Raw genomic sequence first — 111,306 nt, 5'->3', positions numbered from 1 at the left:
ATCCTCCACGCAGGACACCCAGGTCACCAACAATGCTCCGGCGGGCACCGAAATCCGCAGGTTTGATGATGATGCGGCCACGATCCAGGCGCTGCTCTCGGGCCAGGTGCAGGCCGTCGGCGCGAACAGCTTCTACCCGCAGCGCCTGAACGCCGCAAAGCCGGAGCTCGGGTTCGAGCCCAAGCTTCACTTCACCGCTCTGTATAACGGGGCCTGCACCCGCCTCGGGGACAAGGAGTGGAACGAAACGGCCAACAAGTTCATCGACCAGATCAAGTCGAACGGCAAGCTGGCCAGCTTCTACGCCAAATGGATGAAGGCGCCCGTGCCGATCTTCCCGGACTCGGTCCCCGGCGTTCCCTTCACAGTTCAGTAGCCATTGCGAGCGGCCGACGCGCGATCCGCGTTGGCCGCCGTCCGATATCGGAGCCGAATCCATGCAGGACGATATCCTGATCGAAATGAAGGGCGTGCAGAAATGGTACGGCGGGTACCAGGCTCTCCGTGACGTCAATCTCATCGTGCGCAAGGGCGAGAAGATCGTGCTCTGCGGCCCGTCCGGCTCAGGCAAATCGACGCTGATCCGCTGTATCAACCGTCTCGAGGCGATCGAGCAGGGCAGCATCGTGGTGAACGGTCATCGGCTTGACGACAGCATCAAGGCCATTGATGTCGTACGTCAGGACGTCGGCATGGTCTTTCAGAGCTTCAACCTCTTTCCGCATATGACTGTCCTGCAGAACTGCATGCTCGCGCCCATCCGCGCGCGCCGCATCGGCAAGACCGAGGCGGAAGCGACCGCGCGAAAATATCTCGAGCGCGTTCGCATCGGCGACCAGGCCGAGAAATATCCGGCTCAGCTTTCGGGCGGACAGCAACAGCGTGTGGCGATCGCGCGCGCGCTCTGCATGCAGCCCAAGGTCATGCTGTTTGATGAACCGACCTCGGCGCTCGACCCTGAGATGGTCAAGGAGGTGCTCGATACGATGATCGGCCTCGCCAATGACGGCATGACCATGATTTGCGTCACCCACGAGATGGGCTTTGCCCGCCAGGTCGCCGACCGGGTCATCTTCATGGCTGAAGGCCAGATCATCGAAGAAGGCGAGCCCGAGGCGTTCTTCCGCAATCCACGGCATGCCCGCACCAGGCAGTTCCTTGGCGAAATCCTCGCCCATCACTGAACGGAGTCCTCTTATGAGTCGTCTAGTTTACGTCCTCAACGGCCCAAATCTCAATTTGCTCGGCAAGCGCCAGCCCCACATCTATGGTCACGAGACGCTTGCGGATGTGGAGCGGGACTGTCGGGCGCTGGGCAAGGAGCTCGGCCTGGAGATTCGCTTCCATCAATCCAACCGGGAATACGAGTTGATCGACTGGATCCACGAGGCGCGCGAGACGGCTGCCGGGATCGTGATGAATCCCGCAGCTTTCACCCATACGTCGGTCGCCATCCTGGATGCTTTGAACACGTTCGAGGGCACTGTGATCGAGGTGCATATTTCCAACGTGCACAAGCGCGAGGAATTCCGTCACCACTCGTTTATCTCCAAACGGGCCGATGGGGTCATCGCAGGCTTCGGCACTCAAGGGTACCTGCTCGGCTTGCGGCGTGTGGCCAAGCTGCTTGATGAGACGAAGGGATAGCATCGCATGAGCGCACCCGTCCGCCTCTCGGTCATGGGAGCGGGCCTCATCGGCAAGCGACACATCGAGCACGTTCTCGCGCGGCCGGAGGCGACGCTGTCGTCAATCGTCGATCCGATGCCGGCGGCCCGAGAGCTGGCGGCATCGCTGAAGGTGGACTGGTTTCCGTCGTTTCAGGACATGCTCTCCGGAAATCGGCCGGAGGGGGTGGTTGTCGCCACCCCCAACCAGATGCACGTGGCCAACGGCATGGATTGTATCGCAGCTCGCATCCCGGCGCTGATCGAGAAGCCGCTGGCGGATGAGATCGTCGCTGCGCAGGGGCTGGTCGAAGCCTCGGAGCGGGCGAGCGTGCCGCTGCTCACCGGCCATCACCGCCGGCATAATCCGATGATCCAGCGCGCCAAGGCGGAGATCGACAGCGGCCGGCTCGGCCAGATCGTGTCGGTGCATGGCATGTTCTGGCTGATCAAGCCGGACGACTATTTCGACGTGGCCTGGCGCCGCGAGAAAGGGGCGGGGCCTGTTTTCCTGAATCTCATCCACGATGTCGACCTGTTGCGGTACCTGTGCGGGGATATCGTCGCGGTGCAAGCCGCGCAATCCAATCGGCTGCGCGGAAACGCGGTCGAGGAGACCGCGGTGATCATCCTGCACTTCGCCTCCGGCGCGCTTGGAACGGTCAATGTCTCGGATACCATCCAGTCGCCCTGGAGCTGGGAATTCACCGCCGGTGAGAACCCGGCCTACACCCATACGCAGGAGGCGTGCTACCAGATCGGCGGCACGAGGGCATCGCTGGCCATTCCGCAACTCGACCTATGGCATCACCCAAGCAAGGCGAGCTGGTGGGCGCCGATCGAGCGCGAGCGGTTGAGCTACGAGAAGGAAGACCCGCTTGGCCTGCAGATCGCCAATTTCTGCGGGGTTATCCGCGGTACGGCCGAGCCTGTGGTGAGCGGGCGCGAAGGGTTGAAAACCCTCGGGGTGATCGACGCGGTCAAGCGCGCGGCGGAAAGCGGAGCTCTCGTGTCGGTTTGATACCGAAACGCATGGCGTCCGCCCCGAGATATCCGCGTCTGGAAATGTCGGCCTTCCGAAATTCGCAAGCCGATCGGTGCAGAGGTCCCGGGGGGATTTGCCGGCCCGTGGTTGAGCTTCACCTCGCGCCAGAGCCCTTCAGCGCATTCCAAGCCGCCTGATTGGCCTGATCGAACGCCTTGCGAGACTCGGCGAGCGCTGCGCCCAGCACCGTCCACGACTCGCTGCCAGCCTGCTTCAGCTTCTGCAGACGTGCCTCCGCCTCTGACGCATCGGATTTCATCTGCTTGAGGGCCGCATCGAAATCCCCGGTATGGGTTGCGGCGACCTTGCCAGCCGCCTCACGGAACTTGTCGGCGGCCTCGCGCCAAGCCTTCGTCTGCGCGGCGGCGATGTCCTTGAACGTAGCCTGCTGCTGCTCGAGCTGCTTGCCGGCGCTCTCGAAGTAAACCTTCATCTGCGCCTCGAAGCCGTTCCACTGCTTTTCGAGCTCTGTCTTGTTGCGTGCCCAGGCTGCCTCGCCGGCTTCGGCTTGTGCCTTGAGCTGCACCTGAAATTCGTCGCGGCGCTTCTTCAGGTCGGCGATGATCTGCTCGGCCTTGACCTTGGATTCCGCCTTGGCCTCGCCCGCCTTGACCTCGAACGAGGCGAGGGCGGCGTCCATTTCGTCGATGCGCTCCTTGGCCCAATTCAGGTAAAAATGCATGCTGCTTTGTTCTGACATGATCGTCTCCGTGACTGTTCGAGCCGGATGATGTCCGGGCCCGGCTTTGCTCGTGTTGACCTGGGTCAATTGCCTCGCCGTTTGATGCGCGGTCGCTCAGGCCGCGAGAAAGGGAAGCAACGTTACCTCTTCGTCCCTGGCTGTTGGCCGAGTGGGAGATGGTCCGGAGGCAATCGCTGCGTAGAAGTCGCTCGGGGCCATCGGCTCGGCATCGCGTGGCAGCACATCCTCACTGAAAAGCGCCTCGCAGACGCGCAGGGCGTTCGCATGACGGTCATCTTCCGCGAAGTTGAGCTGGAGACAGTGCCTGGTCTCGTTCCGGTTGGCTTGCTTGACAGGACACATGCCCAGAATGTCCATCTCATATGCTTCTTCATAACGTGCGCGCAGGATCTGTGCGTCGCCCCGGACGCGACGCGCAACTGGCGTCAAAAGACCAGGGCCCTCTCACCGGCTCGGATCGAGCCGCGCGCCGGTTGCCGCAGATAATCATGCACCACCGTTCCGAGGCCGAGCGTGAGGTCGGCGCGAATGTGAACGGAGGAGATGATCTCGAGTACCGGCAGTTCGGCCACGGGCGCCAGCGCGTGTGGCGTCAACGCGAGGGCCGCAGGCCCGGTCCAGGCGCCCTTCAGCACGACATCCTCGAGCCGGTATTGAACGAGCTCGCAGATCCGCGGGCTGCCGTCGACGTGCGGGATGATCTTGAGCAGGAAGTTCGGTTCGCTGAGCGCTGCCTTGACTTTCGTCAGATCGGCCTCGCGGTGCTTGTAGCCCATCGTCCCCGTCGCGACGCGCAGCGGGCCGTAATCCAGCGTGCCGATCAGGGTATCGATCTCGGTTCTCAACGTCGGCTGCGCGAGCTTTTTCGGGAAGCCCCATAGCTCGCGCCCACCGGCAATGGGTCCTTCGTCGTTGAGGAACATGCAGTGCGTGTAGCCGCCCTTGCGTCCGCGGAAGCAGACGGGAATGACTTGCCCGCTTTCCGTATAGTCGCCGAAGCCATTGGAATCGGGCATGCGGATGAACTCGTATTTGACGAGAGCCTCTCGCTCGTCGACCTCCAGCGGCTCCGGCACCACGGCTCGCAGCTTGGCTGGATCGGTGCGATAGGTGATGATCAGGTATTCGCGATCGACGAACCGGTACGGCCCGGGCGGATAGGCCGGATTGGTCAGCGGCATGGCGAAGGCGCGTTGCTTCACATCAGTCTCGCGCATCAGTGTTCTCTCCAGGCGATGGGTTGGGGTTATTCGCGGCCGTCATGTTCGAGATCGAAGGTGAAGACCCCGTCGGGGCTCGTAGGCCGGGCGAGCACCTCGGGATGGCGCAGCGTGCGTAGCGCATCGTGATAGCCGGCGCGCCAATGGTCTTGCATCGACAGCCGCGAGAACTCGTAGTCCTTGGAATGGCCTTCGTGATTGCGCGCGCGATAGATCAGATGAACGATGTTGTAGACGTTGCGGCAGACCGCGGTGCTGAGCAGCTTCACGTCCTCATGCTGGGTGAGATCCTCCGGCAGCCGGCCGAGCAGATCCGTCAGCGCGCGCCGCAGGCGCTGCACCCGCTTGAACTGGTCGGTGCTGGCGCGCGTGCGGCTCGAATACTGGATTTCCTTGTGGCGCGTGACGACTTCGGCCATGTTGCGCGGAAGTTGACCGCGCGCGCTCCAGAGGTCGACCTGGAACGCGAGCATGTCCTGCGGCGCATCAGTTTCGATCACCCATTGCAGCGGCGTGTTGGAGACGAGGCCGCCGTCCCAGTAGTGCTCGCCCTCGATTTCGACGGCCGGAAAGCCGGGCGGCAGCGCGCCGCTGGCCATGATGTGCTCCGGCTGGATGGTATGTGTCGTGTTGTCGAAATAGACGAAATTCCCGGTTCGGACGTTGACGGCGCCGGCACTGAAGCGGGTCAGCCCGGCGTTGAGACGATCGAAGTCGACCAGGCGCTCCAGCGTGGTCCTGAGCGCGCGCGTGTCATAGATGCTGGTCGCATCGCTGGCTCCGCCGGGCTGCAGCCAGGGCAGGATGGGACGGGCGGAGAAAAAGCCCATTGCGCCACACGTGGCCGCAAGACCGGCGCTCATCTGGTTGATGAGGTTGCGCGTGCTGTCGGTCTTTGCCCAATCGCTGAGAGCGGACCACTCCCACGGCGCCGTCGAAGTGACCTGGGTCCAGAAATCGCGCAAACGGTCGACGCGGGACTCCGGCGGATTGCCGGCGATGATGGCGGCATTGATCGCGCCGATCGAAATGCCGGCGACCCAATCGGGATGAATGCTGGCTTCGGCCAAGGCTTCATAGACGCCGGCTTGATAGGCACCGAGCGCACCCCCGCCCTGCAACAGCAGGGCGATGCAATCGAATGGCAATTGCCGCTGTGCGGATGAAAGCTGTGACCGGGATTGGAAGTTCATTGAGTTTGCTCTTTGAGGATTGATGGGAAGGCTCGTGTCAACGATCGCCCGAAGTCTGGCCTCTGATCTTGGGCGGCTCGAGCATCACTTCCTTCAAGTGGTCCCCGGATGCGACGACGACCACGAAGTTGAGCCTGCCGTCTTGTCGCATCAATCCGCCGGCAAGAGCGTTGCCTCCTGCAGCCTTCTCGGCGAGCTGCACGGCATCAGACAATTCCTGCTTTATCCATTTCAGGGCGACGAATTTGGCGAGATCTTCCCGATCGAGCTCCTTGAGTGAAAATGTCGTCTCCTTGCCCGTGACGTCTCCGGTCTTTGCATCGATGGCATTTTCCCAGACGCGCTCATTTCTGAGCGTGCGGATGCGATAGACGGGCGGGCCTGCGATCTCGAAGCTGATGTCGGCCGTCTTCGATCCGCTGTGCAGGCGCTCCGCTATCGCCATCGCCTGGCTGAGCGGGACGCGGGTGGTGCGGAACTCCGAAAGCACGCGGCGGATGGCTGCCTCTTCGGCATCGCTCTGCTCGCTCACGGCCTGCTTGGTTGCATCAGCGGAATTCCGCACGTCAGCGGCCGCTCCGGTCGCGGCGAGCGCCGCGGACCACACGATCGCTGCAAACAAATGGTTCTTGGACATCGGATCAATCTCGATTGGGTTGGTCAGTCGCCTGCAACAGGGGCGTGGGCGACGACGATCTCCTTGTCGGAGGGCGCGGGCAGGGGCTGATTGGTATCGATCGTGACCAGCTCCGGTCCCTTCACGTCGGAGTGGATGCGGATTTCAGGCCGTGCGGGATTCGGCTCGGAAAAGCGACCCGGCAGTTGCGCCGGCAGCGCCCAGTCCGCCAACCACAACAAGCAGACCAGAGCTCCGCCCACCGACAGGAAATAGCCGCGCAGAGGAAGCGCGCTATCGATCGGCTGCCTTGCGCGCATGAACATGGCAGATCGTCGGCTCATGACAGCTCGCTCCCGGCGGTGGAATCACACAGTCTCATCGTTAGATGCCCCACGGACGCGGATGCCGGCGCGCGAGTTCGGCGTCGAGATAGCCGCGCTCGTCGAGCCAGTCCGCCGGACAAAAGGCGCCTGCCTTCGGATCGATCATGAAACCGTCGCGCTGGAGTGCCGTCCGCGTTCCGGTAAGACCGATCCACACCACCTCCCGGCTGATCGGATTCACTTCCATCACGTCAAAGACCTCGATGAAGTTCAACATGTCGCGCCACCGGTCGTGATCTCACGTCGCTGCGCAGGGCGTTCGAAGTCCTCAGCCGCGGCGTTTCTGCGCGCGAGCTCGGACTCGATCTCGTCGAACACGAATTCGACCGGCGCGAGCCAGACATTGACCCAATAGATGATGCAGTCGCGGGCAATCAGCAGGGCAGGCGTCATGCGACCGTCCTCCGCTGCAGCTGGCCAGGGGCGGGATCGCGCGTGGCGAGCGAATGAGCCGACGCGATCATCGCGATGGTAATGCCGAGCAGCAGGCTCAGCGCCACGAGGCACATGGCGACGACGATGTTCAGCGATGCGGCGGCAAGTCCGGGCAGCGGATTTTCGCGCATCAATGCGAACAGCACGGTTGACATTCTCTGTCTCCTTAATAAAATACACCGTATAGTTCATATAAATCACGCGCGGCGAATGCTGTCAAGACGAGGACCTCACAAGCGCGTGTGCAGGATCAAGGCGGTAAGGCTCCGCCCAACCAGAAGCCTCGAGCAAAGAAAGGATCTGACATGACGAGATTGACGCAAATATTGTTCGCAGCGGTCGTGATTGCGCTTGGCAGCGCATCAGCATCAGCTCAGGAGAACCAGGGCACCGCGGAGCAGAGGGCGGCTTGTGCGCCGGACGCCTTTCGTCTGTGCAGCGCCTACATTCCGGACCCGTCGGGTGTCGAAGCCTGTCTGCGGCAGAGGAAATCGAACCTGAGCGAAGCGTGCAAGGCGGTGTTCGACCAAGCCAGCACCGGTTCGGCCAGGGGCAGATAAGGATTGATGCCGCAACCGGTGCGGCGGGGTTCCTGCCCTGAATTGCATCGGCATCGCGGCAGGAGACAGGAGCGATCTCATGAGCACGGTGTACATACCGGCCCTGGCTGCCTTCGGCGGCTCTGCGTTCGGCGCGCTCTCGACCATCGTCAGCGGATGGTTCAGCGGACGCCGAAAACGTCGCGAGCTTCATCATGCCCGCTCGTTTTCGAAGCGCGAACAATTGTACCATTGCTTCATCGAGGAGGCGTCACGGCTCTACGCCGAGGCCCTGGTCAATGATCAGGCCGAAATCCCGCGACTGGTTAGCCTCTATACGCTGGTCGGGCGCATGCGGATCTTATCGAGCAGCGAGGTCGTTCAGGCCGCCGAGAGAGCCGGGCACTTGATCATCGAGACGTATCTCTCGCCAAATCGCACATTCGTCGATCTCCCGAAATTCATCGAGGAGATGGATCCCTTGCGCGATTTCGGCGAGGCCTGCCGCCGCGAGCTGATGACCATTCCGGCGCAGTGAGAGACATCATGCGCAGCCGGATTGAAGGTCGAACGAGTAGCGCCCGCTGTAAGATCGTGCAGGCCGCCATCCATCTCTATGGCGAGATAGGACACAAAAAGACCACCGTTGCTGATATCGCGCAGCATCTGTCGATGTCCTCGGCCAACGTCTACCGCTTCTTTCCCTCGAAGCGGTCGATTGAAGAGGCTGTGGTCGCAGAGCTGCTCGACGAGACCGTGAGTGCTGCAGCTGAGGCGGCCCGCACCCAGGGGCCGGCGCTGCAGCGCCTGGCGGCGATCCTGAAAGCGATTGCCGACTGCAATGAGGGTCGATCAGCGATGCACCGACGCGCGCAGGATCTGGTGGCGTTGGCTGTTCGTCAGAACTGGACGGTCGTCCTCGCCTATCACGACAAGATCCGGGGGCTGCTGCGACCAATCATCGGCACTGGGCAAGCACGCGGCGAACTGCAGGGCGGCAGCCCGACGGCGCTGACCTGCTGCCTGCTGGAAGCCATGGACGTCCATCTCAACCCATCGCGGGTCGGCGCTGCGACGCTGCGACCAAGCTTCGAAGAAATGTTGAGATTTTGTACGAGCGCTTTGCGTCGTGCGCCATCGTTGCAGCCGGCCAAGGTGATACCTCATGGGCAGCTCAGGGCCGGCTGAAGCAGCGTCGCTCGCGCCGAAGATAAGACTGGCCGCAATTCTAGTGTGACCAGTCCGTCTCGCAGGCCGCCAGGAAAAATCCGACGCGCTCGCGCACGAAGCCGGGAAGCTCCCTCTTCAGGTCCTTCGGTGTCTCGCCGACGAGCGACCGGAACAGCATTGGCAGCACGATCAGGTCGAGAAAGATCTGCGCCGTGGCGCGGCTTCGCTTGGCACTGAAAGGACCCTTGGGGGCGCGCGCAAGCTTCTGCGTGGCGTCGTCCAGCAGTTGGGACACCGCGGCCTGAGAGCGATCGCGTGCGGTGTCATGAACGTTGCGGCTCAGTTCGGGAAATCGCTGCGATTCGGCGATCGTGGCGCGGACCAAGTCCACCGATTCTTCCACGAACCGTTCCACGATTTCGGTCCCGAGGTTCATCAATTTGTCCTCGATGGTGCGGCCTTCCGGCGAGAATCCCTTGAAATCGGTCAATCCCTCGACCGTGCGGGCCACCACCGCCGCGAACAGCGCTTCCTTGCCGGGGAAGTGGGCGTAGATCGTCGGCTTGCTCGCGGGCGCGAGTTCGGAAATGTCGTCGATGCTGGCGCTGCGATAGCCCTTTTCCAGAAACAGCTGCTGGGCGGCATCGAGGATGCGCGCCTGCGCGTCGCCGGCCGAATCCCTGGGCGGTCTGCCTCGCTTCGTCTTCTTCATTTTTGGTCCTCCGAAATCACGAGTCTGTGCATGTCGCTTTCCCGCTTGACATGGTCTGCAAAGAAAGGCAAGAAAAAGAAAATATACGGTATAGTTTATTATTAGCCTGGCTCTGCTCGGCAGGCCTGGCGAGCGCCCCGAATGATCCGGGCCGCAAAGGTGGACGTTTGGCCGGATCGTTCGATCCAAATGAGGAGAATGTTGTGACTCTGTTGAACCGAGGGCCGTCCGGCTTGCAGGAAGGCACGCTGCTGCGGGAGCTGCACCACAGGGTCAGCAATGGCGTTGCCTTCGCCATCGACCTGGTCTCCGCCGCGGCCATCCGGGTCGAGGGAGCGGAAGCCAAATGCGCGCTGGGCGACGTGGTCGAGCTGCTGCAGGGCTATTCCGATGTGCATGGTGCGCTGGCCATGCCCGCGGGCGATACGCTGATCCACGCCGCGACCTCCATTCGCAAGCTGGGTTGTGGCATGCGGCGCGCGGTGCTGGACCGGATGAACATTCAGCTGGCATTCGCGACGCAGTCCCTCGCGCTGCAGCCGGAGCGCTGCTGGCATCTGGGGCTGATGGTCCACGAGCTCGTGATGCACGCGGCACGGCACGCCTGCTTCGAGGCGAGACCGGGGCAGATCAGGGTCAAGTTGACGCGGACCGGCGCGCTGGTGAACTGCGTGATCCTGGACAACGGCTCGCGTCCGGCGCGCGATGCCTCAGACCGCGAATTGCGGATCGCGCGGGATATCGCCAGAGCGCTCGGCGGCCGGATCGAGCAGGGTTTTGGCACCGAATTCACCTCGATCGTCCTCTCGTTCCCGCTGACCGAGCGCGAACGGGACGCAAACTGGACCATCGCGACGCGCCAGATGAGGGCGCCGCGCCGCACGCGAGCCACCGCTTCGACTGACACAGCGCTCGCTTCCCGCCGATCCCAGGATGCGCTCGCCGGGCTCTTGACGCTGTCCCATCCGACGGTCGCGCCATGACCAGCCGATCCTCCCATCCGATCATGGCGCCGCGTGCGGTGAAGGTTTTCGCCGCAGCGGGCGCGCTCGTCAGTATCGCACTGAGCGGCTGCAATGATCACGCGGCGCAGACGGCCACGCGGGCCACGCTGGTCCGGACCACGATCGTGCAGCCGCGCGACCGGCAAGGTGCCATCACGTTGACGGGAGAGGTCCAGGCCCGCTTCCGTGCCGATCTTTCCTTCCGCGTCAGCGGACGTGTGGTTGCTCGCACCGTGGACGTTGGTGCTCACGTCAACAAGGGCGACGTCCTCGCCCGGCTCGATCCGGCCGAGCAGGCGGCCGACGTGGATGCTGCGACCGCGGCAGTGGCCTCCGCCGAAGCTCAGCTGCGCGTGGCAAAGGCAACGTTCGAGCGCCAGAGCGCGCTGATCGCGAGCGGCTTCACCACCCGCACCGTCTACGATCAGGCCCAGGAGGGCCTGCGAACGGCGGTCGGCGCGCTGGAGGCAGCCCGGGCGCAGCTCGGCACCTCGCAGGACGCGCTTGGCTATACCGTGCTGCGCGCCGAAGCCGACGGCGTCGTGACCGCGCGAAATCTCGAGGTCGGCCAGGTCGTGCCGGCCGCGCAACCCGTGTTCTCGCTCGCGCAGGACGGGGCGCGGGATGCCGTCTTCGAGGTCTATGAGTCCGCCTTCCTCGGCCAGACCGACAGCCGCCGCGTCACGCTGGCGCTCGTCTCCGATCCCGATGTGACGGCAGCGGGCGAGGTGAGAGAGATTTCACCTGTGATCGATGCGAAGAGCTCCACGATCCGCGTCAAGGTGTCCATCGACAATCCGCCGGCCGCGATGACATTGGGCAGCGCCGTCGCCGGAACGGTCAAGGCGAAGCCTCAGAGCGAGATCGCCTTGCCCTGGAGCGCACTGATGGCCGCGGGCAGCAAGCCTGCCGTCTGGACCGTCGACCCCAGGACGCAGACGGCGTCGCTGAAGCCGGTCACGGTCGGCGCATACGAGGCCGGACAGGTGCTGATCAAGGCTGGCCTCGAGCCCGGTGAGCGCGTCGTCGTCGACGGCGGCAAGCTCTTGAGCGTTGGCCAGTCGGTTACTGAAGCGGGAGGACGGTCATGAAGCGACCGATCATGATGATTGCCGGCACGCTCGCGGCGGCCTCGCTGCTCGCCGGGTGTCAGCAGGAGACGAACGCGCCGGAGCCCGTGCGCCCCGTGCTCTCGATGCTGGCCAAGCCGAACAGCGGCGACAGCACAATTGCCGTCGGCGTCGTCGAGCCGCGCTACAAGACCAACCTCGGCTTTCGCGTGCTCGGACGGCTGACCTCGCGCCCGGTCTATGTTGGCGACATCGTCGGCGAAGGACAAATCATCGGCACGATCGATCCCACCGCGCTCGATCTCGCCGTTCGCGCCGCCAAAGCCCAGCTTGCGAAGGCTGAGGCGCAGCTTGCGACGGCCAGGGCCACGGAGGAGCGGCAACGGACGCTGATCACCAGCGAGGCGACCACGAAACAGACACTCGACAATGCCGAGCAGGCGCGCGCCGGAGCCGAAGCGAGCGTCGCACAGGAGCAGGCGAGCCTTACGAAGGCGATCGAGCAACTCGGCTACGCCCAGATCAAGGCCGATTTCGGCGGCGTCGTCACCGCCGTTGGTGCGGAAGTGGGCCAGGTGGTCTCGCCCGGTCAAACCGTGGTGACGGTCGCGCGGCCGGACATTCGCGAGGCGGTCGTCGATATCGGGGAAGACTTTCCCGTGCCGCTCGAGGTCGGGCTCGCCTTCACCGTCAGCCTGCAGCTCCTTCCCGCCGTCGAGGTCGAGGGCAGGATCCGTGAAATCGCGCCGCAGGCGGACGCGCTGACGCGGCTGCGCCGCGTTCGGATTGCGCTCGACAATCCGCCCGAAAGCTTCCGCCTTGGCGCGACGGTCACGGCCAGGCTCGGCAAGGACCAGGGCAAGGTCTTGCGCCTGCCCGCATCAGCGGTGCTCAGCAAGGACGGTGCCGATTTCGTCTGGGTGGTCGACCAAACCACCAGCACCGTCTCGTTGCAGAAGATCGACGGCGTCGCCGAACCGGCAGGCATCCGCGTCACCGGCGGACTTGCCGCAGGCGCTCGAATCGTCACCGCCGGAATTCACAGCCTCAAGCCGGGACAGCACGTCCGCATCCAACAGGATCAAGAGCCATGAAGTCGTTCAACCTCTCCGACTGGGCGCTCGGCCATCGCTCGCTCGTCTGGTATTTCATGATCGCCTTCATGGCGGCCGGCCTGTTTGCCTATCTCCAGCTTGGACGGCAGGAGGACCCCGACTTCACCATCAAGACCATGGTGATCCAGGCACAGTGGCCGGGCGCCTCGCCCGAGGAGATGACCCGTCAGGTCACAGACCGGATCGAGAAGAAGCTGGAGGAGCTGGAATCGCTCGACTACACCAAGAGCGTGACGGTCGCGGGCCAGACCACCGTGTTCGTCTACTTGCGCGATTCGACCAAGGCCGCCGACGTCAAGCCGACCTGGGTGCGCGTCCGCAACATGATCGCCGACATCAGGGGCGATTTTCCCCAAGGCGTGATCGGGCCCGGCTTCAACGACCGTTTCGGCGACGTGTTCGGCAACGTCTATGCCTTCACCAGCGACGGCTTGAGCCAGCGACAGCTGCGCGACCAGGTCGAGGATAATATCAGGGCCAAGGTGCTGACCGTGCCGGATGTCGGCAAGGTCGACATTCTCGGTGCGCAGGACGAGGTGATCTATCTGGAATTCTCCACCCGCAAGACCGCGGCGCTCGGCCTCGACGTCCACGCCATCATGAATTCGCTGCAAGGCCAGAACGCGGTGGCGCCCTCCGGCGTGTTCCAGGAGGGGCCGGAGCGAATCAGCGTCCGCGTCAACGGCCAGTTCACCTCTGAGGCGAGCCTGAAGGCGGTTAATCTGCGCATCAACGACCGCTTCTTCCCGTTGACCGATGTCGCGACCATTACGCGCGGCTATGCCGATCCACCGTCAACGCTGTTCAGATACAATGGTCAGCCCGCCATTGCACTTGCGATCGGCATGAAGTCCGGTGCCAACCTGCTCCAGTTCGGCGAGGCGCTGAAGAAAGAGATGGCCGGGATCATCGCCGACCTGCCGATCGGCGTCGGTGTCCATCTCGTTGCCGATCAGCCCGTCGTGGTCGAACATGCGGTCTCTGGCTTCACCGAAGCGCTGTTCGAGGCCGTGATCATCGTGCTCGGCATCAGCTTCCTGAGCCTGGGCTTGCGGGCGGGACTCGTGGTCGCCATCGCCATTCCGCTCGTGCTCGCGATCACCTTCGTGGTGATGGCCTATTGCGGCATCTCGCTGCAGCGCATTTCGCTGGGCGCCCTGATCATCGCGCTTGGCCTGTTGGTCGACGATGCCATGATCGCGGTCGAGATGATGGTGGCGCGGCTCGAGATCGGCGATCCCCTCGAAAAGGCGGCCACCCACGTCTATACGTCGACCGCGTTTCCGATGCTGACGGGAACGCTTGTTACCGTGGCCGGCTTCATCCCGATCGGGCTCAACAGCAGCAATGCCGGCGAGTTCACCTTCACCCTGTTCGTGGTGATCGCGGTATCTCTGATCGTCTCCTGGATCGTGGCGGTCTTGTTCACGCCGCTGCTCGGCGTCACCATCCTGCCGGCCAGGATGAAGGGACATCACGAGCAAAAAGGTCGCGTCGCGCAGATGTTTGCGCGTCTCCTGCTGTTCTGCATGCATCACCGCTGGAGCACCATTGCGGTGACGGCCGGCGCCTTCCTGCTCGCTGTGTTCGGCTTGCAGTTCGTGCAGCAGCAGTTCTTCCCCTCGTCCGACCGAGCCGAGCTCGTCATCGATTGGAACCTGCCGCAGAATGCCTCGATCACCGACACCAACGCCCAGATGACCCGCTTCGAGCGCGAGCAGTTGCAGGGCAACGATGCGGTCGAGCATTGGTCCACCTATGTCGGCACCGGCGCGCCGCGCTTCGTGCTGTCGTTCGATGTTCAGACCGCCAACACCTGGTTCGGCCAGCAGGTGATCGTGACCAAAGGCGGCATCGCCGCACGCGACCGTCTCAAGTCGCAGTTCGAGGACTATTTGCGGAAGACCTTCCCTGGCACCGACACCTACGTCAAGCTGCTCGAGGTCGGCCCGCCTGTCGGCCGTCCGGTGCAATACCGCCTGAGCGGGCCCGATATCGCCGAGGTCCGCGACCTCGCGCAAAAGCTTGCCGGCGTCGTCAGCAGCAGTCCTGACCTCGGCAACGTGGTGTTCGACTGGATGGAACCCGCGCGGGTCGTCAAGGTCGATGTGCTCCAGGACAAGGCGCGCCAGCTCGGCGTCACCTCGGAGGATATCGCCACCACCCTGAACTCGGTGCTCCAGGGCACGCCGGTCACGCAGGTGCGTGACAGCATCTATCTCGTCAATGTCACGGGCCGCGCGACCGCAGCGGAACGCGCCTCGATCGATACACTGCGCGACCTTCAGATGCCCGGGCTCGGCGGCCAATCGGTGCCGCTCGGCGCCGTCGCCAATCTGCGCTACGAGCTCGAGCAGCCCACGATCTGGCGGCGCGCACGGATTCCAACGATTACTCTCAAGGCCGCCGTCGTCAGCGATGTGCAGCCGAAGACGGTCGTCGACCAGCTCGCGCCGAGGGTGGCGGAATTTGCCAAGCAGCTGCCCGCGGGTTACGCGATCAAGATCGGAGGCTCGGTGGAAGAGAGCGCCAAGAGCCAGGGGCCGATCATCGCGGTCGTACCGCTGATGCTGTTCGTCATGGCGACCGTGCTGATGGTGCAGTTGCAGAGCTTTTCGCGCCTGTTCCTGGTGTTCGCCGTTGCGCCGCTCGCGCTGATCGGCGTCGTCATGGCCATGCTGCCGAGCGGCGCGCCGCTTGGTTTCGTCGCCATCCTCGGCGTGCTCGCCCTGATCGGCATCCTGGTCCGCAATTCCGTGATCCTGATCGTGCAGATCGAGGATCTGAAGAAGGAGGGCAGGCCGGCCTGGGAGGCCGTGGTGGAAGCAACCGAGCACCGCATGCGACCGATCCTGCTCACGGCTGCCGCCGCAAGTCTCGCGCTCATTCCGATCGCGCGCGAGATTTTCTGGGGTCCGATGGCCTACGCCATGATGGGCGGCATCATCGTCGGCACGCTGCTGACGCTGCTGTTCCTGCCGGCGCTGTATGTCGCGTGGTTCAGGATTCATCCTGACCAGGCGGATGAATCACCTTCACATGCCGACGAAGCCGTTGCGCACGAAGCACCGGCCGAACAGAGGCCCACGCACGACGCACCAGAGCCTGTGCTCGAGCCCCAAATCTAAAATGGAGATGATGATGCCCTCGAAGACCCTTTCAGCGGTTGCCATCGCTGTGACGATCGCGGCGGGTTCGCTCGCCCCCTCTGTTGCATTTGCGCAATTTCCGCCGCCGCCGATGGCGCCCGCGGGCCCTCCACCCATGGCTGCAGCAGCGCCTCCAGCCTTCGCAGGTCCCGGTCCCGCCGCACTTGGCGGTCCTCGCCTCGGTCCGGCAGCGGGGCCGCGCGCCGATCTCGCCGCGCGAGGTGTCAGCGGCGGGCCGACCGTCGTGAACGCCGCGCGGACCACCGCGGTCAACATCGGCGGTGCCGGCTATCGCTATGGCGGTGTGCACGGATATGGATATGGAGCGCGCGCTGCGAGCTATGCCGGCGCATACGCGACCGGCGCCTATGCCGGGTACGCCTATGGCGGCGCGCGCTCGGGCGGCTACTCGAGTAGCGACTGCTACTACGTTTATAGACGCCATAGCAGGTATCTCGTCTGCGACTAGCCGTGAGCACGTTGCATCTAACGAGCGCAGTCCGGCTGAACGCGACATGGACATCGTAAGCGCCCTGGCGGTACTGGTGCGGGTCACCGAGACCGGCTCATTCTCGGCTGCGGCGCGCGAGCGCGACGTCAGCAAGGCGGCCGTGGCGCGGCAGATCTCCTCTCTCGAGGAGCATTTCGGCGTTCGTCTGCTGCACAGGACGACCCGCAAGCTCAGCCTGACCGACGACGGACAGATGCTGCTCGATCTCGCGCGCCCGGTGCTCGAAGGCATCGAGACCATCGAAGCTGCGCTTGGACGACAGAGCGCATCGCCCGTAGGCCTGGTTCGCCTCGGGATCATGGTCGCGGCCAGCCATTTTCTCGCACCGCGACTGCCGGCGCTGCTGGCGAGCAATCCCGGCCTCAAGGTCGAACTTGTTGTAAACGACCGGTTCGGCGACATGATCGAAGACCGCCTGGACCTGGCCATGCGGGTCGGGGACATCGTCGATGCGTCCCTCGTCGGACGGCGGATCGGGATAGCGGCCCGTGTCGTGGTCGCGGCCCCCAGCTACATCGCAGCGCACGGCGAGCCGCGCAATCCGGTCGAACTCGCAAGCCATGCCTGCATCATCCACGACATCGGCCCGGGATCGGACATCTGGGCCTTTGCAGGGCCGGACACCGCGCGGGAGGTTCGTGTGTCGGGCGGCATGCTCGCCAATGATGGCGCCGCGGTCCATCTTGCGGCTCGTGTCGGATATGGCATTGCCTTTCTTCCGCTCGTGCAGGTGGTCGATGACCTCCGCAGAGGCGATCTGGTCCGTCTCTTGAGCGACTATCCTTCGCCGGGACTGCCCTTCAGCCTGGTGTACCCGTCACGCCGACATCTGGCGCCCCGCACCCGTCTGGTGATGGATTTCGTCATCGAGCAGGTTCGGCAGATCCGCACCGAACAATCGGCCTTGTCCGAAGAAGCGATCGTGTAGCTCGAAGAGGTCGCCTGCAGCGGCGGGTCGTTCCAACATTCACGACTTTATTCACGCCATGTGCCCGACTGGTCGATTGGATTGGCTCAATCCGCGAGACAGTCTTTCGCGCTGTGTCTGCTTTTTCCGAACGCTGGCGCCGGGTAACCGTCCGTCGGTTTCATCACCGACCCGAACGCACGGAGAGTAGACATGACCAAGACGATCGCCTTGAGCACCATCGCAGCGGCGGCGCTCGCCGCTGCGACGTTCTGAGGCATGGCAGAGCCAGCAAGCGCGAAGAACTATGAGTTTTGCCGCGTGGATTACACCTTGGGATCGCCGCGGAATTGCGGCTTCGATACCATGGAGCAGTGCCTTGCCATGATTTCCGGTCGCGGCGGAAGCTGCACGCGCGATCCCTTCTATCAGGCCGAGTCCTTTGCCTACGCTCCGAAAAACAGCGGCCGTCGACACCACTAAGGCGTTCCCGATCTTGCCGAGCGTTCTGGCGCAAATTCGCGCCAGAACCTTGCTCTACTAGGCTGGCGCACCGCTGGACAATGTTCCTGACTTCGTTAAGTGTCAGGTCTTTGGACTATCAAGAGCAAAAAAATGTTGGACCTCTTGAAGAGAGGCACCGAAGAAAGCTTCGGTCTGATCGAGCGTGAGCTGCGGTGCGGACTGTGGAGCTGGAATCTGCGTACCGATGAGATGCACTGGTCTCGCGGGTATCATGATCTTCTGGGCATCGAGCCGGGAAAGGTAGTGCCATCCTTTGCGGCGATCCTCCAGGTTACCCATCCGGACGATCGAGGCGCGCAGGCCGAGGTGGAGCGGGTCATCCAAGAGGCCTCAACCATCAGACGGAAATTCCGCGTCATTCGCCGCGGCGGCAACATCGCCTGGATCTATTGTCAGATCATCGTCTTTGTTGACCCGGAGGGGGCGGCGGAGAAGGCCATCGGTGTCTGCACCGATATCACGACCCGCGAGGATCAGCTCAACCGGCTGCGGATTGCTGACGAGCGGTACCGTGCCCTGATCAAGGCTGCGGGAGCCGTGGTGTGGATCGCCAAATCGGACGGTCGAATCCACGAAGTCGTCAATTGTGATCATGGCAGCCAGATCGTTGCGTCCGAATCTGGCTGGCTCCAGCTCGTCCATCCCGATGATCAGGAGAAGATGCTCAGAGTTTGTGCGGCCGCGAGCCGAGAGAAGCGTGGCTATGACGTCGTGCACCGCTTTCTCCAGGCCGACGGTACTTTCAAATGGAAGCGTTCCACCGGCCAGCCGCTGCTGGATGATGCAGGCAATATCAAGGAGTGGCTGGGGATCAGTGTTGATCTCGACCGCAATACGGCGCGCGCAGGTGCCCACCGCATCACGGGGGCGCAAATCAGGGCCGCGCGCGGGATCGTGCGGTGGTCGGTCAAGGATTTGGCGCACGCTGCGGGGATCTCGCGTGCGACCATTCGGCGATTGGAAGAAGCGGACGGCGCTCCGCCACACAACGATCCGGCGCTTGCCGGCATCGAAGCCGCGTTTGCGAGCGCCGGTGTCGAATTTTTGTTTCCGGAGGCCGGAAAACCGGGTGTGCGTCCTCGCTAATTTGGCGCGTCACCGGGGCTGATTCCGCAAGATTTGTCGCTGCATTTGCCTATCGATGACCATCACGGCAAATTTGGCTCTAAACTGCCGAAGTGAGGTGCGCGGACACAGGCAATGGGCGCGCAATTCGCTTCGCAGCCGCCAATTTTGCCTAACAGAAGGTTAGCAGGGTCGGCATTATTGTTCTGCACGTGGAGCTCCGGCGAGACGTGCAAGCATGATGACGCAAATCATTCGATATCTCGGAATCGACACGCGCACTCAGCTTCTGGCCGAGCGGCTGTGGGGCTTGCTCGACGAATCGAGTGACCTCGTCATCGCGGACTTCTACCGGCGCACGCGGCGGTCGCACGTCGGCTTCCTGCTGGATGAGCGCAGCATCAAGCGCCTCATGGTCAAGCAAAAGGAGCACTGGCATTCGCTGTTCAACAGCGGATTCGATCAGGCCTATCTGCGCGGGGCGACCAAGGTCGGAATCATGCACCGCGAACTGGGCCTCGATCCCAGGTGGTACGTCGCCGGTTACGCCCTGATGAAGTCCCGGTTCACCGAACAATTGCTGTTCGACGCCTCGATCCCACCGCCGCTCAAGGTGGCGCTCGTCGTCACACTCGAAAAATACGTGGCCGTCGACATGGCGCTCACCCTTTCAAGCTATTCCGACTGGCTCGTCGACTGAGCCGGTTCGGTGCCGGATTCCCGTAGTTCTTTTCACGGTCACTTTTGAAAGGACCAGACCATGACGGACCTGCCCGCCTGCGCCACCTCCGATCAGCACGCCCAGGCGAGACTGCGCTTCATGGGAATTGCGCCCCGCACGGGGGAGCTGTTGCGGGAATTCTGGGCCATCGCCGAGCCGGCCGTTCCACGCATTCTCGACGGTTTCTACCGGCACGTAACGAGTGAGCCTCAGCTTGCCGCGTTGATCGGCAACGATATTCCCAGACTGAAATCAGCCCAGGGCATGCATTGGGCGCGGCTGTTCAACGGGCGGTTCGATGCCGAGTACCTGAAGGGTGTCCGTGCCATCGGCATGGTCCACAACAAGATCGGCCTGGAGCCACGTTGGTACATTGGTGGATATAATTTTGTCCTGAACCAGCTCGTGGCGCTCGCCACGCGGCGCTATCGCTGGAGGCAAAGGCGCCTCTGCGAGATCCTGAGCGCGGTGAATTGCGCCGTGATGCTCGACATGGAAATCGCCATCTCCGTCTACCAGGAGGCAATGCTTGCCGAGCGGGAAAGGCGGCAGGAGAAGGTCCACGCTGCGATCCGCAGCTTTGATTCCCGGATGAAAAGGGTGTTGGACACCGTCGATGGTTCGGCGGACAGTCTCCAGAGCGCAGCCAATGCCCTGGCGGCAAGCTCCTCGCAATCGACCCAGCAGTCCGGCGCGGTGGCGGCAGCTTCGGAAGAAGCGTCGACGAATGTGCAGGCGGTTGCCGCATCCACCGAGCAACTGACCTCGTCAATTCAGGAGATCGGCCGTCAGGTGTCCGACTCGACCAAGATCGTCCGGATTGCGGTCGAGCAATCAGCGCGATCCGGCGACACGGTCCAGAGCCTTGCGAAGGCGGCGCAGCGGATCGGCGACGTGGTTGAGCTGATCAGCACAATCGCGGGACAGACTAACTTGCTTGCTCTCAATGCCACAATCGAAGCCGCGCGAGCCGGGGAGGCCGGGCGCGGCTTCGCTGTCGTTGCTTCCGAGGTCAAAGCCTTGGCGGAGCAGACGGCGAAGGCTACTGGCGAAATCGGAGAGCAGATTCTCTCGATTCAGGGCGCAACCAAGGGGGCGGTGGCGGCGATCCAGGATATCGGCCGCACCATCGGCTCCGTCAGCGAGATTGCGACCGTCGTAGCGGCGGCCGTGGAAGAGCAGGGCGTTGCGACCGCCGAGATTGCGCGAAATATCCAGCAGGCAGCCCAGGGCACGCAGCAGGTATCCACCAATATCACCGGGGTGAGCCAAGCCGCCACTGAAACTCGGCAGACAGCGGCAAGACTCCTGGGCGCGTCCGAAGAACTCTCGGTGCAGGCTGCGGCCCTCCGGTCGGAGGTGGAAACGTTCTTTGCCGAAATTCGAGCAGCCTAGCGCAATATTCAAAAGTCTGGCGGCACAATGACTCAACCAACGATCGATTTCGGGGTCGGCGGACGCGCGCCGAAGCGCGAGGTGAACTGGGAGCAGCTGCTCCACACCGCCATCGAAAGCAGCTCTCATGGGCTTTGTGTCTTCGATTGGCGATCCAGGCTGGTGATAGCCAATGAACAGCACCGCAGCCTCTATTCGCTGACGTCCTCGCAGGCCTCGCCGGGTCGCCCCGCTGAGGATGTTCTCATAAGCCGCCATGCCCGGGTGGTCGGGGCGAAGGCAAATGACCAATTGGCCGGCTATCTGGCGGCCATAGGTCGGCGCGAAGCGTTCCGCACCACCTATGAATTGCAGGACGGGTCGTTCGTCGAGCTCGATATGCATCCGATGTCGGACGGTGGCTTCGTCGAACGGCACCGCGATGTGACCGAGCTTCGCCTCGCAATGGTCCGGGCCGAAGAAGCGAGGCAGGAGCTGATCGAGAGGCAGTACGCAATCGACCAGGCCGTCATTGTCGCGATCACGGACGTTCGCGGCACGATCACCTACGCCAACGATCGGTTTTGCGAGATCAGCGGGTACAATCGGGAGGAGCTGGTTGGAAGCAACCACCGTCTCCTGAAATCGGGGGTTCATTCATCGCAGGTTTTTCGCCAGATGTACCGTTGCCTCGCCCGAGGAGGCGTCTGGCGGGGCGAGCTGTGCAACAGGGCCAAAAGTGGCGAGCTGTACTGGGTCGACACCGTGATCACGCCCCAGCTTGGCCCTGACGGGAAGCCGGTTGCCTACATGGCGATCCGGGTCGATATTACTGCCCGAAAGAAGGCCGAAGCGCAGCTCAGTCATGCGGCCCGCCATGACGCGTTGACCGGTCTTCTGAACCGTGCTGCTCTTCTGGACGATCTTTCGGAACGGCTATCCCGAGTACAGGCAAGACGGCAGCAGCTGATCATTTACCTGCTTGATCTCGATGGCTTCAAGCATGTGAATGACACGCTCGGTCATGCCGCCGGCGATGCATTGCTCAAGCAGCTAAGCGGACGTCTTGTCTCGGTTGTTCCAGAAACTGCCCTGATCGCACGCCTGGGCGGTGACGAATTCGCGATCGTGCAGTCCAGCTCCACCGACGATCGTAAAGAGACCGAAGCGCTCGCGATCGATCTGCTGCAGGCGATCGCTATACCGTTCTCGATAGAGTCGCAGGAGGCCTCGGTCGGCGTCAGCATCGGCATCTCGATTGCACCGTTGCATGGTGTTACGGTTCCAGAGCTGCTCTACAAGGCCGACTTGGCTCTGTATCGAGTCAAATCGGACGGGCGCAGCGGATTTCATGTCTTTGAAGATGAAATGCGCAGCCGCGCGCAAGACCGCAATCGGCTCGTCAATGAGCTCCGGGCTTCGGTTGCGCGCGGCGAGTTCGAGCTCCACTATCAACCTATCTGCGAGGCCGAATCCCTGCGGCCGCGCAGCGCGGAAGCGCTGGTGCGATGGCGCCATCCCACTCGGGGCCTGCTTTATCCAGATGAGTTCATCGGAGTTGCCGAAGATAGCGGGCTGATGGAGGCATTGGGACGGTGGACCCTGGAAAGGGCGTGCGCAGACGCCGCATCGTGGCCCGCGGAGCTCAGGGTTGCGGTCAATTTGTCTCCGGCTCAATTCCGGGGAGGGCCGCTGTTCGACTCCATCATCGGCGTGCTGATGAAAACCGGCCTTCCGCCGCATCGGCTCGAGCTCGAAGTGACGGAATCGATGCTGCTGCAGGACAGAGAGGAGAATCTCCTGTTGTTTCGCCGGTTGAAGGACCTTGGAATAACCTTTGCCCTGGATGACTTCGGCGTCGGCTATGCCTCGCTGGGTTCGGTCGTCTCATTCCCGTTCGACAAGCTCAAGATCGACCGCTCGTTCACGAGCGAGCTGCCGGGCAAGCCGGCGAGCAGGGCGGTCGTCGCATCCATCATGACATTGGCCCGCGGCCTCGATGTGGAGGTCACGGCGGAAGGTGTTGAAACAATGGAGCAGCTTGCGTATTTGCGGGGTCAAGGAGTTGATTCGGTGCAGGGCTATCTGCTGGGCAAGCCTGCGCCATTCGGCCCGCTGGAGAGGGCGAGTGCGGTTGTCGGATGCAAGCCGGGCTTGTGAACCGGCGCATGGTTGACGGTCAGCTGCTTGATCCTGACATCATGCCCCTGTTTTGCCCGACGGATCAAGCGATTTTCGTAAAAGACGAAATATCGAAGCGGCGTCAATGCGTCGGCTACCGTGCATGGGGTTGTTTTTCGAGTTTGAGACAGAAACGGATAGTCACGGCACTACCAGCTTCTTGCGGATCGCATACCGGACCAGTTCGGCCGTTGACGACATTCCGAGCTTGCGCATCGCCGAGGCGCGATGGGTTTCGACCGTCTTTACGCTCAGCTTCAGAACGACGCTGATGGATCTGTTGGTATGCCCTTCCGCGATCAATTGGACGATGCTTTGCTCGCGCGACGTCAGCAGCATGCCCGACTTGCCCTGCTTGTTGAGCTGGTAGTCGTGCAGGAGCTTCTCGACAAGGGCGCTGGTAAAGTAGGGTCTTCCGTCGAGCAGCGCCTCGATCGCGAAAATGAGGTGCTTCTTGGCATCCGACTTGAACAAAAAGCCGCGGACGCCGGCCAGAACCGCTTCCGTCAGCAGCTCCTCGTCCTCATGCATCGTCAAGATCAACACTTCCGTACGCTGATGGAGCGCCCTGAGACGGCGACTGACTTCCAGTCCGTTGATGAGCGGCATCGAGTAGTCGACGATCACGATGTCCGGCCTCGCGTCCAAGGCCAACGCGATGGCCTGCTCGCCATTGCTCGCTTCGCCCGCAACAATCCAGTTCGGCTGCATTTCAACGATTGCGCGCAGCCCGGAGCGCACGACTTCATGATCATCCGCAATCAAGATGCGTTTCACGGGCGTCGTTCTCGTTGTTCCGGCCACAGTCGAGCAGATGACCGGCGGCGGCAAGGTCGAACGATCCTATCGATCGCACGTCGCAGGATTATCCTGCAAAACCCTGAGATGCTTCTGCGAAGTTACTCAGCTGGCGCCCTCGCTCGCGACATCGCCGGGGCCGATGCGCCCTCACGCCTCGACGAGCGAGGCGCGTACGGCGTATCGGACCAGGCCGGCAGTTGAATTCACGTCCAGCTTGCGCATGGCCGCCGCCCGATGCGCCTCCGTCGTCTTGACACTGAGGTTCAGGATCGCGCTGATGCTCTTGTTGCTGTAACCTTCCGCAACCAGCTTGACGACGAGCTGCTCGCGCGGAGTGAGCCCGTGGTACTGGTCGGCATTGCCGCACGATGTCCGGTTCGCTCCACTCGGGCAACTTACGCTGCAAAACCGCCTGTGCACCAGAAGCGATTCGACGGCTGCCAGAAGTAATCTGTTTGCATCCGATTTGACCAGGAACGCGCGTGCACCGGCCTCGAACGCCTGCTCCGCAAGCAGGCCGGAATTGTGCACCGTGAAGATCAAGACTTCCGTCGGCAACGGATATTCCCTGATCCGCCGCGCAACCTCCACGCCGGTCATTCGCGGCATCGAAAAATCCACGATCGCGACATGCGGCTGACTTTCGATTGCCGCGCTCAACACCTTGCCGCCGTCGCTCACTTCGGCGACCACTTCCCAATCCGTTCGCTGCTCGAGCACTGCTCGCAAGCCTGATCGCACGGCTTCATGATCATCAGCGATAAGGAAACGCTTCATGTCCGAGTACTCCGGGTCCTTCACACGGCGGCCCGGCTTGAATGGCTCTATTCTCGCCTGCCGTCGGTGTTCAGTGTTCTTCTTTCGTCATAGTGTTCTTGTGGCCCTCGTACGACAGTGCTGGCCTTTCGCGAGTTGCGCCTGTTCGTCGCCAGCCCGTGCGGAAGCACCGCGCGAACTATTGTGCCGGAGCGGCGCGCTGTCGTATCGGAGTAGATCTCGAGCGAACCTCCGATCTGGTGAAGTCTGGCTCTCATTGCGGGAATTCCGACGCCGATCGATATCGGCTTCGCGCCCGGCCTGGCGTGATCGCGTTGAAATCCGCGCCCGTTGTCGCTGATCGTCAGCCGAAGTTCGCTCTCGGCTACGTCAAGGACGATACCCACTTCCGTCGCCTTCGCGTGACGGAACACGTTCGTGAGGCCCTCCTGTACGACCCGCAGGATCGAGCGCTGCGTTTCGTAAGGCAGCAGATCGACCTCCGGGGCGATTCTGGTCGTGACCCGCAGCGACGTGCGCGCCGCGAAACCATCAGCGTAATGCTCGATCGTGGCCTTCAGTCTCTCCAGTGTCAGATTCTGCGGATGCAGCAAATAGGCAAAGGCGCGAATTTCCCGGAGCGCTTCGTCGATCGACGCGTCAATTTCCTGGCAAAGCCGCTCGGTCGCGACCGGATCGCAAAGGCTCCGCCGGATCCGCATCAGGCCCAGGCTCGCGGCGATCAGATGCTGGCATGTCGAATCGTGCAGATCGGAAGCAATCCGCTGCTGGATATCCTCCTGGATGGACGCCAAATTGAAAATCGGATGATCCAGCTCGCTGGGGGAAGAGGGATGTGGCTTCACGGCACGCACTCACTTCTCCGGTGACGCTCGGCACTGGATCTCAATGTCGAGCGTCTCCTACCTGCCCGATTGGGGCGAAGCGAACGTATGCACGCGCCCGTAGGGCACCGTCGTTATACACCGTTAGGTTGATGATCACAAATGAGTAGCATCGCCACAGCATCGAGTTCTCGAATCTGTGAAATCCGGCGGGTTCCAGTATGCAGTTTGTGCCGCAGTTCCGACAGTGAGATTCAAATGCGGTGCAATAGATGAGCAAGCGCTGCAACGGTCTTTCCAGCTCGCCTGAAGCGGGGCCCGGCTGCGACACGCCGGCCATGGCGGATCCGCGCGATCCGCCTAGTAGTCCACCGCGTCCCTGGCGATCGGACAGGTCATGCAGTGTCCGCCTCCGCGGCCCCGCCCCAGTTCGGCGCCGACGATGGTGATCACCTCGATCCCCTCCTTGCGCAACAGCGTGTTGGTATAGGTGTTGCGGTCATAGGCGTATACGACGCCCGGTGAGGCGCAAACCAGGTTAGCGCCGCTGTCCCACTGCGTCCGCTCGCGCATATAGGCGTTGCCGCCCGTCTCGACCACGCGCAGCTTCTTCAGGCCGAGCGACTCGGCCACGACGTCGACGAACGGCTTTTCGTCCTTCCGCAGTTCGGTTCCGGTGGCATTGTCGGCCGGCCGATAGGAGTACGCCGTGATGTTGTTGACGATGTCGGGATAAAGCAGCACGCAATCGCGGTCGGCGAAGGTGAACACGGTGTCGAGATGCATTGCAGCGCGTAACTTCGGCATGGCGGCCACGATGACGCGCTCGGCCGCCTTCTGCTTGAACAGAGCCGCAGCGAGCTGGCTGATCGCCTGACGCGAGGTGCGCTCGCTCAAGCCGATCAGCACATTGCCCTTGCCGATCGGCATCACGTCGCCGCCTTCGAGTGTGGCCAGTCCGTGATCCCGGGTCGGGTCGCCCCACCAGACCTTCACCTTTCCGGCGAAATCCGGGTGGAACTTGTAGATCGCCGTCGTGAGGATGGGCTCTTCATGGCGCGCCGGCCAATAGAGCGAGTTGAGCGTGACCCCGCCGTAGATCCAGCAGGTCGTGTCCCGCGTGTACAGCGTGTTCGGCAATGGCGGCAGCAGATATTCGGTCATGCCTGCCGCTTCGCGGACCAGTTTGAGCGTCTCACCGCCATGTGCGTCCGGGAAATCATGGGTCGATACGCCGCCGATCAGGGTTTCGGCAAGGTCGCGCGGCTTGAGGCCTTCGAGGTAGGAGCGAAGCTCTTCAACGAGACCAAGGCCGACCTGATCGGGAACGACCTGGTTGTCGAGGATCCACTTCCTGGCCTCTGGGATCGCGACCGTCTCCGTCAGCAGGTTGTGCATCTCAACGACGTCGACGCCGCGGTCGCGCATCTTCTGAACAAAGTCGAAGTGATCGCGCTTCGCGTTTTCCACCCATAACACATCATCAAACAGCAGGGTGTCGCAATTCGACGGCGTGAGACGCTGATGGGCGCGGCCGGGCGAGCAGACCATCACCTTCCTCAACTGCCCGACCTCCGAATGGACACCAAAGCGAATCGAAGTGGCCGACGTCTGATTTGCCATGGGAACTCTCCCGGGAGTGTTGCTGCCTAGATCGTAATGTAGCCAGTGGCCAATCCGTGGATTCCGACAGCCGCGCCGACGGCCGCTGCGATGAAGATGCCCCACTCGACAGCCGTGAAGACCTTCGCCTTCCGTTCCAGGCGCGCCCAGAAGTACAGTGCCGTCCCAGGCGCGTAGAGGATCAGGGACAGCAGCAGAAACTTCATCCCGGCAGAGTAGATCAGGAACAGCGTGTAGATGAAGGCGATGCCGGCGAAGATCGTGTCGCGCGTTCGCTCACTGCCGCTCTTCTCATAGGTCTCGCCCCGCCTGACGAGCCGAAGCCCGTAGGCCGCGACCAGGAAGAATGGAATCAGTGACATCACGCTTGTCAGATTGAGCATCAACGAGAACGCGTCCTGCGACCAATAGGTGCTGATGACGAAGAGCTGGACGATCACATTCGTCAACCACAGCGCCGCGGCCGGGACCTTGTTCGCATTCTCCGTTCCGAACAGGGCTGGCATGTCCCTGGTCCGGCCGGCCGCCGAAAGCACCTCGGCGCAGATCAGGGACCACGCAAGATAGGCCCCGAGCACCGATACGAGGAGCCCGATGCTGACGAAGACGGCGCCCCAATGCCCGACCACCGCCTCGAGCACCGTCGCCATGGACGGCTGCCGCATCTCGGCGATTTCCGCGCGGGGAAGCACCGCGTAAGGCAGCATGGTGACGAGCACCATGAGACTGGTGACGATCACGAAGCCCAAAATCGTCGCCGAGCCGACGTGGGACCGCTCCTTGGCGTAGCGTGAATAGACGCTGGCGCCCTCGATCCCCAGAAACACGAACACCGTGACCAGCATGGTCGCACGGATCTGGTCGAACAGGCTCTTGTCCGGCATGCCTTCGCCGCCCCAAAAATTGGCGCGGAATATGTCGTATTGGAACGCGAACGCGAGAATGACGATGAAGACCAGGATCGGCACGATCTTGGCGATGGTGACGACCGTGTTGATTGCGGCCGCCTGTTGCACGCCGCGCAGGATCATGAAGTGGAAGAGCCAGATTCCGATCGAGGCGACGACAATCGCGGTCACCGTGTTACCTTCCCCGAAGACCGGGAAGAAAGCGCCCAGGGTCGACTTGATCAGGACCCAGTAGGATACGTTGCCGATGCAGCTGCCGATCCAGTAGCCAAATGCCGATAAGAAGCCGGGATAGTCGCCAAACCCCGCCTTGGCATAGGCGTAGACGCCGGCATCGAGTTCGGGCTTTCGCTCGGCCAGCGTCTGGAACACCCGCGCGAGGGTGTACATGCCGCCACCGGCAATGCACCAGGCAAAGATGGCGCCGAACGGGCCGGTGGCGATGCCGAAGGTGCGGGGCAACGAGAAGATGCCCGAGCCGACCATCGAGCCGACCACCATCGCGGTCAACGCGAACAGAGAGAGTTTTTGGATTGACGGCGTCCCAGTCATGGGGAGACCTCGCGACACGAGGGGTGCGCTACATCCCGGCCGATTGACTTGCCCGGTCGTTGCACCATGCGCCTTGGGCACAGCCTGGAATATCGGGTGATCACCTAGTCGAGGGCCGGGATTTCCCTCGCCGGAAACGACGGCTCAAGACGGCGCCGGTGCGGGAGCGCCGGTGCGTTCCTTCTCGCCGAAACAGGCCACGTACATTGTCGGCAGCAGGACCAAGGTCAGGACGGTCGCAACCAGCAGGCCGCCCATGATTGCAACAGCCATCGGTCCCCAGAATACGGTTGGAGCAATCGGAATCATGCCGAGGACGGTCGATACCGCCGTCAGCATGATCGGACGGAAGCGGGAACTGCTGGCATCCACCGCCGCCTCCCAGGGGCTCTTGCCCTGGGCACGCTCCGCATCGATCTGGCCAATCAGGATCACGGCGTTCTTGCAGATCATGCCCAGCAAAGCGAGAACGCCCAGAATCGTGACAAAGCCCATCGGTCTGCCGGAGAGCAACAGGGCCGCGACGACGCCGACCATTCCGAGCGGCGCCACGCTTGCGACCATCAATAGCCGTGGAAAGCTCTGCAACTGGACCATCAGAACCGTGACCATGACGAACAGCATCATGGGCACCACGGCGAGTACGGATGCCTGCGATTTCCGGCTTTCTTCCACGGTCCCGCCGACTGCCACATCGTAAGAGGCAGGCAGCGTCCTCCTCAACTGTTCGATGGCTGGCGACAGAGCACCCACCACCGAATTCGGCAATGATCCGTCGCTGATGTCGGCACGCACTGTCAGCGTGGGAACGCGGTCGCGTCGCCAGATCAGCGGATATTGCTGTTGAAATTCGAATGTCGCAAACTGGCTGAGCGATATTGTCGTTCCACCAGGCAACGGCACTTGAAGCGTCCGCAGATTGGACAGCGACATTCGCTGCTCATCGACTGCACGAGCCACCACGGCGACCAGATAGACATCGTCGCGAACCTGGGTGACGGTTGCGCCTGAAATCATGGTGTTCAGCACGGCCGATATCGCCTGCGAGCTCAGCCCGAGACGACGCGCCTCATCCTGATCGACGCGAATGCGCAGCTCGCGCTGCGGTGTCATCCAATCGAAATTGATGTTTTTGGTGCGCGGATCGGAGGCGACGATCTGCCCGACCTTGAGCGCGAGCTCACGTACCTGCTCGAGATCGGGTCCGCTCACGCGATATTGCAAGGGCCATCCGACCGGCGGGCCGAGGCCGAGAGGCGAAACCGACGCGACCGCAGCCGGAAAGTCCTCAGCGAGCAGGCGCTCCAGCTTCACCTGCAGGCGCTCGCGCGCGGCAACGTCCTTTGCCACGACGACGGCTTGCGTGAAGAAATCGTTCGGAAGCTCTGCATTGAGTGGAAGATAGAAGCGGATTGCACCACGCCCCACATTGGTGCTCCAGTGATGGACATCAGGGTCGCCGGCCAGAGCCGCATCCAGACGCTTCGCTGCCGTCTCGCTGGCAAAGATTGATGCATTCTGTGGCAGGCTGAGATCCACAAGCAGTTCGGGCCGGTCTGACGACGGAAAGAACTGCTGCGGTATCAACGGAAGCGCAAGAACGGAGGCGACGAAGAGCGCCAGCGAGATCGCGATCGTCAACCACTTGGCTCGCATCGCCAGTATGAGGCAACGCCGGTAAAAGCGGAATATCCTGCCGGGCGCAGCGGAGATCTTCTGCCTAGGTGGAACAAGAATGAGCACGCCCAGCAGCGGCGTGAAGATTACCGCAACGAACCACGACACAAGGAGCGCGATCGCGACCACGGCAAACAGCGAGAACGTATATTCGCCGGCCGAGCTCGCCGCAAAACCAACCGGAATGAAGCCCGCGATTGTCACCAGCGTTCCGGCCAGCATGGCAAAGGCATGGCTACGATAGGCAAACGTCGCGGCGTCGATCTTGCTGTCGCCTTGCGCCAGCCGGTTCAGCGTCGCATCGGTCGTCGTCATCGCGTCGTCGACCAACAGCGCGAGCGCGATGATCAGCGCTCCCAGCGATATCCGTTGCATGTCGATGCGGGCGATCTCCATGATCGGAAACACGATGGCCAGCGTCAACGGGATGGCAAGCGCGATGATGAGGCCCGGACGGATTCCGAGGCTGATGAAGCTCACCACCATGATGATGGCGATGGCCTGCAGGAGCGAGGTCATGAATTCGCCGATCGCGCCTTTGACCACCACGGCCTGGTCAGCGACGAGGCTCGGCTCGATTCCGATCGGGAGGTCGGCGGTGATCTGCCCCATCACGGTCTTGATGTTCCTGCCGAGTGCAAGAATATCGCCGCCATCCCGCATGGCGACGGCAAGCCCGATGGCAGGCTGGCCATTGACCCGGAACATCGGTTGCGGCGGGTCGACATAGCCCCGCCGCACCTGCGCAATGTCGCTCAGGCGAAGCGTGCGACCGCCTGCGACGAAGTTGACGGCGGCGATGTCCTGCTCCGACTGAAATCTGCCTGAAACCCGGATGGAGATGCTTTCCTTGCCGGTCTGGATCGTGCCGGCTGGACGGACGATATTTTGCGCCTGCAGCGCGGCGAGCAGGGCCGCCCGATCGATGCCCAGGGTGGCAAGCTCCTGCTTGGAGAATTCGACGAAGATCACCTCATCCTGTGCGCCAATCAGTTCGATCTTCGACACGTCCGGGATGCGAAGCAATCGGGAGCGGATATCCTCGACATGGTCGCGCAACTCCCGCTGGGTGAAGCCATCGCTGGTAAAGCCGTAGACGATGCCGAACGTGTCACCGAAATCGTCATTGAAGCCCGGGCCGATGACTCCCGAGGGGAGGGTGTGGCTGATATCGCCGATGCTCTTCCTCACCTCGTACCAGGCATCGGAAACCTGCCTTGCGTTCGCGCTTCCTTTCAGGTTGACGAAGATCGTGACGAGCCCGGCCCGGGTGGAGCTGCGCAGGAAGTCCAGATGGGGCGTCTGCTGCAACTGACGCTCGAGCCGTTCCGTCACCTGCTTCATGGTCTCTTCGGCCGTCGCCCCCGGCCAGGCCGCCTGAACCACCATGGTCTTGATGATGAACGAGGGATCCTCGTTTCGACCAAGCCGGAAATACGCCAGGCTCCCGGTGATTACGGCAACCATCATGACATAGACGACGAGCGAGCGATGCTTGAGCGCCCATTCGGAGAGGTTGAGCCCGGTCATGGCTCTGACCCGAGCACGCGCACCTTCTGGCCCGGATGCAGGGCCTGAACGCCCGCGGTGACGATGATCTCTCCGGCATCCAATCCTTGCGAGACGGTCACCTGTGCCTGGTCGAAACGCAGGATTTCAACGTTGCGCGCAGCCACGAGGTTCGTCGACGGATCGAGGATCCACACGGCCGGCTGTTGATTGATCCGCGTCAACGCGGTTGCCGGTATGTCGATCGTCGGCCCGGAGCTGATTTCGACGCGCCCGTTCACCGTCGCGCCGAGCCGCATCGCTGCCGGCGGATCGGTCAAGCCGACCTTGACCTCGAACGTGCGGGTGATGGCATGGGCTTGCGCTGCGATCTGGCGAATACGGCCTTTTGCCGTAATGTTCGGATCATCCGTCAGGCTGACCGTGACCTGCACGCCCTCCGGCGCCGATCTGATCATCTGAGCCGGGATGTCGAAGACGGCGTCGCGGCCGTCCTGTCGGGCGATCCTCGCGATCATCTGGCCGGCCTGAACGACCTCGCCGGCGGGTGGTCCGGTCGCGATGATCTTGCCCGCCGCGTCGGCTCGCAGCTCGGTGAAGCCCACGAGATCGTGTGCCGAACTTAGCTGTGCCTCCGCCGCCTCGACCTGCGACTGGGCCGTTTGTCGCGCTTGCGTTGCCGCCTCGAAATTGGCGCGCGTCGTCCATCCCTGCGCCAAGAGTGTCTCCTGGCGTTCGTAATGGTTGCGCGCTTGCGTCAACTGTCCCTGTGCCGCGGAAAGGGCCGCCTTCGCCTGCCGCAAAGTGTTCAGCTCGTTCTGCGGCTCCAGTTGGGCCAGCAACTGGCCGGCCTCGACCCTGTCACCAAGCTTGATGTCGTTTGCAAGCAGGCGTCCCGAAATACGGAAGGCGACGCTGACTTCGTCCTCGGCCTCCACGCGACCCGTGAAGGTCAACGGCACGACGCTCTCGCGCTTCTCGATCGTCGTGGTTCGGACCGGGCGCGGCGGCGATTCCTTGGTTTCTGTGTCGCGTCCACACGCAGCCAGGATCAGCGCGGAGGCGGCTGCCATCAGGATCGGTGCAAAGACTTGTCGAGGTGTCGTTCGGCGGCCGCACATCATCAGCAGCCCTTCAAGTTGGGAAAATATTGCCGTGCGGGCTCTCCTGGAGTTGGGGATTCCGCGGGTTCGCCCATTGGTAGCTTTGCCCAAGGGATCGGCCGCACACATCGGTAAATCTACCCGGTGTGGCTGGATGCAATCGCGGCGGCTCCGGCGATGCTCTAGGGAATTCCCGACACCCGATCAGGCGATCACCCGATATCGCAGGTCCGATCAGGAGCGCAGTGTTTCGCGCTCAATGGCCGGGTCCTCAGGGAGACGAGACGTGCGTGGCCGAGTTCGCTGGTGGAGCGCGGCGTCGCGAGGGGCATTGTTTCTTTGCCTCTGGCTAGTCCTTGCCGGCGCTGCCCTCGATGACGTTCCTGCAGCGGCAATCGCCGTCGCCGCGGCGACCTGGACGAGCCTGCGTTTGCTGGCGCCCGGCAACTCGCGGCTCTCGCCTGGCGCACTCTGCCGGCTGATGTTGCTCTTCCTGGTCCACTCTGTCGTTGCCGGAGCGGATGTCGCAAGGCGAGCGCTCGATCCACGGCTGCCGCTGCGCCCGGGATTTGTCGCGTTTCCGACCGGTCTGCCACCCGGCCCGCGTCGTAACGTGTTCGCAACGCTCACCAGCCTGCTGCCTGGCACCGTGCCGGCAGGAGAGGAAAACGCGCAGATCCTCTATCACTGCCTCGATGTCGAGCAGCCCGTGATGGCGGAGCTTGCTGCGGAGGAAGATGCCTTGGTTCGAGCGCTTTACAATGACTGAGTTCCTGACGGCCGCGGTCGGCTTCATCCTGGCGATGTTGGCGCTTGGGCTGGTGTCGATCCTGCGGGGTCCAGGAGACGCCGACCGCGTGATGGCGACGCAGTTGATCGGAACCGGAGGTATTGCGGCGCTGCTGCTGCTCGGCACTGTCGCGGGCGTCCCTGCGGCAGTCGACGTGGCGCTGACTTTGGCGCTCCTCGCAACCTTCGCCTCCATCGCGTTCGTCAAGAAGGGGCTTTCCCGGTTCGAAGCCGACGGGATCGCATCAACGGAGACCGAATGAGCCTGGTACGCGACATGATCAGCATAGCGGCCGTGTCGGCGGGCGCGTTCTTCTTTCTGGCCGGTACCGTCGGTCTGCTTCGCTTTCCCGATACGCTGACGCGCCTGCACGCACTCACCAAGGCGGACAATCTCGGCCTCGGTCTTGTCGTGCTCGGATTGCTCCCGCAAGCAGGCCAGCTTCGAGACGCGCTGAAGCTGGTCAGTATCTGGCTGCTCGTGCTGCTCGCAGGCGCAACGGTCTCCCAACTGATTGCGCGCGCCGCGCGCCATGGCGGATCGACCAGATGAGCATCGCGACGGCTTTCGAAATCATGCTCGCCGCGGTCTTGCTGGGCCTCGGCACCTGGACCATCGTTGTCCGCGAGACCTTTGCGGCGACAGTCGGTTTCGTTGCCTATGGACTGCTGGTGGCGCTCGTCTGGGTGCGTCTCGATGCCGCCGACGTCGCACTGACCGAGGCGGCCATCGGCGGAGGGCTCGGCGGCGTCTTGCTGTTGGGTGCCGCCGCGCGGTTGCGCGATGCCGAACCGATGGCGCAAGCAGCGCCGGGCAAATTGCTGCGGGCCAGCGCGGCTGCGCTGTCGACGTTGACGGCCGCAGCTCTCGCCGGCGCGATCCTGCTGCTGCCCGATCCTGCTCCGTCGCTCGCTCGGGCAGCTGTCGCAAATGCCTGGGCGACAGGCCTGTCCAATCCCGTTACCAACGTCCTGATGGCGTTCCGGGCGATGGATACCATGCTTGAGAAGGTCGTACTCGTGCTGGCCATCGTCGGCGTTTGGTCGCTTGCACCTGATTTCGCTTGGGGCGGCCGTCCGGGACCGCGCCACCAGGCCGATCGACATGGCGTTCTTGCTTTTCTCGCACGCTTGCTGTCGCCCGTCGGCATTGTCGTCGGGATCTATGTCTTCTGGACGGGCGCCAACCATCCCGGCGGAGCTTTTCAGGGCGGCGCGATTCTCGCGTCGATGTGGCTGCTGGCCATCATGGCCGGGTTGGCGGACACACTACCGGTGAGCAGCCGACGTCTACGGCTCATTCTGGTGGCCGGGCCTGGCTTGTTCCTGGTCGTCGGCCTCGCGGGCCTTCTGTTCGGCGCTGCATTCCTGTCCTATCCGCCGCCGCTGGCCAAGCCGCTGATCCTCGGGATCGAGGTCGCAATGGTTCTGACGATCGCGACAACGCTCGGCCTGCTGCTCGCCGGAGCGCCGGAGCGGAACGCGGAGCCATGGACACTGTGATGGGCACCGTGACGGTGTTTGGACTGTGCGCTGCTGCCGTGGTCGGACTTGGGCTCTACGGCCTGATCACGAATCCGCATCCCCTTCGCAAGATCATCGCCTTCAATCTGCTCGGTAGCGGCGTGTTCCTCCTGTTCGGCGTGGTTGGGCGGCGAGGGGCGGTGGCAGGGATGGGCAGTGATCCGGTGCCGCAGGCCTTGGTCATTACTGGAGTGGTGGTCGCGTTCGCGGCGACAGCCCTGGCGATCGCCTTGCTACTCCGGCTGTTCCACACGACCGGCTCGGCCACGCTGGATAGCGACGCGCCGACGAGGCCGCGCTCCGATCGGTTCGGTGGTTGATGCTGGCCCCCGCCGCCTCGCTGGTGGCGACCGCGGATGGCCGCTTGCTGGTGCTGTCGATCGTGGTGCCTGCCGCAGGCGTGCTGCTGGCGTTCGTTCTGAGCGAGCGCTACGTCCGGCACGTCGCCCTTGCCGTCATGCCGGCCGGGATTGCAATCGCCGTGGCCATTCTGCTGGCCTTGCCGCGAGGCGATGGTCTCATCATCTATCTTCTTGGCGCCTGGCCGCCACCGCTGGGGGTGGCGTTGCGCGCGGACGGCTTGTCTGCGCTGATGCTGGCGACCACGGCGATCGTAATCTGTGCGGTCGGCGCCTATGCAGCGGCCGATTCTCATCCCGTAGCAGCAAGCCGGCGGGTACCGTTCGCATTCTGGGTCTTGTTGATGGCGATCTGGGCCGCGCTGAACACCATCTTTGTCGGCGGCGACCTCTTCACCCTTTACGTTGCCTTGGAGCTGCTGACCTTCGCAGCGGTGCCGCTGGTCTGTCTCGAGGGCCGCGCGGAGACGCTTCGGGCTGCGCTGCGCTATCTGCTGTTCGCACTGGCCGGGTCGGTCCTCTACCTCATGGGCACCGCTCTGCTCTATGGCCTCTGCGGCACGCTCGATATCCTGCTGCTGTCTCATCGTCTCTCCGCAGAGCCCGGCGCGTTCATTGCGGCGGCGCTGATGACATCAGGCCTCCTCGCAAAGACCGCGCTGTTTCCGCTGCACCTCTGGCTGCCACCCGCTCACGCCGGCGCCCCGGCCGCAGCGAGCGCAATCCTCTCCGGACTGGTCGTGAAGGGATCGTTCTTCATCCTCCTGCGGCTCTGGTTCGACGTGCTGCCCGCCCTCTCGGGCTTTGCCGCCGCACAGATTCTGGCAACCCTGGGGGCCGGCGCGATCGTGGTCGGGAGCATCCTCGCCCTGCGGCAGGAGCGCCTTAAGCTGCTCGTCGCATATTCGACATTGGCGCAGATCGGGTACCTCTTCCTGCTGTTTCCACTCGCCCTCGATGCCTCAGGCCGGCTCGAGACCGGACCGGCCCTGGCAGGTGGATTGATACAGGCAATCTGCCATGCCACCGCGAAAGCGGCGATGTTCATGGCGGTCGGGTCGATCTACGCCGGCCTGGGCCATGATCGCATCACTGGGATCTGTGGCGCCGCACGCGCGCTGCCCCTGAGCGTCATGACCTTCGCCTTGGCCGGCTTCGCACTGATGGGACTTCAGCCGGGCGGTGCCTCGCTCGCGAAGGAATTGTTGCTCCAGGAGACGGCGAGGACGGGACAGTGGTGGTGGGCTGGCGTGCTCCAGCTTGGCGGGATGTTCACGGCCGCGTACGTCCTGGTGGTCCTTGCCCACGCGCTTTCGCCTCCGGACCAGCCGGTTGCCCTCGCGGCGAGGCCGCGACGCCGCAGCGATTTGGCGGCGCTTGCCTTGGCGCTCTGCTCGCTGTTGCTCGGCCTGGTGCCATGGCAGCCGTATTCGCCGATCCCGTATGCTCTGGAATCGAAACTGTTCGGCGTCGAAGCGCTCGTCAAATTGCTCGCAACCGTGCTCGGAGGCGCAGCGCTCGCGGTCCTGCTCGGTCCCTGGCCATATCAGCTGGCCGGCACGATGGCCTGGAAAGATCTGACGCGCGTGCTAGGCCCTGTTCCGCGCGCCTGTCTGCGGCTTGGCAGCCTTGTCGAGCGAGGCGATCGTGTCCTCCGTCAATGGCCGGTGGCCGGCATCTGCATGCTCGCCGTGACGGTGCTGCTCGCCGCTTCGATGTTTGGAACGAATTGCGAATAGGCGAGTGCGGGGCAGTCAATCTTGGTCGCATCACACGAACCGGAAAAACATCCTTCGCATCTGGGGTTTTGTCGGATGCCGGGGTGGCGGCTCACGCTCTATCCTGGATTTCGTGCTGTGCAGTCGGGGCCAGTCGGTCCTGAGCGGACCTGTCCCAATGGAAACGGAGGTCTCAATGTCCGATCTCGTCGCGATCGTGTATCCGTCCGAAGCGAAAGCCGAGGAGGTACGTCAGCGTCTCCTCAAACTGCAGAAAGAGTATCTGATCACGATAAGCGACGCCGTGATCGCCGTGAAAACGGAGTCCGGCGGCATCAAGCTCAATCAACTCGTCAACACCACCGCGATGGGCGCGATGACCGGAAGCTTCTGGGGTCTTCTGATCGGCGTGATTTTCCTCAACCCGATCCTCGGTGTCGCGATCGGCGCGGCATCCGGCGCACTTGGCGGTGCATTGTCCGATTTCGGCATCGATGACGCCTTCATGAAGCAGCTGGCCGGCTCTCTGCACACCGGCAACGCCGCGCTGTTCGTCCTGATCAAGAACATGACGGCCGATAAGGTGCTGAAGGAGATCAAGGACGCCGGCGGAACGGTGCTGAAGACGTCGCTGGACGACGCCAAGGAACAGGCTCTGCGCGACGCGCTCGCAAGCGCTGCCGCGGAGCGGCCGGCGGCTTAAACGGCCGCCGTTCAGCGCCGGCCGCCGAACAGGCGTAGCATCATCATGAACAGGTTGATGAAGTTGAGATAGAGCGACAGCGCTGAAATGACCGACTTGCGGCCTGCCGAAGTTTCATCGTCACCGGCATCGTACATCGCCTTGATCCGCTGCGTGTCGTAGGCCGTAAGCCCGGCAAAGACGCCGACGCCTACGATCGAAATCAGCCAGTCGAGCCCGGTCGATCGCAGGAAGATGTTCACCAGGCTGGCGATGATGACGCCGATGAGCCCCATGAACAGGAAGGTGCCGAGACCGGAGAGGTCGCGCCGCGTCGTGTAGCCAAAGACGCTGAGCGCCCCGAACGTTGCGGCGGAGATGAAGAATACGCGGGTGATCGAAGCGCTCGTATAGATGTGGAACAAGGTCGAGAGCGACACGCCGACCAGCGCTGCGTAGACGAAGAACAGCAGGCGGGCCGTTGATACCGAGAGCGTATTGATGCGCGTGCCGATGAAGAACACCAGCGCCAGCGGCGCCAGGATAAACACCCACATCAAGGGACTTTGCAGCAGCGCCGGGCCGGTGAGCTGGTAGGTCACCCACGCGGCGACCGCAGTGAGGCCGACACCCGCAGCCATGTAGTTGTAGATGCGCATCATGTAGTTGCGCAATCCGGCGTCCACCGCAGTCGTGCCGGTGCCGATCGGGCCTGATGTCGAAAGGTTCTGGTCAAGGTTTGACATCGCTTGCCTCCTCCTGAACTCGCGGAGCTAGGGGCACGCTACCCTCCAGGACCAGGCGACGACATCGGACAATCACCCGAGTGCCCCTGGCGAAAACCCCTGCAACCCCGCCTTCACGGCACCATCCCGCGCATGACGATTGCGCAATCTGGCGCCGCCTCTCATCCCTTTGGCGTAGGTCTCTTACGGCTTTGTCACTTGGAAGCCGGCCGTGATCCGGCTTAATTCTGCGGCATGCGCTTCTTCTTCCATATCGTCGACAAATACGGTCTTTGTCCCGATGGCATCGGCTGCGACCATGCCAGTGACGACGCAGCCGTTCTGCACGCCCAGCGGATCGCCGCCGAGCTCGCGAAGGCCGGCGAATTCTTCCGCGCCGGTGTCGTCTTCGTAGCGCGCGCCGCTCTTCCCGGATCGCCGTCATGCGGTGGCGATGAGGGCCCGGCTGCACCCGCCGCCAAGCCCTGAAGGCGGCTCGCCGGGCTCCGGCACGGGCCGAATTCCTGCTCTGGCTCCTACAGAGAATCCCTGATATCCGAAGGTGAGAGGTGCCTCTAGGCTCGTCACCGGGATCGGCCGCCATCGGTGCCGGCTTCGTCCCGGATTTGGAAGGCCGTCCTCATGGCTCCTTCGACCAACGAGGCCAACCAGAAGCTCTCCCGCAACGCCCTGATCGCCCTGGTGATCGGGTCGATGGTCGGCTCCGGCATCTTTGCATTGCCGGCATCGTTCGGACGAGCCACCGGCGCATTCGGAGCGATCATCGCCTGGGTGATCGCGGGCACGGGCATGCTCATGCTGGCATTGGTGTTCCAATCGCTGTCACAGCGCAAGCCCGACCTTGATGCCGGCATTTACGCTTATGCCAAGGCTGGATTCGGAGAGTATATCGGGTTCGCCTCGGCCGTTGGCTACTGGATCGGCTGCTGTCTTGCAGACGTCGCCTGCCTCATCCTGATCAAGGCGACCCTGGGAATATTCTTCCCGGTGTTCGGCGACGGCTCGACACCGATCGCCATTGCGTCCGCAACCGTGCTCTTGTGGAGCGTGCACGTGCTGGTGTTGCGCGGCATCAAGGGCGCGACCGCGCTCAACACCGTGGCGACCTACGCCAAGGTCATCCCGATATTCCTGTTCATTGTCGTGGCCGCGATCACCCTCGACGGCGATGTGTTCACCGGGAATTTCTGGGGAACGCAAGCGCCGGATGCTTCCGATGTGTTCACCCAGGTCCGCAGCACGATGCTGCTGACGGTATTTGTCTTCGTCGGGATCGAGGGGGCAAGCGTATATTCCCGCTATGCCCGCAACCGCGCCGACATCGGCTTTGCAACCGTCGTCGGCTTTCTGACCGTTCTCTGCCTTCTCGTCCTGGTGACGCTGCTGTCGTACGGCGTGCTGCCGCGACAACAGCTGGCGGGCCTCCCGACGCCGTCGATGGCGGGCGTCATGGAAGCGATGGTTGGTCGCTGGGGCGGCGTGTTCATCAGCGTCGGATTGCTGATCTCGATCCTCGGCAACTATCTTTCATGGTCGCTGCTGGCGGCCGAGGTGCTGCATTCTGCGGCCGTCAATCGCACCATGCCTTCGTTTCTCGCCCGCGTAAACGCGCACGACGTTCCCTCCGGTGCGCTCTGGCTCACCAATTGCGTCATCCAGCTCTTCCTGCTCGTGACCTGGTTTGCCGAATACGCCTTCACGCTCGCCCTGAAGATGACCAGCGCGATGACGCTGGTTCCGTACTTCCTGGTCGCGGCCTATGGCCTGAAGCTGGCCTCGCGCGGCGAGACCTACAAGGCCTTCGAGCGGGCGCGTATCGTCGATTGGATCCGCGCGATGATCGCGACGCTTTACGCGATCGGCATGATCTACGCCGGCGGGCCCAAGTTTCTGCTGCTGTCGTCGATTCTGTATGCGCCCGGCACGTTGCTGTTCTTTCTGGCGAAGCGCGAACGCAAGGAAGCGACCTTCACACCGCTCGAGGCCGTTCTGTTTGCAGCGATCGCGATCGCCGCCTGCGCTGGCATCTATGCACTCGCGACCGGAGCCATCTCGATCTGAATTGAGCCACCTCTGATCATTTGGAGGCGAACATGAAAATCACGCTCTTCGGCACCCTGATCCTGATCGGAATGGCGGCGGTGGCCGCACCGCCGACCCCGTCCTTTGCCCAGTCGAACGCGCCTGCCGCATCCGCTGCATCGACGCCCAATACCAACATGACCCCGACCAAGCACCGTTACTGGCGTCATCGAGGCGGCAAGCATCCGCACTTTGGCAGCCACCGCGTCCGCAGCCAGGTTCAGGCGCCGCAGTAGGACCTGCAAAATTGGTCGACCCATGAACGAGGCGAGTCCAGGCGAGAGATACGACGAAGTCGCACGAGGCGACGAACCTTGCCGCGATGCCGGACCGCGCAGCATGTTGGGGACGGGACTGAGCCTGCTCGCCGTCGGCGTCGCGCTGTTCCTGGTCTGGCAGACGGTCTCCAGCCTCCTGCTCATCTTCGCGGGCGTGCTGTGTGCGGCGTTTCTCGATGCGTCGGCGCGGGCCCTGGCGCCGGTCATCCCGCTCAATCGTGCCTGGCGGCTGACGCTGGTGCTGTTGCTGCTATCGGCCGTCGCGGGGTTCGGCCTCGACTGGGGCGCGGGCAAGCTGCCGGAGCAGACGCGGAACTTGATCAAGGTGATGGATACCCAACTCGACATCGTCCAGGCGCATTTGCTGTCGTACGGCGTGGAGCTGCTTGGGCCGGAAGGCGGCCGCAATTTCTCGCAATGGCTTTTCTCCGACCAGGGCAGGTTGATCAGCCATGCCCAGATCGTGCTTGGCGGCGCATCGAGCCTGCTGACCGGCGCTCTCGTGATCCTGTTCCTCGGAATCCTGTTCGCGTTCGATCCGACCAGCCACCGCGATAGCCTCGTCATGCTGATGAAGCGGTCGTATCGCGCGCGGGCGAGCTCTGTCATGGACGAGATGGGCGCCGTCATGCGGCTATGGTTCGTCGGGCAGTTGGTCCGCATCATCCTCATGACGCTGTGCGTGTGGATCGCGCTCTATCTGATCGGGCTGCCCGGACCCTTCGTGCTCGGATTGCAGGCGGGTCTGTCCAATTTCATCCCGTATCTCGGGCCGATCATGGCCGCGATTCCGATCGCGCTCGTGGCAATGCCGCTCGGCGCTTCACTGCTGATCTGGGCCATCGTGGTCTACACCATCATCCAGTCGGTGGAAGGCTATGTCATCGGCCCGTTGATCCAGCGCCAGGCTGTCGAAATTCCTCCTGCCTGGACCTTGGTTGCGATCGTCATGCTGGGCGCGATGTTCGGCGTCATGGGCATCGCGCTCGCCATGCCCGCGGTCGCCGTCGGGCGGGTTGCGATCATCCGGTTCTATGTCGAGGACTGGCTTGAGGATGATCCTAGGCGGACGTTGCAAGAAAAGGTTGAACGCCAAACATTCGTAAGTGGATGACCATGAGCGACGTCGATGTGGAACGGAACGATGGCACGGAGAGCCCCGCGCCGCGTTCGGGGATGGCTCACTTCCTGTGGCAGCAATTGCCCTATGTCGTGGCGCTGGTGCTCGCCATCGCGGGCGTCGCCTATACCAACGTGTCCCACCAGCCTCTTGTCGGCTATTGGGAGTTCCTGGCGCTGTCCATCGGCGTCGTCTGCGTCGTCACCAAATGGCCGGAGACGGAGGGCAAGGAGGCCCAGCTCCTATTGATCTGGACCCAGGCACTGCATTGGGTTGCCGTCCTGGTCACCATGAACATCATGCTGGTGTCGGGCGTGCAGCAATTGCTTCCCACACCGGCGACCGGCCTCGTCCTGCTGACCTTGCTCGCACTCGGCACGTTTCTCGCGGGCGTCAGCCTTCTGTCGCTGCAAATCTCCTTCCTCGGCCTTGCGATGGGCTTGGCCGTCCCGGCGATATCCTGGCTGAAGCAGTCGGTCTTCTTCTTCCTGCTGGGTGCCGTGCTGCTGATCGGGCTCGGCATCACGTTCTGGCTTCGCCAGGACCGACGGCCAGCGACGAGATCCGTCAACAACCACAGGGAGGCTTGAATGCGAACAATGCGGCTCGTTTTCATCGGTGCGTTCGCCTTGATATGCACCGCCTTGCCCGCCCGCGCCGAGGCATTCCGGGTCGGCAGACTGTTGTGCTTCAGTGAGCCGCGGGTGGGGCTGGTCCTTGGATCGGCGCAAGCGCTGCGCTGCGTGTTCTACGCGCGCAGGACAGGTCAACCCTATATCTATGAGGGACGCATCAGGCGCATCGGTCTCGACCTTGGCGTGACCTCGGCCGGCACCTTGTCCTGGGGCGTCCTCGCCAGGAATTCCCGGATCGGCCCCGCCACCTTGCGCGGGAACTATGTGGGAGCGAGCGGCGCCATCGCTCTTGGACCGGGCCTCGGAGCCAACGTTCTGATTGGCGGTTCGCGCCGAAGTATCATGTTGCAGCCACTGTCGATCGAGCGATCGATCGGGCTCAATCTCGCGGCCGGCGTCACCAATCTGACATTGGGCCCACGCGGCCGGCGATAGCGCGCGACAGCGGGTGACGACGTTGGATTTCCCGCTTCCTTGCTCAGGGTTTCGTCGGATGCCGAGGCCGCGGGGTCGAAGTTATCATGCCAGGCAGATGATCGCGGTCCAGGAGGATGGCATGACGGTCTACGACGGCCGGTCCGGCGTCGAAGCGCTGGGTCCTCCGCCCCTGTGGGTCTGCGTCCTTCTCGGCATCGTGATGATCGGCGCCGGCGTCGCGGTGCTCGGCGATGTGGTGCTCGCGACTGTCATCAGCGTGAAGCTGATCGGGCTGGCGGCAATTGCAGCGGGTGCGTTCGAGATCGTCCATGCCTTCTGGACCAGGGGGTGGGGCGGCTTCCTGTGGCAGATCCTGCTCGGCGCACTCTATGTCGCCCTCGGACACGTGCTTCTGACGCAGCCGGCTGCGGGCGCCCTGATCCTGACCTATTTTCTCGGCGCCGTGCTGTTCGCATCCGGTGTCATCAGATGCGTGCTGAGTTTCGCCTATTGGCGGCAGAACGGCTGGATGATGCTGGTCTCCGGTCTCTTCGCGGTCCTTGCCGGGCTGCTCATCCTGTTTGGCTTTCCCACCATCAGCGCCTGGGCGCTCGGCTTCCTGTTGGGCGTCGATCTGATCTCGCACGGCCTCGCCTGGCTGCTCTACGCGCTTCACGCTGCGCGAAGCACTGCATAACAAGAGGAGAAAGATGATGGACGCTCCCAACCGTCGAGCTTTTCTTGGCTTTGCCCGGAACGCCGTTGCCGCCGCAGCGATCGGCGCGATTGGGGTTCGTTTCATTGAGGCCGCGGAAGCGATGCCGATGGCTCCCGATCTTGCCAAGGCCGCCGGGCGGTCGGATCTCCTGACCCAGGCGCAGTGGGGACCGGGTCCCGGTTGGGGACCTGCTCCCGGCTGGGGCCGCCCGCCGCCGCGCCGTCGCCGTCGCTGGGTTTGCTGGTGGCACCGCGGTCGTCGTCATTGCGGCTGGCGATGGGTTTAGCAACGCCGCCGCGAAAGTCTCACGTCCCGGCGGCGGCAGATTTGTCGCGGAGCTTGTGCGGGTCCCGAGTTCCTATGATGGAGGCAATTGTGCGCAACACCAGGCATTGGCTTCTCTCTGCGGCTCTGGCAGCTCTTCTTGTTCTGGCTGTCTGGTACTGCGCGTCGGTGTGGCAAGCCACCTCACCAATGCCGCTTTACCGCAATGTCATCCTTGGAGTTGCTGCCGTCCTGATGTTCGTGATCGGCGTCGGCCTGACGGCCCTGATGTTCTACAGCCGCCGCAAGGGCTACGACGAGCCCGCACGCAGCGATCGGAGGCCGCGGGAGTGATGGGTTTCGCAAAGGCCCAACCCATCCTGCGTACTAATGCAGCCGCTGGTGAGGAGGATGAACCTCACTCATCTGCTCCAATCTCAGCTCCAGCCGCTCATTCAGCAGCATCAGCGCTCTGAGCGCGCCGCGCCAATCACCGTCACAAGCTGCAACGATCTCATCGACAGCAAGCTGGTATTGATCAAGAGCAGAGCTGGTGCGTTGGCGTGACATGCGCACAACATCCAAACAGAAACATAAGTAGATCGTGCCACTAAGGGGGCATTTTCCCCGCAATTCACAAGTAGCATATGTTGCTGGGAGGCTGCAACCTGCGCGATCATCCGAGGTTCCAAGCTGGTCCATTGACACGACCAAAGCGCATTCCATTCTTGGTTCAAATTAAAAGATCGCGGGGGCGGAACGTGTTTGATGTCTATCGTCGCAACGGGACGAGCGACTTGCTCGGTTTAGAATTGGGCTCGCCGATCCCGGCAGCTTACTCCGGCAAGAGGTGGCGCAAGAGTAGACGAAGAATTCTGAAGGTGAGCGATGAGATCAAATCGGCTGTTCAGCGGCGGGGTTATTACGTTCGCAGCTTGCGGTCCACAAAGGACAGGGTGATCGAAGGCGAGTAGATCGGTGGTCGAGAGGATGCACGGCTGCTCGTTTCAACACCCACGACCGCCAGTAGCTCGCCGATGATGCGACCCACTATGGATTAATTTGCGAGCTACTTGCATCGCTGCTTTGATGAGTGGCATGCAAGCGTCGAAGATCACTTCGATCCGCTCATAAAGCACGAGGCTGTGCCCGACTGCGGCAGCTTCGAGGTGCGGTACGGCGATGGTCGGCCGAGCCGCTACTTCTACTGGGATGAACTTCCTAGTCGGCGCCTGCGGCCCGAAGCGCTGAAGCGCGATGTCGCGCTGGAGACGGCGCGGACGGTAGCGCGTACTGCTCGGGATGAGCTGGAAGCGATCAATCGATGAAGTTCTGTCAGTGGTGTGATTTGCGAGACCCGTTCTGGCCGGCCATTCTGGAGCAGCGAGAGCCGACCAAGCCCGTGCGGCGCTCCCGACGAGCCGTGCCCGGTCTGCAATCGAACAGCGCGGCGACCCGGATGAGGTACAGATCAGCCACAGCCTTATTGCGTCAGCTGCTGCAATACTTCCTGGAACATCTGGGCCGGATCGTTTGGGCCGCCTTGCGATGGGGTTCCGGGGCTCTTAACGATCTCGATGATTTTGGCAGCGATTTCCTTGAAAAGGCCCCCGTTCACGGCGTCGAGTTCACCAATTGTCAGCTCGTGGTTGTTGTCAATCATGGTCCCTCTCCCGGTTGTGCGATGTGGTCGCCGTTAAGGAGCAGCCCCTCAACTTGTTGGTCAAGATTAGACGACCCCGTTGGTAGTCGCTGTGCGGCACATCACGCAGGGGCGCTGATAGAGGCGCGAGAGATTGCGCGGGCGGCTCGGGATGAGCTTGACGCCGGACGGCATTGACGGGAACTTAGAACGACCGGTCTCGGTTGATCGTCAACAGTTCCGGAGTTGCGTCATGCGTAGCGCGCCGTCGATCGTGCCGTCCGACCGTCTCGATCGAGATATCTATCTAGTGTTGGAGGACTTCGGCGCCCGTGCCGGCTGCGCTTGGCGGGAGACCGACGAGGCCGACACCGATCGAGAGATCGTGCTGCGCGACATCTTGTCCGGACAGTACGCCTATCCATTGCGGATCGTGGTGTTCAATGCCGTTGAGGGTTGGTCGCGAGACGCCACAGCGGAGATCGCGGACGAACTAGCCGAACGGGCGGCCGACGACGCCCACCCGGCTTCCCCGGCGCTCCAAGCCTTCATCAAGGCCAACGCGACCAGACCCTTCGCCGTGCAGCTCGCGTTGCCACTGCGCGAAATTGCCTGACGATGAAGTTCTGTCCCAGATGCGATAACAGCCCTCAGTTGGCGGCCTCGTTCATTTGAAGCGGTGCGCTGCGCTTCCCCCGCACCAGCAACGTCCAGACCGGCGACATGCCGTCCCAACGTCGGAGCCGTCCATAAAACCGAACCCTCAGTCCCACCGATGTGATGCGCTCCACTACGAGATGCAGCGCGATGACGTCACCCTCTGACAGCTCGATACATCCGCGCTTGCGTGACCACACCGCTCCGGGAAAGTGAAATAGGTTGGCTTTGAGCCAACGTCCGCCGCGCTCCGACAGCGGTTGCAAGTCCACCTGTGCGCCGTTCCGAGGCTTCATTCCGACATCAGGTCGGCGAAGCCAATCCGCGATCCATCCCATCCTCCACACCCCCAGCCCTCTATGGCTTGCTTGCACGGCGGGGGGAGGACTTGTCAATTTCGACAAAGGCTTCGTGACCACCGTCGAGCGCGCCGTTGCAATCTGGTTAGGACGTTCGTCGGCGGCCCACCGCCGAATTTCGATAATGGTCAGTATTAGACCGGGGATGCGCTCGGAATTCCAAAACCCTACGGTTCCCGCTTTTTAAGGGCATTGAATGAGGCGGGCCACTCCACCGGTTCTTATTTGCAAGGAATGCAGGCGTCCCATGGAGTACCTTGCGACACTCCCAAAGATTGCAGGTTTGCCGGCTGTTTATGCCTATCGCTGCTTACCCTGCCAAAGGGTCGACACGATCCCTGTTGCCGGGTGATAGGTCACTCGGCAATCGTACTCCGAAGCAGCGGCTTCTAGTGCAGCGTTGATCGTCATAGGCTGCGTTTCTTTCTTCCCCCGCTTTGGCGTCGATGCTCTAGTGATCAGCCACATACGGCTAGCGCAGCCAGCACATTCATAGAGCTTTAGCTCGCATCCTTCAGCGACCGGAAAAAGCGCTTTCAGCGCTCTGGCTTGGCAGCAAACGATGCATCCGGCTTCGCCGTGCACGTTGGTCCCCATCGAGGCAGTTGCGGCTCGATTAAGAAGCCTGAATCTGGAATCGGGAGCAATGGCGTGCGGCTATTAATTCAGAGGAGTGCCAAAATCGCCACACAGAGCGGGTTCCATAGGCCGAACAACGGTTTAATGCGCGACGAAATAATCTTGAAACAATCGGGCGCTTCAATCCGTGTGTCCGGAAGCGTCGTTTGTATCCTTAGAAGTTTTCACCCGGGGTTGGATTGATACACCCTTTACGCACGGAAAGGGGGGCGCACGTTCAGGCGGCCCCTTCTTCTGCGACGGATTTTTTCGGATTTGCTATCATCATTGCCGCATTCCTTGCGCACGAGGCAGATACGCGTTGAGTACGATCGGATTGTAGAGCACTCGCACATCTTTTATCGTTCGGTTACTCAGCGCAATCTCGCAATGACCGGAAGCACGCTTGTTGCGTCCGCCTCTGGCGGCCCGACTAAAGCCCAAATAGCGACGGCCACGACTAACGCGCTGAAAAAGGTCCACACTACCAAACGCATCACGGCATCACCGCCATAGCTGACAGATCGGCGTCGCCGAAGCTTGGACCTCCCGACGCAAAATATATTGAGGCGAGCATCACTACAGAAAACGCAATATAGCCAAAAATTATCAAGCCGTCATAACCGCGAACAGAAGACGGCATGGTGTGTGAAATCGCCATGGCCAAATTCCCTATTCGAATTCGCGCTCCGCTGCGCAACATCATTTTGGGTCTGACCTGCGAAAGGATTTGCTGGATTGGACGTATCGGTCAAGCAGACGAGTGTCTGCATTTTGGATGACGCGGGCAAGATCTTGAAGGAAGTGAAGGTGGCGAGCGAGCCTCAAGCGCTCCTGAAGGTACTGGCCAACCCCGCCTACTGCTTCAAGCGGATTGGACTGGAAGCCGGGCCGTTGTCGCAATGGCTATTCAGCGCTCTCGCCGAAGCCAGCTTACCGATGATCTGCGTGGAGACGCGGCACATGCAGGCGGTGCTGAAGGCGCAGATCAACAAGACCGACCGCAACGATGCGCGCGGCATCGCTCAGATGATGCGGGTGGGAGTGTACCGGGTGGTGCATGTAGAGACGCTACGCAGCCAGAAACTGCGCATGCTGCTGACTCATCGCAAGCTATTGCAGTCGAAAGCCATTGCCATCGAGAACGATCTGCGAGGGACTTTGCGTAACTTCGGTCTCAAGGTGGGCATGGTTGGAACGGTGAGGTTCGAGGCCCGCATCCAGGAGCTTGTCGAGATGATCCCCGACTTGATGGGACTGGTCGAACCGATGCTCGTGGTCCGGCGGGCGCTACGCGAACAGATGGTCATCCTGCACCGCCGCCTGCTGGCCATCGTGCGAGACGACGAGGTGTGCCGGCGCCTGATGACGACTCCCGGGGTCGGTCCGGTGGTGGCGCTGACCTATCGCGCCACCGTCGATGTGCCAGCTCGATTCCGAAAATCCAAGTCGGTTGGGGCGGTGTTTGGGCTGACCTGCTCCAAATATCAATCAGGCGAGATCGACCGGAACGGCAGCATATCACGCTGCGGGGATGAGATGATGCGGGTGATGCTCTACGAAGCGGCGCAGAGTATGTTGCGTTCGAAGAAATGGTGCTGGCTTAAAGCCTGGGCCCTGCAGATCGCCAGGCGCCGCGGAATGAAGAGGGCGATCGTGGCGCTGGCTCGCCGGCTGGCCGTCATTATGCACCGCATTTGGATTGATGGCACCGAGTTCCGGTGGACTCAAGAGCCAACCGCGGCAGCAGCATGAAAACCGTTCAAGATCAAACCCGATAGGAGAAAACTCGAGATCCACTCAGCAGTGGAAAGATGTCCCTCGCGGGACGATGGATGAGGTGAGTTCGCATGTCGGCTTGAACCTGTCGTTCAAACTGACGACAAGTCCGCCTGACAGATTGTTCTACCTCGTCCTCGAATCCCATGATGGAAGGGCCCTGGTGCCGATTCCGAAGAGAAGCGCGAGCCCGTGAGCGAAATCAACACTGCAGCGGCGGATAGTCTGAAAGTGCTTGACCTCAAACGGCCGATTAGAGAAGCCGACATATCCTCGGCCGAGAGATACGGTAGCGATGGGCCATGTGTGGACGGCGGGCTGGCAAGAAGAATCTTCACGCAGCAGGGTTGGTCGGAGCAGCCGTGTGTTCGGCCTTTTCGCGCGGTACGCGCGATCTACAGGACCCTCTCGAGAGTCGCTGATCTCTCTTCTACGCGTAATGCACGTTGAAGGGCATTCGGTTCCCTGTAAATCCTTAATTGATTGAAAGAATTTGCCGCTAAATATCCGAGCCGGGTGTTGCGGCTTAGCTACATCAACCTTCAGGCGAACCGGGTAGCATTGATTCCTGCCTCGTGACTTTTTTGAACGTCTTTCTGGGGAGATTCTCGTAATGAAAAAGCTTCTGATTGTCGCGGCCGGGATGATGGCCGTGGGTCTATCCGCCCCCGCGTCGGCGGCTGATCTGGCGGCCCGTCCGTACACCAAGGCACCGCCGCCTGTGGTTGCTCCGATTTACGACTGGACCGGTTTCTACATCGGTGCCAACGGCGGTTGGGGTCAAAGCCACAGTTGCGTGGATTTTGTCACTGCTGCGGGCACGTTCGCGAGCGGGTGCGGTGATCGGTCAGGGGGCGTGGCCGGTGGACAAATTGGCTATCGCTGGCAAACCAATCAGTTTGTATTCGGATTGGAAGCTCAAGGCGATTGGGCCGACCTCAAGAACACGCGCGTGAGCCTGCTCGATCCGACGCTCTCAACCACGGCAAAGACTGACGCGATCGGTCTCTTCACCGGCCAACTCGGTTGGGCTTGGAATTCGGCGCTGCTCTATGTGAAGGGCGGCGCGGCTGTGACCGGCAATCGCTTGACTATATTCGACAACACCACTGGGATCGGTCTGGTCTCGGCGGATAGCACGCGCTGGGGCGGCACCTTGGGTGTTGGCTTCGAGTATGGCTTCACGCCTAACTGGTCGGTCGGTGTTGAATACGACCACTTGTGGATGGGGCACGCAAATAACTCCTTCTCCGTGGTCGATCCGCGTCTTGCGGCAGTACTCAACGACCGGGTCAGCCAAGACGTGGATATGGTCACCGTGCGCTTGAACTATCGCTTCGGCGGCTACGGCGCCCCGGTCGCGGCGAGATACTGATCGCCCCAGTCTGCGCAAACCAAAGCCCCGGCTCGCCGGGGCTTTTTTGCAGGCTATGAATTGTTAGCGGTTGCTGCTTCTTCCCAGTGGGTCAGCGCCGGACTTTGCCAAACGCGCCGAGATCATCCAGAGCGTACCAGGCTTTGCTGAGGGGACCGCAATGGCGCTGCTTGGAGGGCTACCGGAGCTGGGGCAGGTGAGCGACGAAGTTGCCGCCGCGTTGGTGGGCGTTGCTCCTTATGACGACGATAGCCGCAAACGTTGAGGTGAACGCTGCATCAAGGGTGGCCGCCGCTGGGTGCGGAACGCCCTCTACATGCCCTGCATCGGCGCCGCGACGCTGAACAATCCGGTGTTCAAGGCCTTCTATGAACGCCTGGTTGCCAAGGGCAAGCCGCCAAAGGTCGCGATCGTCGCCTGCATGCGCAAGCTGATCGTCATCCCCAACACCATGATCGCTCGCGGCGAGACGTGGGATCCGAAAAGATACAGGATGACCTGACGAGCGCGCCTTCTCGCGCTCGGATCTCGGCCGAGCGCATGCCAAGTCCAAAGACCGGCGTGCAGACGGGGTCAAGGCCGTCAGCCGCCGAAGGCGGGGGTGCGCCAGCACCAGCCTTGAGCCCGTCTGATCGCCGGTCTACTCCGACCCAGTTGCTCTTGGTTTTGAGGGCAGCAAGAGAATGAAATGACAATGCAAAGCTCGGGTGAAAACACGCCGCGAGAGCGTCGGGCCATGAGCGCGGCGCTGCGAGCCGGATGGAGCCATCATCAGGCAAGAAGGCAAATCGCGCCCGGCAACAAGTTATCCATGCAAACCGATCTCAACTGCGCCGGCCCCCTTTTGCATTCACGTCACAAAAACGCTTGCGCCGCGATCTGCGCAGCTGACTCGCTCGCGGAAGAAACCGAAGAGCTCGCGGCCAATCCCTGTATGCGCCGCGGAGAGATCGGCTTGCGCGCAGGCTCGCGCGGCCCACTCGCCCGGGGCGACGAGCACGTCAAGCCGGCCGGTGACAGCGTCGAGCCTGATGACGTCGCCGTCGCGAATCCGCGCAATCGCACCGCCGTCAGCCGCTTCAGGCGTCACGTGAATCGCGGTGGGAACCTTGCCCGACGCGCCCGAAAGCCGCCCGTCGGTCACGAGTGCAACTCTCAGCCCGCGGTCCTGAAGAACGCCGAGGAGCGGCATCAGCTTGTGCAGTTCCGGCATTCCGTTTGCCTTCGGGCCCTGGAAACGCACCACCGCAATCAAATCACTCGTGAGCTCGCCCGCAGCGAAGCTCCGTTGCAGATCCTCCTGGCAATGGAACACGCGAGCCGGCGCTTCGATCACATGGCGCTGCGGCGCCACTGCAGAGGTCTTGATGACGGCGCGCCCGAGATTGCCGTTCAGAACCCGGAGGCCGCCTGTCGTTTGGAACGGGTCAGAGGTCCCCCGCAGCACGGCGGTATCGCCGCTTGCGGCCGGTCCATCGCACCACGTCAGCCTTCCCTCGACATCGAGCCGCGGCTCTTGCAGGTACGCATCGAGCCCGGCGCCGCAGACGGTCAGGGCGTCGCGGTGCAGGAGCCCGGCAGCAAGCAATTCCCGGATCAGGAAGCTCATGCCGCCGGCGGCATGGAAATGATTCACGTCTGCGGAGCCGTTGGGATAGATCCGCGCGATCAGCGGCGTCACCTCCGCAAGGTCGGCGAAATCGTCCCAGGTCAGTGTGAGGCCGGCCGCCGCGCCCATGGCAACCAGGTGCAGCGTCAGATTGGTCGAGCCGCCGGTGGCGTGCAGCCCCACGATGCCGTTGACGAAGGCGCGCTCGTCGAGCACGCGACCGATCGGGATGTACTGATTGCCGAGCGATGTGATGTCCAATGCGCGTTCGGTGGCGGCACAGGTGAGCGCATCGCGCAAGGGCGTGTTCGGGTTCACGAAGGATGCGCCTGGCAGCTGCAGGCCATGATCTCCATCAGCATCTGGTTGGTATTGGCGGTGCCGTAAAACGTGCACGTCCCCGCGCCGTGATAGGCCTGCGCCTCGGCTTCCAGCAAGGCGTCGCGGCCGACCTTTCCTTCCGCGTAAGCCTGCCGGATTTTTGCTTTTGCGTCGTTGGCGAGGCCCGAGGTCATCGGACCGGATGGAATGAAGACCGCGGGCAGATGCCCGAACGACAATGCACCGATCACGAGGCCCGGCACGATCTTGTCGCAGATGCCGAGAAACACCGCGGCGTCGAAGGTTTGATGCGACAGCGCGACCGCGGTGGACAAGGCGATGACCTCGCGCGAGAACAGCGAGAGCTCCATTCCCGCTTCGCCCTGGGTGATGCCGTCGCACATCGCCGGTACGCCGCCCGCGACCTGGGCGACCCCGCCGGCTGCGCGCGCGCTGCGTCGGATGAGTTCAGGGAAACGCTCGTAGGGCTGATGCGCCGAGAGCATATCGTTGTAGGCCGTGACAATTCCGAGGCTGGGGACGTGACCGTCCTGCATCAGCTTCTTGTCGTGCCCGCCGCAGGCCGCGAAGGCGTGGGCCTGGTTGGCGCATCCCAGCCGCCGGCGGACCGGCGTGCTCGCCGCGTTCGCAATGCGGTCGAGATAGCGTGCTCGGCTGTCGTGACTGCGCCTGATGATGCGGTCCGTCACTTCGGCCATCCGCGCATTGACCTTTGCTTCGATCGTCATACACGCCTCCTGACTGCGGACCTGGCATCGGCGACAAGCTGCTCCGTGGTCACGGACCGTCCTCCATCCATGTCCGGCCGTCGCGTTCGATCAGCGCGACGGCGGCGGAGGGGCCCCAGCTGCCGGCAACGTAGGGACGCGGCATTTCATTCATCCGGCTCCACGCCTGACGGATCGGGTCGATCCAGCGCCATGCCGCTTCCACTTCGTCCCGGCGCATGAACAAGGTCGCATCGCCACGGACCACATCCATCAACAGCCGCTCGTAAGCGTCCGGCACGGAGACGTCGAATGCTTCCGCAAAGCTCATGTCGAGAGGGACATATTGCAACCGCATGCCGCCCGGTCCGGGCTCCTTGATCATCAGCCAGAGCTTGATTCCCTCGTCGGGCTGCAGACGGATCACGAGCCGCGTCTGCAACGCCTTTCCCGAATTCGAATTGAAAATCGAATGCGGGACCTTGCGGAAGGTCACGACGATCTCGGAGCTGCGTTGTTGCAGCCGCTTTCCGGTGCGCAGGTAGAAGGGAACGCCGGTCCAGCGCCAATTTGCAACGGCCGCCTTGAGCGCAACGAACGTCTCCGTCGAGCTTGGGCGATCTGCGATCTCTTCCGCGTAGCCGGGCACGGCGATGCCATTGCATGCGCCGGCGCGGTATTGGCCCGGTACGGTCAGGAATGCAGCGTTCGTCTCGTCGATCCGTTCGAGCGACTTCAGGATCTTGAGCTTCTCGTCGCGCACGGCGTCGGCTTCGAGCGAATGTGGCGGCTCCATCGCCACCAGACAGAGCAGCTGCAGAAGATGGTTCTGAACCATGTCGCGCAGCGCGCCGGACTTGTCGTAGTAGGGGCCGCGTTCCTCCACGCCGATGGATTCGGCGACCGTGATCTGCACATGGTCGATGTGGGCGGCATTCCACAGCGGTTCTAACAGCGCGTTGGCGAACCGCAGCGCCATCAAGTTCTGCACCGTCTCCTTGCCGAGATAGTGATCGATCCGATAGACGCGTTCCTCCGGAAAAATCTTCCCGACGGTTTGATTGAACCGGATTGCGGATTCGAGATCCTTGCCGATCGGCTTCTCGATGACGATGCGGGAATCGCCCTTTGAAAGACCGTAGTGACCGAGCCTTTCGCAGATCGGCCCGAACAGATGCGGTGCCGTTGCCAGATAGTGCACCTGGATGCGGTCGGCATAGGCCGATAGCGCCGCCGCCAGTTCGGTCCAGCCATGCTCGCCTTCCGCGTCGGCAGCCATGTAGCAGATGCGGGCCAGGAAGCGATCGAGTTCCGCTCCCGTCGTTTCCGATGCCGGCACATGTTGCACGATCGCCTCGCGCACCATGGCGAGGAAGTCATCGCGCGACATTGCACCGCGCGCGACGCCGAGAATGGTGGCGTCATCCGGCAACTGGCCGGCGAAATCGCGGCGAAACAGCGCCGGCAACAGCTTGCGGCGTGCGAGATCACCTGTCACGCCGAAAACGGTCAGGACGAAGGGGGCCACCGGGATGACGCGGCTTGTCATGCCCGCCCCCTCTTCAATTCGAGCCTCTTTGATGTGCCGCGTTGTGTCCGTCACTCTGTCAAGCATGGCATGGCTCCGTACTCGCATCGATGTCGGCGGCGGTCGGCAGGTCGGCTCCATCGCGGGACACCGTGATGGCAGCGGCAGCCGTCGCGTAAGCGAGCAACTCGCGGATTGCCGGCGGGTCGAGCTCCGCAATGGCCTCGGGACGGAGCCGGCCGGTTTTCGCAAGCTGCGCAAGCAGCGCGGCGTGGAATGTATCGCCGGCGCCCACGGTGTCGCGCACGAGCGTGAAACGACCGGGCACCGAGACGCTGCCAGTGGTCGAAAAGGCGGTTGCGCCCTTTGCTCCCTCGGTCACGACCACCAGTTGCGCCCCGCACGCGAGCCAGTAGGCGGCTGCATCGGCAATCGAGGCACGACCGCCCCACGCAATGCGGACATCCTCGTCGCTCGCCTTGATCATCGTAGCCGTCCGGTAGAAGCGCTCCGCGGCGATGGCCCAGCTTTTCATGTCGCCGACGACGGTCGGTCGCACGTTCGGATCGACGCTGATGACGCGGCGGCCATGCTCGCGCTCGGCGAGCGCGGCAAACGTGGAGCCGACCGGGTCGACAGCCATGGAATAGGAGCCAAAGGTCAGAGCCTGAATATCGTCCGGCAGCGTGCGGGGGAGATGGGCAAGTCTCAGCGAGCGATCTGCCGCGCCTTCGCCGTGGAAAGTATAGTTTGGCTGGCCGTCACCGGTCGTCGCCACGATCGAGATCGGGGACGGCCGGTCGCTTCGCACGAGAAAGCTGCCGTCCACGCCCTCGCGAGCGAGCCTGTCCGCGAGGAACGTGCCGAAATGATCGCGCGAAATGCCACTCAGGAAGGCCGTTCGAACCCCGAGCCGAGCGAGACCAACAGCAACATTGAAGGGCGAGCCGCCAGCAACGGCATGGGTCGACATCGCGGACCCGCCGTGCGCCCTCACAAACAGATCGATCAGGGCTTCGCCACAGACAAGAATCATGATGCGTGACCCTCGTTCATCAGTACGACCATGCTCAATCCTTGAAGAGCACGTCGTGGTCGCGAGCGAACGCCGCGAGCAACGGCAGCGCCGCGCCGCCGATCGCGCGCGCATCGCGCCCGATCGAGCCCTCCACCACGACAGCGTCGGTGAGGCCCTGCCGGTCCATACCGGCCCAATGTTCCTTTGTGCGCTCGACGAGGCGATGGCGCACATCGACCGGAAAGGCACCGTCGATGATGACGGCTTCAAAGTCGATCACTGCGAGCAGGGCGGTGATCGCCTGCGCCAGCGCTGCGGCCGCCTCGGAAACCCACGCTTCCAGCGGTTCCTCGAAGCTCGACCAGTCGTCGGGCGAGAGCCAGATGTCGGTGCCTGGTCGGCCAGCGGCGATCAGTCGGCGCTCGAGCTGATAGATGGAAGCGGTGCGGATCAATTGCTGAAGGCTTGCCTCACCATTTTCCTCCCGCCGCATGATCGGCATGGAACCGAGCGCTCCGGCATTGCTGCTGCGTCCCGGGAAGAGGCTGCCGTTCAGAACGATGCCGCCGCCGATGAAGGCGCCAATGTAGAAATAGGCGAAATCGCGATATGCCGCGCCGGCACCGAAGGTGAGTTCGGCTGCGCATGCCGAAGTCGCGTCGTTGCTGACGCGCACCGGCCAAGGGCCGAAACGGCGCGACAGTTCGGCAGCAACATTGAAGTCACGCCATTTGCCGAGCGCGCCGGGTGGCGTCTGCAGGTCAGCTTCCCAGTTCCACAACTCAAATGGCATCGCGACGCCGATGCCGCTGATCCTGTCGTGCTGGGCTTCTGGCAATTCGGCGAGAAGGCCAGGCATCTCGCGTTCGGCAAATGCCATGATCTCTTCGGGGGCCGGGAAGGAGTAGATCACGCGTCGTCTGGCGCGGATGCCGGCGGCGAAATCCATCAACACCAGATCGGAGCTGCGACGGCCGATCATGAGCCCCAGTCCAAACGCGCCGTCCGGATTGAGCGAATAGGGAACCGACGGCTGGCCGATGCGGCCTCGCTGCGGTTCGCCCGCAAGAAGAAGCCCATCGGCTTCCAGCCGATTGATGATCACCGTGGTGGTTTGAGTCGAAAGCCCGGTGAGGCGCGCGATCTCGACCTTGGCGAGACTGCGATGGCGCCGAATGAGGGAGAGGATCAGGCGCTCGTTGTACAGTCTCACACCGGTTTGAGTGGTACCGCGGCTGTCGCCGGGGAAGGCCACCGTAGTTCCAGCAACCGCGGCTGTTTCTTCCATCTTCGGCTCCTCACAATCCGGGGAATCCGTCCTCGCGACAGGTCGACTGGCCGTTCCCGGCAGTCGGCCGCTACAATGACCCCAGTTGGCAATGCGTGTCAATTAATAAGTCGGAATGATTTATTTATTGACAAGGTCGCTTTGCGCTCTCTAGGATGCCCCACCACGCGGTCGAAACCGTGAAGGCCAACAAGACGACTAACGAGGAGGGAATTGATGCGTCAGTCACTCGGACTATTCACAGCGTTCGCGCTGGCTCTGGGCACCACCAGCAGTTTCGCGGCCGACAAGCCGATCGTGGGCCTCATCACCAAGACCAACACCAACCCGTTCTTCGTGAAGATGAAGGCCGGCGCCGACGAGGCGGCCAAGGCGAATGATGTCGAGCTCCGCTCGTTTGCCGGAAAGGTCGACGGCGACAATGAGAGCCAGGTCGCGGCTATCGAGAACCTGATCGCCGCCGGTGCCAAGGGCATCCTGATCACACCAAACGACTCCCGCGCGGTCGTCCCCGCTGTCGAGAAGGCGCGGGCCGCGGGCATTCTGGTCATCGCCCTCGACACCCCGCTCGATCCGGCGAATGCGGCTGATGTGACGTTCGCCACCGACAATTTCCTGGCAGGTGAAATGATCGGCCAATGGGCTGCCAAGACGCTGGGCGCCAAGGCGGCATCGGCGAAGATTGCGCTGCTCGACCTCAACGTGAACCAGATCTCGGTCGATGTCGCGCGCGATCAGGGCTTTCTGAAAGGCTTTGGCATCGATCTCGGCAACCCCGCCAAGATCGGTGACGAGAAGGATGCGCGCATCGTCGGTCACGATGTGACGCTCGGCAGCGAGGAAGGCGGCCGCAAGGCGATGGAGAATCTGCTCCAGAAGAATCCGGACATCTCGCTCGTCTATACCATCAACGAGCCTGCGGCGGCGGGAGCTTACGAGGCCTTGCGCTCGGTTGGCCGCGACAAGGATGTGCTGATCGTTTCGGTCGACGGCGGTTGCCCTGGCGTGCGCAACGTGAAGGACGGCGTCATCGGCGCCACCTCCATGCAATTCCCGCTGCTGATGGCGGCGAAGGGCGTTGAGGCGGTGAAGACTTTTGCCACCGGCGGCGGCAAGCCGAAGGCGTCGCCCGGTCTCGACTTCGTCAATACCGGCGTCGAACTCGTCACCGACAAGCCTGTTGGCGAAATGCCGTCGATCGACAGCGCTGCTGCCTTGAAGAAGTGCTGGGGCTGATCGCAGCTCTGACTTGTCGTCGCCGCCAAGGATTGGCGCCCGCGAGCCGGGCGCCAAGAGACGGAAACCCGTCCGCGATCGGACGGGCAGATCCCCGCATGCAACGAGGAAAATGGTCATGACCGATATCGGCAGTAGCCGCCCGGCTGCCCCGGCCTTCGAGCTCGTGCTCGACAAGGGCGAGAGTCGCGTCGCCGAGTTCGAGGTTCGTGCACGATCGCCGCTGCAGAAGCTTCAGCATTTCCTGCACGCCAATCCGACAGCAGTGCCGGCGATCGTGCTGCTGCTCAGCGTTGCGGCGTTCGGCTTCGCCGTCGGCTCGCGTTTTCTGTCGATGTTCAACTTGTCGCTGATCATCCAGCAGGTCACGATCATCGGCGTGATCGGGGCGGCGCAGACGTTGATCGTGATCACCGCCGGCATCGATCTCTCGGTTGGGGCCATCATGGTGCTGTGCTCCGTCATCATGGGCAAGCTCGCGGTCACCATGGGACTGCCGGCTCCCATCGCGCTCGTTGTCGGCGTGGCCGCAGGTGCCGGCTGCGGCGTGATCAACGGTACGCTCGTGACCCGACTCAAGCTGCCGCCTTTCATCGTGACGCTCGGGACGTGGTCGATCTTCTTCGCGCTCAATCTTTGGTATTCGGCGTCCGAGACCATCCGTTCGCAGGAGGTCGCGAAAATCGCCCCGCTGCTGCAGGCCCTGGGAACGCCGGTCAACATTCTTGGCGCCCGCTTCACCTACGGCTCCTTCTTCATGCTCGGCCTCGTGGCGTTGATCTGGTTCGTGTTGAATCGCACCGCCTTCGGGCGCCATCTCTATGCGGTGGGCGACGATCCCGATGCTGCGCGGCTTTCCGGCATCCGGACCGACCGCATTCTCTTCAGTGTCTATGTGATCGCCGGCGTGATTTGCGCGCTTGGTGCCTGGGCATTGATCGGACGCATTGGCTCGATCAGCCCGCAGGCCGGCCAGACAGCCAATCTGGACAGCATCACTGCGGTGGTCGTCGGTGGGGCTAGTCTGTTCGGCGGGCGTGGTTCGATTATCGGCACGCTGATCGGCGCATTGATCGTCGGCGTATTTCGCAACGGGCTCGCGTTGTCAGATGTCGACGTGCTCTGGCAAGAATTCGCCGTCGGCTGGCTGATCATCATCGCAGTGGCGCTTGATCAATGGATTCGCAAGGTGTCGGCATGAGCACAGGATCGAACGTTCCCGGTACAACTCCGCTCCTTCAGGCACGCGGCCTCAACAAGCGCTATGGCCGCGTGACGGCGCTCGATCATGCCGACTTCGATCTCTATCCGGGCGAGATCTTGGCCGTGATCGGAGACAATGGTGCCGGAAAGTCATCGCTGATCCGCGCGCTCTCGGGCGCACTGGTTCCGGACTCAGGCGAAATCAAACTCGCCGGCAAGACAGTCGCATTTCGTTCGCCGCTCGACGCTCAGGCGGCCGGCATCGAGACGGTTTACCAGACGCTTGCTCTGTCGCCCAGCCTATCGATCGCCGACAATATGTTCCTCGGCCGCGAACTGCGCCGGGCCGGGCCGCTCGGAACGATCTGCCGCATGCTCGATCGCAAGGCCATGCAGCGCATCGCCCGCGAGAAGCTCACCGAGCTTGGTCTTATGACCGTGCAAAGTATCAATCAGCGGGTCGAAACCTTGTCGGGCGGTCAGCGCCAGGGTGTGGCGGTTGCGAGGGCTGCGGCCTTCGGCTCGCGCGTCGTCATCATGGACGAACCGACAGCGGCGCTCGGCGTCAAGGAATCGCGTCGGGTGCTGGAACTGATCCTCGATGTGCGGCGGCGTGGCGTTTCGGTGGTCCTGATCAGCCACAACATGCCGCACGTGTTCGAGATAGCCGATCGCATCCATATTCATCGACTCGGTCGGCGGCTCACGGTGATCGATCCCAAGGCCTACACGATGTCGGATGCGGTTGCCTTCATGACCGGCGCGAAGGCACCGATCGAAGTTGCCGCGTGACTGCGCACCGGGGCCGGAGAACAGATTCTCATCTGCGCAGCTCTGCCGGCGCGCCATCCGGGATCGGGAAGACTGAGTTGACGTTGATCTTGCCGAGCACGTAGCTGTCGGTCTCCTCTCCGGCTCACGGCTTCTCCCTCTATGTTTCAGATGTGAATTGCGTGGCCCAGCAACTTCAGAGCAGCCTCATGGAAGGCCTCGCTTTGGGTTGGATGCGCGTGAATGGTGAAGGCGACGTCCTCGAGCCGCGCGCCCATTTCCAGTGCCAAGCTGAAGGCCGCAGAGAGCTCGGCGATACCGGCTCCGACGCCCTGGATGCCAAGCAGAACATGATTGTCCGCCCGCGCCACGGTCCGGATGAAGCCGTCCTCGCGCTCCAGCGTCAGTGCGCGGCCGTTGGCCTTGAACGGAAAGCGGTCCGTCTTGATGTCGAAGCTCTGACCGCTTGCCTCGCTCGGCGACAAGCCGACCGTGACGATCTCGGGATCGGTGAAGCAGATCGCCGGGATCGAAACCCTGTCCCAGGCGCGGTGACGGCCGGCGGCGATCTCTGCGACCATCTCGCCTTGCGCCATGGCGCGATGCGCCAGCATCGGCTCGCCCGTGACGTCGCCGATGGCGAAGACGCCGCGCATCGAAGAACGGCATCGGTCGTCAATCCGGATGAAAGATCCGTTCATGTCGAGATCGAGGGTCTCGAGGCCGTATCCTAATGTCACAGGCCTGCGGCCCACCGTCACCAGAATCTTGTCGGCATCGAGGGTCGTCTGCTGGCCGTCGGCGGTCTCGACCGCGAGCGCTGTGCCGTCCGAAACGAGAGCTTTCGCCTTCGCGCCTGTCAGAACGCCGACCCCGAGCGCGGCGAGGCGCCTTCCCACAGGCGCGCTCAGTTCGGCATCATATTGCGGCAGAATGCGTGAAGCGGCCTCGACGACCGTGACGACCGCGCCCATCTTTGCGAACGCCGTGCCGAGCTCCAAACCGATATAGCCGCCGCCGACCACGATCAGCCTGTCCGGAATCTCGGTCAGCGCAAGGGCCTCGGTGGAGGAGATCACAGGGCCTCCGAACGGCAGAGTCGGAATCGCAATCGGCTCAGACCCTGTCGCGATCACCACCGCTTCGGCATGAATCATCTGCGAGCCGGATTGCGTTTTGACCTCGATCGACTTGCCGTCACGAAAGCGAGCGTGCCCGGCAATCAGCCTGACGCCGGCTTTCTTCAGCAGGTCAGCCACGCCGCCGTTCAAGCGCCTGACGATGCCGTCTTTCCAGGCGATGGTCTTGCCGAAATCGAGCGACGGCCTTGCAGTCGAAATTCCGAGCGCGCTCTTGCCCTCGGCCGCAGCCGCAATCGTTTCATACTCGCCCGCGGCGTGGATCAGGGCCTTCGAGGGAATGCAGCCGACATTGAGGCAGGTGCCACCCGGCCTTTCGGCTTCGATGACGATCGTATCGATGCCGAGCTGGCCGGCACGGATCGCGCAGGTGTAGCCGCCGGGGCCGGCGCCGATGACGAGGAGCTTGCAGGTGATCTCGGTCATCGCTTTTTCAGTCAATGAAAATCATGGCCGGCGTCTCCAAAAGCAGCTTGATGCGCTGCACGAACTGAGCGGCATCGAAACCATCGATCACCCGATGATCGAAGCTGGACGACAGGTTCATCATCTGTCGCGGGACGAAAGCCGAACCGTCCCAGTGCGGCCGGATCGCGATCCGGTTGACGCCGACGATCGCGACCTCCGGGTGATTGATGATGGGCGTCGTCGCCAGCCCGCCGAGGGCGCCGAGCGATGTGATGGTGATGGTTGAGCCGGTGAGTTCGTCGCGGGTGGCGCTGCCGTTTCGGGCGGCTTCCGCAAGCCGGGCGATCTCACTGGCGCAACCCCAGAGGTCACGCGCTTCGGCATGGCTGACGACGGGGACCATCAGGCCGGTCGGGGTCTGGGTGGCGATCCCGATATGAACGCCGGCGTGCTGGTGCACGATTCCGGCCTCATCGTCGAAATGGGAATTGAGATGCGGCAGCTCGGCGATCGCGCGCACCATCGCGCGCATCAGAAACGGCAGCAATGTCAGCTTCGGCTTGTCCGGCAGCTTGCGGCCGTTGACCTTCACGCGCAAATCCTCGAGCGCCGTGACATCGACCTCCTCGACATAGGTGATGTGCGGGATGCGCGCGTTCGCAATCGACATCTTCTCGGCGATCTTGCGCCGCAAGCCGACGATCTTGATGTCGGTGACAGCAGTTTGGGCCTGGTGCGGCGTCGCTGGCGTTCCAGCGCGGCCGCGCAAGAGAAGAGCGTCGAGATCGTCGTGAGTGATCCGCCCAGCCGGACCGGTGCCGCGGATCTGCCGCAGGTCGACGCCAGCTTCGCGCGCACGGAGCCGGACGGCAGGAGCGGCCAAAGGCCGTTCGGCCGCGTGATGGAGTGGCGCAGCGGAGGGCTTCGATTTCTGTGCACCCGCCGGCGCGCGCGGGATGGTTGCGCCGTGATCCGCCCCTTTGGCCTCGGCGCTTGCCGCGGGTGATGCCACTTTCGCCGCCTCCGGCGCCGGCTCGCTCTTGCCGTCGACCTCCAGCCGAACGAAGTCCGAGCCGATGGCGAGAAGATCGCCTACATTGCCGGCGAGCCAGGTGACGCGTCCATCAGCCGGCGAGGGGATTTCGACGGTCGCCTTGTCGGTCATGACGGCGCCGAGCACGGCGTCCTCACGAACGACATCGCCGACCTTCACATGCCATTCCACCAGTTCGGCTTCCGCAATGCCTTCGCCGACGTCGGGCAGCCTGACCACGCGCTCGGCCATCTCAGGCCTCCATCGTTTCGATCAGCGCGCGGCCAATGCGCGCCGGGCCAGGGAAGTAGTCCCATTCCTGCGCGTGCGGGTAGGGCGTATCCCAGCCGGCGACGCGCAGGATGGGAGCTTCAAGATGATAGAAGCATCGCGTCTGGACCAGCGCACAGAGCTCGGCCCCGAAGCCGGAGGTAAGCGTTGCCTCATGCACGATCACGCAGCGTCCGGTCTTCTTCACCGAGGCTTCGATGGTATCCAGATCGAGCGGCAGCAGTGAGCGAAGATCGATGATCTCGGCGTCGATACCGGTTTCGTTCGCGGCGGTCTCGGCGACATGAACCATCGTCCCGTAGGCGAGGATGGTGACGGCGTTGCCCTCTCTGCGGATCGCGGCGCTGCCGAGCGGAATTGCAAAATGGCCGTCGTCGACTTCGCCTAGATCGTGCTTCGACCACGGCGTCACCGGCCGGTCATGGTGGCCGTCGAACGGACCGTTATAGAGACGCTTCGGCTCGAGAAAGATCACGGGATCGGGATCCTCGATGGCCGAGATCAGAAGACCCTTGGCGTCGCGCGGGTTCGACGGCACGACGGTCTTGATACCGCAGACGTGGGTGAACAGCGCTTCCGGGCTCTGGCTGTGCGTTTGCCCGCCAAAGATGCCGCCGCCGGTCGGCATGCGAACCACAAGCGGGCAGGTGAACTGGCCGTTGGAGCGATAGCGCAGCCGTGCAGCCTCCGAGACGATCTGGTCGTAGGCAGGATACATGTAGTCGGCGAACTGAATCTCGACGCAGGGCTTCAATCCGTAGGCCGCCATGCCTACCGCGATGCCGACGATGCCGAGCTCGCTGATCGGGGTATCGAAGCAGCGGCTCGTTCCGTATTTCGCCTGCAGTCCCTGGCTGGCGCGAAACACGCCGCCGAAATAGCCGACGTCCTCGCCGAACACGACGACACCGTCGTCGCGCGACATCATCACGTCCATGGCATCCCTGATGGCCTCGATCATGGTCCGGCGTGTCATGGTTCAGACTCCGGCTTCCTGGCGCTGGCGGCGCAGATGCGGAGGCATCTCGGCGAACACGCCCTCGAACATGTCGCGTGCCGTAGGCCGCTGCTCGGAATGGAGCGTGCCGTAGCTTTCGGCCTCCTTCTGCGCCGAGATTACGGTGTCGAGGATCTCGGCCTCCGTCTGCTTGTGCCGCTCCTCCGACCAGGCACCGCGAACGATCAGATGGTTCTTCAGCCGGATCACGGGATCTCCGAGCGGCCATGCGTCGGATTCCGTCTTCGGCCGATAGCCTGCCGGGTCATCGGAGGTGGAGTGAGCGCCGACGCGGTAGGTGACATGTTCGATCAGGGTCGGGCCGAGATTGCGGCGTGCGCGCTCGCAAGCCCATTTCGCGACCGCATGGACTGCGAGGTAGTCGTTGCCGTCGACGCGCAGCGCCGGAATGCCGAAGCCGAGACCGCGCGCGGCGAACGTGCCGGAGCCACCGCGCGCGATCCCCTGGAAGGTCGAGATGGCCCATTGATTGTTGACGATGTTGAGCACGACCGGCGCGCGATATGTCGAAGCGAACACCAGCGCGGCATGGAAGTCCGATTCTGCGGTTGCACCGTCGCCGATCCAGCCAACGGCGATCTTGGTGTCGTTCTTGATGGCGGACGCCATCGCCCAGCCGACCGCCTGGATGTACTGGGTGGCGAGATTGCCCGAGATCGAGAAGAAGCCGTGTTCCCTGGAGGAATACATCACGGGCAATTGGCGCCCCTTCAGGGGATCGTGCGTGTTGGAGTAGATCTGGCAGGCCATCTCGACCAGCGAGTAGCCTCCAGCGATCAAGAGCCCCGCCTGGCGATAGGTCGGAAAATTCATGTCGCCCGGAAGAAGCGCCTTGCGGAAGGCGCAGCTCACCGCCTCTTCGCCCATATGCTGCATATAGAACGAGGTCTTGCCCTGGCGCTGCGCCATTTGCATGCGCGCATCGAACGCACGCAGCGTCATCATGTGGCGCAGGCCCTCGAGCAATTCACTGTCCGAGAGCGCCCCGGCCCAGGGCCCCACCGCTTCGCTGTCGCGATTGAGCACACGGATGACGGAGAAGGCGAGATCGCGGATGGCCTCGGGATCGACGTCGACGCTGGGACGATCGACCTGGCCGGCGCGCGGGATGCGGATGTTCGAGAAATCGGGCGTGCCGCCCGGGCGCACTGCCGGCTCGGGCACGTGCAGCTTCAGTGGCGCAGGCGCGGGGGATGGAGCCATATCGCGCCGCGGGCTCATGGTGTCATGTGTGAGGTCCGAGTCGGGCATTGGCTTTCACCTCTCACCTCGATCGCATCGATGCAGAACAACGCGCCGACGCGGCGAGCGATCCGGTCGACAGCGTCGCGATCATCGATGTCCATGGAAGCCGAGATGCGGCATTCGCTCGCGTCCGCCCGTGCGCTGACGGCCGCGAGCCGAAGTCCGGCGACACGCGTCTGGTCGAGCAGGCGGCCGAGTGCGGCGTGCATATCGCTGGTCTGGAGTTCGAGCAAAAACACCGCGTTGGTCTCAATCTTTTAGGAAACGGTACTGCCAAACGTCAGGATTGTCGTTCCATTAATCTCGGTATACCATGGGTAGCTAGGAGGAATTTTCTACATATTGTTGGAAAATCCAGAAAGAAGTTCTCGGTATGGCGCCAGCCAGGCGTGCCACAAGGCCGGTCAAGGCACCGCGCAAGGATGCGCTTCGGCTCGACGAGATCGATCGCAAGATCCTGCGCGCCCTGCAGCAGGATGCACGCCTGACCACGGTGCAACTCGCCGAAAGAATCGGGCTCTCCACCACGCCGTGCTGGAACAGGCTGAAGCGTCTGGAAACGCAGGGCTACATCGATGGCTACGTTGCGCTGCTCAATCAGGACAAGCTCGGCCTGCCCGAGACGGTTATCATAGAGCTGACGCTCGATCGCCACGATGAGGAGATGCTCGAGCGTTTCGGCCAGTTGCTGACGAGCTTGCCGGAGGTGATCGAGGCCTATCTCACCACCGGCGACTACGACTACGTCGTGAAGGTCGCGGTCGAAAGCACCGCCGGCTACGAACGCTTTCTGCGCGAGAAGCTCTATCGCATTCCAGGCATTCGCCACAGCCGCTCATCGTTTGCGCTGCGCTGCCTGAAAAAGCTGACCTCGGTGCAGGTCTAGCCAAATGGGTCCCGTGTCACCGCAGTAATCCTGAACGGGGTATCAGTCTTTCTCAATGATCGTGTGCCTCTTCCGGCCCTGATGACGGGTGACGTCGGCACCGTTCCATTCTTCGTCGCCAATGCGCTAAAGCATATCGGTTAAGACCAGACGATGGCGAACGGCTCGGGCGCCTCCAAAGCGATCGCAGACGGCGTCCGCTCCGCCACCGCAGCCGAGGTCGAAGGCGGCCATGGCCGAGCCTATATTTCGGACCTGGCACGGCTGCTTCGCAAGGCGAGGCCGGCAGCCCAGGCCAGAGAATGAGCGTTGAGACAGGAAAGACTGAGCGAATGACAAAGACCGAGATCCGATTTCCCGTAGACGGCCGAACTCGCAAGATGTTCGTTGATGGCACGTGGGTCGAGGCGCGCTCGGGGAAGGTCTTCGAGACGCGCAACCCGGCAACGGGCGAAGTGATCGGCCGTGTCCCGCGTGGCGATGCCGGCGACGTCGACATCGCCGTCACCGCCGCTCGCCGCGCCCTTGTCGGACCATGGAACCGCTTCAAGCCGTTCGAGCGGCAGGCGCTGCTGCTGCGCATCGCCGATCTGTTTGAGAAGCATTGGGAGGAGATCAGCCAGTCCGACACGGCGGACATGGGCATGCCGATCGTGAGGACGCGGGCGAACAAGCTTCGCGTGCTCGGCATGCTGAGATATTACGCCGGCATGGCGACCGCGATTCACGGGCAGACGATCGACAATTCGCTTCCAGGCGACATCGTCTCGTTCACGCGGAAGGAGCCCGTCGGCGTGGTCGGCGCGATCATTCCCTGGAACGCGCCCACGGCTGCGTCGGTCTGGAAGATCGGACCTGCGCTGGCGACCGGCTGTACGATCGTGCTCAAGCCCTCGGAAGAGGCGCCGCTGACGCCGCTCCTGATCGCGGATTTGATGAACGAGGCAGGCGTGCCGCCCGGCGTCGTCAACGTCGTGACAGGGACCGGGCCTGAGGCCGGTGCGCCTCTGGCCGAACATCAAGGCGTCGACAAAATCGTCTTCACGGGCTCCACGGCGACCGGGCAGGCCATCATTCGTGCCTCTGCCGGCAACCTCAAGCGGGTGTCGCTCGAGCTTGGCGGAAAGTCACCCGTCATCGTCTGCGCCGATGCCGACCTCGACAAGGCCGTTCCGATTGCCGCAATGGCGGCATTCGCAAATTCAGGCCAGATCTGCATCGCCGGCTCGCGGCTGTTCGTCGAGCGGGCCATTCACGACGAACTGGTCGAACGGCTGGGCAAGTTTGCTTCGGCCCTGAAAATTGGCGATGGCGCCGATCCCTCGACGGACATCGGCCCCCTCGTTTCCGAGCGGCAACTCGACAAGGTTGAAGGCTTCCTGCGCAGCGGACGCGACGAGGGCGCGAAGGTCGTGGCCGGTGGCAGGCGGTTGAAGGAAGGAAACCTCGCCAAGGGCAACTTCGTCGAGCCGACGGTGTTCGCCGGCGTCTCCGACACCATGCAGATCGCCCGTGACGAAATCTTTGGTCCTGTCATCTCCGCGCTGCCGTTCGACACGCTCGATGAAGCCGTGGAACGGGCCAATGCGACGCCATATGGGCTTGCGGCCGGTGTCTTCACGCGCGACGTGAGCAAGGCCCACATCGTCTCGCGCAGCCTGCGCGCAGGCTCGGTCTGGGTGAACACCTACCACGCCATCGATCCTGCATTGCCCTTCGGCGGCTACAAGATGAGCGGATATGGCCGTGAGGGAGGCACTGAACAGCTCGACGAGTACCTGAACACGAAGGGGGTCTGGATCAAGCTGGACTGACCCTATCATTCTGTCGGCCTGGCGATCGGTCCCGACGACGCCGGCCAGCACCAGCGGCGGCACCAGAGCGGAATAGGTCACGGCGGGACTCGCGATCTCCGCGATCCAGCCGAGGCCGACCGCCTGCATCAGCAATCCCGTCACCACCAGCGGCCGCTCGCCGGGGGAAAGGGTGCGTCCCGAAATAATCTTTTGCGGACCGAATCCTTGAGCGGTCGTCAAACGTCCTGGGGGTGACGCGGCATCGGCCTTCCGGGAAAGTATTGCTACTGTGGACGATGGCGCGACGAGCAACCAGGTGAATAGCTGAGGAGCGCGCGATGCGAAGGACGTTGATCAGATACAAGGCCAAGCCGGAGCTGGCCGATCGGAACGCCGAGCTGGTCTCGGCCGTATTTGCGGAGTTGAAGGCGGCCAGCCCCGATGGCGTGCGCTATCTCACGCTGCGGCTGGAGGACGACACCTTCATCCATCTCGTCGAGGCCGCGGCCGAGGACGGATCGAGCCCGATCCCGAAGCTGAAGGCGTTTCAGGCGTTCCAGGACGGCATCCGGGACCGCTGCGTGGAGCCGCCGCTGGTTCGTGATGTGAGGATCGTCGGCAATTATCGTATGCTGGACCAGTCCTGACCAGGCGAGGCGGAGGAGCAATGGCGCCAGACCCGCTGGCCACCGTCGATATCGAGGCCCTGTTGGCGCGGATGCGGCCGAAGCTGCATCGCTACTGCGCCCGCATGGTCGGCTCGGTCATCGACGGCGAGGACGTGCTGCAGGATGCGCTGATCAAGGCGATAGACGCGCTGCCATCGGTCTCGCCCGTCGTCAATCCGCAAGGTTGGCTGTTCCGCATCGCGCACAACACGGCGCTGGATTTCCTGCGTCGCCGCAACCGGCAGGCGGCGCTGCATTCGGCTGAGGGGGTGGAGATGATCGCCGGCCAGCTTGACGATGTCGAAAGCCGCCAGATCGCTGCGACCAGCCTGCGAACTTTCATGCGGCTGCCGGTGGCGCAGCGCTCCAGCGTGATCCTGATGGACGTGCTCGGCTGCTCGCTTGCCGAGGTCTGCGACATCATGGATTTCAGCATGTCCGCGGTGAAGGCCGCGCTGCATCGCGGGCGCACGCAGCTGCGTGAGTTCGCCGAGGAGCCTGACGATGTGCCGCAGCCGGGCCTATCGGAGGCCGACCGGACGCGGCTCAACGCCTATGTCAGCCATTTCAATGCCCGCGACTTCGACGCGATCCGCGCCATGATCGCCGACGACGTCAGGCTCGAGCTCGTCAACCGCACCCGGCTGAAAGGCAAGGCTGAGGTGTCGCGCTATTTCGGCAATTATTCGAAGGTCAGCGATTGGCACCTAGAGGCGGGACAGGTCGAGGGACGTCCGGCGATCCTGGTGTTCGATCCGAATGAGCCAAGCGGGCGGCCGAAATATTTCGTGCTGCTGAACTGGTCCGCCGACAAGCTCGCCACCATCAGGGATTTTCGTCACGCGGCGTATGTCATCGATGGTGCACAGTGCGTGGTCGATAGAGGGTGAACTCGTCTTCCAGCCTGCTTCAGACAGCCCTGCAGAACAGCACGGTTTCCTCGGGGTAGATCGTAAAATGATCCAGCCACATCTTGTAGCCAAGGTTCAAGGAACTGATGAAGAGGGGAAGTTCGACCCAGTCATTGGGCTTGTGATAGACGCAGATCGCCAATGTCGGTTTGAACCGATCGAGCGTGCGCACGGCGCCCTTGAGCGCGGAAAGCTCGGCGCCCTCGATGTCCATTTTGATGAAATCGACACGCGGCAGATTTCTGTCGCGAACCACATCGTCGATGGAGACGGTTCTGATTTCGGTCGCGCCGTGGGAGAGGGGGCGTTCGGAAACCTGGCTCCCCGGACCATTGTTCAGCATATAGAGAATCTTGTCGGATGACTCCCATACCGGTCGCTCGATGATCTCGATATTTGACCGATATCTTGGATTCAGTTCGAGGTTCAGACGCAGGATATCGAGATTGTCAGGTATGAATTCAAATCCGATGACCTTCCCCGTGGGTCCCACCTTCGATGCAAAATACAGGCTCGTATCGCCGTAGCAGCTTCCGGCCTCGATGACGACATCCCCGGTCTTCGCTGCGATCGCCGGCTTGACCCCGCTGTACTCGTACTGCGTTTTCAGGAAGGTGGCGTCGATCCCGATGGGAGCGGAAAACAGATTGAGATCGTAGCCGATCTCCTTCAGATCGAAATGAGTCAGCTCGAAGTTCATATTCCTGATTTTTTTCGCAGGCAGGCGGTTCGTTTGCAGGCTGCGTGCCAGGCTCCGTTCCTGCCAGTATTTCGGAGAGTTTCGGAAGATCTTGACGAGGTCGTGCCCGATCACGCGTTGAAGGTACAACTCCAGCAGGACGTCCCTGGAATAGTCGTCCTGCAGCAACTGATAGGTATCCAGCAAGACCAGAGGAAGCGTCTTCGAGTTCTTCAATCGCGCGATGGCCTCGAGCCTGCTCTGATGCTTTTTGAGATCGGGGCCCAGCGTTCGCCTGGGTTCCGGTCCATAACGATCTGCCTCGTGGTTCTGTTCAAGATCTCTCGCGGCGATCTCGTACAATTTGGCCTGCAGGTGAGACAGGAATGAAATTGCGACCTCTGGAGACATTTGAACGTTTGAAGACATGTGAATGGCTGAACCTCTCTTGAGCCGGCGGCCGGCAGAATCCTCTCGTGCCGTCAGTTCGCGGTCAGCCGTGCTTGCGGGGTCCACCGGGCGCGGCCGGTGCGCCCGGTTGAGAGAGTTTCCGGTGCGATGCTGGTGCGAAGCTGGCGCCCTCGTCCATCAAGGCGCGGGGGCGGGCCGTCGCTGATTCGGGAGCGCTTTAGCGCAGTCCGGCCAGGATCCGCCGGCATGCGTCGACGAAAACCTGCGCGCCGGTGACGATGTCGGCATCGGCGGTGTTTTCGGTCCAGTGATGGCTGATGCCGCCGATCGACGGGACGAACAGCATGCCCGCAGGCATGACGGTCGCCAGCATCTGCGCATCGTGGCCGGCGCCGCTCGGCATGCGCAGCGATCGTCCCCCGGCAAGCGCCTTGCTCGCGCCCTCGATCGCGTCCTGAATGCCGGTGTTCATCATGGCGGGGGCGCCGGTGCGGATTTTCTCCACGCTGACGATGCAAGGGCCCTTGGCTGTCGCCTCCTCCGCCATGGTCTTCAGCAACTGCTCCAGCCGCGCGATGACGGAGGGATCGTCGTCGCGGATCTGGAACAGCATCTCCGCGCCGCCGGGGATGATGCTCGGCGCGCCTGGATCGAGCGTGATGCGGCCGGTGGTCCATACCGTGCGCGGCCCGCACGCGGCTGGAAAGCGCTCGTCGATCGCCACGCAGAATTTTGCCAGCGCGAGCCCTGCGTCTTTTCGCACAGCCATGCGCGTGGTGCCGGCGTGGTTCTGCTCGCCGGTGAAAGTGATGCGATATTGCCAGATGCCGACGATGGAGGTCACGACGCCGATCGCGAGCCTGCCGCTCTCGAGCGTGTCGCCCTGCTCGATATGTGCTTCGAGATAGCCGACGTGCCGCCCCGGTTCGGCGGTCATACGCGGACGTCCAGCCAGCCCCATGTCGGCCAGCGCATCGCGCATGGTGCGGCCGTTGGTGCGGTCGCGCGCCGCGTCGATCTCGGCCTCGCTGACCTGACCGACATAAGAGCGCGAGCCGAGGAAGCTGCCAAAATGGCCCTCTTCATCGCACCATGCGGCCACTTCGACCGCGCCTTTCACGGAAGCATCGGAATTGAGCACGCGCGCCGCTTCGAGCGCATAGACGACACCGAGCGGCCCATCGAGCCAGCCGGCATAGTTCTGGCTTTCCAGGTGCGATCCGGCGAGCAGCTTCGTTCCGGGTTTTGCGCTGGTGCTGACGATGTTGCCGATACCATCGATCCCGCCGGTGAGGCCGGCCTCGGGCAGTTTCCGCACCAGCCAGTCCAGCGATTGCTTATGCGGCTCGGAGAAGGTCGGCTTGTGCACGCCGGTCTTGTAGGTGCCCAGCGCACGCAGCGCATTGAGATCGGCGAGGACGCGCTCGCCATTGGCGTGCGGAGGGGTGTCAGGCATGTTCGGCAACCTTCAGCGCCTCGGTGCGGATTTCCTCGACCAGCCGTTCCTTGAGCTGGACGAATTCCGGCGTGGTCTTGATCTTGTAGGAGCGCGGATGCGGCAGGTCCACGCCGATCTCGGCCTTGATGCGTGCGGGACGGGCGCTCATGACGATGACGCGGCTGCCGAGAAAGATCGCTTCCTCGATGTCGTGCGTCACGAACAGCACGGTCTTCTGGTCGCGTTCCCAGATGCCGAGCAGCATTTCCTGCATCAGGGCGCGGGTCTGGTTATCAAGCGCACCGAAGGGCTCGTCGAGCAGCAGGATTTTTGGATCGTTGGCAAGCGCGCGCGCGATCGCCGTACGCTGCTGCATGCCGCCGGAGAGCTGCTTGGGCCAGTGGTTCTCGAAGCCTGATAGCCCCACCCGGCGGATGAAGGCGTCGGCGACCTTGTTGCGCTCGCCTTCCGGCAGGCCGCGTTCGCGCAGGCCAAAGGCGATGTTCTCGCGCACGGTGAGCCAGGGAAACAGCGTGTAGGACTGGAACACCATGCCGCGATCCGCGCCGGGGCCGGTGACTTCGCGGCCGTCGAGCGTAACGCGCCCACTGGTCGGACGGTCGAGGCCGGCGACGATGCGCAGCAGGGTGGACTTGCCGCAGCCGGAAGGGCCGAGGATGGTGACGAAGTCGTTGTTGCCGATGGTGAGGTCGGTCGGCTCCAGCGCGCGGGTGGGCGCATTGCCGTGGCGCGCCGGGAAAGTGCGCGAGACCTGCTCGACCTTGAGGATCGTCATGCCAGCCTCCACGGAAACAGCCAGGCGTTGAACGCCTTGAACATGAAGTCCGAGAGCAGGCCGATCAGGCCGATCACGATGATGCCGAAGATGATCTGGCCGGTGTTGAGCAGCGCCTGGCTGTCGGTGATCATGTGGCCGATGCCGGAGGACGAGCCGATCAGCTCGGCGACGATGACGTAGGTCCAGGCCCAGCCCAGCACCAGCCGCAGGATCTCGGCGATCTCGGGTGCGGAGGAGGGCAGCAGCACGCGGCGGATGATGCCGCGATCGCTGGCGCCGAGCGTATAGGCGGCTTCCACCAGATCGCGCCGCGTCGCGCCGACGGTGACGGCGACCATCAGGATGACCTGGAACACCGAGCCGATGAAGATGACGAGCAGCTTCTGCAACTCGCCGATGCCGGCCCACAGGATGAGGAGCGGAATGAAGGCCGAGGCGGGCAGATAGCGCGCAAAGGAGACGAAGGGCTCGAGGAAGGCTTCGATCGGCTTGTAGGCGCCCATCAGCACGCCGAGCGGCACCGCGATGATCGCAGCCAGCGCGAACCCGCCGACGACGCGCCAGATCGTCATGCCGATGTCGAATACAAAACCTTGCTTGACCAGCAGGTCGTAGCCTTCCTGCACCATGGTCAGCGGATTGGCGAGAAACGTCTTCGATACATGGCCGCCGAAGGTTGCCCACGACCAGAGGGCGACGAACAGCACGAAGAAAGCGAGGCCATAGGCCACGCGCTGCTTCGATGTCACGGAATCCAGGGGACGCATCGATAGTTGATCCGAATGGTCGAGCCGGTCCCGCGTCTCCGCGGAACCGGCAATCGGGAAAGTCTTACTTGATGAAGCTGGCGTCGAAGAGGTCCTCGACCTTCGGCGCCGACTTGATGATGCCGATTTCGAGCAGAAGGTCGGCGGCATCCTTGTTGAAGGCGAGGAAATCGCCGGCGAAGAATTTCTGGTTCGCGGCCTTGTCCTGCCAGCGCAGATATTTTGCCGAGTTGCCGAACTGCTCGCCGGTCTGTTTCACGTCGGCGCCCATGATCTCATAGGACTTGGCCTGGTCCTTGGCGATCATCTCGAGCGATTCGAAATAGCTGTCGGCCAGCGCCTGCGCCGCCTTTGGGTTCTCGCTGAGGAATTTCGGCGTGCAGCCGAACGTGTCCATCACGATCGGATAGTCCAAGGTGGTCGCGATGATCTTGCCCTTGTCCGGCGCGGCGCGCACCGTCGACAAATAAGGCTCATAGGTCATCGCGGCATCGTTCTGGCCGGAGACGAAGGCTTGCGCGGCGGCGGCCGGCTCGAGGTTCACGACGGTGACGTCCTTCACTGTCAGACCGTTCTTCTTCAGCATCCAGGCCAGCGCGAAATAGGGCGAGGTGCCCGGTGCCGAAGCTGCGACCGTCTTGCCCTTGAGCTCCTTGATCGACGCGATGTCGTTGCGCACGGCCATGCCGTCGGCGCCATAGCTTTTGTCGAGCTGGAAGATCTGCTTGGTCGCAACGCCGTTGGCGTTCCAGGAGATCCAGGTTTCGACCGTGGTTGCCGCGCACTGCACGTCGCCGGAGGCGATGGCGAGGTGACGGTCCTTCTGCGGGATCTTCTTGATGGTGACGTCGAGGCCGTTTTTCTTGAAGATGCCGGCTTCCTTCGCCAGCGTCAGCGGCGCAAAGCCGGTCCATCCGGAGATGCCGATGCCGACCTTGACGTCGTCGGCGAACGCGGGCGCGGCGGCCGCGAGAGCAATGATTGTCGCAAAAACTGTCGAACTACGCATGATTGTCGTCCTCTTGCCCAGATGGTTTGACGTCCTGTTGATCTCTGTCGAAGCGTTGCACGATTTGTGCCGACATCGTTTGCTCAACCTCCCTTGAATCGCGCGACAAGGCGGTGAGAGTCACCGGGATAGAGCAGGCGCACTGCGGTGATCGTGCGCGCGCTGCGCCAGGTATAGCGGTCGATCACGAGGCAGGGCGCGCCGACCGCAATGTCGAGCGCCTCGGCCGTGCGATCGTCGGCAACGATGGCGCTGATCGTATGCTCGGCCTCCGTCCATGGGACATGATGAAGCAGCCACGAGCCGGGCGGTTCGCGCGAGAAATCCGCGGTCGCGGCAGATGGCACGGATGACAGATCGATCAGCCTGTCCTCGACCGCAAACGGCACGTTGTCGGCGCTGTGGCGGCAGGAAATCGCGACCACCTTGCCGGCCTTCTTGATGCCGAGCCTTTCGCGATCCGCAGCAGTTGCCGCGCGTAGCTTGCGGCTGATCAGCTCATAGCCGTAACCGCGACCGAGCGCGGTGATCTCGGCGCGGATGTCGGCGATCTTCAACACAGCCGATTGATGCTGCGGCCGGCGCACGAAGGAGCCAGCCCGCCGCCGCCGCTCGATCAGATCGGCCTGCGCGAGCTCGGAGAGCGCCTTGTTGACAGTCATGCGCGAGCAGCCGTAGCGCGCCACCAGCTCGTGCTCGAACGGAATGCGATGGCCGGGCGGCCATTCGCCGGTCAGGATGCGCTTTTCGATGTCGGCACGGATGCGCTTGTAGAGCGTCGGCTTGTCGGATGCGTCGGTGGCAAGGCTCATGCGACGAGCCTCCGCACCGCGGCGTTGAACCGCTCGCGCGCAGTCTGGCGCAATTTGTGTCGTCCGCCTTCGACAACCTTGTTGCCGCCGGCCCAGACGCAATCGATCGCACCGTTGCCGCTCGCAAAGATCCAGCCGTCGATGGTCGCATCGCCGCCGCGTCCCGCCAGCGAAGGATGCGCGGCGTCGAGCGTAACGATGTCTGCGCGAGCGCCGGGTGCGAGGCCTGCAACCGGCTGCGCCAGCGCCTGCGCGCCGCCCGCAAGGGCATCATCGAACAGCGTCCGGCCGGTGGAGCGGCCGGCGCCGCCCGAAAGTACGTTGCGCGCGCGATGCTTGAGCCGCTGGCCGTATTCGAGCTGACGCAGTTCGTCAGCGACACCGACCAGCACGTTGGAATCGGTGCCGACGCCGAACGAACCACCGGCGTCGAGAAATTCCCGCGCCGGAAAGATGCCGTCGCCGAGGCTTGCTTCGGTCACGGGGCAGAGGCCCGCGACCGCGCCGGCCCTGGCGAATGCGCTGACTTCCTCGTTCGTCGTGTGCGTGGCGTGAATGAGGCACCAGCGCTGGTCGACCGGTGCGTGCTCCAGCAGCCATTGGACGGGCCGCTGGCCCGCCCAGGCCAGGCAATCCTCGACCTCTTTCACCTGCTCGGCGGCGTGAATGTGCACCGGTCCACCCTCCGCGAGCGGAATAATTGCAGTGAGTTCGTCGGGCGCCACCGCGCGCAGGCTGTGCGGCGCGATGCCGATATTGGCGCCTGGCAATTTGCTGATCGCCTTGCGTGATGCAGCCATCAGCTTGGCGAACTGATCGACCGAGTTGATGAAGCGGCGCTGGCCGTCGTGCGGCGCCGCGCCGCCGAACGAGCCATGCGCATAAAAACTCGGCAGCAGCGTCAGGCCCATGCCTGAGGCCTCGGCGGCCTGTGCAATGCGTGCCGCCATTTCGGCGGGATCGGCGTAGTGCGACCCGTCGCGATCGTGATGCAGGTAATGGAATTCGCCGACCCGCGTAAACCCCTGCTCCAGCATCTCCACATAAAGCAGCGTGGCGACATCGGCGACGTCGTCAGGCGTCATCGCCAGCGCGAAACGATACATCGTCTCGCGCCAGGTCCAGAACGTGTCGGTGGAAGCGCCGCGCAGCTCCGCAAGTCCCGCCATGCCGCGTTGAAACGCGTGGCTGTGCAGGCTCGCCAGTCCCGGAAGCGCGATGGCATGGCGCTCGTCGCCCGCGGCAGGCGCCACATCGGGTGTCACCGCCGCGATCGCGCCGGCGGTGACCACCACCTGCACGTCATTGGCCCAGCCCGAGGGCAGGAGCGCGGAGGCGAAATGCAGTCGGGTCATGATTGATTACACGCCGGCTGGACAGAACCGCCTTACGATTATATGTCTAGACATATAAGTCAAGCATCCCAGGGCGCAGGGACTTCGCGAAGGGACAGTGGCATGGCAGAGCGCTTCGACCGGATCTGGCATAACGCCCGGCTCGCCACCATGCGGGCGGATCGTCCCGATCTCGGCGAGATCGAGCAAGGCGTCATCGCGATACGCGACGGCCACATCGTCTATGCCGGCGCAGCGGCGGATTTTCCTGGCGATGCCGACGCCATCCAGTGGATCGACTGCGAGGGGCGCTGGATCACGCCAGGCCTCGTCGATTGCCACACCCATCTGGTCTACGGCGGCAACCGTGCGCATGAATTCGAACTGCGCCTGAAGGGCGCAAGCTACGAGGAGATCGCGCGCGCCGGCGGCGGCATCGTCTCGACCGTCGCCGCGACCCGCAAGGCGAGTGAGGCCGAGCTTGTCGCGAGCGCATTGCCGCGGCTGGATGCATTGATCGGTGAGGGCGCAACCACGGTTGAGATCAAGTCCGGCTATGGCCTCGATACGGAGACCGAGATGCGCCAGCTTTCTGCTGCGCGCAGCCTCGGCCGCCGGCGGAAAGTTACGATCTGCACATCGTTTCTCGGCGCGCACGCGCTGCCGGTGGAGGCCGATGGTGACAAGGATCGCTACATCGATCGCGTCTGTAAGGAGATGCTGCCGGCCGTCGCAGAGGCAGGCCTCGCCGATGCCGTCGATGCTTTCATGGAGGGTATCGCGTTCTCGGCCGAGCAGACGGCGCGGGTATTCGAGGCAGCGCGAGGGCTGGGTCTGCCGGTGAAGTTGCACGCCGATCAACTCTCGAATCTCGGCGGCGCTGCGCTCGCTGCCAAATTCTCTGCGTTGTCGGCCGATCATCTCGAGCATACCGACGAAGCCGGCGCTGCCGCGATGGTGAAGGCCGGAACGGTCGCCGTCCTCCTGCCTGGCGCGTTCTACTTCATCCGCGAGACGCAAAAGCCGCCGGTGGAGGCGTTCCGCAAGCACGGCGTTGCCATGGCGCTTGCGACCGACAGCAATCCCGGCAGCTCGCCGCTGACCTCGCTGCTGCTCGCCATGAACATGGGCGCCACGCTGTTCCGGATGACTATCGCCGAATGCCTCGCCGGCGTCACCCGCGAAGGCGCGCGGGCGCTCGGCGTGCTCCATGAGACCGGCACGCTCGAAGCCGGCAAATTGTGCGACCTCGCGATCTGGGACATTGAGCGGCCCGCCGAGCTGGTCTACCGCATCGGATTTAATCCGCTGCACCGGCGGGTGTGGAGGGGGCAATGACGGAGCCGAACGCCGCGATCGTCGTCAAACCCGGAGAGGTCAGGCTCGATGATCTCGCGCGCGTGCTTGCGGGAGCGCCCGTCGTGCTCGACCCCTCATTCTGGCCGCGCGTCGCGGCGGCGGCGAAGATCGTCGCAAAGGCAGCTGAGGCTACGACGCCCGTCTATGGCATCAACACCGGTTTCGGCAAGCTTGCTTCGAAGCGGATTCCGCCTGATCAGACCGCGCTGCTCCAGCGCAATCTCATTGTTTCGCATTGCTGTGGGATCGGCCCTGCAACTCCGGAGCCGATCGTGCGGTTGATGATGGCGCTGAAAATCGTCTCGCTCGGGCGCGGAGCCTCCGGCGTGCGCGGCGCGGTGATCGAGCAATTGCAGGCCATGCTGGCGCGACGCGTCTATCCGCTGGTGCCACAACAGGGCTCGGTCGGCGCCTCCGGCGATCTCGCGCCGCTTGCGCATATGACCGCGGTGATGATCGGCGAGGGGCAGGCGATCGTCGACGGCAAGATAATGTCAGGGGGCGAGGCACTCGCTGCCGCCGGCCTTGTGCCACTGACGCTCGGCCCCAAGGAGGGCCTCGCGCTGATCAATGGCACGCAATTCTCGACTGCTTATGCCGTATCAGGCGTGCTGCGTGCATTTCGTCTCGCCCGTGCGGCACTGGTCACCGGTGCGCTGTCGGTCGATGCCGCCATGGCCTCGACCGCGCCGTTCCGCCCCGAGATCCAGGCGCTGCGCGGTCTTCCCGGCCAGATCGCTGCGGCCGCGACGCTGACGGCGCTGCTCGACGGCAGCGACATCCGCCTGTCGCATCTCGAAGGCGACGAGCGCGTGCAGGATCCCTATTGCCTGCGCTGCCAGCCGCAGGTCGCCGGCGCCGCGCTCGATCTGATCACGCAGGCTGCGCGCACGCTGATCGTCGAGGCCAACGCGGTGACCGACAATCCCTTGGTACTGGTCGAGACCGGTGAGATCGTCTCAGGAGGAAATTTCCACGCCGAGCCAGTCGCCTTCGCCGCCGATACGATCGCGCTGGCGCTGTCGGAGATCGGCGCGATCAGCGAACGACGCATCGCAACCCTGGTCGATCCCGCGCTCAATTTCGGCCTGCCGCCATTCCTCACCCCGGATCCCGGCATCAATTCCGGCTTCATGATCGCCGAGGTCACGGCGGCCGCGCTCTATGCTGAGAACAAGCAGCGTGCCGCAGCCTGCTCGATCGATTCGACGCCAACCAGCGCCAACCAGGAAGACCACGTTTCGATGGCCGCGCATGCCGCGCGACGACTGTCGGACATGGCCGACAATCTCGCCTCCATCCTCGGCATCGAGCTTCTGGTCGCCGCCCAGGGCATCACGCTGCGCGCGCCGCACGCGACCAGCGCGCCGCTTGTGGCGGTCATCGACAAGCTTCGCGAGCAGGTGCCCGCGCTCGGCGCCGACCGCTACATGGCCGGCGATCTCGCCAAGGCCGCGGCGTTCATCGAGGCCGATGCGCTGCCAGCCATCGCGCTCACTGCGCTCTCATCTGATCCGTTTCCAAGACTCGACTAAGGGGTGTTCCGCATGAACCGCCGACTGGACAACGACCGCACCATTCGCGCTCCCCGCGGTAGCGAGATCAGCGCCAAGAGCTGGCTGACGGAAGCACCGCTGCGCATGCTCATGAACAATCTCGATCCTGATGTCGCCGAGCGCCCGAGCGAGCTCGTCGTCTATGGCGGCATCGGCCGCGCCGCGCGCGACTGGGAGAGTTTTGACCGCATCACGGCCGCGCTGCGCAAGCTCGAGAACGACCAGACCCTGCTGGTGCAATCCGGCAAGCCGGTCGGCATCTTCCGCACCCATGCCGATGCGCCGCGCGTGCTGATCGCGAACTCCAACATCGTGCCACATTGGGCGACGCTCGATCATTTCAACGAGCTCGATCGCCAGGGCCTGATGATGTACGGCCAGATGACCGCGGGCTCCTGGATCTATATCGGCAGCCAGGGCATTGTGCAGGGCACCTACGAGACCTTCGTCGAGGTCGGTCGTCGCCATTATGGCGGCAGCCTTGCGGGCAAATGGATCTTGACCGCCGGCCTCGGCGGCATGGGCGGCGCGCAGCCGCTGGCGGCGACCATGGCCGGCGCCTCGATGCTCGCGGTCGAATGCCAGCCGAGCCGCATTGAGATGCGGCTGCGCACCGGCTATCTCGATCGCCAGGCGGCGACGCTCGACGAAGCGCTCGCACTCATGGCGGACGCCGCAAAGACGAAGAAGGCCGTCTCGGTCGGTCTGCTCGGCAATGCCGCCGAGATCTTCCCGGAGCTGGTCCGCCGCGGCGTCAAGCCCGACATCGTCACCGACCAGACCAGTGCGCACGATCCGATCAACGGCTATCTGCCGAAGGGCTGGACGCTTGCCGATTGGGAGGCCAAGCGCGCCTCCGATCCGAAGGGCGTGGAACGCGCCTCAAAAGCCTCGATGGTCGAGCATGTCCAGGCCATGCTGGATTTCCATGCGCAGGGCATTCCGACGCTCGACTATGGCAACAACATCCGCCAGATGGCGCAGGACATGGGCCTGACAAACGCGTTCGATTTCCCTGGCTTCGTGCCCGCCTATATCCGCCCGCTGTTCTGCCGCGGCGTCGGGCCGTTCCGTTGGGCCGCGCTGTCAGGCGACCCTGAGGACATCTTCAAGACAGATGCCAAAGTGAAAGAGCTGATGCCCCACGACAAGCATCTGCACAATTGGCTCGACATGGCCAAGGCGCGCATCAAGTTCCAGGGCCTGCCGGCGCGGATCTGCTGGGTCGGTCTCGGCGATCGTCATCGCCTGGGCCTTGCCTTCAACGAGATGGTCGCGCGCGGCGAGTTGAAGGCGCCTGTCGCGATCGGCCGCGATCATCTCGACAGCGGCTCGGTGGCAAGCCCCAACCGCGAGACCGAAGCGATGAAGGACGGCTCGGACGCGGTGTCCGACTGGCCGCTACTGAACGCGCTGCTCAATTGCGCCAGCGGTGCGACCTGGGTCTCGCTGCATCACGGCGGCGGCGTCGGCATCGGCTATTCCCAGCACGCCGGCATGGTGATCGTCGCCGACGGCACGCCGGAGGCCGCCAAACGCATCGAGCGCGTGCTCTGGAACGATCCGGCTTCCGGCGTCATGCGCCATGCGGATGCGGGCTACGACATCGCGATCGATTGCGCCCGTGACAAGGGGCTCGATCTGCCGAGCCTTTCGAAGTAGCCAAGGGGCCAATCTGCCTCAGGCCACGACCTTGGTTGCGCCATGGTCCAGCCGCTCGCGCTCGTTGGCGAGATAGTCCCCGATCGCCGCGCCCGGCATAGGCTTTGCGAAGTAATAGCCCTGCACGAAGTCGCAGCCGAGGCGGCGCAAGGCATCGAGCTGGGCGCGGGTTTCGACACCCTCGACCACGCAGGCGATCTCCATGTCGTCGCACAGGCCGGTCAGCGATTTGATGATCTTGTGGCTTACGGGATTGTCGTTGATGTCGGCGACGAAGCTGCGGTCGATCTTGGGCTTGTCCAGCGGCAGGCGATGCACGTGGCTCAGCGAGGAATAGCCGGTGCCGAAATCATCCAGCGAAATGCCGCAGCCCATCGCCTTCAGCGCCGCGATCGACTGTTTGGCGCGCGCGAAGTCGAAGGTCACGGCGGTCTCGGTGATCTCGAAGTCGAGCCGGCGCGGCGGCACGCCGCTGTTCTCGATGATGGCGATCAGCGGCAGGATGCCGTCGGGCGCGCAGATGTCGTGGGCCGAGAGGTTGAACGACAGACGGGTATGGTCCGGCCAGGTCCCGGCGGCCGCGAGCGCGCGCACCAGCAGCGCCTGCGTCAGCGGCCGGATCAGGCCGATGCGCTCGGCGGCGGGGATGAAGTCGGCCGGCGAGACCCGGCCGAGGCGGGGACTCTGCCAGCGCGCCAGCGCCTCGAAGCCCGCGGTATGCTCGCTCATGGCGTCGACGATCGGCTGGAACATCAGGTCCATCTCGGCGCTGAAATCGGCCGTGCGGAGCAGGGTCTCGATCACGCCGCGGCTGCGGATCTCGGCCTCGTGCTCGCTCGAGAAGATCACGGTACGGCCGCGCAGATGACGCTTGGCGTGGTAGAGCGAATAATCGGCGCATTCATACAGCGCTTTCGCCGTCGGCGCCGAGCGCGGGTAGAGTGCAAAGCCGATCGAGCACGACAGGCCGGTATGGGCGGTGTCGAGCTGGTAGGGCAGCTTGACCAGCTCGCAGATGCGTTCGCCGAGCCGCTCGAGGTCGGCATCCTCGGTGTCGCCGCAGATGACGAGACCGAACTCGTCGCCGCCGAGGCGGGCGAACTCCACCCGCTGCGGGCCGAAGCCTTCGCAGACATCGCGGATGCGACGGCCGGCCTCGATCAACACGCGGTCGCCGACCGAATGGCCGTAATTGTCGTCGATCGGCTTGAAGCCGTCGAGGTCGATGATGCCGACCGCAACGCTCACGTGCCTGCGCTCGGCGTCACTGAAGGCGCTCGACAGCTCGGCGAAGAAGCAGCGGCGGTTCGGCAGCTCCGTGAGGGAATCCAGATTGGCGAGACGGAAGTTCTCGTCCGACAGCTCCTGCGTCGCCGCCTGCTGCACCAGCAGCGATTTGCGGCTGGCGACGAGATCGGCGAAGTCGTGATAATAGATGAACAGCACCGTCACCATGGCGCCGGAGACCAGGAGGTTGTTGACCGCGATCGCCTTCAGCGTCGGTTCGCCCGTGGCCCAGAAGAACAGCACATAGGGTACGTCAACGACGAGCGTCACGATCAACCCTGCCGAGCGCAGATGCATCAGCGAGAAGATGCAGCCGAGGGATCGCCGTAGGGGTAGAGCGCGAACGACCAGGCGGTGAAGCCGGCGCCGATCGGCAGGGCCATCCAATTGGTGGCGCGCAGATTGCGCAGGATGTCGGCATCGCTGCGCAGGAGATGGCGCTGGCGCAGCCACCACAAGCTCCGAAGCGCGGCGAGCACGGTCAGCAGGCTCGGCACGATCATCGTCAGCCAGTCCGGGGCGACGTTGACGTATTATAGGCCACCGCGATCGTGTTGCTGATCAGGATGAAGTAGAGCAGCGGGATCTGCTTGGAGAAAGCGTCGAACTACGCGCGCGTCAGGCCCGGGTCGTCAGACACGCGAAACAGCCTCGTCGCGGCGGCGAAATAGGCTTTCAAATCGACGGCAGGCATAGCAATACGCGCCCCAAAACCCTTCAAAAACGAAGATGATCTTGCACGGCCGGGGTAAAGAGCGCGTTAGATTGGTTCTCTTCGGGAACTCTCGTTCTGGTTGCGTGTCCCTTTCCGACCGGCAGGGCGCGTGCATTGGTCAGGCGATATTAAGGATGCGCGGCGAAAGCGATCCGCGTCTGGCGTGACGGATCGTCCGACATCGATAGCGGCTACGGTCTGCTAACCATGGCGTATTCGGCCGCGCGGCGCGGGCCGATGTCGCGGCGATTATCGCCGACCGACCGCGGCGCGCTGTCGTTTACTCGGGGCCTGGAGCGCAGCGGTCAGCTTGACGAACACCTCATCGCGTTGACCATGTGCGAGGGGCCGGCCATACTTTCCTTCAAGACGGGCCCAGCAAGACCCGTCAGCACCGGGAGCTTACATGACCAGATCATTCTCCGTCCTCGCGGGGACGCTGATTTCCGTCGTCTCCTACGCTTCGATCGGCTTCGCGCAGCCAGCCTGCGTGACCCAGAACATGGCCGTGCCGCAGGGCGCCAACACCACCGATAAGGTCGCGCCCTTCTTCATCGACACCACCGGTCTCGATTTTAAGACCGCGCCGCCGACGCGCGATCCCTCCAATCCCAACTACCCTCGCGCGACCGAGCTGCCTGATGGGACGCTGCCGTCGCCCGGCGCCGAGGGCAATTTCATCATCGGCCCCACCCACAATCCCGCGCCCGAGACCATCGCGAAGGAGGGCGTGCCGCGCGGTACGACAAAGTCCTTCACGCTCTCGTCGAAAGAGAGCACCGTCTACAATCCGGGCCTGATCCGTGACGACGTCGCCGGCTGCACCAACTCCTCGATTATGACGACCGTGACCGCGCCCGATGACAAGTCGAACATGATCGTCACCACCAGCCATCCCGGCATCTGGTCGCGCACCATCGACGTCTATGTTCCAGCGCAATATGTGCGCGGCACCGAGGCGCCGTTCATCGTGGTCGGCGACGGCGGCTCCAATGCGTACAAGGATCTCGTCACCACGCTCGACAATTTGATCGCCCAGCGCCGGGTGCCGCCGATGATCGCGATCCAGGTTGGCAATGGCGGGCAGGATGCGCAGGGCAGCCAGCGCGGCCGCGAATACGATGCAGTGTCGGGCACCTACACGGATTTCATCGAGCGCGAGGTGCTGCCGCTGGTCGAGAAGAACGCGGACGTTAGGCTGACGAAGAATCCCGACGGGCGCGCCACTATGGGCCTGAGCTCGAGCGGCGCTGCGGCCTTCACCATGGCCTGGTTCTATCCCGATCGATATCAACGCGTGCTGGCGTTTTCGCCGACTATGGTCAATCAGCAATGGCCGCATGATCCGTCACTGCGCGGTGGCGCCTGGGAATATCATAGCGCCTGGGCCGGGCCGGCCACGCCCAATCTCATTTCGAAGGCGGGCGTGCTGACGCCGGCCGATCCGCCCGGCGTGCCGCTGATCGTTGCCGCGCCGATCAAGCCGATCCGCTTCTGGTTCTTTGGCGCCGATCAGGATCTATTCTATCCCAATCCCACCATTCCCGACGGCATGCACGACTGGACTTTATCTAATGAATTGATGGCGAAAGTGCTGGCGGAGAAGGGCTATCACTACCAGTTCCTGTTCGTACGCAACGCCAAGCACGTCGATCGTCCGACCATCGCGCAAACGCTGCCCTCGGCGCTAGAATGGCTCTGGAAAGACTACCCGATCCCGTGAGCGCGCACCGCATCTCCGATGCTCGTCGCGCGATCGCTTCGTAAGGATCAGGCGAGCGCGGCCTGGCGTTCCCGCACTGGCTCACGGCTGCGATCGGCGCTGCGCGGTTCGGCGAGCCGGGTAAAGCTGCGCTGGCCGGCCTGCACGGGCGCCTCGACAATGACGCCTTCGCACACGATCTGCCCGCCGAGCATCTTGAATTCGAGCTTGTCGTAGCGTGGCATGGTCCCGCCCGGCTCGGGCGGCAGCAGTCCGATGCGGCCCTGGATGTTGAGCGTTGCATCGCCGGTGCCGTGCAGCCGCGGATTCCACATCCTGATGCCGGTCTCGGCCCAACGTTGCCGGATCAGCGCGGTGCGATCGGCAGGCTCGACGACCTTCGCGCGAGGCTTCTTCGCAGCCGGCGCCGGAGGCGGCTCGACCTCTGCGGCGACGACGGGTGCGTCGGCGATCGTCTTCTCAGCGACGTCGGCCGCGATGGGTGCGGGATCGGCTGCGACGAGCGGCTCGATCTCCATCACGACGTCACGAGCGGGCTCGTTGTCGATCCTGACCTCGGTGACGGCAGGCGCCGCGATGTCGACCACGACGGCGGGCGTCGCGTCGACGGCTTCGATCTCCTCGGAAGCGATGGATACGGGGGCGTGTTCAACGATCGGCTCGGAGGCCTCGACCGGAACGGTCTCGACCTCGACCGGAGACATAAAGACCTGCTCTGCAACATCGGGCGCAACCTCCGCATCATCGTCCGACGATGCATCGCTGCTGATGACAGGCTCTCGCGGTTCGATCGCTTCGACCTCGGCGGATGAGGTCTGCGCCTCTTCCACGGGTTCGGCGTGCGCCAGCAATTCTACGGGCAGGTCGCTGCTGACGACAGGCTCGGGAGCATCGACGGCTTCGACCTCGGCGGATGAGGCCTCTTCCACGACGTCGAGCTCAACGCTCGCTACGAGTTCCACCGGCGGATCGCTGCTGATGGGTTCGGGCGCGGCTTCGGCCAACGTCTGCAGGGATGGATCCTCGCTGACGTTCGTCTCGACGGTCGGAGCGGCTTCATCGATCGCGGTAACGATCGGCTGCTCATCCGCAGCGCTCGGCGTCAACTCGATGCTGCCGCCCTGCGGCGCGGGCCGAAGCCGGTTGAAGGCCCATTTCACCGCGGGAATGCGGCTTAGCAACGATATCAGTCTCGAAAGCACTGGGAGTTGTCCAAGTGGTACTCAGGGCCGTGGGCTTCAGCTGATTCGCCAGCAATGTGAAAAACTGCCCCGGCCGTCACACCCCTGTCAATTGAGGCGGGACCAATTGCAGAACATCTGCACAGCCCCGCACGCCATTCCGTTCATTCGAAATGCATCGATGCAAGCGGATCCGCGTCGTGATCTGGCAGATGCGACGACGCAAACGGCATGACAGCGTGCTCCGCTTTGCGGCCGTGCGGATGCGCCAGCGCATGCTTGCGGAGCGGCGCCATGGTCAGTGCCTCACAGTCCGTGGCTTCGCCGCCCCAGGCGCAGTCGATGCTTGAGGACTGTCCGGGCCAGGCCTGCGCCGGGCCCGCGATCGCGAGCGACACCATGATCCGGAAGGCGGTGATGATGTTCGTCTTTGCCATGGGAGACTCCAAACTGTTCTATCCCTAGGGATCGTTCGGAACGTGCGATATTCCGCGCTGCTACGTGATCGCGGGACTGATCACGCGAGGTTCAACCGTCGTGACGCAGGCGTGAAGCGCCCGCCAACGCTGCTGCCAGGCACTCCGCCCTCATCCTGAGGGCCCGCCGGAGGCGGGCGTCTCGAAGGATGTGCCGCAGGAGCCCAATGTCGGGCTTTCCGGCGTCATCCTCTCCGTTTAATGGGAATCATCTGGAAGTGAGGACGATGTCATGAAGAAGCTTGCCGCCGTCGCAGCGGCTCTGATCTGGTCGACATGCGCATGGGCGCAGGCCGGCAGCATCACCGTGGCCTCGACGACGTCGACGGAGCAGTCCGGCTTGTTCGGTTATCTGCTGCCGCTGTTTACGAGGGCGGAGGGAATCCAGGTGAAGGTCGTTGCGGTCGGCACCGGCCAGGCGCTCGATATCGGCCGGCGCGGTGATGCCGATGTGGTGTTCGTCCATGACAGGCCGGCCGAAGACAAGTTCATGTCGGAAGGGCACGGCGTGAAGCGCTTCGACCTCATGTACAATGATTTCATCATCGTCGGCCCGAACCGCGACCCCGCAAGGATCGCGGGCGACAAGGACGTCGCCGACGCGCTGCGCAAGATCGCAGCTGCGAAAGCCACGTTCATCTCGCGCGGCGACAAGTCCGGCACGCATGCCGCCGAGCTGCGGCTGTGGAAAGAAGCGGGCATCGAGCCGGCCACCGGCAAGGACAGCTGGTATCGCGAGATCGGCCAGGGCATGGGCCCGGCGCTGAACATGGCATCCTCGTCGAATGCCTATCTGCTCTCAGACCGCGGCACCTGGCTGTCGTTCAAGAACAGAGGCGAGCTTGCGATCCTGACCGAGGGCGACAAGCGGCTGTTCAACCAGTACGGCGTCATGCTGGTCAACCCGGACAAGCATCCCAACGTCAAGGCCAAGGACGGGCAGGCCTTTATCGACTGGCTGATCTCGCCGAGGGGACAGGATGCGATCGCCGGATACAAGGTCGGCGGCGAGCAGCTATTTTTCCCCAACGCGTCCCACTAGCAGGAAGGCAACGGTCGACACGGCGACGCTGAGCGCGAGCAGGATCAAGCCTAGGCCGAGCGCCAGCGGCAGGTCGCCCTTGCTGGTCTCCAGCGCAATCGCCGTCGTCATCGTGCGGGTAAAGCCGCTTATGTTGCCGCCGACGATGATGATGGCGCCGACCTCGGCGATGGCACGTCCGAACGCGGCGAGGAAGGCCGTCAGCAGCGAGGTCCGGCCGAGCGCGAACAACAGGCCGATGCTGCGCAGCGTCGAGAGCCCGTCGATCCGCGCGAGGTCGCCATATTCGGCCCATAGCAGGCTTGCGGGCCGGTGCACCAGCGCAACCACGATTGGCGTTGCCAGCAGCGTCTGCGCGATCACCATGGCTGTGGGCGTGAATAGCAGGCCGGCAGCGCCGAGCGGGCCGGAGCGCGACAGCAGAAGATAAAGCGCGAGCCCGACCACGACCGGCGGCAGGCCGAGCAGCGCGTTGGTCAGCACGATAATAACCTGTCGGCCGCGAAAGCGCGTGATCGCCAGCAAAGCGCCGAACGGCGCACCGATCAGCAGCGCGATCATGCCGGCTGTCAGGCTGACGCGCACCGACAGTGCGACGATGCCGAGAAGCTCGGGATCGCCTTCACCGATCAGCGTGAATGCGGCAACGATGGATCGCGCGAAATCGTTCATCCGGCCTGATGCCTCAGGGCCGGGTGCAGTGGTCGATATTGCGGCTGCGAGGTTGCGTCACGCTGGTCCCTGACATTCATGCGATCAGTCACAGAATACCCGGCACGAGCGGTTTGGAAACTCCAATCATTCACGCCGCGCGCTTTGCGCTTGCTCCGCCCCACAGCCAGCTTGCAAGCGGAAGGGCGAGGATCGCCCCGATGAGCTGCGCGGAAATGAAGGCTGGCACGCCATGCGGCGCGATGCCTGCAAACGTATCGGACAGCGATCGGGCGATGGTGACGGCGGGATTGGCGAATGATGTCGAGGCCGTGAACCAATAGGCCGATGTGATGTAGAGGCCGACCGCATAGGGAACGGCAGCCGAGGCTTTCGATGCGACGCCAAAGATCGTCAGCAGCAGGCCGAAGGTTGCGACGGCCTCGGCGAGCCATTGTCCCGCGCCGCTGCGCTCCGTCAGCGAAATCTGAAGGACGGCAAGCCCGAACATCAGATGCGCGATCCACACGCCGATGATCGCGCCCGATATCTGAGCAGCGATATAGATCGCCGAATCAATCCAGCCCGTCTCGCCCCGCAGGGCCAAGGCCAGCGTTACCGCCGGATTGAAATGCGCGCCCGAGATGGGCGCAAACATCAGGATCAGCACGACGAGGATGGCGCCGGTGGGAAGCGTATTGCAGAGCAGCGCCAGCGCCACGTTTCCGCCGGCAAGCCTCTGGGCCATGATGCCCGAGCCGACCACCGCGGCGAGCAGGAACGCCGTTCCCAGCCATTCGGCAAATGCGCGCTGTGCAAGACCCGGCGTCATCAGGCGCCGCGGTCCAGCCTGATACGCTCGCCGTCTTCCTTGACGAATTCGCCGTGCTGAGGCGGCAGAAGCTCCAGCACCTCCTCGGAGGGCCGACAGAGTTTTACGCCCATCGGCGTCACCACGATCGGCCGGTTGATCAGGATTGGATGCGCCATCATGGCGTCGAGCAGCTGGTCGTCGGTCAGGTCAGCGTTGTCCAGCCCAAGCTCGGCATAGGGCGTGCCCTTGTCGCGCAGCAGCTCGCGCACCGAGAGGCCCATGCGGAGGACAAGCTGCTGCAACAACGCGCGCGACGGCGGCGTCTTGAGATATTCGATCACGTGCGGCTCGATCCCGGCTTGCCTGATCATGGCTAGCGTGTTGCGCGAGGTGCCGCAGGCGGGGTTGTGGTAGATGATCACGTCCATCGCCGAAACCTTCAACAGCAGGCCAATGTCTGCTTGTACGCAACGTCGTTGACGGACACGTGAACGTGCAGGCGCTTCATGGTCTGTCCTTTCAGGCTGGAGTCTTGCTGCGCTTTCGCGCGGGTTTCGAAGACGGGGCGGGTGCGCATGACACGCCGCTGCAGCAGTTTTCCGTGAGGAAGCCGACCAGCGCGTTCATGGTCTCGAACCGCGCCGCATAGATCATCGAGCGTCCCTCGCGCCGCACCGTCGCAAGGCCGGCCATGCGCAGCCGGTCGAAGTGAAACGTCAACGTGTTTGGCGCGAGATCCAGCGCTTCGGCGATCGCACCTGCGGTCATGCCGTCGGGGCCGGCCTGAACCAGCAAACGGTAGACATCGAGACGATTGTCCTGCGCCAGCGCGGCGAGCGCCGTGACGGCATCTGTCGTTTCCATATTTCAGCGATTATTGAAATAATAACAAATGTCAATTGAAATTCGGACGACTTGTCTCGGACGCCACCGATCGCGGCACACTTGTGGACGAGCGTATACTTTTGAACACTCGCACACGGATGGTAAGGTTCCCTGAAGAGGTTGTTCTTGAATCTGTGTCTCGAACGTGTCCCACTCATCATGCATGAGCGGATCTCGATCGACCTCAAGCGCAGCTTTGCGAATTCTCGCAGCCATCGTGGCTGGCGGATATCTGCTGGCGGGCGTTCAGGCCTTAGCCCAGGAAGACAAGAAGACCGACGACGACAAGCCGGCCGATCCGGATACGGGCGAGAGTACGGTTGAGGAGAAAACCCTCGGCCTGTTTGCGAACCCGCTGCAGAAATATGGGGTGAAGTTCGCGGCGACTTACATCGGAGAGGTGCTGGGCAACACCTCCGGCGGCGTCAAGCAGGGCGCGATCTACGAGGGTCGTCTGAATCTCGCCGTCGATGCGGACCTCGACAAGCTTGCCGGCCTCGACAAGCTGACCTTTCACGCCAACATGTTCCAGATCCACGGGGGCGGCCTGTCGCGCGATAATCTGCAGAATTTCTTCGTCGTGAGCGGGATCGAGGCGCTGCCATCGACCCGGCTCTACGAGGCCTATTTCGAGAAGCAGTGGGGAGAGAAGAAGGTCTCGCTGAAGCTCGGCCAGCTCGCGGCCGACAGCGAATTCTTCAACACCAAATACACCGACGTCCTCACCAACGCCTCGATGGGCTGGCCGGCGATCACCTCGCTCGACCTGCCGAGCGGTGGCCCGTCGCCACCGCTGGCTGCGATGGGCGCGCGGCTTCTCGTCAACGTCACCGACCAGCTCACCCTCCTCGGCGGAATTTTCGACGGCGACCAGGCGGGGCCCGGGCCGGGGGATCCCCAGCAACGCAATCGCTACGGCGTCAATTTCCGCGTCAACGATCCGCCACTGCTTCTGGGCCAGATTCAGTACGCCTGGAACAACAAGAAGGGCGATCCCAATCTTGCCGGCCAGATCAAGTTCGGGGGCTGGCGTCATCTGGGCACATTCGCCGATCAGCGATTTGCGTCCAACGGTGTATCGCTCGCAGCGCCTGCGAGCAGCGGCGCGCCGATGTTGCTGTCCGGCGATATCGGCGGCTGGGCCGTCTTGGAGCAGCAGCTCTATCGCGTGCCTCACAGTGACGATCGCGGCATCGGCGTCTTTGTTCGCGCCTCCGGCGCGCCGGCCGATCGCAACCTGATTGATCTCTATGCCGATAGTGGCGTCGAGTTCGTCGGTCTCGACGGGCGGCGTCCGGACGACAAGTTCGGGATCGCTGTGGGCTACGCCCATGTGTCGAAGCGCGCCCAGGCGCTCGACGCGGACTACCGGGCCCTTGTCGCGCCGGATTGGCCGGTCCGCAGTTTTGAAGGATTGCTCACCGCCGTCTATCAATATCAAATCAGGGATGGCTGGACGGTTCAGCCGAATTTCCAATACATCATTCATCCCGGCGGCGGCGCAACGCTGCCGTCCGGCCCGCTCGCCGGCAAGGCGCTGCGAAACGCATCGGTGTTCGGGCTGCGGACCACGCTGAAATTCTAGGCGCGCTCACGAGCGCCTGGCCTTACCTGCGCCCTCGGCAATTCCAGGGGGCGAAACCGGCCGCAAAACTCGGGCCGATCGGGCCGCGAGACGGCGAAATCATGCCTCGTCGAGGAGGAAAGGCGGCTTTATTCTCGCCCCGGATGCGCTAAGGAAGAGGCTGGATGCGGTGCAGCAGGTGAGGCGCCGCGGCTCGAAATTCATCCAGCCGGGCGCGCCACCATAGGCCGGGCCCGCTCAACCAGAGGACGTCATTCCATGATCAATACCGTTGGCATCATCGGAGCAGGCACCATGGGCAACGGCATCGCCCAGGTCTGCGCCGCGGCCGGGCTGTCGGTCGTGATGGTCGATATCTCCGATGCGGCGGTGAACCGCGGCATCTCGACCGTCGGCGGCAGCCTCGAGCGCCTAGTCAAGAAAGAGAAGATCTCGGCGGCCGATCGCGAGGCGACGCTCAAGCGCATCACCGGCACCACTGATCGGGCCAAGCTAGCCGATTGTGATCTCGTCATCGAGGCCGCGACCGAAAACGAAGAGCTGAAGGTCAAGATCCTGAAGGACCTCTGCGCCACGCTGTCGCCGCGCACGCTGGTTGCGACCAACACCTCGTCGATCTCGATCACCAAGCTTGCCGCCGCGACCGATCGCCCGGATCGATTCATCGGCATGCATTTCTTCAACCCGGTTCCGGTCATGCAGCTGCTGGAACTCATCCGCGGCCTGCAGACCTCCGACGACACCCACGCCAAGGCGCTCGACTTCGCCCAGCGCGTCGGCAAGGTGGCCATCACCGCGAAGAACAGCCCCGGCTTCGCCGTCAACCGCATCCTGTGCCCGATGATCAACGAGGCGATCTTCGCGCTCCAGGAGGGCATCGCGACCGCGGAAGAAATCGATGCCGGCATGAAGCTCGGCTGCAACCATCCGATCGGGCCACTGGCGCTGGCCGATCTCGTCGGCCTCGACACCATGCTGTCGGTGATGGAGGTCTTTTATAAGGGCTTCAACGATCCCAAATATCGTCCGGCCCCCTTGCTCAGGGAAATGGTCGATGCCGGCCATCTCGGCCGCAAGTCCGGGCAGGGCTTTTACAGCTACGGCGCGTGATTCTGTGATCGCAGCAAGGACAGTGCCGCAGGGTGGGCAAAGCGACTTGTCCGCCGTAGCACGAAGAGCGAAGGCGGAAGCGTGCCCAGGTATTTGTCGCGATGGAGAGAGATGGTGGGTACGGCGCAAGTGCGCCTTTGCCCGCCTACGATACTGATCGAGGAGCAGGCGCCAGGCCGAAATCCCCGCCGCTCAACCCCGCAATTTGCGCTGGGACAAAGACGTCGCGCGCAATTGGCCTGACAATGTCGAACGGGCGGATCGCGGGAACGCGGATCGCGGGAACAACGAAACGGAAAACAAAAGACAATGTCGGATCGACTGAAGGCCGAGCGCGAGGCGGCGGCCACGCGGCGGAACCTCTTGACCCAGGATGCGATCGAGCGCACCGGGATCACCGAGGAGATGATCGGGGAACTCGTGACCCGTTTCTACGGCCGCGTGCGTGAGGACGCATTGCTCGGGCCTGTCTTCGCGATCGTGCAGAATTGGGACGAGCATCTCGCCAAGCTCAAGGACTTCTGGTCCTCGGTGGTGCTGATGAGCGGTCGCTACCACGGCTCGCCGATGCGGGCGCATATGCCGCTGAGCCTTGTCGGCGATCATTTCGACCGCTGGCTCGACCTGTTCGAGCAGACCGCGCGCGAGGTCTGCCCGCCGCCGGCAGCCGGCCTGTTCATCGACAGGGCACGTCGTATCGCCGACAGCTTTGAGATGGCTTCGGCGACGATCGCCGGTCGCATCGCCGCGCCGCGCCACGTGATTAGGTCCTGAAATACAGAATGCCTGCTCGATCGACGTACAGTTGAATCGCAGTTGCATCGCGCGGCTCACGGCGCGTTGCACCAATTCCCGCATTATCGGTCTGATCTGCAAAATCGTCATGCCGGTCACGTGGCATGATGTTGCAACGGCAAAATGCTTTTGAATGCGTACAATCGTGTTCGCTCAAAGCGAGCAAAGCCTTATTGATGCACTGCGGCGCCAATTCTTCGCCTTCATTTTGGCAGAGTTCCAGCGCCTGCTAGCGTGCATGTCGAATGCATCATCCAACATCGCATCGTCATCCTCCGACAACATTGCGGAACCTGAATCTTGCGCGGAGCAAACGCGTCGAACGCTGCTGCTCGGTGCGCTTGCCACCACCGCGTCTCTTGGCTGTTCCGCACCGGTGCGCGCGGGCGAGGATCCGCCCGGTTCAGACGAGCGGCCGCAGAAGGGCGATCTGCTCGTTCTCTCCGAAGGCGACAACGAAGGTCAGCCCGTCAAGCCGGACGATCTCAAGCTGGGCGGTCCTCCGGTTCGCGCCTGGCCGAAGGATCCAAAGACCTCTGTCGTCCGCAGCGGCTCACGCCTGAACGAGATTCTTGTCGTGAAGCTCGATCCGAACGAGCTCGATGAGACCACGCGCGCACGCGCAGCCGACGGTATTGTTGCCTATTCGGCGGTCTGCGCGCATGCCGCCTGTCCGGTTTCCGAATGGGTGAAGGCGGATCGGGGAGGCGACATGACCGTCTTCAAGTGTCCCTGCCACAACTCCGAATATGATCCACGCCAGGGCGCCCAGGTCGTGTTCGGACCCGCGCCGCGACGCCTCGCGGCACTGCCGCTGTCGTTGAGCGAAGGTTCGCTCACCGTCGCCGCTCCCTTCGTCGGAAAGGTAGGTGGCGCGCAGCCCGGATGACACGCCGCGGGTCGCGCCCGCGCGCCACAACAGGTCGCGCCCGCCAACGAGCGGGCGACGAGACGAACGACAAAAAATTCAATTCACAAGAATTCAATAGGGGAAACGTCCATGAGCACAAGGCAGTGGTTTTTGTCGGGCTTCGTCGCCTTCACATGTGTCGTCTCGACCGCCGCCATCGCCGGCCCGATCGAGAATTACGCGCCCGTCACCCAGCAACGCCTGGAAAATCCGGAACCCGGCAATTGGATGCTCTATCGCCGCACTTATGACGGACAGGGCTATAGCCCGCTCGACCAGATCAACACCTCGAATGTGAAAAACCTGACGCCGGTCTGGACATTCGCCACCGGCGTGGTCGAAGGCCATGAGGCGCCGCCGATCGTCAACAATGGCGTGATGTTCGTGGCAACCCCGATGGGCCAGGTCATCGCGCTGAACGCGAAGACCGGCGACGAATACTGGCGCTACAAGCGCCAGCTCCCCGACGATCTGTTCCAGCTGCATCCGACCAGCCGCGGCGTCGGCCTGTGGGAGGACAAGCTCTATCTCGCCACCACCGACGACCACGTCGTCGCGCTCGATGCCAAGACCGGCAAGGTGGTGTGGGACACCAAGGTGCAGGACTACAAGAAGGGCCAGTACATGACCCTGATGCCGCTGATCGTCGACGGCAAGGTCATCGTCGGCGGCTCCGGCGGCGAGTTCGGCGTGCGCGGCTATGTCGCCGCCTACGATGCCAAGACCGGCAAGGAGCTGTGGCGCACCTTCACCATTCCGGGTGAAGGCGAGCCCGGCCACGACACCTGGCAGGGCGACGACTGGAAGAACGGTGGCGGCTCGGCCTGGATGACCGGCACCTACGACAAGGATACCAAGACCATCTATTGGGGCGTCGGCAACGCCGCGCCATGGCCCGGCGAGATGCACCCCGGCGACAATCTCTATACATCGTCGGTGCTCGCGCTCGATCCCAACAACGGCAAGATCAAGACCTATCACCAGTACCACCAGAACGATTCCTGGGACTGGGACGAGGTCGATGCGCCGATGCTGGTCGATCTCCAGCGCGACGGCCGCAGCATCAAGAGCCTGATCCACCCGGGTCGCGATGCCATCTTCTGGGTGCTCGAGCGCACGCCGACCAAGATCAACTACGTCGCCGGCTGGCCGTTCGTTTCCACCGACGTCTGGAAGGGCATCGACGAGAACGGCAAGCCGATCGTCGATCCCGCGCACAAGCCCGTCGTCGGCAAGCGCGTCGAGTTCTGCCCGTCGCTGTGGGGCGGCAAGGACTGGCCCTCGGCGGCCTACAGCCAGAAGACCGGCCTCGTCTACGTGCCCGCCAACGAGAATTTCTGCGGCGGCTTCACCGGCGAGAAGATCCCGCTCAAGCCCGGCGAGCTCTGGCTCGGCACCAAGCCGGAGGATATCGGCCTGAAGGCCAAGCCTGGCGCCGATCATTTCGGCGAGCTCCAGGCCTGGGATCCCGCGACCGGCAAGAAGGTGTGGCAGCACGACTTCCCGAAGTCGCAGATGTTCGGCTCGGTCACGGCCACCGCAGGCGATCTCGTCTTCGCCGGCGGCACCAACGACCGCAACTTCCGCGCCTTCAACGCCAAGACCGGCGAACTGTTGTGGGAGCAGAAGACCAACTCCGGCATCATGGGCATGCCGATGTCCTATGAGATCGACGGCACGCAATACATCGCGATCCAGTCGGGCTGGGGCGTCGACGCGCAGCGCATCCAGGACGCGCTCGCGACCAACAATATCGGCATCGAGTCCAACGTGCCGCAAGGCGGCGTGATCTGGGTGTTCGCGCTGAAGAAATAAGCTCCGCAGGCGGATCGAGTGACGCGGAGCGACAAGGGGGCAAATGCGGCGGACGGCAACGTCCGCCGCATTTTGCGCGGGCTCGGAGCTACTTCCCCTCGCGCTCGATCTTATCCTTGGCTTTCTGATTCATCTCCCGGACCTTCGGGTCGCTGGGCGTCTGCCCGGTCGTCTGGGTGGTCGAGGCGGGTGGGGCGCTGGCGTTGGGCAGCGAGCTCTGGTCCGGCGCGGTGGGGCGCGTTGCCGTGGTCGGCGGCGTGGTGGCGCTGCTCTGCGCGAACGCCGCGGCAGCGGTCAAAAGAAAGGCGCTCGACAGCACCGCGACTGCGAGCGCCCTTGGAATGTTGGTCATCGATCTGCTCCCTGTCAGATCGATGAGAACGGCGCGAGGCCGCTTGTGTTCCGTTACGCCTCCAGTTGCTTGCCGATCGGAAGCGCGCGGATGCGCTTACCGGTTGCCGCGAAGATCGCGTTCATCAGCGCCGGTGCGAATGGCGGTACGCCGGGCTCGCCGACGCCGCTCGGCGGCGTGTCAGGTCCCGGCGGCACGATGTGGACGTTAGTCACGGCAGGGGATTCATCCATCCTGATGACCTGGAAGTCGTCAAAATTCTTCTGCTCCACCTTGCCGTCCTTGAAGGTGACAGCGCCATATTTGGCGAGGCTCAGGCCCATGATCGCGGCGCCCTCGATCTGCGAGGCGATGCGCTCCGGGTTGACATAGGTGCCGCAGTCGATCGCGGTGTCGACCCGCGGCACCGTCAGCTTGCCCTTCTCGTCGACGGCCACCTCGACGATGGTCGCGATATAGCTGACGAAGCTGCGGTGCACGGCGATGCCAAGCCCGTGGCCCTTCGGGACCTGGCGGCCCCATTCGCCCTTCTCGGCAACCAGCTCGACCACCTTGCGCAGGCGCGCGGTGTCGATCGGGTAGCTGTCATAGGGCTCGCCGTAGTTCCAGAGGTCCTTGACATTGGGCTTGACGATGCGCGGGCTGCCGATCAGCGCGAGCAGCGTCTCTTTCTGGTCGCGGCCGGTCGCATTGGCGATCTCGCCGACCATGGACTGCACCGCGAAGGCGCGCGGGATATTCGAGACCGATCGGAACCAGCCGATGCGAGTGAACGCCGCAGCTTCCGGATTCTCGCAGGAGATGTTGGCGATCTCGAACGGCATGTCGACGAGACCCATCCCAAGCTCGAACGACGCCGCATGGTTGGCACCCGCCGCGAAGGTCGAGGCGATGGTCGGCGCCACGCTGCGGTGACGCCAGGCGATCACCTTGCCGTCCTTGTCGAGGCCGGCCTCGATCCGCTCCACCGAGACGGTATGCAGGAAGTCGTGATGGAGGTCGTCCTCGCGCGTCCATTGCACCTTCACCGGTACGCCGAGCTCCTTCGACAACAGCGCAGCCTCCAGCGCAAAGTCGCATTTCGACTTGCGGCCGAAGCCGCCGCCGAGCAGCGTGACATTGACGGTGACATTGGCCTCGGGGATGCCGAGCGTCTTGGCGACATCCTCGCGGGTGCCGCCGGGGCTCTGGACCGGCGCCCAGATCTCCGCCTTGTCGCCCTTGACGTCGGCGACCGCGACCGGCGGCTCCATGCTGGCATGGGCGAGATGCGGCAGATAATATTCGCCTGTTACGACCTTGGCGGCGGTTTTCAACGCGGCGTCAGCGTCACCCTCCTGGCGCACGACGAGGCCCGGCTTGCGCGCGGCCTCCTCGAGCTCCTTGCGGTAGGCGACCGAGTCGTATTTGCCGTTGGCGCCGTCATCCCAGACCAGCTTCAGCGCGTCGCGGCCCTTGATCGCGGCGCCGGTGTTGCGCGCGATCACCGCGACGCCGCCGAGCGGCTGGAATTTCGACGGCCACGGCCAGCCTTGAACCTTCAGCACCTTCTCGACGCCGGGCACTTTCAGCGCCGCGTCCGGATCGAATGAGGTGAGCTTGCCGCCGGTGACCGGCGGACGCGCGATCACGGCGTATTTCATGCCTGGTAGCCGAACGTCGGCGCCGTAGCGGGCCTTGCCGGTGGTGATGTCGTGGAGATCGACGATGCTGACCTGGCCCTTGCCGAGATAGCGGAAATCCCGCGGGTCTTTCAGCTTGAGGCCTTCGACAGCCGGCACCGATTCCTTGGCGGCATCGGCAGCCAGCTCGCCAAAGCCGAGCTTGCGTCCGCTGGTGCTGTGGACGACCTCGTGATTGACCGCCTTGACCTCGGTCGCCGGCACGTTCCAGCGCTTGGCCGCGGCCTGCTCCAGCATGATGCGGGCGGAGGCGCCGATCTGGCGCATCGGCATCAGATAGTGCCGGGTGCTGCGCGAACCGTCAGTATCCTGGTTGCCGAACTTGGCCTCGTCACCATGGGCCTGCTCGACCTTGACCTTGGACCAGTCGGCCTCCATCTCCTCGGCCACGATCAGCGGCAGGCTGGTGCGCACGCCGGTGCCCATCTCGGAGCGGTGAGCGAGGATGGTGACGGTGCCGTCAGGCGCGACAGCGACGAAGACGCGCGGATCGACGACGACGCCATGTGGCATGTTGCCGGCGCCGGTCTCATAGGCAAAGGCCTGGCGCGTCATCACGGGTGCGGCGAGCACGAAGCCGCCGGTGATGCCGAGCCCCTTCAGGATGCTGCGGCGCGAGACCTTCTCGACCTTGATGTTCTTTTCAAAGCCACGGAGCTTGCCGGGATTGTCGATGAAATTCATGTCACACTCCCGTCGATGCGAGGTGGACGGCGTTTTCGATACGCTGGTAGCAGCCGCAGCGACAGATGTTGCCCGACATCGCCTCGCGGATCTGGTCATGCGATGGCTTGGGATTGTCCATCAGCAGGGCCGCGGCCTGCATGATCTGGCCGGCCTGGCAGAAGCCGCATTGGGGGACGTTGACCTGGCGCCAGGCCTTCTGGACCGGATGATCTCCGCTCGGATGCAGGCCCTCGATCGTGGTGACCTCGCGCCCGGCGACGTCGTTGATCGAGGTGATGCAGGAGCGCACCGCCTCCTTGTCGACGATGACGGTGCAGGCACCGCACAGCGCCTGGCCGCAGCCGAATTTGGTGCCGGTGAGCCCGGCTTCGTCGCGCAGGAACCAGAGTAATGGGAGATCCGGGTCGCCGTCCCAGCTCTGTTCCTGGCCGTTGATCTTCACCTTGATCATGATCGTCCCTCGCTCTTCATAAGCTTGCTGATTTCGACATTGCCGGTTTCGGTCGGCGCAATGTCCGTAGCGTCGTATGACCGCATTCCGGCTCGTCATCCCACATGGGCAGGTCCCAGCAGGAAGCTGGAATGCAAATCGAAATGTCCTGAAGTGCTCGATACCTCCCGTCTTGTTCTTGTTTGATTGGACTCGTGCGGCATCGTGACGACGCGACCGTAGCAGGAAACGCGCCGGACCGGCGTTTACGGCCGGGTATCCTTGACGTGAACAGATTGCATCGGGGTTTGTCAAAAGCAGGGCGCGGCAACGGCTCGCGCGACGGCGATCGCAAAATCGAAGAGTGAAAAAAGCTTCGTCCGCCAGAGGGACTGGGCGGACGAAGCAGTCGTCCTCAGTCGAGGGAGGGAGAATCGCTGGACCGCGCTGACTTCAAGACCGAAGAGGGCGGCACCGCGCAGTCATTCAGAGACCAGGACTGAGGGAGCGGAACGCGCGCATGCACAAGTGCACTGGTGGCAGGATGGCCGCGATCATCCGAGAGCCGCACCCATCCCGCTCGCTGGCGGACCAGCGAGCGGAAGGGACATCGTCAGGTAGCCTTGTCAGGCGGCCTTGGCCTTCGCCACGTGGGTGGCGATCGCATCCATCAGTGCTGGCGACAGGCAGTCATAGGGCTCGAGCCCGATTTCCTTCAGCCGCGACCGAATGCCGGCCATCTGCTCGGGCTTTACGCCGGATTCGATGACAGAGGAGACGAAGGCGGCGAATTGCGGCGCCTGCCAGCCCTGCTCCTGGAACAGCTCGGGATGGATGAAGTCGAGACCATAGAACGGGTGGTTCTTGTTCTCGATGCGGCCGTACATGTGCGTGCCGCAGGCCTTGCAGGCGTGGCGTTGGATCACCGCGGAGGGATCCACCACCTGGAGCTTGTCGCCGTTCTCGAGCACGGTGACGTTCTGGCGCGGCACCACGGCGACGACCGAGAAGGTCGCGCCCTGCGGCTTCCAGCACTTGGTGCAGCCGCAGGCATGGTTGTGGGCGACGTCGCCCTTGACGCCGACCTTGACCTGATGATCGCTGCATTTGCAGACGAGCGTGCCGCCGGCAAAGTGCCCGGTACCTAGTTTGACGCCGTTATCGATCGATGGGTGGAGTGCAACAGTCATGGGTCGATCCTCCTTGGGGTGACGCTTGAGCTAGAACACGACGACGGAACGAATCGATTTGCCCTCATGCATCAGGTCGAAGCCCCTGTTGATGTCTTCGAGCTTGAGCGTGTGGGTGATCATCGGATCGATCTGGATCTTTCCGTTCATGTACCAGTCGACGATCTTCGGCACGTCAGTGCGGCCGCGGGCGCCGCCGAAGGCGGTGCCGCGCCAGTTGCGGCCGGTGACGAGCTGGAACGGACGGGTGGCGATCTCCTTGCCGGCTTCGGCAACGCCAATGATGATCGAGGTGCCCCAGCCGCGATGGCAGGCTTCCAGCGCCTGGCGCATCACTGTGGTGTTGCCGGTGCAGTCGAAGGTGTAGTCGGCACCGCCGTCGGTGAGGGTGACGAGATGCGGGACGATGTCGCCGGTGAGCTTCTTCGGATTGACGAAGTCGGTCATGCCGAACCGGCGGCCCCATTCCTCCTTGGAGTCGTTGATGTCGACGCCGATGATCTTGTCGGCGCCGGCCATCTTGGCACCCTGGATCACGTTCAGCCCGATACCGCCGAGGCCGAACACGACGACATTGGAACCGGGCGTAACCTTCGCGGTGTTCACCACGGCGCCGACGCCGGTGGTGACGCCGCAGCCGATGTAGCAGCTCTTGTCGAAGGGGGCATCCTCGCGGATCTTCGCCACCGCGATCTCCGGCAGCACCGTGTAGTTGGAGAAGGTCGAGCAGCCCATATAGTGGTAGATCGGCTTGCCCTTGTAGGAGAAGCGGCTGGTGCCATCAGGCATCACGCCCTTGCCTTGCGTCGCGCGGATCGCGGTGCAGAGATTGGTCTTCTGGCTCAGGCAGCTTTTGCACTGCCGGCATTCCGGCGTGTAGAGCGGAATGACATGATCGCCCGGCTTCACCGAGGTGACGCCCGCGCCGATCTCGCGGATGATGCCGGCGCCCTCGTGACCGAGGATCGACGGAAATATCCCTTCGCTGTCGAAACCGTCGAGCGTATAGGCGTCGGTATGGCAGATGCCCGTCGCCTTGATCTCGACCAGGACTTCGCCGGCCTTCGGCCCCTCCAGATCGACCTCGACGATTTCGAGCGGTTTTTTGGCTTCGAAAGCGACGGCGGCACGTGTCTTCATCGGTAACTCCTCAAATTCTCGCAGGATGCCAAGACGTAAGTCTCAGATCGGCTGCAAACGTTCACTTCTTGCCCATGCACGAGTCTTCATTTTTGGTATAGGCGTCGTTCTTGTCCTCATGCTTGCCGGGACGGGCACGGCCCCAGGCGTCGTTGGAGCGGGCGCGCAGATAGACGTAGAGATCGTCCATGTAGCAGGCGACGTTCGGGTTATCGCCGAAGGCCGGCATGACGTTCTCCGAAGCGGTCGAGATGTTCTTGCGGCCGGAGGCGACAACGCCGAGAAAATCGCCATAGCTCATCGTCTTGAGCGAATCCTTCAGTGCGGGCGCATAGGTCGAGCCCATGCCGTCAGGGCCATGGCACACGTGACAGTCCGAGTGATAGCGGCGGTATCCGGAATAAGTATACCAGTCGACGGAGTCGCCGTTGACCTTGAAAGTCGGATTCCCGTCCTTATCGAGCCATTCGCCAGTTTCGTTCTGCTTGACGGCGGCCGGATCGCCCGAGCCGTCCGCGACAGCAATTCCCCCGGACGCAACGAAGATCATCAGAGCAATGACAGAGCAGATTTTACGCAAGAGATGTTCCTCGAAGGCATCCGGTGGAGACGAGCCGGCGCGTGGAGGTTGATCCACGCGCCGGAGCGATACTGAACAGAGGCTAGTTGGGCAGCGAGAACACGGTCAGCGTGCCGCCGAGTGCCGTGTAGTTGCTGAGGGCCGCGTAGCCACCGACCGCGCCGAGGCCCGCCGTCGGATCAGTCAGACCTGCTGCCAGACCGATACCGGCCCAGCCGCCGACGCCGGAGAGCACTGCGACATACTGCTTGCCGCCGTTCTCATAGGTGGTGACGTTGCCGATGATGCCGGAGGGAGTCTTGAACTTGTAGAGCTCCTTGCCGGTCTTGGCGTCGACCGCCTTCAAATAGCCTTCGAGCGTGCCGTAGAACACTACGCCGCCGGCGGTTGCGAGCGCACCCGACCAGACCGAGAACTGCTCCTTGTTCGACCACACGATCTTGCCGGTCTTGCCGTCCCAGGCGATGAAGTTACCCATGTTGGTATCGCCCTGCGGCGGATACATCGAGAGCGTCGCACCCACATAGGGCTGGCCCGCGGTGTAGCTCACCTTGAACGGTTCGTAGTCCATGCAGACGTGGTTGGTCGGAACGTAGAACAGCTGCGTGTCCGGCGAGTAGGCTGCCGGCTGTTCGTCCTTGGTGCCGAGCGCGGCCGGGCAGATGCCCTTCACGTTGTGGTCCTCACCCGCCTTGTCGGTCGAAGCTGCGTCGAGCACCTTCGGACGGCCATAGGTCGGCGAGTTCTTATCCATGTCGACGCCGGAGGTCCAGTTCACCTTCGGATCGTACTTCTCGGCGACCAGGAGCTCGCCGGTTGCGCGATCGAGCGTATAGCCGAGGCCGTTACGATCGAAATGCGTCAGCAGCTTGCGGGCCTGGCCGTTGATCGACTGATCCGAGAGGATCATCTCGTTGACGCCGTCATAATCCCATTCGTCATGGGGCGTCATCTGATAGACCCATTTCGCAACGCCGGTATCCGGGTTACGTGCCCAGATCGTCATCGACCATTTGTTGTCGCCGGGGCGCTGCTTCGGATTCCAGGTCGAGGGGTTGCCCGATCCGTAGTAGATCAGGTTCAGCTCGGGATCGTAGGAAATCCAGCCCCATGTGGCGCCGCCGCCGATCTTCCACTGATCGCCTTGCCAGGTCTTCAGGCTCGAATCCTTGCCGACCGGCTTGCCGAGTGCGGTGGTGCTGTCGTTGACCAGGATCTGGTCATCAGGGCCTTCGGAATAACCGCGCCAGGCCAGCTTGCCGGTCTTGATGTCGTAGGCGCTCATGTGGGCCTGAACGCCGAACTCGCCGCCGGAGATACCGATCAGCACCTTGTCCTTGACCACCATCGGGGCCGAGGTGCCGGTCTCGCCCTTGCTCGGGTCGCCGTTCTTGGCGGTCCATGCGACCTGACCGGTCTTGGCGTCGAGCGCGACGAGGGTCGTGTCGGCCTGGTGCAGGAAGATCTTGCCGTCGCCGAATGCGAGGCCGCGGTTGACCGTGTCGCAGCACATCACCGGGATGACGTTCGGATCCTGCTTCGGCTCGTACTTCCAGACGATCTTGTTCTCGTTGGAAAGGTCAAGGGCGTAGACCTTGTTCGGGAAAGGCGTATGGACATACATGATGTTGCCGATGATCAGCGGCCCGCCCTCGTGGCCGCGCAGCACGCCGGTCGAGAAGGTCCAGGCGACCTGGAGCTTTCCGACATTTTGAGCGTTGATCTGATTGAGCTTTGAGTAGCGGCTGTTGGCGTAGTCGCCGGTCGGCATCACCCAGTCCTTCGGGTTCTGCGACATCTTGTTCAGCTCGTCATTGGCCGACGCGTTCCCGACGGCGAGAGCCGCCGCGGAGCCAAGAAAGGTCGCCAGTAGCACCTTGCGCATAGTCATTTCCTCCGTTGGTCTCGTTTATTGTTTCCGAAGCATTTGCTTAATCACCGGGCTTCTCGTCCGGCGTCTGCTCGTGCAGGGCGGTCACGCGGGGGGACCAGAAACGATGCCGTGCTGTCTCCTCCTCCTGATGAGAGCTACGGGTCCACGTGCAGGAGCGGCCCGTTCTTTTTGTTCCTGCCGCAATTCCTAACGACTTCGCCAACGGGAAACTTGCCCAAGAGTGAACCCGCTTTGCTCGACAGCGCACGAACGCAAAGTTTTTGATTTTGCGGTAGCGAATTCAGCGGCTTCGGTGCGATGCAGTGCCCTGTTCAACGCTCAGGTTCCCCTTGACGGCGGTGCAACTAAGGCGGAGGATTAACCGTCAAGGGTGGCGATGGAACGTGGCGCTCGTTTCAAAAGACCGCCCAAATTTGAGGTAAACGTCACGCAATCAAGGCTGAGGGCTTCAGCAGGCGCTGGCCGCGATTCGCATGGGATCTCCGGGTATCACCAGTGGCTGGATTAATGTCCGACACAATTCACACGCTCTCGACGACGGGACTGACGCCCAAGCGGCAGATCCAGAGTTGGGTCGACGGATTGACGAATCTGTGTGGTCATTTCGATGTCGATCCGCTGGAGGCATCCTCGCTCGAAGGACGGATCGACTACACGACGGTCTCGCGGCTGAAGCTCTGTCAGATCGAAGTCAGCCAGCATCGCATCGCCCACACGTTCGCGCGGGCCAAGGCCAACGAACACCCGTACATCAAGATTCACTTCCAGACCTATGGCGTGTCCTACTTCGAGCAGGAAGGCCGCCATATCGAGCTGAACCCGGGCGACATCATCGCGTATGACGTCTCCTGTCCACATTTGATCGTCAGCCCCGCCTTCACGCGCCACGACGTGGTGATCGTGCCCAAAGCGCTTTTGCGCGATCGCGGCTTCCCGTCACAGCGCATGCAGGCCTGCAAGCTGTCGGCGAAGACGGGTACCGGGCGGATCGCCCATGATTTCGTCCATGCCACGTTCGACGAGGCGGCGAAGCTGTCGGCCAACACCGCGGTCGGCGTTGCCGATTCGCTGATCGACCTGCTGCTGCTGCCGCTGCGCGAAGCCGACACGATGTTCGATCGAGTCGGGCCCGAGGCGATGTATGTGCGTGCCCAATTTTTCATCCGCGAGCATCTGCGCGATCCCGATCTGTGCATCGACCAGATTTCCGCCGAGCTCGGCTGTTCCAAGCGCTATCTGCACATGCTGTTCTCGGAGCGCGGCACCACGGTGAGCGACTACATCTGGCAGGCGCGCCTGCAGAACTGCCGTCAGGAGCTCGAAGCCCACGGCGGCAAGACCATCACCGACGTCGCATTCTCCTGGGGCTTCTCTAGCTCATCGCATTTCAGCCGCGTATTCCGGAAATATTTCGGCGTGGTGCCGTCATCGATCCACAAGGCGCAGCAAGGTGCCATCGTGGCAGGCGAAACCTAAAGCATGATCCGGAAAAGTGTGAAGCGGTTTTCCGAAAGGATCATGCTCAAACGACAACCTAAAGCGCCATGACGATTCATCCCAATCTCATCGCGCTTTAGGCCGGCCTGCTTAACTCGACATAGCGACGTAGGGAATGCTGGTCACGAGCGCCGCGACCAGCATTGCGTTGCAGAGCATTCCGCTCCAATGCAACTGGCGTAGTCGGCGCACGGCCCCAGTGTCGCCGGCATCCCTGGCGCTGAGCTCTTCGTCCATCCGTTGCATGAACCAGCCGCGTCCCCGGATCGCGAGAGCCGCGATCAAGCCGATGCCGGTGGCGAAAAGCGGCCGACCTTCCGCGAGGAAAGCCACGGTCGCAAGGACGCCGGTCACAGCCATCATTCTGAATTGGATGTTGAACATCCCGCGCAGCAGCTGCGTGACGGGCGGAATGTCCAGCTTCACCAGCAGGAATGCGGGCGAGGCCAGCAGGAAATAGCCCATCGGAAAAAGCAGGATGACCAGGGCTGCGACGGCGACAGCATCGGGTTTCATGCGCTCGGCCTCTTGCGTGTGGAGCGACGGCCGCACCACATCCTCGCTGTCATCGCCCGGCTTGACCGGGCGATCCAGTATTCCAGAGATGGTGTGATTGAGTCTATAGGCCGCGGGGTACTGGATGCCCCGGTCAAGCCGGGGCATGACACCGGTGACGTGGTGGCACGCGCGGCAGCCACCTCACCGCTGAATGATCTTCGTCCAGACATCGCCGAGGATCGCCGGCTCGCGTGGCGGCAGATACGTCAGGCCGGCCTGCTTGCCGAGTTCGGCAATCCTGCCCTCGGCGGCAAGATCGGACAGAGCCTTGTTGACGGCCTCGATCAAGTTGGGATCGCTGCCAAGTCCGACATAGCCGCGATTGGCGCCGATCGGATAATAATAGCCGGAGGCGGCGATGGCCGTATCAGGATGCGCGGCGCGATGGGCGTCGTAGCGGGCGAGGTCGATCAGGGTCGCGTCGTAATCGCCGCGATTGAGCGCGCCCAGAAGGTCGTCGCGGCCGGGGACGAGATGGGTAATGTTGTCGATCAGCCGTCCCTTGTCGAACGTCATCAGGATGGCATCGCCGAGAGAGCCGCTCTCGATCGCGAGGCGAAGCCCGGCGAGATCGCCGATGTCAGCAATCTTGCGCTCGCGCGCCTTCGGGCCGAGGACGACGGTCATCGGCGAATAGAGGTAAGGTTTGCTCGGCGCCAGCACGCCGAGTGTGACGCGGCGGCGGCGGTCGTCGCGCGTGGCGCCGGCAAAATCCGGCAGGCGCGCCGTTGGCACGCCCGGCTTGACGAGCGAGTCCGTCGTCAGCGCGTAGCCGCCGATCAGGGAGCAGCGCCCGTCGGACAGCAGTGCGTTGGCCTCGAGCTGCGGGCTCGAATCCTCATCCAGTTTGCTCTCGAACCATTGGATTTTGAGCGGCCGTCCCATCCGGTCCGCGATCGCCTGCGCCAGCAGCACGTCGAAGCCTGAGTCCGGCCTGCCCTTGTGATGCGCCGAGAGCGGCGGGTGGTCCTCGTCGAGACAGATGGAGAGGGGATCGGCGGCCCGAGCTGACGTCGAGGCTGCCGTCGCCGGAACTGCGAGGATCGTCAGGAGCGCGAGCGCCGCTAGCCGGTGTCTCATGGCTTCCTCCGGCTCGAAATGAAGGCCCAGAGATTGCCGATGTCATCGTCGCTTAAGATATCGCCCCAGGGCGGCATCTTGTTGTTCTTGCCGTTCTTCACGGTGGTGACGAAGCGCGTCCTGTCGTCAGGGAAGGCGCGCAGGTCCGGCGTGATGGTGCCGGAGTTCATCAGGTTGGGGCCGTGGCAGTGCGAGCATTTTTCGGCATAGGTCGACTTGCCGTGGTCGATCTGCGCCTGCAGCGGATTGCCGTTCGAATCATCCGCGGCACGGACGGTCGCCGCAAGCGCGACCGTCAGTACCGCGACGGTGGCGATCCTCGCCACCGTCCTGTGAGCTGTGTCTCTCAAGATGTCTTGCAACGGGTCTTGCCGTTACTGCTTCACTGCAAAGACCCAGAGCGAGCCGCCGGGCGGCACCTTGGCCAGCCGCTCGTCGCCGGAGAACAGCGAGTAGACGCCGCCATAGCCGCTCGTGACGGCGACGTACTGTACGCCGTCCTGCTGCCAGGTCACCGGCTGTCCCTCGATGCCGGAGCCGGTCTGGAACTGCCAGAGTTTCTTGCCGCTGTCGGCGTCGAAGGCCTCGAACTCGCCGGTCAGCGCGCCGGTGAAGACGACGCCCCCCGCGGTCGACAGCACGCCGGAGAAGCGCGGGATGTCGCTGGCCGCCTCCCACTTCGCCTTGCCGGTCATCGGATCGATCGCCTTCAGATGGCCGCGCGCGCCGTCACCCCATTCCCAGGGATCGGTCAGGTCCATGCCGAGATACCATTCACCCTGTTTGAAGGTGACCGGCTCCGATTTGTACCTGCCGCCGAAGGCGAGCGTGTTGGCGTAGGCAAGGCCCGTCTGCGGGTTGAACGACATCGGCTCCCAGTTCTTGCCGCCGAGGATCGACGGATAGACCGTGACCTTCTTGCCGTCACGGGCATCCTTGACGACGTCGGTCTCGATCGGACGGCCTGTCTTCATGTCGACGCCGGTCGCCCAATTCACCTTCACATATGGATTGGCAGCGAGCAGCTTTCCGTTGGTGCGATCGAGCACGTAGAAGAAGCCGTTGCGGTTGGCATCCATCAGCACCTTGGTCGGCTTGCCCTCGACATTCATGTCGGCGAGGACCATCTCGGCCACCGAGTCATAGTCGAACGGGTTGTTCGGCGAGAACTGGTAGTGCCACTTGATCTTGCCGGTCTTGGGATCCATCGCCAGCACGGAGCAGGTGTAGAGATTGTCGCCGGGGCGCACGGCCGAATTGAACGGGCCGGGGTTGCCGATGCCCCAATAGACCGTGTTCAGCTCGGGATCATAGGACCCCGTGATCCAGGTCGAGCCGCCGCCGAGCTTCCAGGTGTCGCCCTTCCAGGTGTCGCCGCCGGGCTCGTCCGGCGAGGGGATCGAGTGGGTGCGCCAGAGGTGCTTGCCCGTCGCCGGATCCCAGCCGTCGATGAAGCCGCGGGTGCCGAATTCGGCGCCGGAAATGCCGGTGATGACGACACCGTCCGCAACCAGCGGAGCCACCGTCATCGAGTAGCCTTCCTTGATGTCGGCCGCTTTCTGCCGCCACAGCTCCTTGCCGTCCTTGATGTCGAGCGCGATGACGTTGGCATCGAGCGTGGTGCGGAACAGCTTGCCGTCGAACAGCGCCGCGCCGCGATTGATGATGCCGCAGCAGACGATGCGCGGTGTCTCGGCCGGATATTCGATCTTGGATTTCCAGATCTGCTTGCCGGTCTTGGCCTCGACCGCCATGGTCGCGTTGTGCGAGGTGACGTAGATCACGCCCTGGTAGACCAGCGGCTGCGATTCCTCACTGCGATCGTCGTTGAGGGAGTAATTCCAGACCGGGACGAGATTCTTGACGGTGTCTTTGTTGATCTGGTTCAGCGTCGAGAAGCGCTGAAGATTGTAGCCCATCCCGTAATTGAGAACGTTCGACGTATCGGTTGCACCCTTGACCAGTTGATCGGTCGTCTGTGCGCTCGCAACCGAGCATGCGGAAATGACGAGGCTCGCGGCCATCGCAAGGCGTTTCATCCGTTCCTCCCAATATGCGCGTCTTTTGACGCTGCGATTGCAACACTCCGCCCGAAAGCAAAACACGTCAATACGAAAGTCGAAACTGCGCTGCCGATATGTTGGACGCGGGAGATCGGTCACCTGACGGAAACCTGACTGATGACTCCGACTTGCGCGTAGACGCTGAAAAAATTCCGCGGCATGATGCAAGGGCCTGCAATGAGCGGGCGCGCGGACCGGTCCACCGGTTGTGCAGTGTGCGGGTTGCAATTCCCGACTTGAACCGGGGGCCGGCTTGCGGATTTATGCTGTCGCGATCCCCGGCGAGTCGGGGCATGGCGAGGGAGGTCAAAATGATATCGCGTCGCTCTGTTGCGCTTGCGTTCACGTTTGCCGTGGTGTCGGGTCCGGCCTGGTCGGCATCCGCTAGCGCTGTCAAGATGTTCGACACCGACAATGACGGCACGCTCGATCTGGCCGAGGTGAAGAAGGCTGCAACCGCGCTGTTTGCCAAGCTCGATCCGGACCATGACGGGACGCTCGATGCGCGCGAACTGCGCGGACGGCTAACGGCGAAAGAACTCGCCGCTGCCGACCCCGATCACGACGGCACGCTGACGCTTGATGAATATCTCGCCGTCGTGGAGCAGCGCTTCAACGCAGCAAATCCCGACAAGGACGGCACGCTCGACGCCAAGGAGCTGAATTCGCCAGCGGGGCGCGCCTTGCTGCGATTGCTGCGCTGAGGTCGTCAGCGCTTGACTGGGAGCGAAGGCGGTTTGTCCGAGAGCGAAATTTACGCGTGTTATTCGATACTTCGCCGTGTTCGCGGTCCGATTCCAGACTTGCGCTGTGCCTGAGGCAGCCCTAGGTTTTGCCCGGCGCGATGTCGCGCTCAATACTTGGCTCAATACCTGGGGAGACCCGAATGGCCTGGAAAGCTCCGAAAATCGTGGAAGTGCCGGTCGGCATGGAAATCAACATGTACGCCTGCGCAGCGCGCAAGTAAGACTGACAAACCTGCCGCGGCTTCGATGGCAGATGCCCTCGAAGCCGTGGTAGTGTTCTGCATGCGCTTGGGGGCTTCCACATTCCGGACTGCAGTTGCGTGCATCGTCGCGTTTGCGCCAGCAGGTGTGAGCGCCGAAGAGGGCTTTGATACCGAGCACATCTTCGGCTTCATGATCGGCAGCGATGTCGGCAATCAGGGCGAGCGCGAATTCCAGACGCAGACGACGGGACGCTTCGGCAAGGGCGCTGGCACCTATCGCGCCCTCGAGCACGAGGTCGAACTCGAGATCGTGCCGCTGCCGAATTTTCGCGTCGAGGTCGGCGGCACCGTGACGCTGCATGACATCACCGGCGTCCCTGACATCGATGACCGCCGCCAGTTCAATTTCCAGGGCCTCTCGCTCGATTTGCGTTATCGCCTGCTCGGC

At 63.1% G+C, this 111,306-nt stretch carries 113 protein-coding genes and 2 pseudogenes (2 of these 115 only partly in view); 59 read left to right on the top strand and 56 right to left on the bottom strand.

Translation table 11 applies throughout. The features are described from left to right. From XH80_RS29230 to XH80_RS29215, 4 genes are all read left to right on the top strand, one after another. Window positions 1–376 carry the 3' end of a transporter substrate-binding domain-containing protein gene (locus XH80_RS29230; RefSeq protein ID WP_271601560.1) on the top strand. It extends 452 nt beyond the left edge of the window, so the window shows 376 of its 828 coding nt (coding positions 453–828); its start codon lies beyond the left edge, outside the window; its stop codon occupies window positions 374–376. A gap of 61 nt (window positions 377–437) precedes the next feature. Next, window positions 438–1,184 (top strand): amino acid ABC transporter ATP-binding protein, encoded by a 747-nt coding sequence (locus XH80_RS29225; RefSeq protein WP_271601559.1) that lies wholly within the window; start codon window positions 438–440, stop codon window positions 1,182–1,184. A gap of 13 nt (window positions 1,185–1,197) precedes the next feature. Next, window positions 1,198–1,647, top strand: a complete 450-nt coding sequence (gene aroQ / locus XH80_RS29220; RefSeq protein ID WP_220001223.1) for a type II 3-dehydroquinate dehydratase — start codon at window positions 1,198–1,200, stop codon at window positions 1,645–1,647. 6 nt (window positions 1,648–1,653) lie between these two features. Then, window positions 1,654–2,688, top strand: coding sequence for a Gfo/Idh/MocA family protein (locus XH80_RS29215; RefSeq protein WP_271601558.1), 1,035 nt, complete (start codon window positions 1,654–1,656; stop codon window positions 2,686–2,688). Window positions 2,689–2,806: 118 nt separating this feature from the next. Here the strand turns inward: XH80_RS29215 and XH80_RS29210 are convergent, their stop codons facing one another. From XH80_RS29210 to XH80_RS29170, 9 genes are all read right to left on the bottom strand, one after another. Further along, window positions 2,807–3,412: a hypothetical protein gene (locus tag XH80_RS29210; protein ID WP_271601557.1), complete on the bottom strand. Its 606-nt coding sequence runs from the start codon at window positions 3,410–3,412 to the stop codon at window positions 2,807–2,809. A gap of 96 nt (window positions 3,413–3,508) precedes the next feature. After that, the gene (locus tag XH80_RS29205) at window positions 3,509–3,772 is read right to left on the bottom strand and encodes a hypothetical protein (protein ID WP_271601556.1); all 264 of its coding nucleotides are present in this window, start codon (window positions 3,770–3,772) and stop codon (window positions 3,509–3,511) included. A gap of 68 nt (window positions 3,773–3,840) precedes the next feature. Continuing rightward, a complete protein-coding gene (locus tag XH80_RS29200) occupies window positions 3,841–4,632 on the bottom strand; it encodes an acetoacetate decarboxylase (RefSeq protein ID WP_271601555.1) in 792 nt (263 codons plus the stop codon). 29 nt (window positions 4,633–4,661) lie between these two features. Continuing rightward, a complete protein-coding gene (locus XH80_RS29195; RefSeq protein WP_271601554.1) occupies window positions 4,662–5,828 on the bottom strand; it encodes a DUF3734 domain-containing protein in 1,167 nt (388 codons plus the stop codon). A 37-nt stretch (window positions 5,829–5,865) separates the two neighbouring features. Continuing rightward, window positions 5,866–6,465 (bottom strand): PepSY domain-containing protein, encoded by a 600-nt coding sequence (locus tag XH80_RS29190; RefSeq protein ID WP_271601553.1) that lies wholly within the window; start codon window positions 6,463–6,465, stop codon window positions 5,866–5,868. Between the two features lie 23 nt (window positions 6,466–6,488). Then, window positions 6,489–6,788, bottom strand: a complete 300-nt coding sequence (locus XH80_RS29185; protein ID WP_271601552.1) for a hypothetical protein — start codon at window positions 6,786–6,788, stop codon at window positions 6,489–6,491. Between the two features lie 40 nt (window positions 6,789–6,828). After that, the gene (locus XH80_RS29180) at window positions 6,829–7,047 is read right to left on the bottom strand and encodes a hypothetical protein (RefSeq protein WP_271601551.1); all 219 of its coding nucleotides are present in this window, start codon (window positions 7,045–7,047) and stop codon (window positions 6,829–6,831) included. Beyond that, window positions 7,041–7,223, bottom strand: coding sequence for a hypothetical protein (locus tag XH80_RS29175; RefSeq protein WP_271601550.1), 183 nt, complete (start codon window positions 7,221–7,223; stop codon window positions 7,041–7,043). Before XH80_RS29175 ends, XH80_RS29180 begins: the two co-directional genes overlap by 7 nt. Further along, the gene (locus tag XH80_RS29170) at window positions 7,220–7,420 is read right to left on the bottom strand and encodes a hypothetical protein (protein WP_271601549.1); all 201 of its coding nucleotides are present in this window, start codon (window positions 7,418–7,420) and stop codon (window positions 7,220–7,222) included. Before XH80_RS29170 ends, XH80_RS29175 begins: the two co-directional genes overlap by 4 nt. A 484-nt stretch (window positions 7,421–7,904) precedes the next feature. Between XH80_RS29170 and XH80_RS29160 the strand changes: the two genes are divergently transcribed. Both XH80_RS29160 and XH80_RS29155 read left to right on the top strand, forming a co-directional pair. Continuing rightward, complete coding sequence (locus XH80_RS29160) at window positions 7,905–8,342, top strand: hypothetical protein (protein ID WP_057751084.1); 438 nt, start codon at window positions 7,905–7,907, stop codon at window positions 8,340–8,342. Window positions 8,343–8,350: 8 nt separating this feature from the next. Further along, window positions 8,351–8,992 carry a TetR/AcrR family transcriptional regulator gene (locus XH80_RS29155; RefSeq protein ID WP_271601547.1) on the top strand — a complete coding sequence of 214 codons (642 nt, stop codon included), beginning with the start codon at window positions 8,351–8,353 and terminating at the stop codon, window positions 8,990–8,992. A 40-nt stretch (window positions 8,993–9,032) separates the two neighbouring features. Here the strand turns inward: XH80_RS29155 and XH80_RS29150 are convergent, their stop codons facing one another. Further along, window positions 9,033–9,686 carry a TetR/AcrR family transcriptional regulator gene (locus XH80_RS29150; protein ID WP_271601546.1) on the bottom strand — a complete coding sequence of 218 codons (654 nt, stop codon included), beginning with the start codon at window positions 9,684–9,686 and terminating at the stop codon, window positions 9,033–9,035. Between the two features lie 233 nt (window positions 9,687–9,919). Here XH80_RS29150 and XH80_RS29145 point away from each other — a divergent pair, with 233 nt between their 5' ends. The 11 genes from XH80_RS29145 (at window position 9,920) to XH80_RS29095 (ending at window position 23,287) form a co-directional block, all read left to right on the top strand. Then, window positions 9,920–10,669, top strand: coding sequence for a sensor histidine kinase (locus XH80_RS29145; RefSeq protein ID WP_271601545.1), 750 nt, complete (start codon window positions 9,920–9,922; stop codon window positions 10,667–10,669). Continuing rightward, window positions 10,666–11,781: an efflux RND transporter periplasmic adaptor subunit gene (locus XH80_RS29140; RefSeq protein WP_271601544.1), complete on the top strand. Its 1,116-nt coding sequence runs from the start codon at window positions 10,666–10,668 to the stop codon at window positions 11,779–11,781. Before XH80_RS29145 ends, XH80_RS29140 begins: the two co-directional genes overlap by 4 nt. Beyond that, window positions 11,778–12,854, top strand: a complete 1,077-nt coding sequence (locus XH80_RS29135) for an efflux RND transporter periplasmic adaptor subunit (protein WP_271601543.1) — start codon at window positions 11,778–11,780, stop codon at window positions 12,852–12,854. The genes XH80_RS29140 and XH80_RS29135 overlap by 4 nt, the downstream gene beginning before the upstream one ends. Beyond that, window positions 12,851–16,003, top strand: coding sequence for an efflux RND transporter permease subunit (locus XH80_RS29130; protein ID WP_271601542.1), 3,153 nt, complete (start codon window positions 12,851–12,853; stop codon window positions 16,001–16,003). The genes XH80_RS29135 and XH80_RS29130 overlap by 4 nt, the downstream gene beginning before the upstream one ends. Before the next feature lie 13 nt (window positions 16,004–16,016). Further along, a complete protein-coding gene (locus XH80_RS29125; protein ID WP_271601541.1) occupies window positions 16,017–16,493 on the top strand; it encodes a hypothetical protein in 477 nt (158 codons plus the stop codon). A 46-nt stretch (window positions 16,494–16,539) separates the two neighbouring features. Then, window positions 16,540–17,463 carry a LysR family transcriptional regulator gene (locus tag XH80_RS29120; protein WP_271601540.1) on the top strand — a complete coding sequence of 308 codons (924 nt, stop codon included), beginning with the start codon at window positions 16,540–16,542 and terminating at the stop codon, window positions 17,461–17,463. Window positions 17,464–17,721: 258 nt separating this feature from the next. Continuing rightward, complete coding sequence (locus XH80_RS29115) at window positions 17,722–17,925, top strand: DUF3551 domain-containing protein (protein WP_271601539.1); 204 nt, start codon at window positions 17,722–17,724, stop codon at window positions 17,923–17,925. Window positions 17,926–18,057: 132 nt separating this feature from the next. Beyond that, window positions 18,058–19,053, top strand: a complete 996-nt coding sequence (locus XH80_RS29110; protein WP_271601538.1) for a PAS domain-containing protein — start codon at window positions 18,058–18,060, stop codon at window positions 19,051–19,053. A 217-nt stretch (window positions 19,054–19,270) separates the two neighbouring features. Continuing rightward, window positions 19,271–19,732, top strand: a complete 462-nt coding sequence (locus tag XH80_RS29105) for a protoglobin domain-containing protein (RefSeq protein WP_271601537.1) — start codon at window positions 19,271–19,273, stop codon at window positions 19,730–19,732. Window positions 19,733–19,792: 60 nt separating this feature from the next. Further along, window positions 19,793–21,148 carry a globin-coupled sensor protein gene (locus XH80_RS29100; RefSeq protein ID WP_271601536.1) on the top strand — a complete coding sequence of 452 codons (1,356 nt, stop codon included), beginning with the start codon at window positions 19,793–19,795 and terminating at the stop codon, window positions 21,146–21,148. Between the two features lie 27 nt (window positions 21,149–21,175). Next, complete coding sequence (locus tag XH80_RS29095) at window positions 21,176–23,287, top strand: putative bifunctional diguanylate cyclase/phosphodiesterase (protein WP_271601535.1); 2,112 nt, start codon at window positions 21,176–21,178, stop codon at window positions 23,285–23,287. 162 nt (window positions 23,288–23,449) lie between these two features. On the opposite strand, the gene XH80_RS29090 is transcribed toward XH80_RS29095, so the two are convergent. The 7 genes from XH80_RS29090 to XH80_RS29060 form a co-directional block, all read right to left on the bottom strand. Further along, a complete protein-coding gene (locus XH80_RS29090) occupies window positions 23,450–24,085 on the bottom strand; it encodes a response regulator (RefSeq protein WP_271601534.1) in 636 nt (211 codons plus the stop codon). Window positions 24,086–24,256: 171 nt separating this feature from the next. Continuing rightward, window positions 24,257–24,886, bottom strand: coding sequence for a response regulator (locus tag XH80_RS29085; protein WP_271601533.1), 630 nt, complete (start codon window positions 24,884–24,886; stop codon window positions 24,257–24,259). A gap of 47 nt (window positions 24,887–24,933) precedes the next feature. Continuing rightward, a complete protein-coding gene (locus XH80_RS29080) occupies window positions 24,934–25,740 on the bottom strand; it encodes a sensor histidine kinase (protein ID WP_271601532.1) in 807 nt (268 codons plus the stop codon). A 330-nt stretch (window positions 25,741–26,070) separates the two neighbouring features. Then, the gene (gene arcA, locus XH80_RS29075) at window positions 26,071–27,333 is read right to left on the bottom strand and encodes an arginine deiminase (protein ID WP_271601531.1); all 1,263 of its coding nucleotides are present in this window, start codon (window positions 27,331–27,333) and stop codon (window positions 26,071–26,073) included. Between the two features lie 26 nt (window positions 27,334–27,359). Beyond that, complete coding sequence (locus XH80_RS29070) at window positions 27,360–28,793, bottom strand: basic amino acid/polyamine antiporter (RefSeq protein ID WP_271601530.1); 1,434 nt, start codon at window positions 28,791–28,793, stop codon at window positions 27,360–27,362. A gap of 144 nt (window positions 28,794–28,937) precedes the next feature. Continuing rightward, window positions 28,938–32,000: an efflux RND transporter permease subunit gene (locus tag XH80_RS29065; protein ID WP_271601529.1), complete on the bottom strand. Its 3,063-nt coding sequence runs from the start codon at window positions 31,998–32,000 to the stop codon at window positions 28,938–28,940. Further along, window positions 31,997–32,917, bottom strand: coding sequence for an efflux RND transporter periplasmic adaptor subunit (locus XH80_RS29060; protein WP_271601528.1), 921 nt, complete (start codon window positions 32,915–32,917; stop codon window positions 31,997–31,999). The genes XH80_RS29065 and XH80_RS29060 overlap by 4 nt, the downstream gene beginning before the upstream one ends. 451 nt (window positions 32,918–33,368) lie before the next feature. Between XH80_RS29060 and XH80_RS29055 the strand changes: the two genes are divergently transcribed. From XH80_RS29055 to XH80_RS29025, 7 genes are all read left to right on the top strand, one after another. Continuing rightward, a complete protein-coding gene (locus XH80_RS29055; RefSeq protein WP_271601527.1) occupies window positions 33,369–33,851 on the top strand; it encodes a Na+/H+ antiporter subunit E in 483 nt (160 codons plus the stop codon). Further along, window positions 33,844–34,134 carry a monovalent cation/H+ antiporter complex subunit F gene (locus XH80_RS29050; protein WP_271601526.1) on the top strand — a complete coding sequence of 97 codons (291 nt, stop codon included), beginning with the start codon at window positions 33,844–33,846 and terminating at the stop codon, window positions 34,132–34,134. Before XH80_RS29055 ends, XH80_RS29050 begins: the two co-directional genes overlap by 8 nt. Beyond that, the gene (locus XH80_RS29045) at window positions 34,131–34,424 is read left to right on the top strand and encodes a monovalent cation/H(+) antiporter subunit G (RefSeq protein ID WP_271601525.1); all 294 of its coding nucleotides are present in this window, start codon (window positions 34,131–34,133) and stop codon (window positions 34,422–34,424) included. Before XH80_RS29050 ends, XH80_RS29045 begins: the two co-directional genes overlap by 4 nt. Beyond that, window positions 34,421–35,374, top strand: a complete 954-nt coding sequence (locus XH80_RS29040) for an MnhB domain-containing protein (protein WP_271601524.1) — start codon at window positions 34,421–34,423, stop codon at window positions 35,372–35,374. The genes XH80_RS29045 and XH80_RS29040 overlap by 4 nt, the downstream gene beginning before the upstream one ends. Then, the gene (locus XH80_RS29035) at window positions 35,362–35,715 is read left to right on the top strand and encodes an NADH-quinone oxidoreductase subunit K (RefSeq protein WP_442869183.1); all 354 of its coding nucleotides are present in this window, start codon (window positions 35,362–35,364) and stop codon (window positions 35,713–35,715) included. Before XH80_RS29040 ends, XH80_RS29035 begins: the two co-directional genes overlap by 13 nt. Further along, window positions 35,715–37,493 carry a complex I subunit 5 family protein gene (locus tag XH80_RS29030; RefSeq protein ID WP_271601523.1) on the top strand — a complete coding sequence of 593 codons (1,779 nt, stop codon included), beginning with the start codon at window positions 35,715–35,717 and terminating at the stop codon, window positions 37,491–37,493. Before XH80_RS29035 ends, XH80_RS29030 begins: the two co-directional genes overlap by 1 nt. A gap of 175 nt (window positions 37,494–37,668) precedes the next feature. Next, complete coding sequence (locus XH80_RS29025) at window positions 37,669–38,175, top strand: DUF1269 domain-containing protein (RefSeq protein ID WP_057751038.1); 507 nt, start codon at window positions 37,669–37,671, stop codon at window positions 38,173–38,175. An 11-nt stretch (window positions 38,176–38,186) separates the two neighbouring features. Here XH80_RS29025 and XH80_RS29020 read toward each other — a convergent pair whose 3' ends face one another. After that, window positions 38,187–38,900 (bottom strand): Bax inhibitor-1/YccA family protein, encoded by a 714-nt coding sequence (locus tag XH80_RS29020; RefSeq protein WP_271601522.1) that lies wholly within the window; start codon window positions 38,898–38,900, stop codon window positions 38,187–38,189. A 234-nt stretch (window positions 38,901–39,134) separates the two neighbouring features. Here XH80_RS29020 and XH80_RS29015 point away from each other — a divergent pair, with 234 nt between their 5' ends. The 8 genes from XH80_RS29015 to XH80_RS28980 all read left to right on the top strand — a co-directional run bounded on the left by XH80_RS29015 (window position 39,135) and on the right by XH80_RS28980 (window position 44,768). After that, window positions 39,135–39,368 (top strand): DUF6894 family protein, encoded by a 234-nt coding sequence (locus tag XH80_RS29015; RefSeq protein ID WP_271601521.1) that lies wholly within the window; start codon window positions 39,135–39,137, stop codon window positions 39,366–39,368. Window positions 39,369–39,521: 153 nt separating this feature from the next. Beyond that, the gene (locus XH80_RS29010) at window positions 39,522–40,961 is read left to right on the top strand and encodes a basic amino acid/polyamine antiporter (RefSeq protein WP_271601520.1); all 1,440 of its coding nucleotides are present in this window, start codon (window positions 39,522–39,524) and stop codon (window positions 40,959–40,961) included. A 32-nt stretch (window positions 40,962–40,993) separates the two neighbouring features. Further along, complete coding sequence (locus XH80_RS29005) at window positions 40,994–41,218, top strand: hypothetical protein (RefSeq protein WP_271601519.1); 225 nt, start codon at window positions 40,994–40,996, stop codon at window positions 41,216–41,218. A 103-nt stretch (window positions 41,219–41,321) separates the two neighbouring features. Further along, window positions 41,322–42,374: an AI-2E family transporter gene (locus tag XH80_RS29000; RefSeq protein WP_271601518.1), complete on the top strand. Its 1,053-nt coding sequence runs from the start codon at window positions 41,322–41,324 to the stop codon at window positions 42,372–42,374. 2 nt (window positions 42,375–42,376) lie between these two features. Beyond that, the gene (locus tag XH80_RS28995) at window positions 42,377–42,970 is read left to right on the top strand and encodes a hypothetical protein (protein WP_271601517.1); all 594 of its coding nucleotides are present in this window, start codon (window positions 42,377–42,379) and stop codon (window positions 42,968–42,970) included. After that, window positions 42,971–43,450 (top strand): DUF992 domain-containing protein, encoded by a 480-nt coding sequence (locus XH80_RS28990; RefSeq protein WP_271601516.1) that lies wholly within the window; start codon window positions 42,971–42,973, stop codon window positions 43,448–43,450. 121 nt (window positions 43,451–43,571) lie between these two features. Next, the gene (locus tag XH80_RS28985; protein WP_271601515.1) at window positions 43,572–44,129 is read left to right on the top strand and encodes an HdeD family acid-resistance protein; all 558 of its coding nucleotides are present in this window, start codon (window positions 43,572–43,574) and stop codon (window positions 44,127–44,129) included. A 381-nt stretch (window positions 44,130–44,510) separates the two neighbouring features. Then, window positions 44,511–44,768, top strand: coding sequence for a hypothetical protein (locus tag XH80_RS28980; protein ID WP_333968862.1), 258 nt, complete (start codon window positions 44,511–44,513; stop codon window positions 44,766–44,768). Window positions 44,769–44,801: 33 nt separating this feature from the next. Here XH80_RS28980 and XH80_RS28975 read toward each other — a convergent pair whose 3' ends face one another. After that, a complete protein-coding gene (locus XH80_RS28975; RefSeq protein ID WP_157083625.1) occupies window positions 44,802–44,984 on the bottom strand; it encodes a hypothetical protein in 183 nt (60 codons plus the stop codon). Between the two features lie 503 nt (window positions 44,985–45,487). Between XH80_RS28975 and XH80_RS28965 the strand changes: the two genes are divergently transcribed. After that, complete coding sequence (locus XH80_RS28965) at window positions 45,488–45,742, top strand: hypothetical protein (protein ID WP_271601513.1); 255 nt, start codon at window positions 45,488–45,490, stop codon at window positions 45,740–45,742. Window positions 45,743–45,897: 155 nt separating this feature from the next. Here the strand turns inward: XH80_RS28965 and XH80_RS28960 are convergent, their stop codons facing one another. Further along, complete coding sequence (locus XH80_RS28960; protein WP_271601512.1) at window positions 45,898–46,077, bottom strand: hypothetical protein; 180 nt, start codon at window positions 46,075–46,077, stop codon at window positions 45,898–45,900. Window positions 46,078–46,309: 232 nt separating this feature from the next. Between XH80_RS28960 and XH80_RS28955 the strand changes: the two genes are divergently transcribed. Then, window positions 46,310–46,672, top strand: coding sequence for a hypothetical protein (locus XH80_RS28955; RefSeq protein WP_271601511.1), 363 nt, complete (start codon window positions 46,310–46,312; stop codon window positions 46,670–46,672). A 34-nt stretch (window positions 46,673–46,706) separates the two neighbouring features. Here the strand turns inward: XH80_RS28955 and XH80_RS28950 are convergent, their stop codons facing one another. Next, entirely contained in the window at window positions 46,707–47,051 is a 345-nt protein-coding gene (locus tag XH80_RS28950; RefSeq protein WP_271601510.1) for a hypothetical protein, read from the bottom strand. Window positions 47,052–48,186: 1,135 nt separating this feature from the next. After that, window positions 48,187–48,351, bottom strand: a complete 165-nt coding sequence (locus XH80_RS28945) for a hypothetical protein (RefSeq protein WP_271601509.1) — start codon at window positions 48,349–48,351, stop codon at window positions 48,187–48,189. 77 nt (window positions 48,352–48,428) lie between these two features. Here XH80_RS28945 and XH80_RS28940 point away from each other — a divergent pair, with 77 nt between their 5' ends. The 3 genes from XH80_RS28940 to XH80_RS28930 all read left to right on the top strand — a co-directional run bounded on the left by XH80_RS28940 (window position 48,429) and on the right by XH80_RS28930 (window position 51,346). After that, complete coding sequence (locus XH80_RS28940; protein ID WP_271601508.1) at window positions 48,429–49,445, top strand: IS110 family transposase; 1,017 nt, start codon at window positions 48,429–48,431, stop codon at window positions 49,443–49,445. 637 nt (window positions 49,446–50,082) lie between these two features. After that, entirely contained in the window at window positions 50,083–50,844 is a 762-nt protein-coding gene (locus XH80_RS28935; RefSeq protein ID WP_271601507.1) for an outer membrane protein, read from the top strand. 316 nt (window positions 50,845–51,160) lie between these two features. Next, complete coding sequence (locus XH80_RS28930; RefSeq protein WP_271601506.1) at window positions 51,161–51,346, top strand: hypothetical protein; 186 nt, start codon at window positions 51,161–51,163, stop codon at window positions 51,344–51,346. Between the two features lie 348 nt (window positions 51,347–51,694). On the opposite strand, the pseudogene edd reads toward XH80_RS28930, so the two are convergent. The 4 genes and pseudogenes from edd to XH80_RS28910 all read right to left on the bottom strand — a co-directional run bounded on the left by edd (window position 51,695) and on the right by XH80_RS28910 (window position 57,336). After that, window positions 51,695–53,523, bottom strand: a pseudogene (gene edd / locus XH80_RS28925) (phosphogluconate dehydratase). Window positions 53,524–53,572: 49 nt separating this feature from the next. Next, window positions 53,573–55,051, bottom strand: a complete 1,479-nt coding sequence (gene zwf / locus XH80_RS28920) for a glucose-6-phosphate dehydrogenase (RefSeq protein ID WP_271601505.1) — start codon at window positions 55,049–55,051, stop codon at window positions 53,573–53,575. A gap of 58 nt (window positions 55,052–55,109) precedes the next feature. Then, a complete protein-coding gene (locus tag XH80_RS28915; RefSeq protein ID WP_271601504.1) occupies window positions 55,110–56,066 on the bottom strand; it encodes a carbohydrate kinase family protein in 957 nt (318 codons plus the stop codon). 34 nt (window positions 56,067–56,100) lie between these two features. Then, complete coding sequence (locus tag XH80_RS28910) at window positions 56,101–57,336, bottom strand: ROK family transcriptional regulator (protein ID WP_271601503.1); 1,236 nt, start codon at window positions 57,334–57,336, stop codon at window positions 56,101–56,103. A gap of 216 nt (window positions 57,337–57,552) precedes the next feature. Here XH80_RS28910 and XH80_RS28905 point away from each other — a divergent pair, with 216 nt between their 5' ends. From XH80_RS28905 to XH80_RS28895, 3 genes are all read left to right on the top strand, one after another. Further along, window positions 57,553–58,572, top strand: a complete 1,020-nt coding sequence (locus XH80_RS28905) for a sugar ABC transporter substrate-binding protein (protein ID WP_271601502.1) — start codon at window positions 57,553–57,555, stop codon at window positions 58,570–58,572. Window positions 58,573–58,690: 118 nt separating this feature from the next. Then, window positions 58,691–59,773, top strand: coding sequence for an ABC transporter permease (locus tag XH80_RS28900; protein WP_271601501.1), 1,083 nt, complete (start codon window positions 58,691–58,693; stop codon window positions 59,771–59,773). Further along, window positions 59,749–60,567, top strand: coding sequence for an ATP-binding cassette domain-containing protein (locus XH80_RS28895; RefSeq protein ID WP_439409180.1), 819 nt, complete (start codon window positions 59,749–59,751; stop codon window positions 60,565–60,567). Before XH80_RS28900 ends, XH80_RS28895 begins: the two co-directional genes overlap by 25 nt. A gap of 146 nt (window positions 60,568–60,713) precedes the next feature. Here the strand turns inward: XH80_RS28895 and lpdA are convergent, their stop codons facing one another. The 5 genes from lpdA to XH80_RS28870 are packed head-to-tail and all read right to left on the bottom strand — an operon-like array spanning window position 60,714 to window position 65,919. Further along, window positions 60,714–62,111 carry a dihydrolipoyl dehydrogenase gene (gene lpdA / locus XH80_RS28890; RefSeq protein WP_271601499.1) on the bottom strand — a complete coding sequence of 466 codons (1,398 nt, stop codon included), beginning with the start codon at window positions 62,109–62,111 and terminating at the stop codon, window positions 60,714–60,716. Window positions 62,112–62,118: 7 nt separating this feature from the next. After that, window positions 62,119–63,378: a dihydrolipoamide acetyltransferase family protein gene (locus tag XH80_RS28885; protein ID WP_271601498.1), complete on the bottom strand. Its 1,260-nt coding sequence runs from the start codon at window positions 63,376–63,378 to the stop codon at window positions 62,119–62,121. A 1-nt stretch (window position 63,379) separates the two neighbouring features. Next, entirely contained in the window at window positions 63,380–64,393 is a 1,014-nt protein-coding gene (locus XH80_RS28880; RefSeq protein ID WP_271601497.1) for an alpha-ketoacid dehydrogenase subunit beta, read from the bottom strand. A gap of 3 nt (window positions 64,394–64,396) precedes the next feature. Beyond that, window positions 64,397–65,638: a 3-methyl-2-oxobutanoate dehydrogenase (2-methylpropanoyl-transferring) subunit alpha gene (locus XH80_RS28875; protein ID WP_271601621.1), complete on the bottom strand. Its 1,242-nt coding sequence runs from the start codon at window positions 65,636–65,638 to the stop codon at window positions 64,397–64,399. A gap of 14 nt (window positions 65,639–65,652) precedes the next feature. Further along, window positions 65,653–65,919 (bottom strand): hypothetical protein, encoded by a 267-nt coding sequence (locus XH80_RS28870; protein WP_271601496.1) that lies wholly within the window; start codon window positions 65,917–65,919, stop codon window positions 65,653–65,655. 134 nt (window positions 65,920–66,053) lie between these two features. Between XH80_RS28870 and XH80_RS28865 the strand changes: the two genes are divergently transcribed. The 5 genes from XH80_RS28865 (at window position 66,054) to XH80_RS28845 (ending at window position 69,920) form a co-directional block, all read left to right on the top strand. Next, window positions 66,054–66,566, top strand: a complete 513-nt coding sequence (locus XH80_RS28865) for an Lrp/AsnC family transcriptional regulator (RefSeq protein WP_271601495.1) — start codon at window positions 66,054–66,056, stop codon at window positions 66,564–66,566. Window positions 66,567–66,719: 153 nt separating this feature from the next. Beyond that, on the top strand, window positions 66,720–66,872 hold the full coding sequence (locus XH80_RS28860; RefSeq protein WP_271601494.1) for a hypothetical protein: 153 nt from the start codon (window positions 66,720–66,722) through the stop codon (window positions 66,870–66,872). Window positions 66,873–66,898: 26 nt separating this feature from the next. Further along, window positions 66,899–68,380: an aldehyde dehydrogenase family protein gene (locus XH80_RS28855; RefSeq protein ID WP_271601493.1), complete on the top strand. Its 1,482-nt coding sequence runs from the start codon at window positions 66,899–66,901 to the stop codon at window positions 68,378–68,380. Window positions 68,381–68,700: 320 nt separating this feature from the next. Next, on the top strand, window positions 68,701–69,009 hold the full coding sequence (locus tag XH80_RS28850; protein WP_271601492.1) for a hypothetical protein: 309 nt from the start codon (window positions 68,701–68,703) through the stop codon (window positions 69,007–69,009). 20 nt (window positions 69,010–69,029) lie between these two features. Then, entirely contained in the window at window positions 69,030–69,920 is an 891-nt protein-coding gene (locus XH80_RS28845) for a sigma-70 family RNA polymerase sigma factor (RefSeq protein ID WP_271601491.1), read from the top strand. 19 nt (window positions 69,921–69,939) lie between these two features. Here the strand turns inward: XH80_RS28845 and XH80_RS28840 are convergent, their stop codons facing one another. The 7 genes from XH80_RS28840 to XH80_RS28810 form a co-directional block, all read right to left on the bottom strand. Further along, window positions 69,940–70,983: an FkbM family methyltransferase gene (locus XH80_RS28840; protein ID WP_271601490.1), complete on the bottom strand. Its 1,044-nt coding sequence runs from the start codon at window positions 70,981–70,983 to the stop codon at window positions 69,940–69,942. A gap of 265 nt (window positions 70,984–71,248) precedes the next feature. Continuing rightward, window positions 71,249–72,487, bottom strand: a complete 1,239-nt coding sequence (locus XH80_RS28835; protein ID WP_271601489.1) for a Zn-dependent hydrolase — start codon at window positions 72,485–72,487, stop codon at window positions 71,249–71,251. Then, on the bottom strand, window positions 72,480–73,265 hold the full coding sequence (locus XH80_RS28830; RefSeq protein WP_271601488.1) for an ABC transporter ATP-binding protein: 786 nt from the start codon (window positions 73,263–73,265) through the stop codon (window positions 72,480–72,482). Before XH80_RS28830 ends, XH80_RS28835 begins: the two co-directional genes overlap by 8 nt. Then, the gene (locus XH80_RS28825) at window positions 73,262–74,035 is read right to left on the bottom strand and encodes an ABC transporter permease (protein ID WP_128950497.1); all 774 of its coding nucleotides are present in this window, start codon (window positions 74,033–74,035) and stop codon (window positions 73,262–73,264) included. The genes XH80_RS28830 and XH80_RS28825 overlap by 4 nt, the downstream gene beginning before the upstream one ends. A gap of 64 nt (window positions 74,036–74,099) precedes the next feature. Next, entirely contained in the window at window positions 74,100–75,044 is a 945-nt protein-coding gene (locus tag XH80_RS28820; RefSeq protein WP_271601487.1) for an ABC transporter substrate-binding protein, read from the bottom strand. An 83-nt stretch (window positions 75,045–75,127) separates the two neighbouring features. Continuing rightward, the gene (gene hutC, locus XH80_RS28815) at window positions 75,128–75,856 is read right to left on the bottom strand and encodes a histidine utilization repressor (protein ID WP_271601486.1); all 729 of its coding nucleotides are present in this window, start codon (window positions 75,854–75,856) and stop codon (window positions 75,128–75,130) included. After that, complete coding sequence (locus XH80_RS28810; protein WP_271601485.1) at window positions 75,853–77,211, bottom strand: formimidoylglutamate deiminase; 1,359 nt, start codon at window positions 77,209–77,211, stop codon at window positions 75,853–75,855. Before XH80_RS28810 ends, hutC begins: the two co-directional genes overlap by 4 nt. A 102-nt stretch (window positions 77,212–77,313) precedes the next feature. On the opposite strand from XH80_RS28810, the gene hutI reads away from it, so the two are divergent. From hutI to hutU, 3 genes are read left to right on the top strand one after another with little or no spacing between them, the layout of a single operon-like run. Beyond that, entirely contained in the window at window positions 77,314–78,528 is a 1,215-nt protein-coding gene (gene hutI, locus XH80_RS28805; protein WP_271601484.1) for an imidazolonepropionase, read from the top strand. Next, complete coding sequence (gene hutH / locus XH80_RS28800) at window positions 78,525–80,084, top strand: histidine ammonia-lyase (RefSeq protein WP_271601483.1); 1,560 nt, start codon at window positions 78,525–78,527, stop codon at window positions 80,082–80,084. Before hutI ends, hutH begins: the two co-directional genes overlap by 4 nt. A 12-nt stretch (window positions 80,085–80,096) precedes the next feature. Beyond that, window positions 80,097–81,767: a urocanate hydratase gene (gene hutU / locus XH80_RS28795; protein WP_271601482.1), complete on the top strand. Its 1,671-nt coding sequence runs from the start codon at window positions 80,097–80,099 to the stop codon at window positions 81,765–81,767. An 18-nt stretch (window positions 81,768–81,785) separates the two neighbouring features. Here the strand turns inward: hutU and XH80_RS28790 are convergent. After that, a pseudogene (locus tag XH80_RS28790) lies at window positions 81,786–83,748 on the bottom strand (putative bifunctional diguanylate cyclase/phosphodiesterase). A 427-nt stretch (window positions 83,749–84,175) separates the two neighbouring features. On the opposite strand from XH80_RS28790, the gene XH80_RS28785 reads away from it, so the two are divergent. Continuing rightward, window positions 84,176–85,492 carry an alpha/beta hydrolase gene (locus XH80_RS28785; protein ID WP_271601481.1) on the top strand — a complete coding sequence of 439 codons (1,317 nt, stop codon included), beginning with the start codon at window positions 84,176–84,178 and terminating at the stop codon, window positions 85,490–85,492. A gap of 47 nt (window positions 85,493–85,539) precedes the next feature. Here the strand turns inward: XH80_RS28785 and XH80_RS28780 are convergent, their stop codons facing one another. Further along, a complete protein-coding gene (locus XH80_RS28780; protein WP_271601480.1) occupies window positions 85,540–86,694 on the bottom strand; it encodes a hypothetical protein in 1,155 nt (384 codons plus the stop codon). 143 nt (window positions 86,695–86,837) lie between these two features. Further along, the gene (locus XH80_RS28775) at window positions 86,838–87,110 is read right to left on the bottom strand and encodes a hypothetical protein (RefSeq protein ID WP_271601479.1); all 273 of its coding nucleotides are present in this window, start codon (window positions 87,108–87,110) and stop codon (window positions 86,838–86,840) included. Between the two features lie 271 nt (window positions 87,111–87,381). Between XH80_RS28775 and XH80_RS28770 the strand changes: the two genes are divergently transcribed. Next, window positions 87,382–88,191 carry an extracellular solute-binding protein gene (locus XH80_RS28770; protein WP_271601478.1) on the top strand — a complete coding sequence of 270 codons (810 nt, stop codon included), beginning with the start codon at window positions 87,382–87,384 and terminating at the stop codon, window positions 88,189–88,191. Here XH80_RS28770 and XH80_RS28765 read toward each other — a convergent pair. The 4 genes from XH80_RS28765 to XH80_RS28750 form a co-directional block, all read right to left on the bottom strand. After that, window positions 88,165–88,863, bottom strand: coding sequence for an ABC transporter permease (locus XH80_RS28765; RefSeq protein ID WP_271601477.1), 699 nt, complete (start codon window positions 88,861–88,863; stop codon window positions 88,165–88,167). The two genes, XH80_RS28770 and XH80_RS28765, sit on opposite strands and share 27 nt — an antisense overlap. Window positions 88,864–88,993: 130 nt before the next feature. Continuing rightward, complete coding sequence (locus tag XH80_RS28760; protein ID WP_271601476.1) at window positions 88,994–89,674, bottom strand: aquaporin; 681 nt, start codon at window positions 89,672–89,674, stop codon at window positions 88,994–88,996. Continuing rightward, window positions 89,674–90,084, bottom strand: a complete 411-nt coding sequence (gene arsC / locus XH80_RS28755) for an arsenate reductase (glutaredoxin) (RefSeq protein ID WP_271601475.1) — start codon at window positions 90,082–90,084, stop codon at window positions 89,674–89,676. Before arsC ends, XH80_RS28760 begins: the two co-directional genes overlap by 1 nt. A gap of 91 nt (window positions 90,085–90,175) precedes the next feature. Next, window positions 90,176–90,520, bottom strand: a complete 345-nt coding sequence (locus XH80_RS28750) for an ArsR/SmtB family transcription factor (RefSeq protein WP_271601474.1) — start codon at window positions 90,518–90,520, stop codon at window positions 90,176–90,178. 184 nt (window positions 90,521–90,704) lie between these two features. On the opposite strand from XH80_RS28750, the gene XH80_RS28745 reads away from it, so the two are divergent. The 5 genes from XH80_RS28745 (at window position 90,705) to XH80_RS28725 (ending at window position 96,756) form a co-directional block, all read left to right on the top strand. Beyond that, on the top strand, window positions 90,705–92,126 hold the full coding sequence (locus XH80_RS28745) for a carbohydrate porin (RefSeq protein ID WP_271601473.1): 1,422 nt from the start codon (window positions 90,705–90,707) through the stop codon (window positions 92,124–92,126). Between the two features lie 258 nt (window positions 92,127–92,384). Then, window positions 92,385–93,236, top strand: coding sequence for a 3-hydroxybutyryl-CoA dehydrogenase (locus XH80_RS28740; RefSeq protein WP_271601472.1), 852 nt, complete (start codon window positions 92,385–92,387; stop codon window positions 93,234–93,236). A gap of 309 nt (window positions 93,237–93,545) precedes the next feature. Next, window positions 93,546–94,010, top strand: a complete 465-nt coding sequence (locus tag XH80_RS28735; RefSeq protein ID WP_271601471.1) for a group III truncated hemoglobin — start codon at window positions 93,546–93,548, stop codon at window positions 94,008–94,010. Window positions 94,011–94,269: 259 nt separating this feature from the next. Then, a complete protein-coding gene (locus XH80_RS28730) occupies window positions 94,270–94,920 on the top strand; it encodes a QcrA and Rieske domain-containing protein (RefSeq protein WP_271601470.1) in 651 nt (216 codons plus the stop codon). A 111-nt stretch (window positions 94,921–95,031) separates the two neighbouring features. Next, window positions 95,032–96,756, top strand: a complete 1,725-nt coding sequence (locus tag XH80_RS28725; RefSeq protein ID WP_271601469.1) for a methanol/ethanol family PQQ-dependent dehydrogenase — start codon at window positions 95,032–95,034, stop codon at window positions 96,754–96,756. A gap of 88 nt (window positions 96,757–96,844) precedes the next feature. Here XH80_RS28725 and XH80_RS28720 read toward each other — a convergent pair whose 3' ends face one another. The 7 genes from XH80_RS28720 to xoxF5 form a co-directional block, all read right to left on the bottom strand. After that, window positions 96,845–97,108 carry a hypothetical protein gene (locus XH80_RS28720; protein WP_271601468.1) on the bottom strand — a complete coding sequence of 88 codons (264 nt, stop codon included), beginning with the start codon at window positions 97,106–97,108 and terminating at the stop codon, window positions 96,845–96,847. 53 nt (window positions 97,109–97,161) lie between these two features. Beyond that, window positions 97,162–99,474 (bottom strand): xanthine dehydrogenase family protein molybdopterin-binding subunit, encoded by a 2,313-nt coding sequence (locus XH80_RS28715; RefSeq protein ID WP_271601467.1) that lies wholly within the window; start codon window positions 99,472–99,474, stop codon window positions 97,162–97,164. A 1-nt stretch (window position 99,475) separates the two neighbouring features. After that, window positions 99,476–99,928 (bottom strand): (2Fe-2S)-binding protein, encoded by a 453-nt coding sequence (locus XH80_RS28710; protein ID WP_057750899.1) that lies wholly within the window; start codon window positions 99,926–99,928, stop codon window positions 99,476–99,478. 605 nt (window positions 99,929–100,533) lie between these two features. Further along, window positions 100,534–101,097: an S-(hydroxymethyl)glutathione synthase gene (gene gfa, locus XH80_RS28705; protein ID WP_271601466.1), complete on the bottom strand. Its 564-nt coding sequence runs from the start codon at window positions 101,095–101,097 to the stop codon at window positions 100,534–100,536. A 30-nt stretch (window positions 101,098–101,127) separates the two neighbouring features. Continuing rightward, the gene (locus tag XH80_RS28700) at window positions 101,128–102,237 is read right to left on the bottom strand and encodes an S-(hydroxymethyl)glutathione dehydrogenase/class III alcohol dehydrogenase (protein WP_271601465.1); all 1,110 of its coding nucleotides are present in this window, start codon (window positions 102,235–102,237) and stop codon (window positions 101,128–101,130) included. A gap of 61 nt (window positions 102,238–102,298) precedes the next feature. Further along, window positions 102,299–102,787 (bottom strand): c-type cytochrome, methanol metabolism-related, encoded by a 489-nt coding sequence (locus XH80_RS28695; RefSeq protein ID WP_271601620.1) that lies wholly within the window; start codon window positions 102,785–102,787, stop codon window positions 102,299–102,301. A 112-nt stretch (window positions 102,788–102,899) separates the two neighbouring features. Beyond that, window positions 102,900–104,702 (bottom strand): lanthanide-dependent methanol dehydrogenase XoxF5, encoded by a 1,803-nt coding sequence (gene xoxF5 / locus XH80_RS28690; RefSeq protein WP_220001075.1) that lies wholly within the window; start codon window positions 104,700–104,702, stop codon window positions 102,900–102,902. 516 nt (window positions 104,703–105,218) lie between these two features. Here xoxF5 and XH80_RS28685 point away from each other — a divergent pair. Further along, window positions 105,219–106,187: a helix-turn-helix domain-containing protein gene (locus XH80_RS28685; protein WP_271601464.1), complete on the top strand. Its 969-nt coding sequence runs from the start codon at window positions 105,219–105,221 to the stop codon at window positions 106,185–106,187. Window positions 106,188–106,298: 111 nt separating this feature from the next. Here the strand turns inward: XH80_RS28685 and XH80_RS28680 are convergent, their stop codons facing one another. From XH80_RS28680 to XH80_RS28665, 4 genes are all read right to left on the bottom strand, one after another. Next, the gene (locus XH80_RS28680; RefSeq protein WP_271601619.1) at window positions 106,299–106,724 is read right to left on the bottom strand and encodes a hypothetical protein; all 426 of its coding nucleotides are present in this window, start codon (window positions 106,722–106,724) and stop codon (window positions 106,299–106,301) included. Window positions 106,725–106,907: 183 nt separating this feature from the next. Then, window positions 106,908–107,846: a substrate-binding periplasmic protein gene (locus XH80_RS28675; RefSeq protein ID WP_271601463.1), complete on the bottom strand. Its 939-nt coding sequence runs from the start codon at window positions 107,844–107,846 to the stop codon at window positions 106,908–106,910. Next, entirely contained in the window at window positions 107,843–108,199 is a 357-nt protein-coding gene (locus XH80_RS28670) for a c-type cytochrome (RefSeq protein WP_220001212.1), read from the bottom strand. The genes XH80_RS28675 and XH80_RS28670 overlap by 4 nt, the downstream gene beginning before the upstream one ends. A gap of 21 nt (window positions 108,200–108,220) precedes the next feature. Continuing rightward, a complete protein-coding gene (locus XH80_RS28665) occupies window positions 108,221–109,885 on the bottom strand; it encodes a methanol/ethanol family PQQ-dependent dehydrogenase (RefSeq protein ID WP_271601462.1) in 1,665 nt (554 codons plus the stop codon). Between the two features lie 335 nt (window positions 109,886–110,220). On the opposite strand from XH80_RS28665, the gene XH80_RS28660 reads away from it, so the two are divergent. The 3 genes from XH80_RS28660 to XH80_RS28650 all read left to right on the top strand — a co-directional run. Then, window positions 110,221–110,613: an EF-hand domain-containing protein gene (locus tag XH80_RS28660; RefSeq protein ID WP_057751392.1), complete on the top strand. Its 393-nt coding sequence runs from the start codon at window positions 110,221–110,223 to the stop codon at window positions 110,611–110,613. Window positions 110,614–110,795: 182 nt separating this feature from the next. After that, window positions 110,796–110,876, top strand: coding sequence for a pyrroloquinoline quinone precursor peptide PqqA (pqqA, locus tag XH80_RS28655; protein WP_012029362.1), 81 nt, complete (start codon window positions 110,796–110,798; stop codon window positions 110,874–110,876). Between the two features lie 25 nt (window positions 110,877–110,901). After that, window positions 110,902–111,306 carry the start of a hypothetical protein gene (locus tag XH80_RS28650; protein WP_333968857.1) on the top strand. It continues 501 nt past the right edge of the window, so the window shows 405 of its 906 coding nt (coding positions 1–405); it begins with the start codon at window positions 110,902–110,904; its stop codon lies off the right edge, out of view.

This window comes from Bradyrhizobium sp. CCBAU 45384 (assembly GCF_028128665.1).
Taxonomy (GTDB): Bacteria; Pseudomonadota; Alphaproteobacteria; order Rhizobiales; family Xanthobacteraceae; genus Bradyrhizobium; species Bradyrhizobium manausense.
Note: the sequence above shows the minus strand (reverse complement) of the source record. Positions and strands in the feature narration are given on the sequence as shown.

What these genes read in the sequence shown, in the direction of transcription:
- XH80_RS29030 (WP_271601523.1), top strand. Translation starts at nt 35,715, where the DNA reads ATGCTGGCCCCCGCCGCCTCGCTGGTGGCGACCGCGGATGGCCGCTTG.
- XH80_RS28675 (WP_271601463.1), bottom strand. Translation starts at nt 107,846, where the DNA reads ATGAGACACCGGCTAGCGGCGCTCGCGCTCCTGACGATCCTCGCAGTT.
- XH80_RS29195 (WP_271601554.1), bottom strand. Translation starts at nt 5,828, where the DNA reads ATGAACTTCCAATCCCGGTCACAGCTTTCATCCGCACAGCGGCAATTG.
- XH80_RS28710 (WP_057750899.1), bottom strand. Translation starts at nt 99,928, where the DNA reads ATGATCAAGGTGAAGATCAACGGCCAGGAACAGAGCTGGGACGGCGAC.
- XH80_RS29125 (WP_271601541.1), top strand. Translation starts at nt 16,017, where the DNA reads ATGCCCTCGAAGACCCTTTCAGCGGTTGCCATCGCTGTGACGATCGCG.
- XH80_RS29015 (WP_271601521.1), top strand. Translation starts at nt 39,135, where the DNA reads ATGCGCTTCTTCTTCCATATCGTCGACAAATACGGTCTTTGTCCCGAT.
- XH80_RS28835 (WP_271601489.1), bottom strand. Translation starts at nt 72,487, where the DNA reads ATGCCTGACACCCCTCCGCACGCCAATGGCGAGCGCGTCCTCGCCGAT.
- XH80_RS29085 (WP_271601533.1), bottom strand. Translation starts at nt 24,886, where the DNA reads ATGAAGCGTTTCCTTATCGCTGATGATCATGAAGCCGTGCGATCAGGC.
- XH80_RS29035 (WP_442869183.1), top strand. Translation starts at nt 35,362, where the DNA reads ATGGACACTGTGATGGGCACCGTGACGGTGTTTGGACTGTGCGCTGCT.
- XH80_RS29200 (WP_271601555.1), bottom strand. Translation starts at nt 4,632, where the DNA reads ATGCGCGAGACTGATGTGAAGCAACGCGCCTTCGCCATGCCGCTGACC.
- XH80_RS28915 (WP_271601504.1), bottom strand. Translation starts at nt 56,066, where the DNA reads ATGATTCTTGTCTGTGGCGAAGCCCTGATCGATCTGTTTGTGAGGGCG.
- XH80_RS29215 (WP_271601558.1), top strand. Translation starts at nt 1,654, where the DNA reads ATGAGCGCACCCGTCCGCCTCTCGGTCATGGGAGCGGGCCTCATCGGC.
- pqqA (WP_012029362.1), top strand. Translation starts at nt 110,796, where the DNA reads ATGGCCTGGAAAGCTCCGAAAATCGTGGAAGTGCCGGTCGGCATGGAA.
- hutC (WP_271601486.1), bottom strand. Translation starts at nt 75,856, where the DNA reads ATGAGCCTTGCCACCGACGCATCCGACAAGCCGACGCTCTACAAGCGC.
- XH80_RS29040 (WP_271601524.1), top strand. Translation starts at nt 34,421, where the DNA reads ATGAGCATCGCGACGGCTTTCGAAATCATGCTCGCCGCGGTCTTGCTG.
- XH80_RS29140 (WP_271601544.1), top strand. Translation starts at nt 10,666, where the DNA reads ATGACCAGCCGATCCTCCCATCCGATCATGGCGCCGCGTGCGGTGAAG.
- XH80_RS28910 (WP_271601503.1), bottom strand. Translation starts at nt 57,336, where the DNA reads ATGGAAGAAACAGCCGCGGTTGCTGGAACTACGGTGGCCTTCCCCGGC.
- XH80_RS29135 (WP_271601543.1), top strand. Translation starts at nt 11,778, where the DNA reads ATGAAGCGACCGATCATGATGATTGCCGGCACGCTCGCGGCGGCCTCG.
- XH80_RS28720 (WP_271601468.1), bottom strand. Translation starts at nt 97,108, where the DNA reads ATGACCAACATTCCAAGGGCGCTCGCAGTCGCGGTGCTGTCGAGCGCC.
- XH80_RS28730 (WP_271601470.1), top strand. Translation starts at nt 94,270, where the DNA reads ATGTCGAATGCATCATCCAACATCGCATCGTCATCCTCCGACAACATT.
- XH80_RS29185 (WP_271601552.1), bottom strand. Translation starts at nt 6,788, where the DNA reads ATGAGCCGACGATCTGCCATGTTCATGCGCGCAAGGCAGCCGATCGAT.
- hutI (WP_271601484.1), top strand. Translation starts at nt 77,314, where the DNA reads ATGGCAGAGCGCTTCGACCGGATCTGGCATAACGCCCGGCTCGCCACC.
- XH80_RS28820 (WP_271601487.1), bottom strand. Translation starts at nt 75,044, where the DNA reads ATGCGTAGTTCGACAGTTTTTGCGACAATCATTGCTCTCGCGGCCGCC.
- XH80_RS29095 (WP_271601535.1), top strand. Translation starts at nt 21,176, where the DNA reads ATGACTCAACCAACGATCGATTTCGGGGTCGGCGGACGCGCGCCGAAG.
- XH80_RS29115 (WP_271601539.1), top strand. Translation starts at nt 17,722, where the DNA reads ATGGCAGAGCCAGCAAGCGCGAAGAACTATGAGTTTTGCCGCGTGGAT.
- XH80_RS28930 (WP_271601506.1), top strand. Translation starts at nt 51,161, where the DNA reads ATGCCCTGCATCGGCGCCGCGACGCTGAACAATCCGGTGTTCAAGGCC.
- XH80_RS29110 (WP_271601538.1), top strand. Translation starts at nt 18,058, where the DNA reads ATGTTGGACCTCTTGAAGAGAGGCACCGAAGAAAGCTTCGGTCTGATC.
- XH80_RS28770 (WP_271601478.1), top strand. Translation starts at nt 87,382, where the DNA reads ATGAAGAAGCTTGCCGCCGTCGCAGCGGCTCTGATCTGGTCGACATGC.
- XH80_RS28745 (WP_271601473.1), top strand. Translation starts at nt 90,705, where the DNA reads ATGAGCGGATCTCGATCGACCTCAAGCGCAGCTTTGCGAATTCTCGCA.
- hutU (WP_271601482.1), top strand. Translation starts at nt 80,097, where the DNA reads ATGAACCGCCGACTGGACAACGACCGCACCATTCGCGCTCCCCGCGGT.
- XH80_RS28830 (WP_271601488.1), bottom strand. Translation starts at nt 73,265, where the DNA reads ATGACGATCCTCAAGGTCGAGCAGGTCTCGCGCACTTTCCCGGCGCGC.
- XH80_RS28985 (WP_271601515.1), top strand. Translation starts at nt 43,572, where the DNA reads ATGACGGTCTACGACGGCCGGTCCGGCGTCGAAGCGCTGGGTCCTCCG.
- XH80_RS28665 (WP_271601462.1), bottom strand. Translation starts at nt 109,885, where the DNA reads ATGAAACGCCTTGCGATGGCCGCGAGCCTCGTCATTTCCGCATGCTCG.
- XH80_RS28905 (WP_271601502.1), top strand. Translation starts at nt 57,553, where the DNA reads ATGCGTCAGTCACTCGGACTATTCACAGCGTTCGCGCTGGCTCTGGGC.
- XH80_RS28960 (WP_271601512.1), bottom strand. Translation starts at nt 46,077, where the DNA reads ATGATTGACAACAACCACGAGCTGACAATTGGTGAACTCGACGCCGTG.
- XH80_RS28685 (WP_271601464.1), top strand. Translation starts at nt 105,219, where the DNA reads ATGTCCGACACAATTCACACGCTCTCGACGACGGGACTGACGCCCAAG.
- XH80_RS29175 (WP_271601550.1), bottom strand. Translation starts at nt 7,223, where the DNA reads ATGACGCCTGCCCTGCTGATTGCCCGCGACTGCATCATCTATTGGGTC.
- XH80_RS29155 (WP_271601547.1), top strand. Translation starts at nt 8,351, where the DNA reads ATGCGCAGCCGGATTGAAGGTCGAACGAGTAGCGCCCGCTGTAAGATC.
- XH80_RS28860 (WP_271601494.1), top strand. Translation starts at nt 66,720, where the DNA reads ATGGCGAACGGCTCGGGCGCCTCCAAAGCGATCGCAGACGGCGTCCGC.
- XH80_RS29150 (WP_271601546.1), bottom strand. Translation starts at nt 9,686, where the DNA reads ATGAAGAAGACGAAGCGAGGCAGACCGCCCAGGGATTCGGCCGGCGAC.
- XH80_RS28760 (WP_271601476.1), bottom strand. Translation starts at nt 89,674, where the DNA reads ATGACGCCGGGTCTTGCACAGCGCGCATTTGCCGAATGGCTGGGAACG.
- XH80_RS28995 (WP_271601517.1), top strand. Translation starts at nt 42,377, where the DNA reads ATGAGCGACGTCGATGTGGAACGGAACGATGGCACGGAGAGCCCCGCG.
- XH80_RS29005 (WP_271601519.1), top strand. Translation starts at nt 40,994, where the DNA reads ATGAAAATCACGCTCTTCGGCACCCTGATCCTGATCGGAATGGCGGCG.
- XH80_RS28850 (WP_271601492.1), top strand. Translation starts at nt 68,701, where the DNA reads ATGCGAAGGACGTTGATCAGATACAAGGCCAAGCCGGAGCTGGCCGAT.
- lpdA (WP_271601499.1), bottom strand. Translation starts at nt 62,111, where the DNA reads ATGACCGAGATCACCTGCAAGCTCCTCGTCATCGGCGCCGGCCCCGGC.
- XH80_RS28990 (WP_271601516.1), top strand. Translation starts at nt 42,971, where the DNA reads ATGCGAACAATGCGGCTCGTTTTCATCGGTGCGTTCGCCTTGATATGC.
- XH80_RS28845 (WP_271601491.1), top strand. Translation starts at nt 69,030, where the DNA reads ATGGCGCCAGACCCGCTGGCCACCGTCGATATCGAGGCCCTGTTGGCG.
- XH80_RS28725 (WP_271601469.1), top strand. Translation starts at nt 95,032, where the DNA reads ATGAGCACAAGGCAGTGGTTTTTGTCGGGCTTCGTCGCCTTCACATGT.
- XH80_RS28700 (WP_271601465.1), bottom strand. Translation starts at nt 102,237, where the DNA reads ATGAAGACACGTGCCGCCGTCGCTTTCGAAGCCAAAAAACCGCTCGAA.
- XH80_RS28825 (WP_128950497.1), bottom strand. Translation starts at nt 74,035, where the DNA reads ATGCGTCCCCTGGATTCCGTGACATCGAAGCAGCGCGTGGCCTATGGC.
- XH80_RS28810 (WP_271601485.1), bottom strand. Translation starts at nt 77,211, where the DNA reads ATGACCCGACTGCATTTCGCCTCCGCGCTCCTGCCCTCGGGCTGGGCC.
- XH80_RS28955 (WP_271601511.1), top strand. Translation starts at nt 46,310, where the DNA reads ATGCGTAGCGCGCCGTCGATCGTGCCGTCCGACCGTCTCGATCGAGAT.
- XH80_RS28975 (WP_157083625.1), bottom strand. Translation starts at nt 44,984, where the DNA reads ATGTCACGCCAACGCACCAGCTCTGCTCTTGATCAATACCAGCTTGCT.
- XH80_RS29120 (WP_271601540.1), top strand. Translation starts at nt 16,540, where the DNA reads ATGGACATCGTAAGCGCCCTGGCGGTACTGGTGCGGGTCACCGAGACC.
- gfa (WP_271601466.1), bottom strand. Translation starts at nt 101,097, where the DNA reads ATGACTGTTGCACTCCACCCATCGATCGATAACGGCGTCAAACTAGGT.
- XH80_RS28895 (WP_439409180.1), top strand. Translation starts at nt 59,749, where the DNA reads ATGGATTCGCAAGGTGTCGGCATGAGCACAGGATCGAACGTTCCCGGT.
- XH80_RS29180 (WP_271601551.1), bottom strand. Translation starts at nt 7,047, where the DNA reads ATGTTGAACTTCATCGAGGTCTTTGACGTGATGGAAGTGAATCCGATC.
- XH80_RS29000 (WP_271601518.1), top strand. Translation starts at nt 41,322, where the DNA reads ATGTTGGGGACGGGACTGAGCCTGCTCGCCGTCGGCGTCGCGCTGTTC.
- XH80_RS28680 (WP_271601619.1), bottom strand. Translation starts at nt 106,724, where the DNA reads ATGAAACCCGATGCTGTCGCCGTCGCAGCCCTGGTCATCCTGCTTTTT.
- zwf (WP_271601505.1), bottom strand. Translation starts at nt 55,051, where the DNA reads ATGACAAGCCGCGTCATCCCGGTGGCCCCCTTCGTCCTGACCGTTTTC.
- XH80_RS29045 (WP_271601525.1), top strand. Translation starts at nt 34,131, where the DNA reads ATGAGCCTGGTACGCGACATGATCAGCATAGCGGCCGTGTCGGCGGGC.
- XH80_RS28695 (WP_271601620.1), bottom strand. Translation starts at nt 102,787, where the DNA reads ATGATCTTCGTTGCGTCCGGGGGAATTGCTGTCGCGGACGGCTCGGGC.
- hutH (WP_271601483.1), top strand. Translation starts at nt 78,525, where the DNA reads ATGACGGAGCCGAACGCCGCGATCGTCGTCAAACCCGGAGAGGTCAGG.
- XH80_RS28750 (WP_271601474.1), bottom strand. Translation starts at nt 90,520, where the DNA reads ATGGAAACGACAGATGCCGTCACGGCGCTCGCCGCGCTGGCGCAGGAC.
- XH80_RS29010 (WP_271601520.1), top strand. Translation starts at nt 39,522, where the DNA reads ATGGCTCCTTCGACCAACGAGGCCAACCAGAAGCTCTCCCGCAACGCC.
- XH80_RS29225 (WP_271601559.1), top strand. Translation starts at nt 438, where the DNA reads ATGCAGGACGATATCCTGATCGAAATGAAGGGCGTGCAGAAATGGTAC.
- XH80_RS28855 (WP_271601493.1), top strand. Translation starts at nt 66,899, where the DNA reads ATGACAAAGACCGAGATCCGATTTCCCGTAGACGGCCGAACTCGCAAG.
- XH80_RS28715 (WP_271601467.1), bottom strand. Translation starts at nt 99,474, where the DNA reads ATGAATTTCATCGACAATCCCGGCAAGCTCCGTGGCTTTGAAAAGAAC.
- XH80_RS28765 (WP_271601477.1), bottom strand. Translation starts at nt 88,863, where the DNA reads ATGAACGATTTCGCGCGATCCATCGTTGCCGCATTCACGCTGATCGGT.
- XH80_RS29160 (WP_057751084.1), top strand. Translation starts at nt 7,905, where the DNA reads ATGAGCACGGTGTACATACCGGCCCTGGCTGCCTTCGGCGGCTCTGCG.
- XH80_RS28945 (WP_271601509.1), bottom strand. Translation starts at nt 48,351, where the DNA reads ATGGCGATTTCACACACCATGCCGTCTTCTGTTCGCGGTTATGACGGC.
- XH80_RS29210 (WP_271601557.1), bottom strand. Translation starts at nt 3,412, where the DNA reads ATGTCAGAACAAAGCAGCATGCATTTTTACCTGAATTGGGCCAAGGAG.
- XH80_RS28980 (WP_333968862.1), top strand. Translation starts at nt 44,511, where the DNA reads ATGATGGAGGCAATTGTGCGCAACACCAGGCATTGGCTTCTCTCTGCG.
- aroQ (WP_220001223.1), top strand. Translation starts at nt 1,198, where the DNA reads ATGAGTCGTCTAGTTTACGTCCTCAACGGCCCAAATCTCAATTTGCTC.
- XH80_RS29050 (WP_271601526.1), top strand. Translation starts at nt 33,844, where the DNA reads ATGACTGAGTTCCTGACGGCCGCGGTCGGCTTCATCCTGGCGATGTTG.
- XH80_RS28735 (WP_271601471.1), top strand. Translation starts at nt 93,546, where the DNA reads ATGTCGGATCGACTGAAGGCCGAGCGCGAGGCGGCGGCCACGCGGCGG.
- XH80_RS28785 (WP_271601481.1), top strand. Translation starts at nt 84,176, where the DNA reads ATGACCAGATCATTCTCCGTCCTCGCGGGGACGCTGATTTCCGTCGTC.
- XH80_RS29130 (WP_271601542.1), top strand. Translation starts at nt 12,851, where the DNA reads ATGAAGTCGTTCAACCTCTCCGACTGGGCGCTCGGCCATCGCTCGCTC.
- XH80_RS29190 (WP_271601553.1), bottom strand. Translation starts at nt 6,465, where the DNA reads ATGTCCAAGAACCATTTGTTTGCAGCGATCGTGTGGTCCGCGGCGCTC.
- XH80_RS29025 (WP_057751038.1), top strand. Translation starts at nt 37,669, where the DNA reads ATGTCCGATCTCGTCGCGATCGTGTATCCGTCCGAAGCGAAAGCCGAG.
- XH80_RS28875 (WP_271601621.1), bottom strand. Translation starts at nt 65,638, where the DNA reads ATGGCTCCATCCCCCGCGCCTGCGCCACTGAAGCTGCACGTGCCCGAG.
- XH80_RS28660 (WP_057751392.1), top strand. Translation starts at nt 110,221, where the DNA reads ATGATATCGCGTCGCTCTGTTGCGCTTGCGTTCACGTTTGCCGTGGTG.
- arcA (WP_271601531.1), bottom strand. Translation starts at nt 27,333, where the DNA reads ATGGCAAATCAGACGTCGGCCACTTCGATTCGCTTTGGTGTCCATTCG.
- XH80_RS28775 (WP_271601479.1), bottom strand. Translation starts at nt 87,110, where the DNA reads ATGGCAAAGACGAACATCATCACCGCCTTCCGGATCATGGTGTCGCTC.
- XH80_RS28935 (WP_271601507.1), top strand. Translation starts at nt 50,083, where the DNA reads ATGAAAAAGCTTCTGATTGTCGCGGCCGGGATGATGGCCGTGGGTCTA.
- XH80_RS28865 (WP_271601495.1), top strand. Translation starts at nt 66,054, where the DNA reads ATGGCGCCAGCCAGGCGTGCCACAAGGCCGGTCAAGGCACCGCGCAAG.
- XH80_RS29205 (WP_271601556.1), bottom strand. Translation starts at nt 3,772, where the DNA reads ATGGACATTCTGGGCATGTGTCCTGTCAAGCAAGCCAACCGGAACGAG.
- XH80_RS28740 (WP_271601472.1), top strand. Translation starts at nt 92,385, where the DNA reads ATGATCAATACCGTTGGCATCATCGGAGCAGGCACCATGGGCAACGGC.
- XH80_RS28900 (WP_271601501.1), top strand. Translation starts at nt 58,691, where the DNA reads ATGACCGATATCGGCAGTAGCCGCCCGGCTGCCCCGGCCTTCGAGCTC.
- XH80_RS29065 (WP_271601529.1), bottom strand. Translation starts at nt 32,000, where the DNA reads ATGACCGGGCTCAACCTCTCCGAATGGGCGCTCAAGCATCGCTCGCTC.
- XH80_RS29170 (WP_271601549.1), bottom strand. Translation starts at nt 7,420, where the DNA reads ATGTCAACCGTGCTGTTCGCATTGATGCGCGAAAATCCGCTGCCCGGA.
- xoxF5 (WP_220001075.1), bottom strand. Translation starts at nt 104,702, where the DNA reads ATGCGCAAGGTGCTACTGGCGACCTTTCTTGGCTCCGCGGCGGCTCTC.
- XH80_RS28950 (WP_271601510.1), bottom strand. Translation starts at nt 47,051, where the DNA reads ATGGGATGGATCGCGGATTGGCTTCGCCGACCTGATGTCGGAATGAAG.
- arsC (WP_271601475.1), bottom strand. Translation starts at nt 90,084, where the DNA reads ATGGACGTGATCATCTACCACAACCCCGCCTGCGGCACCTCGCGCAAC.
- XH80_RS29100 (WP_271601536.1), top strand. Translation starts at nt 19,793, where the DNA reads ATGACGGACCTGCCCGCCTGCGCCACCTCCGATCAGCACGCCCAGGCG.
- XH80_RS29020 (WP_271601522.1), bottom strand. Translation starts at nt 38,900, where the DNA reads ATGTCAAACCTTGACCAGAACCTTTCGACATCAGGCCCGATCGGCACC.
- XH80_RS29070 (WP_271601530.1), bottom strand. Translation starts at nt 28,793, where the DNA reads ATGACTGGGACGCCGTCAATCCAAAAACTCTCTCTGTTCGCGTTGACC.
- XH80_RS29105 (WP_271601537.1), top strand. Translation starts at nt 19,271, where the DNA reads ATGATGACGCAAATCATTCGATATCTCGGAATCGACACGCGCACTCAG.
- XH80_RS28880 (WP_271601497.1), bottom strand. Translation starts at nt 64,393, where the DNA reads ATGACACGCCGGACCATGATCGAGGCCATCAGGGATGCCATGGACGTG.
- XH80_RS28885 (WP_271601498.1), bottom strand. Translation starts at nt 63,378, where the DNA reads ATGGCCGAGCGCGTGGTCAGGCTGCCCGACGTCGGCGAAGGCATTGCG.